A 115343-nucleotide genomic window follows, 5' to 3' on the forward strand; every position below is an offset into this window, starting at 1 on the left:
AAGAGGTAGGTCGATGGATTACCAGGTGGAATTTCCTGTGCTATCCTGTAACAGGATCTGTGGGGACGCAAGACAGAGAGCACAAGCCGGGAATAGAAAAGACCGGTGCAAGCGAGGTAGGAGTACATCAGGCAAATCCGGTGTGCAATCCGAAGACGTGATGCGGATCGAAAAGAAGTAGAGAAGTGTGTGAGCTGGCTGCCAAGAAAAGCCGCTATTGTTTACAGGATACCCGTACCGTAAACCGACACAGGTGGATGAGGAGAGAATCCTAAGGCCGACGGGAGAAGCATTGTTAAGGAACTCGGCAAAATGACTCCGTAACTTCGGGAGAAGGAGTGCCATGCGAATGGCCGCAGAGAATTGGCCCAAGCAACTGTTTAGCAAAAACACAGGTCTATGCGAAACCGAAAGGTGAGGTATATGGGCTGACGCCTGCCCGGTGCTGGAAGGTTAAGGGGAGAGGTTAGCGCAAGCGAAGCTTTGAACTTAAGCCCCAGTAAACGGCGGCCGTAACTATAACGGTCCTAAGGTAGCGAAATTCCTTGTCGGGTAAGTTCCGACCCGCACGAAAGGCGTAATGATTTGGGCACTGTCTCAACAATGCACCCGGTGAAATTGAAATACCAGTGAAGATGCTGGTTACCTGCGCCAGGACGGAAAGACCCCATGGAGCTTTACTCTAGCTTGATACTGGGATTCGATATTGCATGTACAGGATAGGTGGGAGACTAGGAAGTGGTGACGCCAGTTGCCATGGAGTCAATGTTGGGATACCACCCTTGCAGTATTGGGTTTCTAACCAGCAGCCGTGATCCGGCTGGGGGACAATGTCAGGTGGGGAGTTTGACTGGGGCGGTCGCCTCCGAAAGGGTATCGGAGGCGCTCAAAGGTTCCCTCAGAATGGTTGGAAACCATTCGAAGAGTGCAAAGGCAGAAGGGAGCTTGACTGCGACACCGACGGGTGGAGCAGGTACGAAAGTAGGACTTAGTGATCCGGTGGTATAAAGTGGGATTGCCATCGCTCAACGGATAAAAGCTACCCTGGGGATAACAGGCTTATCACTCCCAAGAGTTCACATCGACGGAGTGGTTTGGCACCTCGATGTCGGCTCATCGCATCCTGGGGCTGTAGTCGGTCCCAAGGGTTGGGCTGTTCGCCCATTAAAGCGGTACGCGAGCTGGGTTCAGAACGTCGTGAGACAGTTCGGTCCCTATCCGGCGTGGGCGTAGGATATTTGAGAGGAGCTGCCCTTAGTACGAGAGGACCGGGGTGGACTGGCCGCTGGTGTATCTGTTGTATTACCAAGTGCATAGCAGAGTAGCCAAGCCGGGAAGGGATAAACGCTGAAGGCATCTAAGCGTGAAGCCCCCCTCAAGATGAGATATCCCATAACGTCAAGTTAGTAAGACCCCTTGAAGACGACGAGGTAGATAGGGCAGAGGTGGAAGTGTGGTAACACATGGAGCTGACTGTTACTAATAGGTCGAGGGCATAACCAAAGCGGAGATAGGCAATGGATGAAAAAAGATTCTTTGTATGTAGTTTTCAGGGTATAACCTGAATTAAAAAGTGGCCCAGTGGCTCAGTTGGTTAGAGCGCCGCCCTGTCACGGCGGAGGTCGAGAGTTCGAGTCTCTTCTGGGTCGTTATGTGGGGTCTTAGCTCAGCTGGGAGAGCATCTGCCTTACAAGCAGAGGGTCATAGGTTCGAGCCCTATAGGTCCCACTTTAAAAAAATAAGGATGGATTCCCGAGTGGCCAAAGGGGACAGACTGTAAATCTGCTGCAAATTGCTTCGGTGGTTCGAATCCACCTCCATCCATTTAATTATACTTCTGAATATACATTATAAAAGAAGTAAACACGCCGATGTGGCTCAATTGGCAGAGCAGCTGATTTGTAATCAGCAGGTTATCGGTTCGAGTCCGATCATCGGCTTGATCTCAATAGAGATAATTAATTTCATATCGCGGGATGGAGCAGTCTGGAAGCTCGTCGGGCTCATAACCCGAAGGTCGCAGGTTCAAATCCTGCTCCCGCAATTTACACAAGTATATTGTGTATAAGCCCAGATAGCTCAGTTGGTAGAGCAGAGGACTGAAAATCCTCGTGTCGCTGGTTCGATTCCGGCTCTGGGCATTTTCCTTGTAATTAAAAGGAATATAATTGAATAAGGGCGTGTAGCTCAGTTGGTAGAGCACTTGACTTTTAATCAAGTTGTCCGGGGTTCGAATCCCCGCACGCTCACTGTGAATGATAGCGGGAATACTATGATTGAATAGTGTTCCCGTTATTTGTATTGGCGGCATGTTACCGTTTGGCGATATAGAATCATTTTAGTAGACATAAACTTTTTTAGTGTCTACTGTTTTTACTTGCAAAAAATGGTCAGAAAATTATATAATATGGATATTGGTACTGGATATGAGCTCATATGGATGAATCATCATATGGATATGGTGCAAAACACAGTCGTTTGCCCTTCGGAAGAGGAATAAACAGAGTATATAAAAATATATTATGTGTAAGAAGGATGAAATGATGTTATGAAAGTTATTATTGCAGATTACGATGAAGAAGCTATCCGTCTTTTTGAAGAACAATGCAAACAATTTTCATATGTAGAGCTGAGCGGGAAGTTTAATGATTCTGCGGAAACGCTTAAATATGTTTCCAGACATAGAGTGGAAGCGGCTTTTATAAATATCGAATTAAATGGTATGGACGGACTTCAGCTCGGAGAAAAGTTACGGGAATTAAATCCTAAAATAGTTCTTGTATTTTTTATAGAACATACAGAATATATATTGGAGGCACTTCGGATAAAAGCGGATGGTTATATGATCAGGCCGTATACTATGGAAGATTTAACATGGACTATGGGAAATGCAAAACTTCTCAGTCGGCGACAGAAGAAGCCGGCATATATTAGGACATTTGGCCGATTCGACTTATTTATTAATGGAGAACTTGTGATATTTTCCAATAAAAAGGCAAAAGAACTGCTTGCGTTATGTGTGGACAATAAAGGCGGAGTTGTGACAATGGAAGAAGCCGTTGACAAACTCTGGGAGAATCGTTTGTACGATGAAAAGGTAAAAAATCTGTATCGCAGGGCGGTTATGGATTTGAATAAGATATTCAGTACATATGGGATTAAAGATGTATTTGTTAAGAAACGGGCTGCCTGTTGGATTAATTATGCCAATGTGGACTGTGATTATTATATGTGGATAGAAGAAAATATATTATCCGGTACAGGGAAAAGTGTTAGAAGCGGCATTGATACCCGGGGGGGGGTATATGACGGAGTATTCATGGGCTGAAGAAACAAATGCCCGAATCAACAGGTATAAATTCAGGGAAGATAACTAAAAACAGAGAAAAAGTAAAACCGATTTATTGTAGAAATTATTAAAATTTCGACAATAGATCGGTTTTTCACATATAGTGGATTATTAATGCGGAAAATGTGAAAAAGTAAAAATATAATAGCTTGAAAAAGGAGAAAATGGCAAGTTATTCACACTTTGTTAACGTATGATTTTATATGCTGTTGAAAAGATGGAGCTATTTTGCATTATTTAGAAAAAATATGTAAGGGGAGTGATGAATTTAGTGAAATGATGTCAAATACTCCATTGATTTTATATAGATTGATGCAGGGTTAATAGGAATATAAATAATTCTGTAAATAAGCAAGAAAGGAAAGATAGTGACTATGAGGAAAAAGAAAAATAGTAAACTGCGTTCAGCGCTGGCGATTTTTCTTGCCGGGGCTATGGTGCTCGGAATGATACCCGGTGGTATGGGACAAGTCTATGCCTCAGATTCGACTCCGACTCCGGCGGTAGCGTTTGATGAAACCTCTGTGTCAGATCCGTCTACTGTGGATACTTGGAATCAGGTTGTAAAAGATTCGACAGAAAACATCGGACGTATCTGGACAGATAAAACAGTACTCACAGAGGATATTCAGCTTGAGGGCGGAAGCAGACCAAGTGTCAAAAAAGGCGATTCTGATTTCTTAGTTGGATTATCGGCATTGTCATCTACATCGAATACAGTAAAGACGGTTAGCAGACCGTTGGATATCGTACTGGTAGTAGACACGTCAGGTTCTATGGAAAATTCACCGCATATGGGAACTAGGCCTGAGAGTGAGCGATATCGATATGAAGAGATATATGCAGGAAATCTTAGTGAAACAGAAGATCAAGAATATTACACAAAGGATGGAGGCAAAATTACTTCTGAAGGTCAAAAAATTCTGTTTTGGTGGGAATTTACGCACTGGGAATTAAATGGACAAACGGTCGAGCCGAAGATATCCGCAGAAGATTCCAATCCAAATCACATCCAATTTTACGAGAGAAGAGATTTGGGAACAAATATTACGAAGCTGCAAGCTCTGCAAAATGCAGTAAATAACTTTGTGGAACAAACAGCTAAAATGAATGATTCCATTGATGATATAAAATTACAGCATCGAGTTTCCCTTGTAAAATTTGCAAGTGATGAAAGTGACAACATTGGAAATGATTTTATAAATAACAATTATAATCGTTCACAAATTGTAACGGAATTAAAGTCTTACACAACGAAAAATATTTCGGACTTGACCTCAACAGTGAATAGTCTGATTGCAGCAGGAGCAACTCGCGCAGATTTTGGATTGAATCAGGCGCAGAGAGCATTTCAGCTTGGAGGAACCAGAGAAGGGGCGCAGAAAGTTGTCGTTTTCTTCACAGATGGTCAGCCGACGTCGAATAGTGACTGGAGTAACAGTGTTGCAGCTGCCGCCATTACGAACGCAAAAGAGTTGAAGGATGCGAATGCTTTGATCTACAGTATCGGCGTGTTCCGGGATGCGAATCCGAACGATACAAATACAAGCGCTGGTAACTTTAACGGATATATGCATGCGGTTTCTAGCAACTATCCGGATGCGACTGCTACAAGCAGTACACGACCTAATCGCTATTCTTGTACATTAGGAAAACGCACAGATAATTCTGATTATTATAAAGCGGCAACGGATGCAGATGAATTGAATAATATATTTAATGAGATTTCATCGGATTTGGAAACAGGATTTGGTTTTCCGACACAGACAGAAGGGTATGATCCGGGTAAGGTAGGATATATTACATTTACCGATCAGCTCGGCGAATATATGCAGGTGGATGAATTTAAGAGTTTGGTCTTTGCAGATCAGATATTCGATCCGGTAGGAGAACCGGTTACTGAAAACGGTGTTACTACATATAAATATGAAGGAAGTGCAACAGGAGATACAGAACTTTATCCGAACGGTAATGTAAAAGATATTATCGTTCAGGTGAAGAAAGGGGCAGACCTGAAAACCGGTGATACAGTTACAGTACAGATTCCGGCAGGTTTGATCCCGCTTCGTCACTTTACGTTAGATACAGACAGTGACGGAAATAAAACGATGGATATACAGGAGGCATATCCGCTCCGTATCTTCTATGGTGTCAGCATCAAGCCGGAGGTCCGGGAAAGAATTGCCGACGGACTAAACCCGAATGATGCAGATGACGAGGCGCTTCAGCAATATCTGAACGCTCATAATGAGAATGGAGTTCCGTATTTCTATTCAAACTATTATAACGGACAATACATAGATCCGAATGGAAAGACATTGGGCAATACGACTGCTTCTTTCCAACCGGCAAAGAAAAATACATTTTATTATTTTACAGAAGATACTCCGATTTATACAGATAAAGATTGTACAATGGCAGTAAAGAACGAGCCGAGTGCGGATCAGACGTATTATTATAAGAGACCGTATGTGCAGTTAAACGGAGGTCAGGTTGAAGAAATCGACGGCAAGGTAGCCTTTACGGGATCAAACTTCCAGCAGGCAAGTGCGAACTTCGGTATAAATGACAAGGGAGAATACTTTATCAAGTCCGGTTCTGCACGATTGACAAGAATCGATGCGTTGATAGATGATAAAACAGAGAACATAACAAATACGGCGGATGTAGTGATCGATCCGATTTGGGATAATATCAATAATCCCGATTACTTAAATGTTTATCTGGGAAATAACGGAAGGCTTGCGCTTGAGCTTCCGGGCGCTCTTGCAATCAGCAAAGATGCCCGCGTGGCAGCGAATAAAAATCTGAATGCGGATGAAATATTAAAAGATAAAAAGTTCACATTTGAGATCAGTATTCCGTCTATGAAGGGAAAAACAGTCAAAGCGGAAGTACGAAATGCGCAAAATGAAATTCAGGGAAAAGCATTTGAACTGGAATTTGATAAGACCGGAGCTGCCAAGTATCAGATTAAAGATGACGAAACGCTGTATATTCATGGATTGGATAAAGATGCGCAATATACCGTAACCGAAAAAGAACTGCCGAAAGGATTTGAACTGACGGCAGTTGATAAAAAGGCGGACGCAAAAGAGGCGGCTGGAACGATCGTTTCAGGAAAATCTGTAAAACATGTGTTTGAAAATACATATGACGTAGATGAAATCACGCTTGCCGAAACTGATTTCGCAAGTTATGAGAAACAGTTTGACCGGTGGGATATTGCAGATAAGTTCCGAATCGAATTGATTCCGACAACAGAAGGAGCTCCGCTTCCGAATGGAGCTGCTGATGGTAAAAAAGGCGTTGAGGTAACAGAAAAAAATTCATCAGGAAACTTCGGAGAGATCACATTTTCTCATCCCGGAGTATATGAATATGAAATTCAGGAGAAACAGCCGGCAAGTGCAATACCGGGAGTTATATATTCTCTGGCATCCTATACATATCGGGTAACGGTGACCGATAATGGAGACGGAACATTATCCGCTGTGGCAGAAATGGAAAAAACGGCTAATGACGACGGGGCGTCAGTAGGAAATACGCCGATTCCGGTTGAGAATAAAACAGCGGTATTTGTAAATGATTTCCATGCAGATTCCGCAACGACATCTATACTTGCAAAAAAAGTGTATGCAGATGAAAGCGGAGCGAATCCGTTGAAAAACGGAATGTTTGAATTTAAACTCAAAGCGACCGGAGACAACGCAGAGCAGGCGCCAATGCCGACCGGAGAGAAGGATGAAAATGGTTATATCCATGTAGTCAACGTCGGAACAGGAATTACATTCGGTAACATGGTGTTTACAGAGGAGAATGTCAGTGATACACCGTGGACGTATGAAATTGCAGAAGTGATTCCGGAAACTGCGGTTAATAATGGAGACGGAACTTATACTTTAAACGGTATAACTTATAAGGCACAAACATATTCCGTATCTATTATGGCAAAGGCACAAGGTTCAGGCGAGGATGCGTATATTGTCATAGAAAAGACATACAGCAAAGCAGAAGGAGCAGTTGCTGAAGATCAGGTTGTATTCAACAACAGTTATGAACCGAAGCCTATAGTACTTCCGGGTGAGGGAGAATCAGCGGTACAGGGAAGAAAAACTTTAGTCGGACGCGATTCTCTTGTGGATGAAGAGTTCTCCTTTACATTGAGTGCTGCAAATACCGCAGCAAGAACCGGTCTTAAAGAAAATTTCATTATCTTCAATGGAGATACGGCTCAGGATACGATGCAAAAAACGGTGAACGGACTGACGAATAATCAGGCTGCAACATTTGATTTTGACAGTATCGAGTTCAAACGTCCGGGAACATATGTATTTAGTGTAGTAGAAAATGCCCCGGAAAACGGAAACGGAATGGTATATGACCGACATACAGCAAGAGTACGGGTTATTGTGACAGATGAGAACGGAGAATTAAAGGCAGAAACAGCTTACTATAACGGTGAAGGCGTAGATACTGATGCGGCTGCATTTGTCAATCTGTATACAGCGTCTGCAACTTACGGAACAGGCGCGGAACTGATTGTAGAAAAGACGTTATCCGGCCGTGCTCTGAAAGCGGGCGAATTTACATTTAAAATCGAGGCGGCAGACAGTGATACTGTAAATGCTGAGACAGCGGATGCTAAATTGTCAGATTCTGACAGAGAATTTACAAACACATCAGGAGCGGCAGACGGTGTTGCATCTCGGATCTTTGACAAATTGTCAGGGGTGACCTTTACACAGGATGATGCAGGAAAGACGTTCAGCTACGTTCTTTCAGAGGCAGCAGGAAATTTACCGGGAGTTACATACTCAAAGGACACATATCGCTTTGATATTACGGTAGTAGATAACGGCGACGGAACGATGCATACAGAAACGAAAGTTACAATGCAGGGAGATGGTGTGACAGCAGAAGCTCATCATGATAGTTCAGACGGAAGAGATACGATAGTAGCAGGTTTTACGAACGGATATCATGCAGACAGCGTGGAAGTAGACTTCACAGAAGCGGCAGCATTGTTCCACAAACGACTGGTTGGACGCGACTGGAAAGAAGATGATTCGTTTACATTCAATCTTACGGCAGAAGATGGAACTCCAATGCCGAAAGATACGGAAGGCAATGATGTAACAAGCGTTACTGTATCACAGAAAGGCGGAACGGAAGATGGTACGGATGTACCGTTTGGATTCGGAAAGGTCACATATGATACAGTCGGAAAGTATTCCTACACTGTTACAGAAGAGAATGCAGGACAAACCATTAACGGAGTGACTTATAGTAAGAATGAGGCAAAAATAATAGTTGATGTTTCTGATCCGGGAAATGGGCAGTTGACCGCAAATATACAGTCCTATAGTACGATATTTATTAATGAATACGGCGCTTCTCTGAACCTCGGAGCGGCAGGCGGACTTGCAATTACAAAAACAGTGACAGGTCATGCATTAGCGAAAGAGCAGTTTGAATTTAAGGTAAAAGCGGTTAAGACAGACACTGCTACAGCAGATGAAGCGGCAGAACTCTTTGGATTTAAAGAGGGAGAGACAGAGGTTACATTTAAGAACAACGAAGCGGCGGCAGATGGACAAACTGTAACCATGTTAAAAACAGATACGAACTTTACGTTGAAGAATCTGGGTAAAGTATACAAATATGAAGTATCGGAAATGAATGATAAGAAACCGGGATATACATACGATGATACTGTTTATACAGTAGAATTATGGGTAACAGATGATGGAGACGGAACATTAACGCTTCATACAAAGGTGACAGATGAAAAAGGCAGTGTCATAAGCGAAGAGACAAGCAATGAAACAGATCAAAAGCAGACTGTTCTCGCATTCAACAACAGCTATGCCGGAAGCGGTGTTCTTGACGGATCAGCAAATCTTGCAGGAACAAAGAAGATGGATGGTCCATGGGAAGCAACCGACAAAGATTTATCTGGCTTCCGGTTCACTATCACGGGCGGTGACGAAGCAACGAATGCGGCAATTACAGCAGGCACAGTTGTATTACCGCAGAGTGTAACGGCAACTTCTGATGCAGACGGCAACTTCAACTTTGGAGATATTACCTTTAATGAGAAGGGAACTTACAAATTCACAGTCAGTGAAGTTGTACCGGCAGAGGGAGACAAGATTCCGGGAGTTGCCTATAATGCAGAGACGGTTACGATTATCGTTAATGTTACGGATAATGATGACGGAACATTAACAGCGGCGCTGGCAGAAGGATCACAGGAATTAATATTTACGAATACTTATGCAACAACGCAGGATGCAACATTTACGCCATCCGTAGTGAAGGAGGTAAAGGGGCTTAATGCGAAAGAGATCTTTACATTCAAGCTGAGCGCAGCCGATGAAGCAACGAAGGCGGCGATTGACAGTGGAACACTGACCGGAATTGGAACGACGGCAGATCTATACAGCTCAGAGAAAACGACAACTAAACTGATTCCAAAGGATGGAACAGAGCAAGTAGACTTTAATGCGCTGACATTTAAGAAAGCCGGAACTTATAAGTTTACCGTTCAAGAGACCAATGCAAATGCACCGACAGGATGGACGTATGATTCTCATACATATGAGATTATTATTAAAGTAACAGACCAGGATTCTGTATTGAAGGCAACACAAGAGATCAATGCTGACGGGGTGACCAATTCACAAATCTTCATCAATAAATTTGAAGCATCGACAACTTACGGTGATGAAGGCGGACTGAATGTTACAAAGACATTGAATGGACGTACACTTGCAGCAGATATGTTTGATTTCACAATTACCAGTGAAGCAACTGACAGTGTAACTGCAGAAGAAGCAGAAGCAAAACTTGCAGAGGCTGATAAGAGCTTTAAGAATACTGCACCAGGCAAAGACGATGTCGCGGTGATGAGTAAGCTTAGTGACGTGAAGTTTGATGAAACAGACATTGGTAAGACATATCAATACTCCGTTCGCGAGGCAGCAGGCACCGATACAAAGTATACGTATGATCAAGTATCAGCGACCGTTGCAATTACGGTACAGGAGAAAGACGGAGAACTGTATACGGTAACAACCGTAACCAAGGGAGACGATAGTAAGGAATATAGTTCGGCAGAAAGTAAAGCTACAGCAGTAGCGCCGTTCGTAAACAGCTATACACCGGATATCGTAACCATTGAGCCGGGAGCATTTGCCGGAAAGGTAACGAAAGTTCTGAAAGGAAACCGTGACACAGGTTTAGCGGCAGGTGAATTCAATTTCCAAATGAAGATTACACCGGCAGATGATACAAGCAGCATGGACAATGTTGTACTTCCGGAGGGAGCAGTTGGAGATACAATCACATCGGCAAACGCGGCAGACGGTTCTGTAAGCTTCGGAAATATTCAGTTCAAAGCGGCAGGAAACTATCATGTAGAGATTACGGAAGTAGTTCCGGAATATGCTGATCCGAATATGACGTATGACAAGCATACCTTTAGCTATGACATTGCAGTGACTTATAATGCGGCGGAGGGAACGTTGTCAGCGAAAGTCGCGGATGGAAGTCAAGCAGGAAGCGCGACATTTACTAATATTTACGAGGCGGAAGACGCGAAGGATGTTATTAACACAGAAGAGCCGTCCACGTCCGTAAATGGCAAGATTGTCGGTGTCGGCGATCAGTTGACTTATACTATCGACTGGGTAAATAATGCAGTAGATGAAACAGGCGCTCCTGCGAAAGCGGAGGTGAAGATCACAGATATTGTACCGAAAGGTACGGAATATGTAAGCGCAGATACGAATGGAGTTTATGAAGAGACTTCAAAGACAATCACCTGGACGCTTGGCGAGCAGGAAGCAGGAGCTTTCGGAACGGTAAGTTTTGTAGTAAAAGTGCTTGACAGCGCAGGCGGAACAGCGGTAGAAAATACGGCAGAGATTACCATTGGAGACAACGATCCAAATCAGACCAATACAGTTACCACGAACGTTCCGGGCAAAGATTCTGTAGTAGAAGGCGACGGAGAATTACAGGTCGGCAAGGTTTTGACCTATACCATTTCCTATAAGAACCCGGAAATTGAAGCGGCGACAGTTATCATTACAGACAGCATTCCGGAAGGTCTTGATTATGTAGACGACAGCGCGGGCGAATATGCATCGTATAACGCAGAGACACGTATGCTGACATGGAAGATTGCAGATGTTCAGCCAGGAGCAGACGGAACGGTTACATTTGATGCTAGAGTAAATGAAAGCGCCGAGACAGTAGTTGAGAACAAAGCGACGATCCAGATCGGCGAAAATGGACCTGAATATGAGACGGATACCGATCGGAAAGAGATTTCGAAAGATGGAAATCTTTCCATCAGTAAAACCATCGTACTGACAGAAGGTCAGGGCACAGGGATCGACAAAGAGAAAGAGTTTACATTTATAGTAGCGCTTAAGGATGCCAAAGGTACGGCATTGACGAAAGAATATGCTTACGCCGTAACAGGCGAAAGCGGAGAGGAAATCAAGAAAGGTAATGCTGCAGACGGTACCGAGATTTCCTTCCAGCATGGACAGAAGGCAGTGATTACCGGACTTCCGGCTGGCGCGCAGTATACGGTAACTGAAAAAGAAGTTGACGGATACACCACAACTGTAAACGGAAACGCCGGCAATGCGGCAAGCGGTACGATTACTTCAAATACAACTGCAGAAGCAAACTTTACGAATACGTACAGCGTGGCAGGAAGTCTTAGCGGAAGCGAAGCGCTTAAAGTGACGAAGGAACTGACAGGAAGAAAATGGCTTGATACAGATACGTTTAGCTATACGTTGACGGCAGCGGATGAAGCGACAGTGGAAGCCATTGAGAATGGATTTATCACGCTTCCGGAAAATGCAGGCGGACTTGAGATTACAAAAGCATCTGCAGGACATCAGGCGGCATTTGGAGATATCCAATTTACGATCGCCGGAACGTTCAAGTTCAATGTTACGGAGCAGCCAAGCGGTATCGCCGGTATTACGGACGATCAGGAAGCGGAAAGAACTGTGGTTGTGAAAGTGACAGACAAGAAAAACGGAACGCTCGAAGCAGCCGTTGTCGAAGGCGAGAGTGAGAATCTGACCTTTATCAATACATATGGCGCAGGCACAGGAGACGAGGATATCGCGGCGAAGATCGAGGCGTCGAAGAAACTGACCGGACGTGATATGAAGGCGAATGAGTTCCGATTTGAAATTGTGACAAGAGCGGCAGAAAATCCGGAAGGATTCAAGGAAACTTTCGCAGCGGCAGGAACGAATACAGAAGCTGCGGAAGGAGCGGAAGGAGCAGTAAAATTTGCAGGAAATGACGGCGCTCTGACGTATACGACGGAGTCGCTTGATCAGGCAGTAAAAGACGGATATGCCGTAAAATCTGAAAATGATGACGGTTCGGATGTATGGACGGTCAGCTATACCGCAAGAGAGATAACAGACAAACTTCCGGGCGGAGTAACCGCAGTAGAAGGAAAGACGTCTTTCGACTTTACGGTCGTAGTGACAGATCGTACAGATGGAACATTAACTGCACAAGTACAGCTTCCGGAAGGCGGTATTGTATTTGAAAATGCTTATACTGCCGAAGACACAGAGGTCAATACAGATCCTGCGGACGCAAAATCATACTTTAATAAAGTGCTGACAGGGCGCGGTTGGTTAGGAACAGACGAGTTTACATTTACCATTACGCCGCAGGATGGCGCGCCGGCGGCGGAAGACGCGGCGGCAGACGGTACGAAAACAGTAACAGTAACGTCTGACAGTGCAAAAGCAGGAGAAGCTGTTCTGTTTGGTTTCGGAAAGATCCGGTTTACAGATGAGGATATGAACGGAGCTGCCGCAGGACAGGATGGAACAAGGACGAAAGAATTCCGTTACACAGTGAAAGAAAATCCGCTTCCGGATGGAAAGATGACGGGAGTGACGATCGACGGACATGAGGCGACATTGAAGATCACAGTATCGGATAACCTGGAAGGTAAATTGGAAGTAACAAACATCGCCTCCGAAAACGGAACATTTACAAATGAGTACAAATCCCAGCTTGATTATGCGGCGGCAGGAGGACTGCAGATCACGAAGGCGCTGAACGGAAGAGATATGGAAAAAGATCAGTTCACCTTTACAGTGACGCCGAAAGCGACGGAAGGAAGCACGACTGCGGAAGAAGCGGCGGAAAAATTCGGACTTGCGAATGCGGCAAATACATATAAGAATGAAGCCGCAGAAGCAGGCGCAGTGACGACGATCAACGTACTCGACGGAAAGAACGTTACATTTACGCAGGCAGACGCAGGCAAGACGTTTACCTATGAAGCGGCGGAGACGGCGGGAACAAATACAGCTTATACGTATGATACAGATGTAAGAACCGTAACAGTCAAAGTAAAAGATAATAACAATTCGACGCTGACGGTAACGACACGGGTTACGAAAGTAAAAGACGGTCAGGAAGTGATCGTGGACGAGCAGGAAGTAACAACAGGAGAAGTCGGTCAGAAAAAAGCGACTATATCGTTTGTAAATACATACAACGACGAACCGGTCGAGCTTGGCGGAGAAGGAAGCGTGAAGATCAACGCGACAAAGACGCTGGCAAACAGACCGCTGACAGACGGAGAATTTACGTTTAGAATATTTGATAAAAAAGGAAATCCGGTTGTCGGCAAAGACGCCGAGGCGACAGGTACGAACGCGGCGGACGGAAGCATTACGTTTGCTCCGGTAAGCTACGATACAGACAGACTAATGGCAGATGTGAAAGCAGGAATCGCATTCGTAGACAAAAAGTCTCAGGCTCCGGCATATGTCTACACATATGACTATACGGTGACGGAAGACAACCCGTCCGGCGGAGTGACAGGTATTGCGACGACATTTGCGATCCAGGTGATCGTTACAGACCGCGGCGACGGAACGCTGGCGATCGAAGTGAAATATCCTGACGGAAAAGATTCGCTTCCGTTTGAGAATGTATACGGCAAGTCTGCAAATGCAGAGATCGCGCTGAACGGAAAGAAAGTATATGAGAAAGAATCCGTCAACGCGCCGGATATAGCAGGAAAGTATACATTTACGATCACAGGAACAGATGAACTTGGAAATCCTGCGCCGATGCCTGTAAAAGACGGCAAAGTCGTGACAGAGACGACGAACGATGCGGCAGGAAATATCGATTTCGGAAAACTTGTCTATACGATGGAAAATGTATTTGGTTCAGCGGAAAGTCAGGATGAGCAGACAAATGCAAATCAGGATGTGGAAGCAGGAGAAGACCCGGCGGATACAAATCAGAATGCGGAAGCAGGACAAGACCCGGCGGCAGCCGATACAGCGGAAGATAAGACGGCGGCAGAAGATGCGGCAGACGCGGCAGAAAACGCGGCGTCAGAAGAAACGGCGGGAGACGGAACAGAAGGAACGAAAGCGCCGGAAACAGATGAAACAGACATTGAAGCAAACGGCGGATCGAACGCCGGATCAAGCGGAGAAGATCAGGACAAAGAAGCGGCAGGAGCGGCTTCGGCGGACGGCGGAAACGTCGTTGATCAAGCCGGAACAATGAACGCGCAAGAAGCAGGTCAGGCGAACAGATTCAGCGAGCCTCGGACAAAAGTTTATACTTATAGAGTGACAGAGTCCGGCAGCATGGCGGGCGTGACGAACGATTTGGCGGCTGCGGAAGGAAAGACGTTTACAGTAACCGTGACAGACAACGGCGACGGAACGATCAGCGCCGTTTCCTCATGGCAGAATGATTTCGCATTTGAGTTTACAAACACATACCGTGTAAATCCGACAGATTACAGTGTGAATGAACATATCAGCATCAAAAAAGAGCTGACTGGACGTGATCTGCACGAGGGAGAATTTACATTTGAACTCATCGATGAGTCCGGAAATGTTGTGGCTTCGGCAGTGAATGAGGCGGACGGAACGGTTCGTTTCGGAGCTCTGCATTACACAGAAGCAGGCACATACAATTATGTGATCCGCGAGGTGGAAGGTACAGCCGGAGGCGTACAATACGATTCGGCAGAGCATACGGTGACTGTCATTGTGACAGATAACGGCGACGGTACATTGAGCGCGAAAGCAGAGACGAAGAGCGGAGAAGATATGAACGGCATCGTATTCCGAAATATCTACGAAGCTCGTCCGGCGTCGGTAACGCTCGGAGCTTCCAAGACTTATAAGGGAGCGGAGCTGAAAGACAAACAGTTTACGTTCGTGCTCAAAGACAAGGATGGAAACGTTGTGTTTGAAGCGAAGAACGGCGCAGACGGACAGGTTATGTTTGAGACGCTGATCTATGACCGGGCGGGCGTATATGAATACACAATTTCTGAGAAAAATGATGGGCAGAAAAATGTAACATACGACGAAACCGTATACAATGTAACGATTACGGTTACAGACAACGGAAAAGGCAATTTGATCGCAGAGGCGGTATACGGAGACGGCAGGACGCCGCAATTCGTTAATACATATGTGAAACCCCAAAATCCGGTGAAACCGGAACAGCCGACCCCGACTGTAAAACCACAGAATCCGGGAGCGGTGCAGACCGGAGATCATAATTCGTTTGCGGGAACGCTGGGAATGGCGGCGCTTGCTTTAGCGGTGGCAGCAGGTGTTATGATCAGAAGAAAGAAAAAATCATAAAATAACGTGATTTTGGAAATGAGAGCAGCGGCAGAGGATGCCGCTGCTTTTTTGTATATAGCCATAGTCAATCATAAAGCTCTGTGTTAGAATAAAGCAGTGATATGACGATGTAAAGAAACAAGAGAAAAGAACCGATGTACAGAGGACAGGGTGACCGGAGGGATATGATGGAGCATTTATATAGAAAATTAAAGGAATATGCGAACACGGGTTATTATCCGTTTCATATGCCGGGGCATAAAAGGAATACTGCGCTGATTGGATCAGAACTTCCATATGAACTGGATATCACAGAAATCGACGGATTTGACGATCTTCATCATTCGGAGGGGATACTGAAGGAACTGCAGGAGTATGCGGCGTGCGTATATCATGCGGAGGAAACGCATTACCTTGTGAACGGGAGCACAGTCGGGCTGCTGAGTGCGGTTATGGGAAGCACAAACTCGGGAGATTGTATTTTAATGGCAAGAAACTGTCATAAATCGGTCTATAACGCAGTCTTTATGAACCAACTTCATCCGATTTATATTTATCCTGAAAACGGAGCAATAAATCCCGGTGAAGTTAAGCGGATTCTTGAGGAAAATCCGAATGTGAAGATTGTTGTCATTACATCTCCGACGTATGAAGGCGTTGTTTCGGATGTTGAGCGGATTGCCGGAATTGTTCATGAAAAGGGCATTCCATTGATCATGGATGAGGCGCATGGGGCACATTTCGGGTTCCATCCGTATTTTCCAAAGAACAGTAATACTTTAGGGGCAGATATCGTTATTCATAGTCTGCACAAGACGCTTCCGTCGTTGACTCAGACTGCGCTGCTTCATATGAATGGAGAGCTGGCTAACAGAACGGATATCAGAGAGTACGTCCATATGCTTCAATCGAGCAGTCCGTCATATATACTTATGGCAGGAATAGACGAGTGTGTTCGTTTCGTGGGAGAGAGAAGCTCAGATGTTTTTGACAATTATGTGAAGCGTCTGGAATCTGTAAGAAAGAGAATAAGCAGGCTTTCTGTGTTGAAACTGATTGAGACGGAGAAGTATGACAGGTCGAAGATAGTAACTGCGGTTGGGAATCATGGCGATGAAGACATAAATAGGTTTACAGGAAAACAATTATATGACGTTTTGAAAGATAAATATTTACTACAACCGGAGATGGCATCAGGCTCATACGTTGTTTTGATGACTTCGCCGGCAGATACAGACGAAGGGATGGAGCGCCTTGTGTCTGCATTGGAAGAAATTGACGGCGAACTTGCAAAAAGAGATAAGTATGAAAGAAATAATTCTCTGGCGCGATATATAGTGCAGGATTCAGATACATATCAATATATATTGAAGGACAAGAAAGAACGGGATCATCAGAAGAATATATATATCTATAGTCCGAGCGAGACGAAACGACAGCGTTTAAAAAAGGGATGCGAATCTGTTGAATGGAAAATGTGCGGCGGAAAGGTCGCGGCAGAATATGCCTATATTTATCCACCGGGGATCCCGCTGATCGTTCCGGGAGAACGGATCTCAGAGAAAATAGCGGAAGAGATGTCCGAGTATGAAAAAATGGGATTTCGGATTGAGGGAACAAAGGTGAAAGGAAAGATTGAGGTATTGATAAATGGGTAAAATTTATTGTGTGATGGGAAAGAGTTCTTCGGGAAAGGATACTGTTTATAAAAAGTTAAAAGAGCAATATAAAGAGTTTCGTTTGATTGTTCCCTATACGACCCGTCCGATCAGAGAAGGCGAAAAAGACGGCGTCGAATATTATTTTGTGGATCCGGAACAGTTTCGTGCGATGAAGGAGGACGGGAAGGTGATAGAGTCCCGGTCTTATAACACAAAGTGCGGAATATGGACTTATTTTACTGCGGATGACGGGCAGATCGATCTAAGCGCCGCAGATTATCTTTTGATCGGAACGCTCGTGTCATATCAGGCTTTGCGGGAATATTTCGGAGAGGAGGCGATCGTGCCGGTTTATCTCGAAGTGGAAGACGGACTGCGGCTTGCCCGCGCGCTTGAGCGGGAACGCAGACAGGAGAAGCCGAAATATGCGGAGATGTGCCGCCGTTTTCTTGCGGACGAGGAGGACTTTTCGGAAGAAAATCTTATCAAAAGCGGGATTACAGAGCGGTTTGGCAATGAAGATTTCACAGAGTGTCTGAATAAAATACAAAGATATATTGAAGAAATAAGATAGATTTTATCAGTTTTTATGAGATTTCACTCTTTTGTAATACCTTTTAATTTAAAATTGTAGTACAATAGGAGTATGTCTTGAAAGGGAAACGTCTTCTGAGAGGCATTTTGGAAAATTAATTTTAAGAGTGCAGGTGATATGGATGAGTGGTTTTAAAGACGTAGTAGGACATAAGAATATTATTAAGTACATTCAGAACGCAGTGACTGCGGACGCAGTTTCTCATGCGTATATTTTGAATGGCGAGAGAGGTTCAGGGAAGAAGCTGCTTGCGAATTTGTTTGCCATGAGCCTGCAATGTGAAAACCGGGATGAAGACGGCGACGCCTGTGGAAAATGCCGTTCGTGCAGGCAGGCGGCAGGCGGAAATCAGCCGGATATTATCCGGATCATGCATGAGAAACCGAATACGATCGGAGTAGGAGATATCCGTACGCAGGTGAATGACGATATTATGATCCGGCCGTACAGCAGCAAATATAAAATCTATATTATAGCAGATGCGGATATGATGAGCGTGGAGGCGCAGAACGCGCTTTTGAAAACAATCGAAGAACCGCCGGAGTATGCCGTTATCATGCTTCTGACGGAGAATGCGGAGACACTTCTTCCGACGATCCGTTCAAGATGTGTTATGATGAAGCTTCGCAATATTAAAGATCAGCTCGTGAAAAAATATCTCATGGAGCAGTTGGAAGTGCCGGATTATAAAGCAGATGTCTGCGTTGCTTTTGCTCAGGGAAATATGGGGAAGGCGATCATGTTGGCAAACTCCGAATATTTCAATGAGATTAAAGAGGAAGTTGTACATTTGCTGAGAAATATCGACGAGATGACAGTTCCGGATCTGATGGAAGCGGTAAAACGCTGCATGATATATAAGATGGAGATCAGCGATTATCTTGATATGATCGCGATATGGTACAGAGATGTGTTGATCTATAAAGCAACAAGAAGTGTGGATCGGGTCGTGTTTTCCGATCAGATGAAATATATTCGGGAGCGGGCGAAGAAGAGCTCATACGAGGGGATTGAAAATATTCTCGATTCTCTTGAAAAGGCAAAGGCAAGAATGAAAGCGAATGTAAATTTTGAGCTGACGATGGAACTGCTCCTGCTGACGATAAAGGAGAATTGACAAAATGGTAAAAGTAATCGGAGTCAGATTTCGTACTGCCGGGAAAATTTATTTTTTTTCTCCCGGACAGTTTGATATTAAGCAAGGCGACAATGTGATCGTGGAAACTGCCCGCGGCGTAGAGTTCGGGCGAGTTGTAAGCGGAGTAAAAGAAGTTGCCGAAGAAGATGTGATCCAGCCGTTGAAATCAGTGATCAGGATTGCGACTGAGCAGGATCAGAAAGTTGTAAATAAAAACAAACAGAAAGAAAAAGAGGCGTTTAAGATCTGCCTTGAAAAAATCCGTAAGCATGGACTGGAAATGAAATTAATCGACGTTGAGTACACTTTTGATGGGAATAAGATATTATTTTATTTCACAGCAGACGGAAGAATTGATTTTAGAGAGCTTGTAAAAGATCTTGCCGCAGTATTTCGCACAAGGATCGAACTTCGTCAGATCGGAGTGCGTGACGAGACGAAGATCCGCGGGGGGATCGGTATCTGCGGGCGGCCGCTTTGCTGCAGCACATATTTGACTGAATTTTCCGCTGTGTCGATTAAGATGGCGAAAGAACAGAATCTGTCTCTGAATCCGACGAAGATATCAGGTGTGTGCGGAAGGCTTATGTGTTGTCTGACGAATGAAGAAGAGACGTATGAGATGCTTAACAGCCAGCTTCCGTCAGTCGGGGATGCGGTTACGACAAAAGACGGACTTACAGGAGTTGTCCATTCATTGAGCGTTCTGCGCAGATTGGTAAAAGTAATCGTAAATTTGGAAAACGATGAGAAAGAGATCAGAGAATATATGGCGGATGAGCTGAAATTTAAACCGAGACGAAAGAAACAGAAAGTTACAAAAGAAGAGATGAAGCAGCTTGCGGAACTTGAAAAGGAGTAGGTAGCGGCATATGAGCGGACAAAAGAAGGGGAAAGAAGCGGTTCTTTTTCCGGGCGAGCGACTGGATGATCTGCAGCTTAACGGTCTTGAATTGATTCAGGATCCGAAGAAATTCTGTTTTGGCGTAGATGCTGTTTTTCTTTCGGATTTTGTGAAAATAAAGGCGGGGGAGCGGGCTCTTGATCTGGGAACAGGGAACGGGATTATACCGATACTGTTGTCTGAAAAGACGCAGGGACGTCATTTTACAGGTCTGGAGATTCAGCCGGAGATGGCAGAGATGGCTCGAAGAAGTGTAGACTATAACGGTTTAGAAGATAAAGTGGATATTGTGACAGGCGACATCAAAGAGGCGGCGGAAATATTTAAGCCGGCCTTTTTTGATGTGATCACGACAAATCCGCCGTACATGATCGCAGATCACGGACTTCGCAATCCGGCGGACGCCAAGGCGATCGCACGGCATGAGGTGCTTTGTTCACTTGATGATATTTTGCGGGAGAGTATGCGCCTTTTGCAGGATAAGGGAAGATTTTATATGATACACCGTCCATTCAGGCTGACGGAGATTATGATTAAAATGAATTATTATAAAATTGAGCCGAAACGGATTCAGTTTATTTATCCGTATCTTGATAAAGAGCCGACGATGGTAATGATAGAAGGCGTACGCGGGGCAAAGCCGCGTATCACGGTAGAACCGCCGCTTGTGATTTATAAATAAAAAGAAATGAAAAGGTAAAATAAATAAGAATTAAAAAGATATAAAAAAGAAATGAAAAAACAAATAAAGAAATAAAAAAATAGACAACAAGAAAAGAAAACAGAAAACAAAAAGAGACGAAGAGAAAAACAGGAGGGAAAGATGGCAGGAACTCTCTATTTGTGTGCGACGCCCATCGGGAATTTAGAAGATATTACATTTCGAGTTCTTCGAGTGCTTCGGGAGGCAGATCTTATCGCGGCGGAAGACACACGTAACAGCATTAGGCTTTTGAATTATTTTGAGATTGAAACGCCGATGACGAGCTACCATGAATACAATAAATTTGATAAAGGAAGAGTGCTTATAGAGAAGCTTTTGGAAGGAAAAGATATTGCGCTTATTACAGACGCGGGAACGCCCGGGATCTCCGATCCGGGAGAAGAGCTTGTACGTATGTGTTATGAAGAAGGGATTACGGTTACTGCTGTTCCCGGAGCTTCGGCGTGTGTGTCTGCACTTACGATCTCGGGACTTCCGACAAGAAGATTTGCGTTTGAAGCTTTTCTGCCATCAGATAAAAAAGAGCGGGAAGCTGTCTTAAGTTGTCTGGAAAAGGAACAGAGGACAATCGTTTTGTATGAAGCTCCGCACCGTCTTATCAAAACATTGAAGATGCTGGGAGAGCGGCTCGGCGACAGGCGGGTAAGCGTATGCCGGGAACTGACAAAACGGCATGAAACTGTGTATAGATCGACTCTTTTGGAAGCGGTTTCTTATTATGAAGAAAATCTTCCGAAAGGGGAGTGCGTTCTTGTAATTGAAGGATTGAGCCGTGAAGAGATCGAGCAGGAAGAGCAAAAGAAGTGGAGTAATCTGTCGATCGAAGAACATATGGAGTATTATCTGTCGCAGGGAATCGATAAAAAAGAAGCGATGAAGAAAACCGCAAAAGATCGAGGAGTGCAGAAAAGAGAAATTTATAACTATCTTGAAAAACTAAAAAGTGGTGAAGGAAACTAAAAAATAACCGATACCGGAGGTTATCCGATATCGGTTATTTTGCCGTCTTTCATAAATACGATCTTTTTGCCTAATGTGCGGGCTTCCAAAGGATCGTTTGTTACATATAAGACGGTAATTTTAAGTTCTTCGTTAATTTCGAGAATATCACAAAGCATCTCTTTTCTTCGTTCAGGATCTTGACGCGCAAAATCTTCGTCTACGAGGAGGACTTTCGGCTGGCAGACAATCGCGCGTCCGAGAGCGACTTTTTGCTTGTCTCTTTCAGAAAGCGCCTTGATCTTCTGCCCCAGAACTCCTGAAATCCCGAGAAGTTTGGCGGCATCGTTTACACGGCTGTCGATAATGTTGCGGGGAAAATCCCTCAGACGCAGACCGAGCGCCATGTTGTCGTAGGCGTTAAAATGCTTGTAAAGCGTATAATTTTGGAACGCCATCGCAAGCCGTCTGTCACGCGGCAAAATATCGTTTAATAATTCATCACTGAGATAAATCTTACCGGAAGTGATATCCTCTAATCCGCCGATCATGCGGAGGATCGTAGATTTTCCGCATCCGCTGGGACCGTGAAGAGTAATGAATTCGCCGTTGTCAACACGAAGACTGACATCATTGACGGAGACGAAACCGTTTGAGTAAATTTTCGATAAGTGTTCTAATGTCACACTTGCCATAAAAACACCTCCATGATCACATTATAGTAATATATTAGCATAAAGCGCCTCGGTCTACAATCCTAAACAAAAACCGATGTTCAAATACCGAACCGACGTTCAAGTCTTAAGCCGAGCCATACTCAAATCTTAAATCGGACCGACGTTCAAGTCTTAAACCGAACCATATTCAAAGCCTTAAATAAAACCGGCACTTAGATGCTGCTCAGGTTATGCGAGGAGGACGCTTGCGGCAAGTCCCGCGAATGTAGCGATAAGCGCACCGGCGAGCGTGTAGCGGGATTTTTTGATTCCGGCAGTCATAAAGTAAACACTCATCGTATAGAAGATTGTCTCTGTACAAGACAGCGAGATCGATGCGATCATACCAAGACGGGAGTCTGTGCCGAATTGTTTGAAAATATCGAGGAGGAGTCCTGTCGCTGCAGACGAAGAGAACATTTTTACGATAGTAAGCGGAACGAGTTCGCCGGGAAAACCGATCCTTCCGGTAAAGTTTTCAAGCAGACCGGAAATGAAATCAAGGAACCCGGAAGCGCGGAGTATTCCGACGGCCGCCATAAGTCCGATAAGCGTCGGCATGATCCGAACGACTGTAAAAAAACCGCTTTTTGCTCCTTTGATAAATGTTTCGTAAACATTGACCTTTGCGGACAGACCGTAAACGATGATGCTTAGTATAAGGAACGGAACAATATAGTTTGAAATATAGACGAGAAGCTGCATAATAAACCTTCCTTTACAGAATGTACGGATTATTTGATTATATGTACGGCAGGAAGATCCATTCCTAAAATAAGAAAAAGCAATGTATATTAAGGCCGGATATAACATAGGATGCAGTAAAAGAAGATTCGGGGGTTATTATGCCGATATGGAAATGTAACGGCAAAGAGAAAGTAAATAATAATCAAAAGAAACGAATATATTTCATAATTTTGAATCTTTTGCTCGTTATAATACTTGTATTTTCTGTGGCGTCAGTGGGCGGATGCTCAATGGAGAGTAAGCAGGGAGCAAAAGGTGCGAAAAGCGCAGGAAAAAGGCAAAGTGAAGATGCAAGATTTGAAGAATACACGGCGGAACTATTCTGCAAAGAAGTGTCGGCAAATACAGTGAGTCTGCATTATACGCTTAAAGCGCCGGAAAAATATGGGATTGAAGCAACTGACGCTACATTCGGTCAGTTTGAAAGAGAGCCGGAAGCAGTCAAGGCGGCGGCGGAAAATATGCGTCAGGCTCTTCTTGGATTCAACTATGATGATCTTAACGTACAAAATAAGATTACATATGACATTTTAAATTATCGGTTAAAGCTGATGAAAAAGAGCGCGGATTATACAATGTATGAAGAACCGCTCGGGCTTGTAAGCGGAGTGCAGACACAGCTTCCGGTAGTTTTATCAGAATATCGTTTTTATGATAAGGAAGATGTGGAAGTATATCTGGCGCTTGTAAGACAGACGGAAGAATATTTTGAAGAGATCATGATATTTGAAAAGAAAAAGGCAGAGATGGGTTTGTTCATGCCGGATCAGGCGGTGGAAACAGTGATCGGGCAGTGCCGCGCCTTTTTGGAAATGGGGAACGGAAATTACTTGTATTCGACGTTTGCAGATCGAGTGATGGAATTAAATACATTGACAGAGAAAGAAAAAAGTGACTATATACAGGAAAATGCACTTGCAATATCCGATTATGTGTTTCCTGCGTATGAGCGTATGACGGAGGAACTGGAACAGCTCAAAGGATCGGGTAAAAATGAAAAAGGTCTTGTATATTTTCCGAAGGGGAAGGAATATTACGAACTTCTTGCCCGGCAGTCAACCGGTTCAAGACGTTCGGTAGAGGAACTAAAAGATTTGACACGCAGACAGATAAACGAAGATCTTACGGCGATGGAGCAAGTGCTCGGTCTGACAACAAAGGAAGCTAAGGAAGCTGCGGCGGTGATCACAGATAAAAAGGCAGAGCAGATATTGGAACAGTTAAAAGAAGGATCGAAAACTGCGTTTCCGGAACCGCCTCAGACAAAGCTGGAAGTAAAGTATGTTCCGGAGGCAATGGAGGAACATCTAAGTCCTGCGTTTTACATGATACCCGCGATCGATAATTCACAGCAAAACGTGATCTATATTAACAGGGCGCGCATGGGAAACGATATGACGCTTTTTACGACACTTGCTCATGAAGGATATCCGGGACATCTTTATCAGACGATTTATTATGAAAGTACGCATCCTGATCCAATCAGAAGTCTTCTTGATTTCGGCGGATATGTGGAAGGATGGGCGACTTATGCGGAAATGGGCAGTTATTATCTGATGGGGCTTTCCAAAGAGCAGGCGACCCTTTTACAGAAAAACGCCTCTATCATACTGGCGCTTTATGCCCTTGCGGATATCGGAATCCATTATGACGGGTGGAGCGTCGAAGATACGGAAGCATTTTTTAAAAACTACGGGATTACAGATAAAGATGCAGTCGGCGAAATCTATAAGCTGATCCTCGGTTCGCCTGCCAACTATCTGAAATACTATATCGGGTATGTAGAATTCCTTGAATTAAAGAAAATGTGGGTTGACGAGAAAGGAAAAGATTTCTTACAAAAGGAATTTCATTCGGCTGTGCTGAAAATCGGACCTGCGCCGTTTGAAATAGTTGAAGATTATATGTGGAAAATGTAAGAATCAATTCCCTTTCAGTAATCTGTCGATCAGCCTGGAAGCATCGCTTCGTGAAAGCGTTTCCGGATTATAAGAGAGCGCTTCTGCATTGCAAGAGAACGCTTCTGTATTATGAGAAAACGTTTTTTTATTTTTTGTCAGACGTTCAAGAAGAGCAAGCTGTTTTGGTGTGGCAGGCTGAGGCTTCCTGATCTTATATGTAAGCTGCGACGGTTTGAACGTCTTTGGATTGTCAGGTTCAAAATAATGGGAGAGCGTCTGATATAATTTGGCAGTTGCAAGCGCGTCAAAATAAGCGCGGTGGGCTGCCTTATTTTCTATTTTATAATGTTCGCATAAAGCGCTAAGGCTTTTGGATTCTAGTTCGGGATGCACTTTTTTGGCGATTTTTAAAGTATCGATCCCCATTTTTTCAAACGGAAGTCCTTCACGGGCAGCCGTACACTTTGTAAAACTGTAATCAAAGATGATGTTGTGACCTATGAGAATATCTTCTTCGCAAAAATCAATAAAGTCTGTGATAACAGAACGGGCGGGACGAGCAGATGCGACCATATCGTTTGATATACCGGTTAGGCCTGTGATGGCGGGCGAAATGAGTTCCTGCGGTTTGATAAATTCCATAAAGCGTTCGCTGACTTTTCCGTCTCTGACTTTTAAAGCGCCTATTTCTATAATTTCATTGTTCATCGGATCTAACCCTGTTGTTTCAAGATCGAAGGCGATATAAGATTTTAACATTATAGTTCGTACTCCTTTTCGGGTGTATGTAAGCAGTTTCAGATACAGATCATTATACAGGAAAAAATGGAGAAAATCCAGAAAAAGGGGCAGGGAGTACATGACGCATGTTCGACCATGTACTCCCTGAATAATCAAGAGGGAAAATCTTGAAGGTTTACATTCATTTATTTTAAAACTTAAAGTTTATCGCCTCGTTTTACATATCCCGGTTTTTCAGGAGCGGCGATGATACGTTTTCCGCGGATGAGACGCGCATGTTTATCTACGACGAGATTTTCCGCATGAACGCCTTTTCCGATAACAACATCGGCAGATATGATACAATTCTTTACAATAGCGCCGGATTTGATAACACATCCTCTTCCGATGATGGAATTTTCAACTGTTCCTTCGATCAGGCATCCATTGGAAACAACAGAAGAAGTCACCTTGCTTCCTTCAAAATACTGAGTCGGACAGGAATCGTTCGTGTGCGTGTAGATCGGCCAGTCTTTGTCGAAAAGACTTCCGGCATTATTCAGGTCTACAAGAGACATATTTGCCTGATAATATGCGTTAAAATCATTAATGATCGCAAAGAACCCACGGTGGGATACCGCACGAATATCAAGATTTTCGGATTCTTCATCAAGAATGTCGGCAAACGTGTACATAGATGATCTTTTGCTTGCTTTGCGAACAAGTTCGATGAAGAGATCTTTTTTCATAACATATGTATCCATGGAAATGTTGCGGTTTTTCGCATTTCCGTGATTCGGTTCGATTGCAAGAACTCCTTTTTGTTTGTTGATATTCAAAGCGTTACAGTTCAAAAAAGCGTCTTTGGCGTTATCGACCGAGTGATACATCATAGAGATGTCCGCGCCGGATTCGATATGAGCGTCGAGAAATTCGCTGTAATCAGCTTTGTAAACCATATAACTCGGAGCTATGACAACGTATTCATGAGGCATCTCCTCGAGGCACTCTATGTTTTCCATATAAGCGGTAATGTCGGTACTGTAAATGTCGCCGATCTGACCGTGTTCTGTATACATGATATTCAGACTGCCGCGTTTTGAGTTGATGTTGTAATGGCGGCCTGTTCCGAGGTGCTCTGTAAGGGAGCGAGGTTTTCTTCTGATAAATACTTCGATATTGTCAATTCCGCTGTTGCTCATATTAGAAATCGGAAAATCAATGATGCGGTAACGTCCGAGGAAAGAGAAAGCGCCGACAGGACGAAAATCCTGAAGACCGTCTACTTTAATATGATTTCCGGCAAAATTTATAATTCCAAAAGCTCTGTTCATATTATTCATCCCCCTTTACACGTTTTGCCACAAGTTCGATATTCTTGCTGTCAGCGCTTCCGACAACGGCGTTTTTACCGATCTTGACACCGTCTGCAACGAGCGTGCGTGTAACGACAGCTCCTTCGGCAACTTCTGCCCCCGGCATAAGAACACTGTCTATAACCTGTGCTCCTTCGGCAACTTTTGCTCCTGTAAACAGGACAGAATTTTTAACTTTACCGTTGACAACGCAGCCTTGTGTGATAAAAGCGCGGTCAACAACAGCGTCGGCGCCGATATACTGCGGAAGAGCCGTTACGTCCTCTGTGTAAATCTTCCATGCCGGATCGTTCAGGTCAAGTGCATTGTTTTTGTCAAGAAGATCCATGTTTGCTTCCCAGAGGGAGTCGATCGTTCCGACGTCTTTCCAGTATCCCTTATATTTGTAAGCGCAGAGCTTCTTCTCGTCATTGAGAAGCGCCGGGATAATGTCTTTTCCGAAATCGTGGCTGGAATCCGCGTTCTTCATATCGGCAAGAAGCGTTTTGCGAAGCAGTTTCCAGTTGAAGATATAGATACCCATGGAAGCAAGATTGCTCTTCGGGTGTTCCGGCTTCTCTTCAAATTCTACGATGCGTCCTGTTTCATCGGTGTTCATGATACCGAATCGGCTCGCTTCTTTCATCGGAACTTCAATGACTGCGATTGTCGCGTCGGCTTTACTCTCTTTGTGGAATGCGAGCATCCTTGCATAGTTCATTTTGTAAATATGGTCGCCGGAGAGAATAAGAAGATATTCCGGAGAATACGTGTCGATAAAGTCTATGTTTTGTGAAATCGCATCGGCAGTTCCACGGTAAACATCAAGATTGGCATCTGATTTTTCACGGGGCGGGAGTACATAGACGCCGCTGTCTTTCGCGTCCAATCCCCAACGTCTTCCGGCAGCTACATAGCTGTTGAGAAGAATGGATTCGTACTGAGTCAATACGCCTACAACGTCGATTCCGCTGTTGGCACAGTTGCTGAGTGGAAAATCAATAATCCGATATTTTCCGCCGTATGAAACAGCCGGTTTGGCGACTTTCTGGGTCAGGTCATGAAGACGGGAACCGCGTCCACCGGCCAAGATCATGGCTAACATATTATTTTGTTTCATGCTTGAGTCCTCCCTTATAATTTACTCCCCTTTATTATACAATTCTATTCGTGAAAATGCCATACTTTATTGTGCGAAATAGTAAAAAATTCGTCAAAATAGTATAAATTATAAAATAATACAGAAAATTGAAAAATAATACAGAAAAAAGGATTGACATTAAAAATTTTGCTACATATACTATATTGTTAGCACCCGAACTATTATAATTTTGTGCATAATACAGAGGTCAAACGACTTCGTAAAAAAGGAAAAGTCAATACGAAAAATGCGGATACGGAAATCAGAAAGAGAAGAGGATGGATTATGGAAGAGCGGTGTGACGTAGGAAAGATCATCAATCGGATCTCGCATCAACTGAAGCGGAGAATGAATTGTCATGAGGAAGAGGATTCTTTGACAAATATGCAAAGGCATGTACTTCATTACATATTGCTTCAGTCAATGAGCAGGGATATTTACCAGAAGGATGTTGAGGCGGAATTTCAGATCCGGAGATCCACAGCGACGGGAATCTTACAGCTTTTAGAAAAAAACGGATTTATTTTGCGGAAAGCAGAAGACCGGGATGCGCGGCTGAAAAAGATCGTGCCGACAGAGAAAGCGGAAAAAGTCAGAGAACATGTATTGATGAACATTGATCGTACGGAAAAAATCATCCGTCAGGGGATACCTGATGAAAAAATGGCGGTTTGTATAGAAACGCTGGAACTGATTTCCGCCAATTTGTTTGAAGATGAAAAATGCTGTACCGAAAAACAAAAGACGGCGGCAGCCGGCGCAGTGTGATCAAAGCCGATCAAAGGAAACTGTGCCGGGAGGGAAACAGTTCGGGGGAAAGAAAGCAGCATGTAAACAAAAATCAATAGTAGAGAGAGGAGCTAATAGAAAAGATGGATAAAAAATTACTGCGCTCAGTGCGCGAGTATAAGAAACAATCGTTTCTGACACCTGTTCTTGTAGCCGCGGAAGTGTTTGTGGAAGTTCTCATTCCGATTTTGATGGCGAAGATTATTGATGTGGGGATCATGAACGGAGATATGGCATATATCATAAAGCTGGGCGCTTTGCTCGTACTGCTTGCGGTCGTGGCGCTTTTTTTCGGAGCGAAGGCAGGTCAGCTTGCGGCGGTAGCGTCTTCGGGATATGCTAAAAATTTAAGACATGATATTTTTTATAAAATACAAGATTTTTCATTCGGTAATATCGATCATTTTTCAACGCCGGGTCTTGTGACAAGACTGACGACCGACATTACGAATGTACAGATGGCGTATATGTTTACGATCCGTCTGCTCGCAAGAGCGCCGATCATGATCGTGATGTCCCTGATCATGACGGTGACGATCAGTCCTGCGATCGCATTTATGATGTTGATCACGATTCCGGTTTTGGGAGGACTTTTGATCTTTATCGCAAAGAAAGCGCACCCGCATTTTATCAAGGTGTTTGACGAATATGACGAATTGAATAATGTCGTTCAGGAAAACGTCAACGCAGCCCGCGTCGTGAAAGCGTACGTTCGGGAAGACCATGAAGTTGAAAAATTCGGAAAGATCTCGGGTATTGTATTCCGGCTTTTTACAAAAGCAGAGAAAATCGTTGCCTGGAACTCTCCGACGATGCAGTTTACTATGTATATAGTCGTTCTTGCAATGGTGCTGATCGGCGGCGAAAGTATCATAAGCGGAGATATGCTTACAGGAGAGCTGACAAGTGTGATCGTCTATGCACTTCAGATACTGACGTCTCTTATGATGGTGTCGTTTGTATTCGTTATGATCATGATCGCGGAAGCGTCTACGGAACGTATCAACGAAGTTTTGGATGAAGTACCGGAAATGGAAGACAAAGCGGATGCAGTTACGGAAGTTACAAACGGAGATATCGAATTTGAACATGTGAACTTCAGTTATGCGGGAGAGGGAGGCAATCTTTCGTTGAAAGATGTAAACCTTCATATAAAGAGCGGTCAGATCGTCGGAATCATCGGCGGTACGGGAAGCGCTAAGTCAACGCTCGTGCAGTTGATCCCGAGACTGTATGATGTGACGTCGGGAACAGTGAAAGTCGGCGGAACAGACGTGCGGGATTATAATTTGAAAGCTTTGCGGGATCAGGTGTCTGTCGTTCTTCAGAAAAATGTACTTTTTACAGGAAGTATCTATGAGAACATCCGTTGGGGTGATGAAACTGCAAGTGATGCGGAAGTAGAACGCGTATGTAAGCTGGCGCAGGCGGACGGATTTATCAGAGAGTTTCCGAATCAATATGAGACGATGATCGTAGAAGGCGGAAATAATGTGTCAGGCGGTCAGAAGCAGAGACTTTGTATTGCAAGGGCGCTTTTGAAAAAGCCGAAGATCCTTATTCTGGACGACTCGACAAGCGCGGTAGATACGAAAACAGACGCGCTGATTCGTCAGGCTTTCAGAGAAGAGATTCCGGATACGACACGGATCATCATTGCGCAGAGAGTTTCTTCGGTAGAGGATGCGGATGTTATTATCGTAATGGACAAAGGAGAGATCAGCGGAATCGGAACATCGGAGGAATTGCTGAAAACGAATGCGATTTACAGGGAAGTATATGAATCACAGATGAAAGGAGGAAAGGACAGTGAGTAAAGAAAAGAAACCGACAAAACCGTCGTTGAATAAAAATACATTAAAAACAGCAAAACGTCTACTCGGATATGTGACGAAAACATATAAAGTACAGTTTATTATCGTACTGATCTGTATTCTTGTCAGTTCGATTGCGACGATCTCGGTCTCATTGTCGCTGAAGTTTCTGCTGGATGATTATATTATCCCGCTGATCGGGCAAAAAAGTCCGGATTACACAGAACTGTATCAGGCGCTTGGTATATTGGCATGTATTTTCTTGAGCGGCGTAATTGCCTCCTTCATTTACACGAGACTTATGGTCGTGATCGGGCAGGGCGTGCTGAAACGTGTCCGCGACGAGATGTTTGAACATATGCAGAAACTGCCGATCCGTTATTTTGACCGGAATACAAACGGTTCGATCATGAGCCTTTATACAAACGATACGGATACGCTTCGTCAGATGATCAATCAGTCGATCCCGCAGGTGCTTATGTCGGCTCTTACGATCGTAGTCACATTTATTGCGATGCTTGTTTTAAGTCCGATCCTGACAGTTCTCGCCGTTGTGATGATCAGGGTGATGACGGCTGTTGCGAGAATGGTCGGAGGAAACAGCGGAAAATACTTTGTACGGCAGCAGCTTGATCTGGCAAGTATCACGGGATTTGTGGAAGAGCGTATGACGGGACAGCGGGTCGTGAAAGTATTTAACCATGAACGGATTTCGGAAGAAGAATTCGATCAGCTGAATGAAAGTCTGTTCGTCAGTTCATCAAAGGCACATACGTTTGCAAGTATCATGGGTCCGGTTATCGGAAATATGGGAAACTTACAGTTCGTTTTGACTGCTGTACTGGGCGGCGCGCTTTCGGTACTCGGCATCGGAAACATTACGCTTGGCGTGATGGCGTCTTATCTTCAGTTTACGAAGAGCTTTACTCAGCCGTTTATGCAGATTGCCCAGCAGTTTAACTCAATCATCATGGCTCTTGCAGGTGCGGAACGTATTTTTAATATGATGGATGAAGAGCCGGAAGTAGACGAAGGATATGTTACTCTTGTAAACGCAAAGAAGGATGCACAGGGAAATCTTACGGAGTGTAAAGAAAGAACAGGCTTGTGGGCATGGAAACATCCGCATCAGGCAGACGGCACAGTGACATATACGGAGCTGAAAGGCGACGTGAGATTTTATGATATGACGTTCGGATATACGGAAGACCACATGGTGCTTCATGATCTGACTCTGTACGCGAAGCCGGGACAAAAACTTGCTTTTGTCGGTTCGACGGGAGCGGGAAAGACAACGATCACAAACCTGATCAATCGTTTCTATGATGTTCAGGACGGAAAGATCCGTTATGATGATATTAATATAAACAAGATTAAAAAGGCTGATCTGCGAAGATCGCTTGGTATCGTTCTTCAAGATACACATTTGTTTACAGGAACGATTATGGAAAACATTCGTTACGGGAAACTGGATGCGACAGATGAGGAAGTTTATAAGGCAGCAGAGCTGGCTCATGCAGACGGATTCATCAGAATGCTTCCGAAAGGTTATGAGACGCGCTTGAGCGGAGACGGAGAAGAACTGTCTCAAGGACAGCGTCAGCTTCTTGCGATCGCAAGAGCTGCCATTGCCGATCCGCCGGTACTGATCCTGGATGAAGCGACATCGTCTATTGACACAAGAACAGAAAGTATCGTTCAAAAAGGTATGGATAACCTTATGAAAGGGCGTACAGTATTTGTAATCGCCCACAGACTTTCGACGATCCGAAACAGCGATGCGATCATGGTGCTGGAACACGGACGTATTATCGAACGTGGAACACATGATGAGTTGCTGTCACAGAAAGGAACGTATTATCAGCTTTATACAGGAAACTTAGAGCTGTCGTAGAAAAGGAGGGGTTAAAACCCCCCTTTCTTTTTTATAATATAGATCGGTCGTTTCTTGCTTTCCATATAATCTTTCGACATATATTGTCCGAGCAGTGACAGGAAGATCATCTGTATGCCGTTCAACGCGAGGATCAGGCAGACAAGCAGAAGGATCCAGTTTGCTTTATGTCCGGTGAAAACGGAAACAAGTCCTGTGACAACGGCGGCGATCAGGAGAAACATGCCGATGAAGCCGGGCAGGGAAGCGGGGGCGGAAGAAAATGATAACATTCCGTCCATTGCATAGCGGAACAGCGAGCGGAAATTCCATTTTGTTTTTCCTGCGGCGCGCTCAGTGTTGTGAAACGGAATCCATTTTGTATCAAATCCAACGAAAGAGAAGATCCCTTTCATATAGCGGTTGTATTCTTTGAGTTCCAAAATAGAGTCCGTCATAGCTCTGTTCATCATTCGGAAATCACCTTTTCCGTCTCCCATATCGAGATGACATGCGTTCCCGATCAAGTGATAGAAAGAGCGGGATAAGAACGTGCGGATCGGATTTTCTCCGGTTCGGTCCTCTCTAAGTCCTGCACAGCAGTCGTATCCTTCGTATTTGACAGCGTGATACATGTTTTTAAGCAGAGCGGGCGGATGCTGCAGATCGGCGTCCATAAATACACAGTAGTCTCCCGATGCATTTTGAAGTCCGGCGTACATGGCGGCTTCTTTTCCGAAGTTTCTGGAAAATGTAAGAAAACGGACACGCTCGTCTTTCTCTGTAAAATGCTGAAGGATCTCTGCCGTTCGGTCAGAACTTCCGTCATCTATAAAAAGAAATTCGCAGACAGCGCCTTCGATCGAGGATGCGGCGTCTGAAACCGCGCTGTAAAAAGCGGGGAGAACGCTCTCCTCATTAAAACACGGAACGATAATGCTGATCACATCGTCAGCAGGATTATTTTTGATTGTCATATGGCAGCAGCTCCTTTCTGATCATATTTTGATCCTGCCCATGAGCGGCAGTTTTGAAAACGCGGTATTTGCAGAGCGCATAGTTTCCGATCACGGTTACGACGCTTACGATTAATTTTGAGCCGATCAAAGAAAGTGATAATTGATCGACGGCAAGCCAAAGCAGAACATTTTCGACGAGCAGTGTGATAAATCGTAGAGCAGCAAAGGAGAAAAACTCTTCGGGAATCCGTCTGTTTGACCGAAAGACCCATTTTCTGTTCAGAACATAGGCGGCGATAACCGCGCCTGTCCATGCGATACTGTTAGATGCAATATACGGAACGTGAAAAAATAGAAAAAGTCCGTATAACATGTAATTAACTCCGGTTGTGATTCCTCCGGTAATGATGTAAGTGAGCAGTTCTTTGCTTAAGTAAATTCGTTTCAAAGTCAGTTCCCTCTTTCTTATAATGATTATAGTGAATTTCTTACAGCGCGTTTTTATGGTGAGCCGTTGTAATATTTTGTGTTTTTCTTGAAGTAAAGACTCCAAATGTAAAAATCAGGTAACTTAAATAGCACAACAGAGATATCAGGCTGATGATACAGCCGATTTGTTTTCCGGGAGGAGAAAATCGAAATTCGATCTTATGAGTCCCCTTTTCGATATGTGCTCCTGCAAAAGCTTTATTTACGCGGATAATATCTGTGCGTCTGCCGTCGATGTAAAGCTCAAGTCCGTTTTGCCGCGGAATCGCAGACGCGAGAACCCCGTTGCTTTCTGCATGGATGCTTCCGGAAAAAACAGTCGTGCCTGAAAGGAAGGCGCTGCGTTCGGTTCTGCTGTCACAGACCGCTTTTGTAATTGTGTTCTCGTCGTCGAAAATATGTTTATTACATAAATGCCACTGTACGTTGCTGACAGTGAAATGACCCTTTGGAAAAGTAACCTTTAGTTTTGTCATACCCGAGTCACTGTCCGCTGAAAACTGATAGTGAAACGTATTGTTTCCGTTTGGGTAAGGCGCAAATAGTCCCGAAAGCTTATTGCGTATGTTGTTAATGTCGATGACAACAGGATCGATCGTTTTATTATCCACCTGGAAAGAAAGCAACAAAATGTTGCCAAAGCCTGTATTTTCAACATAAAATGTCAACGATTGTTGACATTTTGAGATTATGTCATACTTATCGGCAGTCTTTTTGATAGTCAAACTATCGGGAAGTTTGCCGTCTGCCGACAGTTTCGGGGCAAAAGGAGTGATAAACTTTCCGGGGAGGTAAACGTCGCTGTCCGTATCAGTGGAAGTGTTTTCTATTATGGTTTTGCGGGAAATCGCTTCCAACTGTTCGATTTGATTGAAACGGTCAAACTCTTTTTCAGAGATTGTATCCGATGTAAAATAAACATTCGGAAGCACGTTTTTATTCTCTGCGACCACCGTGTCTTTTGCCGAAGAATACAGAGGCGTATACCCGGCGGGAATATGATCTTTTTCTGTCTCGATATACCGAACGCCAAGAAGATGAAGCATGAACGGATTATCGGAAGTAAGCAGCGCGATCCGGTTATTGATTCGGATCGGTGTATTCAGCACGTCATAATACAAGTCGGAGTAAGCGCTGTTTGTCACAGAAGAATACATAGAACTTCTTGTTATTTTCGCTTCTGGGGCGCGGTTTCCGTTTGCAAGCGGTTCGGTCAGGCTGTCAAAATGATAGAGCGGATCCATCGGAATTTCCGCAAGTTTTGTGTAAGTTTCTTTTGCCGAAACATCTGCTTTCTTTACCCAGTTTTCCTTTCTGGCAGTTGTAATATACATACCGACCGGGGCGATCAGTATGAGCAGATAGACGAGTAATTCTACCCGGGCAAAAATGCGGGGATTTTTAAACATTTGCAAAATAAGGTTTTGTTTCCGTCTTTGTATCAGGCAAAATAAAAACAGAATACCAAGTTCGATCAAAATCCACGGAAACTGAACTTGACTGAACCAGAGCAGACCAAGCGGAAGCATTACGGCAAACGGATAGAGCGGATACGATGAAACGCGGTCTGTTTCGGTGTGCGCTGATTTTAAGTAACGTACGCAGTGCAGGATGAACAGCGGCAGAAACGGAATAAGTATCTTCGGTCTGGCGTAGAGCGTTCCGTTTAAAATGTAAGAAAAGATACCGAACAATCCGAAAGATAAAAATAAAACGCTGTCAGGAAAGAATTCTTTTTTGGCAGGATTTTTTTTATTTAATCCGGCAAGTATCGTGTAAAAGCAGATCAATGTAAGCCCCAGTCCGTATTCGTTAAACAAGATGCCGTTCATAGAGATATTCGGTCCGAAAAGCTCTAATATTTTCAAAAGAGAAAATCCGCCGCCGCTTCGTCTGTGCTCCATCAGTACAAGTCCTGTCGGCAGAAGGAGCGCCGCCGCCATGCATACGGAAAGAACGGCGGAAGGGATATATTTTTTGAAAAACGAATCTTTCCAAAATGTCTCTTTTTCCGTTCTCAGCCAGTACCAGCCGATCGCGGCAAATGCGGCGATCGCAAAATAGAAGCTGTGCAGGCAGATCAGAAGCATACAAAGAGGGAGAAAGCGAAACTTACGTTTCTTCACGCACAAAAAAGCAAGGATCAAAAACGGCAGATAATTGACAAACATGATCTGACGATGCATATGGAAAAGACATCCCGCAGTCAAAAATAAAACGCTTCCGATGAAGGAAAAGAACGGGGAAATATCCTCGCTTTGCAGCCACATATAACATAAAAGAACGGAAGCGAGATAAAGTGCAAGCATATAGCCGATCAGGATGTAAACCATCGGAACTTGCGGAAACAGACATCCGATCAAAATATCAGGTCTTAAAAATCCATAATAAGAAAACTGATATCCGCTGCTTCCGCTTCCGAGATCGATCCAGTCGGGAAGAAGCGTGTGCTGTTCCACGCAGGCGTCACGGATCGTTTCCGCAAGAGCGGCATGTTGGGAGAGCCAGTCCGTATTCGATCCGTAGACGGCGTCGGCAGGCAGAATTGTCGTTGTCAATATAATAAAAAGCAGAATAAGCGCTGCCGGATAAATGAGTTTCTTCATATATAATGCAACTCCTTTAAGTGTTATTTACAGGATTCCCTTTATTTCCTGACATAAACAGGATATTATAGTCGTCTTAATAAATTGCGGAAAATAAAAAGAAGAATTCTTAAGAAAAACCGATAAAATCTTAAAAAAACATTGATTAAATTGACACAAATTAAGTAAATATCACGAAAAGGATATTGGATGTACCGAAATGACAGGGAATATGTTATCATAAAATAGATGCAGACTGTGAAAAACATAACAATTTCACGGGGAAAGGAGAGAATATTATGAAAAAGAAATTTTTCAGTGCAGCGCTCGCAGCAGCTATGGTTGTGACGAGCGTCTTCTCCACAACATCAGTTGCCGGAGCGGCAGAAAATGAAACTGCAGTTCCGTATGGTAAAGTAACCGTTGAGCAGAAAGATAATACTGTTACAATCGGAAACGATGCCATCAAAAGAACATTTTCAACAGCGGACAAAAAATTGTTCACGACTGAAATTGTGAACAAAAGAACTGGTGGAGAAGGAACAACCTTCACTCCGCAAGAAGGAAGTGAAGAATTCGTTGTTAAGACAACGAAAGAGCAAAAAGGATCGATTACCTTAGAGGCAATCAACCGTGACGGCTGGACAGCAACGGCAGACAGCTACCAGAATGCGAGCGGAGACTCAGATGGACCGGCATCTAACTTGTTAGATGGAAGAACAGAGAGTATCTGGCATTCAAATTATGGGGGGACTGGACAAGGTGATCAGGACTATCCGCATAATGTAGTAATCACATTCGGAAAAGATGTGACATTCCAGTCTTTCTCTTATACACCGAGAAAAGAAGGAGAAAACACAAACGGAAATATTAAGGGGTACAAGCTGTACGCATCAACAGCAGAAAACAAACTTGATTATGAATCCGAAGATTGGGGAGAGCCGATCGCAGAAGGCGAATTTGAATATAATGGTACGAACCCGATCTATGTAAACTTGAAAGAAGCATGTACTGCGAAACAGATTAAGTTCGTAGCAACATCTTCAAACAATGGGGAAAGATTTGCCGGCGGAGCAGAATTTAATCTCCACGCAGATAAAGCTCCGGTAGATACGGATGACCGTGCATTTGAGACAAGCGATTTAGAGCTGAAAGACGGCAATGAGGCAGTCAAAGTCGAAGATACAACGGCAACGATCAACGGTAAAGAGAAAACAGGTAAGAAAGTAACATTTTCTTTCAAACCGTACACTCACAAAAACGTAGAGTATTCAATCGACGAAGTAATCGTAATGTACGAAGGCGATCACTTCATGCGTAAATTCCTTGAGATCGACGTGCCGGATGACAAGATGGCAGATGCTGAGATCGACTATATCGACCTTGAGTCTCTGAAAGTGGCAGAGTCCGATGCACAGTGGACAATTCCGAGAGGTCAAGGCGGCGTTGTTCAGATGGAAGAGTTCAAAGCGAACCTCGGACAGCCGATCTACATTCAGGGAATGTTCTTCGGATGTGAGTTCCCGGCAGCGGATACAGAGATCGTAAACGGAACAGGATTTATGCGTTATTACAGTGGTAAGACGTTCAGCAGACTGAAAGAAGATAATCAGTTGACAACAGACGATAAGTATGTGACATGGCAGACAGTTGCAGGTGCGGCAAGAAGTACAGAGCAGGAAGTTATTCAGGCAGACTTCTTCGAGTACATCAAGTCAATCGCAACTCCGTCAGAGTTCCGTACACAGTACAATTCATGGTTCGACAACATGATGAAGATCAGTGATGAAAATATTTTGGCTTCGTTCATTGAAATTGATCGTGAGTTGAATAAAGCAGAAGTTCGTCCGTTGGATTCTTACGTTGTAGATGATGGATGGAATGCGTATAATGATGGTTCGATAGGAGCAGGGTCACACGCACAATCGGGAGCAATAGAGAATACCGAAGGTTTCTGGACATTTAATGAGAAATTCCCGGAGGGATTGACACCGTCCAGCGAACTTGTTAAGAAGTTCGGAAGTAACTTTGGAGTATGGGTTGGACCGAGAGGCGGATATAACTTCTACACTACATTAGCAAATATTATTGAGAGGGCACAAAAAGGAAGTAAAGCAGGACATTCTATCGACGTTGCAGACCGTGTATATGTAGAGAATTTTAAAAAGATGGCGATTAAATGGCAGCAAGATTGGGATGTCAACTACTGGAAATGGGATGGATTTGCAGATACTGCTCAGTATAATCATTTCAACAATTTAGGCGGAGCAGACGGCGTTCCGGTATACAGTGAGTCTAATCACCATATGACAGGCGGTTATCACCAGATGTATCATGTGACTGATCTGTGGGAAGCATGGATCGATCTGATGGAAGCGGTTCGTCAGAGTGAAAAAGAGGACGGAATTAATAAACTCTGGATCTCTCTTACATGTTATGTAAACCCGAGTCCGTGGTATTTACAGTGGGCGAACTCTGTATGGATTCAGTGCGTACATGATCAGAAGGATGCATCTTTCGGAACAACAAAGATGAATAAGCAGATTACATATCGTGACGCTTGTTACTATGACTTCCTGAAGAATCATCAGTTCCAGTTCCCGCTTCAGAATCTGTACAACCATGATCCGATTTACGGAAAAGAAGGAACAGGAATGACAGTTAATACTGCTACAGATGAAGATTTCCAGAACTATCTGTACATGTTGTCTACTCGTGGAACGGCATTTTGGGAGTTGTACTACTCTGACAGTATTATGACAGATGGAAAATACGAGATCACAGGAGAATTCCTTGAGTGGGCAGAAGAAAACTATCATATGCTCAAAAATTCCAAGATGATCGGAGGGAAACCGGATATTACAAAACTGAGTAACGGAGATCTGTCAGACCAAACGCAGGCAGAAGCATACGGATTCTCATGTTTCGACGGAACGGACGGAATTATTTCACTCCGTAACCCATCTGCAAATGCAGATAAGACAATCAAGTTCACATTCGACCGTACAATGGGCGTTGCAGAAGGTGCAGGCACATTAAACTACTACTTAGAGCACAGCTATCTTCTTTCCGATAAGTCTGCTCAGACAGGTACATTAAAGTATGGTCAAGAATACACAGTGAACTTGAAACCGAACGAAGTGCGTATCTTACGTGTTTCAGCAGAAAAAGACACAACAGCGCCGAAGATCGACAGAATCATGACAGACGGTGCGAAAGAACTTACAGTAAAATTCGATGAGAAAGTATCAGGAAACCTCTTTAAAGTAGAAAACGCAAAAGTTTCTTCTATTAAGAAGAGCGCAGACGATACAACATATCATATCGTATTAGCAGAAGCTCCGGCAAACGAAGCTACAGTAAAAGTAATTCCGCAGGATATTAAAGACATGTCGGGCAACAAAGCTACTGAAGCTGCATCTGTTGTATATCACAAAGACAGTGTGATCGTTGAAAAAGAAGCGATTGCAGAAGCAGGAGAAATTGCAGCAGCGGACAGATCACTGAATTCCAATAATGGATTCACAGTATATGCGGCTGTAAACACAACGGCAACAGATAAGTCACTCGTAAGCCAGAATGGTCAGTACGAACTGAAAGTAACAGCAGAAGGAAAAGCATCCTTCACACTGAATGGTGCGACAGCAGTTTCCGGCAAGTCAATCAATGACGGAGCAGAGCATAAAGTAGTAGGTGTGAAAGAAAACAACGGTATGCTGAAACTTTATGTAGACGGAACACTGGAAGGATCTGCTTATAATGAAAAGAACAGATTTCATGAAGTTAAGAAAGCTGCGATCACAGCAGGTGAAGGTGTGACAGCGGCGGCAGTATATGATATCGCATACGGTTATAATGAAGTGGCTAATCTCGGAGAGCAGGAAGGACTTCCGAAACTTAAACTTACAAATGATATGATCACAGTTTCTGAGACGAGCGAAGGAAGTAAAGATAAAGTCTTAGATGGAGATAACACGACATACTGGACAAGTCAGAAAGTGGAAGAAGGTACTGTAAGCAGCGATAATGCATGGCTGCAAGTTGACTTGGGTGCGACGTATAAATTGGATCAGGTTGACTACACACCGCGTTATTATAATGATGCAAAGAACTACTGGCATTGTACAGGTAATATTAAGAATCTGATTGTAGAAATTAGAAAAGACGGAGAGGATACATGGACTTCGGTAACAGGAGAAAACGGGCTTGATCTTTCGGACAAGATTGTGAATAAGAATGATCAGACACTTTTCCCGGCAGAAGTTACATTTGAGGCACAGGAAGCTAGATATGTACGTATCAGTGGAACGTCTTCTTATCACTGGCAAGCAACTGATGAAAATAAGTATATTACAGTCGGTGATCTTGCGATCTATGGAGAGAAAGTAGAAGCAAAGAACATTGCAAAGGATGCAAATGTAACGGCAAAATGGACGGCAGATGACACAGATGCAGCAAAAGGCGGCGACAGACCGATGTCTATGGCTGTTGACGGAAACAAAACTGATTTTGGTTCAAACTATGCCGAGTTCGGTGCGGACAATAGACGTGAATCATCTTATATGCAGGTTGATTTAGGCGCTGTATGTGATGTGAACTCTCTGTCACTGTATCGTTACTGGGGCGATGGTAGAACATATGGCGATACAGTAGTAGCTGTAGCAGAAAAAGAAACAGACTTTGCAGAAGGAAAAGCTACAATCGTCTATAATGCGGATGATCAGAATGTTCATAAACTGTATACACAAGCACCGGAAAAATTCGATGAAGACTATGCAGAAACTGCACAGGGTAAATCATGGACGCTTCCGGAAGGAACGAAAGCACAGTTTGTTCGCGTTTACATGTACGGAAGAGCAAACAATGACACAACAACAAACCACGTTGTAGAGCTTGAAGTATACGGAACAAAACCGGAAGAAGGCGAGACACCGGGCGTAGACATTACAGCCTTGATCGAAAGATTGAGCGTATTGTCAGCGGTAGATACGTCTAACGCAACAACAGATAGCGCAGCAGCGTTTAATGCTCTTCTTAAAGAAGGATATGATCTTGTGGCGACAGGAGCACAGACACAGGAAGAAGTAGCTGCTATGATTAAGAAACTGGAAGGCGCAGAAGCTAAACTTGTAGATGCATCCGCTCTGAAGAAAGCAATCGCAGACGCAGAGAAGAAAGTTGAAACAAGTACAGTAACAAGTGCAGAGCCGGTAAAAGCTAAAATTGCAGAAGCAAAACAGCTTCTTGTAAACGGTACAAAAGATGCGATCGACGCAATGGTTGCAGAATTAACTGAAGCTGTGAAAGGACTTGTTGCTCGCGGAGATGTAACAGATCTGAAAGCTTTGATCGATCAGTACGCAAAAGAGAATTTGAAAGCAGAGGATCATACAACATCTACATGGAGCGCTTATGAGACTGCTCTGAATGCGGCAAACGCAATCGTAACAGATAACAGCAACAGCGATCAGGCGGCGGTAGATGCAGCGAAGAAAGTGTTAGAAGATGCACATGCAGCATTGGCAAAACGCGGAAACACAGATGCATTGAAAGCTCTTATTGAAGAGTACAAAGAACTGAAAGAAGCGGATTACACACATGAGACATGGGTGAAATACGAAGAAGCTCTTGAAGCTGCAAATGGAATCGTGGCAGACAACAGCAATAAGACACAGGCAGAAGTAGATGCGGCGAAAGACGCATTGAAAGCGGCAAAAGAAGCTCTCGTAAAAGCTCCGGTAGATCCGCAGCTTGATAAGAGCAAACTGCAGGCAGCAGTAGATGCGGCAAAAGCAAAAGACGAAAACGCATATACAACAGCTTCTTACAATGCAATGGAAAAAGTTCTTGCAGAAGCAGAAGAACTTCTGACAAACGGTAAGGATCAGGCGGCAATCGATGCGAAAGCAAAAGATTTGAATGATGCGGTTGCTGCGCTTGTAGAACGTGGAAACACAGATGCGTTGAAAGCTTTGATCGCAGAATATAAAGCAGAAGGTCTGAAAGAGGCAGACTACACAACAGATTCCTGGAAAGCGTACACAGATGCGTTGACAGCGGCAGAAAAAGTTGTGAAAGACAACAGCAATCTTGATCAGGCAGCGGTAGACGCAGCGAAGAAAGCGTTAGAAGATGCTCATACAGCATTAGTAAAAGTAGAGCAGATCAATAAAGAGGCGTTAAAAGCAGCAATCGATGCAGCGAAAGCGGCTGATGCGAACTTGTACACAACAGATTCTTACAAAGCAATGAAAACAGTTCTTTCAGATGCAGAAAAGGTACTGAAAGACAGCAAAGATCAGACGGAGATCGATGCAGCAGCAAAAGCGTTGAACGATGCGGTTACAGCGCTTGTACAGCGTGGAAACACAGATGCATTGAAAGCTTTGATCGAAGAGTATAAAGATCTGAAAGAGGCAGACTATACAGCAGATTCTTGGAAAGAATATGCAGATGCGCTGAAAGCGGCAAAAGCAATCGTGGAAGACAACAGCAACAGTGATCAGGCAGCGGTAGACGCAGCGCTTAATGCGTTAAGAGACGCTCGCGTAGCATTGAAGCTTTCCGGAAAACCGTCTGTTGATAAGAGCGAGCTTCAGGCAGCTTACGACAAGTACAAAGATAAGAAGAACGACGGTTACACAGCAGAGAGCTGGGCGAAGTTTGAAAACGCTCTGAAATCTGCTAAGGCAATCTTGGATAACGAGGCTGCAACAGCAGATCAGGTAAAAGCTGCTTTGGCACAGTTGAATTCAGCGGCAGAAGGTTTGACGAAGACACAGACTCCGCCGAAGAATGATCCGCAGACTCCGTCAACTCCGTCACAGGGCGGAAGCGTACAGACAGGAGATACGGCACATGTAGCTCTGTGGCTTGTACTTGCGGGAATGTCGGTAATTGCTTATGTAGCGGTTAGAAGAAAAAGAGCATAGTGAAAACTTGTCTTTTGATTAAGGCAGTAAACATTTAAGCTTTTATGGAATAGGGCGTTCGGTAACGGACGCCTTATTCTTTTTTGCAGAGACAGCAACATTGTCAGAAAATTCATACAATATAAAAGTAAAATGTAATTATTTAAAGTTTTTTATAAAAATGTATTGACAAAATAAAACTCAGGTGATATTATAAAGACATCCAAAAGAGATACAACAAAATAAAAACAAAAGCATCTCAAAAGGATATTTAACTAAGAAGGCATCGTATCAGTTGCCCGATTAGATTAAAAATAAACGGATAGCAGGAGGGAAAGACCAATGGACAGCGTGATTTCAGTGAATCATCAATATGTTAGTGGTACGGCAAGTGTAAGTTCCTGTGGAGAAGAGACCTTTGCTCAAGGATAGATGATCCGGAATAAAAATAACGAAAGAATTGATCGGAGAGTTGGAAGTCCGGATAGAGATCAGAAAGATTTAACATTTGCAGACATATTGAATATAGATACCACATATAGCAGAATTTCAAAAGATGTGTAAAGAAACATTGAGTAGATTATCATTCGTGCATATCGGGTTTAATATGTGTGGTGGTACCGGAAACAAGGAACGTAAGTGATATGTGATAAGGATACTGTTATGAACTCGAATTTGTTAATTGAAGGAGGGAAGATTTAATAAGCAGGTCTTAATAAATCGACCGCAGATCAAATAACAATGGCAGAGGTCTTACAGGAACAGAATCTAATATTTGCCTCCGATTTAAAAATAAAGAGAATATGAAAAAATTAAATAGATTATAAAAATGCATCTTCAATGTTAATTGAGGGTGCATTTTTTTGACATTGCGAAATGCATATGATAAAATATTGAAAGATATAGTATGTAAAGAAACATAGAAGGAAAGACACTGCCCTGTACAAAACTATTTTTTAATGAGGTGAATGCGGTGGATAAATACGAATATAAATCAAAGACTGAACGGATGCTCGAACTTATGGAGAGCGGCGCGTACAGCAGAGCGGCGGCGATCGCAGATGAAATTGACTGGAGGCGCGTGCGCAATGCAGTGATGTTGTCAAACGTCAGTGAAATTTATGAAAAAACCGGAGAATATCAGAAGGGATATGACATTTTGACGCTTGCATATCAGCGGGCGGAAGGAAGCCGTAAGATTATCAGCCGTCTGTGCGGATTGGCTCTTAAGACGGGAAATGTCGATGAGGCGATCGATTTTTACGATGAGTTTATGCAGATCGCGCCGAAAGACCCGAATCAGTACATTTTAAGATATAAGATTCTCCGCGCGCAGAGGGCGCCGATCGAGCAGCAGATCGAAGCTCTTGAAGAATATAAGAAATCCGAATATATTGAAGAGTGGGCATATGAACTGGCGAAGCTGTATCAGGAAGCCGGTATGACATCAGAATGTCTGGAAGAGTGTGACGATTTGATTCTTTGGTTCAGCGAGGGGCAGTATGTCTATAAGGCGATGGAACTGAAGATGCAGTACAAACCACTGACTCCTTCCCAGCAGGAAAAGTACGATAAGCGTTATGCAAGGACGTCCGAGGAGACAGAGGAGATTCCTGATATTTTTTCTTATGCAGAGGCAGATGAATCCGAGCAGGAGGAAGAAGAAAACGGTTTGCCGGGAGCTGAACTTATGGCTGCCGACTCCGAAGTTGCCGATGCTGATTTCGCTGCCGAACAGCAGGTGAACGCACGAGTTCCGAAGGGAATGGAGGAACTTGTTCCGGACATGATGCCGGAAACGATCTCAGAAGGAGTAAGAGAGATCACTTTGCCGAACGACCCGGTGGAAGTAGATACGGAAGCGTGGGAAGCCGACGAGATCAAGGCGTTAGAAGCGGATTCACCGGCGGAGGATGCAGAGGATCATGTTGAACAGGACGAGCAGGTGCCGATAGATGCGGAAGATGCCGGGCAGACAGAAGACGCATATCTGCCGACGGATGTTTCCGAAGCAGAAGGAGTCGATGAGCCGGAGGAGCGCGTACCGGAAGGAATAAAAGGACCGGATGTGCTGGAGACAACCGCAGAGCCGGAAGAAGAAAGGCAGCCTGCTAAAAAGAAACTGGGAGATACGATGCCGTTAGACGTTGCATTGAGAAAACTTCTTCATCCGGAGTTGGAAGAATTGACGGCAGATGATTTCCAAGACGAGACAGCTCCGATGGATTTTAATTTTGAAGATGAAGAAGAGTCGGAATCTGATTTGACGGAAACGGGAGCGATGGACTTTGACTTTGAAGATGAAGAAGAGCCGGAGTTTGATTTAACGGAAACGGGAGCGATGGATTTCGACTTTGAGAATGAAGAAGAGCCGGAGTTTGACTTGACGGAAACGGGAGCGATGGACTTTGACTTTGAAGATGAAGGAGAGCCGGAGTTTGACTTGACGGAAACGGGAGCGATGGACTTTGATTTTGAAGACGAAGAAGAGTCGGAGTTCGATTTGACGGAAACAGGAGCGATGGATTTTGACTTTGAGGATGAAGAGGAGTCGGAATTCGGCAAAGAAAAGGATATGGGAAATACATCCCAGATCAAATTCCGTCCGGTAAGAAAAGATGAGATCGAGGATGAAGAAGATCTTGCGGATCTGGAGCAGGCGATCGGAGAGATTGAGTCGGTTGCAGATATAGACATGGTAAGTCGTTTGAAAGAGGAAAAACGCCGCGCCGCATTACAGGCAGAAGAAGAGGAGAAAGCGGAAGAAGCCGCAAGAGCAGAAAAGGCGGCACAAGCAGAAGAAGCCGCAAGAGCGGAAGAGGCGGCACAAGCAGAAGAAGCCGCACAAGCGGAGGAGGCAGCGCAAGCGGAAGCGGCCGCTGAAATAAAAGAGGACGATCAGATTACAGGTCAGATCAGTTTGGAAGATATCCTTTCGGGATTTGAAGAAAATGCAGGAGAGGATGAGCCGGTTGAAGAGGGGACGGATGCAGAAGGAGCATCCGAATCGGAACAAGAAGAAGTTATAGATTCAGCAGGGGATACAGCAAAAGGGGATACTATGGAGACGAATAAGAAAACAACACCGATTTTACCGCCGGATATTCAACGTATGATTGATGAAATTGAGGGAATTATCCCGCCGGAAGAAGAAAAGAAAGAACCTACAGGAGTATATCTTAAGAGAAAAGAAGAACCAAGCGAAAACATGGGTCAGGTTGCGGAGGATCTTAGAATCGACGATGATTTTGATGATGACTTTGACGAAGATTTCGACGAGGAGTTCGAGGAAGATTTGGATGACGATTACTTTGAAGAAGACTACTATGAGGAAGCAGACGAAGTGATCGAAGAGCCGGAAGAAGATTACTATGAAGAATCAGAGGAAGTGATCGAAGAACCGGAGGAAGATTACTACGAAGAAGCAGACGAAGTGATCGAAGAGCCGGAAGAAGATTACTATGAAGAATCAGAAGAAGTGATCGAAGAACCGGAGGAAGATTACTATGAAGAATCAGAGGAAGTGATCGAAGAACCGGAAGAAGATTACTATGAAGAGTCAGAAGAAGTGATCGAAGAGCCGGAAGAAGATTACTATGAAGAGTCAGAAGAAGTGATTGAAGAACCGGAAGAAGATTACTACGAAGAAGCGGATGAAGTGATCGAAGAGGCGGAAGGAAACGCAGATGACGAGTATTTCTTCGGGGAAGATGACGCGGAAGAGATTCAGGACATTGAGGATGAGTTCACAGTAAATCCTGATTATTCGGGAGAGGATGACGACAGAGAGATTCCTGATGATGACGAGCCGATCGACATTATGTCGGCGACGACACCGCTTAGCCGTAAAGAGACTGCGAAGCTGATTGCGACAGGTAAGACTGCGCCGCTTCCGCTCGATGAGATCTCGGATGCATTGTCAATGGATACCGGTTTTGTCGTACATGGAAGATATGACCTTGAGATGCAAAGCGGTATCGGAACGAGAGCCGGACTTACAGAGGAACAGAAGAAACTGTTTTCTTACTTTGTTCCGGTGCGCGGAATGAGCGAACAGCTTGTCGATGTGCTTGAGCAGGATAAGAACTGTACGAACAGAAAAGGGACTTCGAGAACGGGCAACTTGCTTATCATTGGAAATAAAGGCAACGGAAAAACGGTTCTTGCCGTTGACGTCGTGAAAGCGATCCAGAAGCAAAGAGACATCCGTCAGGGCAAGGTCGCGATCGTGACAGGAGATTCTCTGAATAAGAAGAAGATCAGCGATATTGTCGAAAAACTTTACGGCGGCGCTCTGATCATTGAGAAAGCGTCCAAAATGAATGAAAAGACAGTTGCGCGTCTTAATAAAGCGATGGAGCAGGATACAGGCGAGATGCTGATCGTCTTGGAAGAGCAGAGAAAGCCGCTTGACAGACTGTTGTCATCGAACAGAGAATTCAGGAAAAAATTCACATCAAGACTGGAAGTGCCGATTTTCATCAACGATGAGCTTGTTACGTTCGGTCAGACGTATGCGAAAGAAAACGGATATCACATTGACGAGATGGGAATTCTTGCGCTGTATAGTAAAATTGATTCTCTGCAGAGGGAAGATCATTTTGTGACGGTTGCGGAAGTGAAAGAAGTTATGGATGACGCGATCCGTCATTCTCAGAAGGCGTCCGCGAAGAAATTGATGCGGAAAGTTTTTGGAAGAAATACAGACGAGTCAGACCGTATTATTCTTTCTGAAAAAGATTTTAATATATAAAGAAGCACGATAATAGACTATAATTTAAAATGTGTGCATAAATAGACAAAATACAAGAGAAACGGGCGGGAAAGAGCTGTCTGTTTCTCTTTATTTTTTGGACGGAATCAAGTATAATGAAACTATCACGGAAGCGGGCAGAAACGCTTCGATATTTTATTATGAGGAAACGGCGAGGTGGGCTTTTATGGCAAGGAGAAAAGGTGCGGGCAGAAACGCGGCAAAAAGTGCAGGCAAAGGCATCGTGAATCATGCAGCCGGCGGTATGGCGGGCAGTGCGGTGAAAAAGGCGTCAGGCGGCGCAAGCCGGAACAGGGCGAACAGTCCGGCGAAAAACACTGCGGCGGATGCGGCAAGTATGAAAGCGAATGAACATGCCTATGAGATAGGAGAATTGGATCATTACCTGTTTGGTCAGGGAAACCATTACGAGATCTATAAAAAATTAGGCGCACATAAAGTAGTGAACGACAAAACGGAGGGCGTTTATTTCGCGGTATGGGCGCCGAATGCGAAGAATGTGTCTGTAGTCGGGGAATTTAATGACTGGAATTTGGAAAGAGACAGAATGGAGCGTCAGGAGCCTCTAGGTATTTATGTGAAGTTTGTACCGGAAGCGAAAGAAGGACAGCTTTATAAGTTCTGTATTGAGACGCAGAAAGGCGAGCTTCTTTATAAGGCGGATCCGTTTGCAAATTATGCGGAGCTTCGTCCGGGAACGGCGTCTCGTATTACGGATCTTTCCCGTATAAGATGGACGGATGACGCATGGATGAAAGCGCGGAAGACATGGAATCATAAGAAGAATCCGATGTCGATCTATGAAGTTCATATGGGTTCGTGGATGCGTCACCCGGGAAGGGAAGATGAAGGATTCTACACATACAGAGAGTTCGCCAAGGCGATCGTAAAATATGTAAAAGAGATGGGATACACTCATGTAGAACTGATGGGCATTGCAGAGCATCCGTTTGACGGTTCGTGGGGATATCAGGTTACGGGATATTATGCGCCGACTTCAAGATACGGAAGTCCTGAAGATTTTGCATATCTGGTTGACCTTCTGCATAAAAACAATATAGGAGTGATTCTTGACTGGGTTCCGGCGCATTTTCCGAAAGATGCTCACGGGCTTGCTGATTTTGACGGAACTCCGACATTCGAGTATGCAGATCCCAGACTCGGAGAACATCCGGATTGGGGAACGAAAGTATTTGATTACGGAAAAGCGGAAGTGCGCAACTTCCTGATTGCAAACGCATTATTCTGGATCGAACATTTCCATGTGGACGGGCTCCGTGTGGATGCTGTTGCGTCGATGCTCTATCTTGATTACGGAAAACAGGACGGACAGTGGGTCGCGAACAAATACGGAGGCAACGAGAATCTTGAGGCGATCGATTTCTTTAAACATTTGAATTCGGTTGTTCTGGGACGGAACAAAGGCGCTGTGATGATCGCGGAAGAATCGACGGCATGGCCGAAGGTGACAGGATCGCCCGAAGACGACGGCCTTGGTTTCAGCCTGAAATGGAATATGGGATGGATGCACGATTTTACGGAGTACATGAAACTTGATCCGTATTTCCGTAAAAATGCACATCATATGATGACGTTTGCGATGCAGTATGCATACAGTGAAAATTATATTCTTGTGTTGTCGCATGACGAAGTTGTTCATCTGAAGTGTTCGATGATCAATAAAATGCCGGGACTTGGGTTCGATAAATTTGCCAACCTAAAAGCAGGCTATGCGTTTATGATGGGCCATCCGGGAAAGAAACTTCTGTTCATGGGTCAGGAATTTGCACAGCTTAGAGAATGGAGCGAAAAGAGAGAGATCGATTGGTTCCTGCTCGCCGAACCTGAGCACAGAGATATTCAGAACTGGTATCGGGATCTGCTTCATTTGTATAAAAACAATAAAGCTCTTTATGAAATGGACAATGATCCGGCGGGATTTGAGTGGATCAATGCGGATGATATTTTCAGAAGTATTTACAGCTTTGTAAGACATTCCAAGAATAAAGAAAAGAATTTGCTTTTCGTCTGCAACTTTACTCCTGTGGAAAGAGAAGATTACAGAGTCGGCGTTCCGACGAGGAAAACGCTGAAGCTTGTTTTGAACAGTGATGAGGAAAAGTACGGAGGAAAAGGGGAAAAACGTCCGCTTACTTACAAACCGGTGAAAAAGGAATGCGACGGTCAGGCGTATTCGATCGCATACCCGCTTCCGGCCTATGGTGTGGCAGTGTTTGAGTATTAAGATGTCAGGCAGCTTCTGACTTGAAACCGGAACCCCATTGGATTTAACCGGTGGGCGGTTCACTATTATATAAAAGGTAAAAAATGCAGAGCAAACTGCCGCAAAGTAGATGGGGGATTTTTTGAAATAGCCTGTCTGTTTTGCGGCGGTTTTGTTTTTACCGGCAAAGTGAGGAGGAACAGCAGATGAAAAATTATTCGGAAGATCCGAACAGACAGTATCATATACAAACTGCAAAAGGGGAAATCGGGAAGTACGTCATTATGCCCGGAGATCCGAAAAGATGTGTGAAGATCGCGCAATATTTAGATAACCCGGTGTTGATTGCAGATAACAGAGAGTATGTGACATATACAGGAACGCTCGATCAAGTGAAGGTAAGCGTTACATCTACGGGAATAGGAGGACCGTCGGCAGCTATTGCAATGGAAGAACTTTGTAGGTGCGGTGCGGATACGTTTATCAGGATCGGAACTTGCGGCGGAATGCAGACAGATGTGAAAAGCGGAGATATCGTTGTGTCAACAGGGGCAATCAGGATGGAAGGAACGAGCAGGGAGTATGCGCCGATCGAATTTCCGGCAGTGCCCGATCTGACAGTGACGAATGCGCTTGTGAAAGCTGTTAAATCAAAAGGATATCCGTTCCATACGGGAGTTGTACAGTGCAAAGATTCGTTTTACGGTCAGCATGAACCGGAGAGAAAGCCGGTAGGCTACGATCTGCTTCATAAGTGGGAGGCGTGGAAACAACTCGGCTGTCTTGCCTCGGAAATGGAATCGGCGGCTCTGTTTGTTGTGGCGAGCAGCCTTGGGGTGCGGGTCGGCTCGTGTTTTCTTGTGATCGCGAATCAGGAACGTGAGAAAGCAGGACTTGAGAACCCGGTAGTGCACGATACGGACATGGCGATCCGGGTGGCAGTGGACGCGATCCGCAGATTGATTTCCGAAGAACGGAAAAAAGAGTAGAATGCATATAAAGAAAATGACAACGAGAAGAAAAGAGCGGGAGAAAAGAAAAACGGAAAAATGAATGGGGGAGATAAGCGGGAAAAATAAATGAAAGAAAATAAACGCGAGAAAAGAAATGAGGGGAAAAAGCGGGAAAAATAAGTGAAAGAAAATAAATGCGGAAAATAAAGAGAGGAAATAAACGGTCAAATGAAGGATATGAATGAAAAAGAAATTTTACGGCATGTGGATCACACATTGCTGTCGCAGGAAGCTGTGTGGGATGAGATTCGTCAGGTATGTGATGATGCGGTGAAATATGATACGGCGTCAGTCTGTATTCCTCCAAGTTATGTGAAGCAAGCGGCGGAATATGTAGGCGGAAGAGTTCCGATTTGTACTGTGATCGGTTTTCCGAACGGTTACGAGACGACTGCCGTAAAGGAATTTGAGACAAAAGATGCGATCGCAAACGGAGCGGATGAGATCGATATGGTTATCAATATCGGATGGCTGAAAGACAGAAAATACGATCAGATCGAAGAAGAAATCCGCATTCTGAAAAATGCGTGCGGCAGTAAAGTTCTTAAAGTGATCATAGAAACATGTCTTTTGACAGATGAAGAAAAAGTGAAAATGTGTGAGATCGTCACTCGTTCGGGAGCGGATTATATTAAAACGTCCACAGGTTTTTCAAAAGCAGGCGCGACTTTTGACGATATCAGCCTGTTTGCGGATCATGTCGGCGGTAACGTGAAGATGAAAGCGGCGGGCGGCATTTCCTCGATGGAAGACGCGGAAAAGTTTCTGGAGCTTGGGGCAGACAGACTCGGAACGAGCCGCATTGTAAAAATCGTGAAAACGGAAGAAGAAAACCCGGCGGAAGGAACTTGTGAAATGGAATTATCGCAGGGAATGATCGCAAAGTTAATTGAGACAGCGACTGCACAACTGGCGTATTCATACAGTCCCTACTCGGGATTTAAAGTAGGCGCAGCTCTTTTGGCTGAAAGCGGCAGGATCTATACCGGATGCAATATAGAAAATTCTGCATTTTCACCGACAAATTGTGCGGAGAGAACTGCGTTTTTTAAGGCGGTGAGCGAAGGAGAAAGGAAGTTTCGCGCAATTTGCATCATCGGTGGAAAAGATATTTCAGAAACAGTATGTACGCCTCCTTGCGGAGTGTGCCGTCAGGTTATGGCAGAATTTTGCGATCCGAAGAAGTTCAAGGTGATATTGGCATCAGGCAGGGAAAAGTATAGAATCCTTCGGTTGGAAGAACTTTTGCCGTTTGGGTTTGGGTCGGAGTATCTGTAGGAACGATTGACAAGAAAAAGAAAACATGACATAATAAATTAACCAAAAGGTTAATGTGAGGGTGATGTATTGAGTGGAAATAACATATGCGAATGGAAAAGTTGAAAAATACTTTAAAGATTATAAAAAGATGCAAAAGAAACTGCCTTTTGAGTGGGTGAAAACAATAAAAAAGCATATGGACAGACTAAAAGCGGCGGAATGTTTTGGAGATTTTTTGAAATTGAGATTAGGAAAGCCTGAACAGTTAGAAGGATGCGAAAGTATTCGATATTCGTTGCATGTAGCGGCAAATGTAAGATTGATTATCGAGCCGAATGCCGAACAGGATACGGTTATGATTTGTACGGAAATAGAAGTGGAAGGAGTGAGTGATTATCATGGCAGCAAAGAAAATTGGTATATCCCGTGATTTAATAATTCACCCGGGAGAAACGATTGCAGACGTCTTGGAAGAACGTGGAATCACACAGAGTGAACTGGCGTCGAGTGCAGGCGTTTCTCCGGCTTACGTAAGCAATGTTATTGCCGGAAAGAAAGGGATATCTGCAAACTTTGCCAGAGGATTAGAGTATGCAATCGGAGTACCAAAGTCTTTTTGGCTGAATCTTCAGGCGAACTATGAGGCGGAACTTTTGGAAGCAAATGAATTACAGACGATTACGGAAGAAGAGCGTATCGTGAGGGAAGACTTAAAAGAAATTGTGAAATACTTTAGAGAAAGAGGCATGATGCCTAGTCGTGAAAATAAAGATGATTCGATACTTTCTCTTCGTAAAATTCTGCAGATTAGTAATTTGGTAAATTTAAATGAAATAATTCCCGGGGGAGCATTTCGGATGTCCGGAAACTTATCGGTAAATAGAAATGTGTTGGGGGCATGGATTCGTTTGTGTCAAATTTTGGAGAATAATCAAAATGTTTCAACAAAGTTTGAAGTAGAGCATATAAACGAATTGATAGGTAAAATAAAAAATGTTATGTGTCAGAAGAATGTGGATTTTCAAAATCATTTGAAAACTGTATTGGGAGAATATGGCATAGATTTTTCTGTTGTGAAAAATTTTAGAGGAGCGCCTGTGCAAGGGTATATTTTTCGGCGGAGCGATGGGGTGTATCAAATGGTTTTGACGATAAGGGGAGCGTTTGCGGATATTTTTTGGTTTTCTTTATTTCATGAACTGGGACATATTGTAAATGGAGATATAGGTAAAAGTATTAAATTTATAGATGACGGGAGTGATGTGGATAAGGAGACGGCAGCAGATCTTTTTGCGAGAGATAGACTTTTGTCACCGGAGAGTTATGCAAGTTTTATCCAAAAAGGAGACTTTACATTTGAAGCAATCTGTAGTTATGCACGGACTCAGAATGTGATGCCTTACATTGTTATCGGAAGACTTCAAAAGGAGAAATATCTGGATTATCATCAGTATAGTAATTACAAATTGCGGTATAAATGGGGAGACTGTTCATAAGAATAAAGTGGATACAGTATTGATTTATTGGGAATAAGGGCAAGATATAAGAGTGTTGTACAGGGAGATGGGATAATGGAAATGTATAAAAGAATATTTGTAATCGTTCTTGATTCTCTCGGGATCGGGGCGATGCCGGATGCGGCTCGGTTCGCAGATGAAGGCGCGGATACGTTCGGACATATTTTGGAGAAAACAAAAACTTTGAATATTCCGAATCTTCGCAGGCTTGGGTTTCTGAACTTAAAGTGCGGCGGAGATATGAAAGGCGTCGAGTCTCCCGAGGGGCGCTTCATGCGGATGCGGGAAGCGAGCAACGGAAAAGATACGATGACCGGACACTGGGAGATGATGGGGATTAAAACGGAAAAGCCGTTTCGGACTTTTACGGAACATGGATTTCCGGCAGAATTGATCAAGGAGCTGGAGAAACAGTGTGGGAAAAAGGTGATCGGAAATAAAAGCGCGAGCGGTACTGAGATTATAGAAGAGCTGGGCGAGGAAGAGATTCGTACAGGATCTATGATCGTGTATACGTCGGCGGATTCGGTTATGCAGATCTGCGGAAATGAAGAGACTTTCGATCTGGAAGAACTGTATCGGTGCTGTGAGACTGCAAGGCGGATCACGATGAAAGATGAATGGCGCGTAGGAAGGGTGATCGCAAGACCGTATATCGGAATGAAAAAAGGTGAGTTTAAAAGGACGAGCAATCGGAGAGACTACGCGTTGAAGCCGCCGGCGCCCACTGTTTTAAATGCTCTGAAAGATGCGGGGAATGATGTGATCGGCGTGGGAAAGATTCATGACATTTTCTGCGGGGAAGGGATTACGAAAACATATCATTCGGAAAGTTCCGTTCATGGGATGGAACAGACGATCGATGTGTGCAAAGAGGAATTTACGGGACTGTGTTTTGTAAACCTTGTTGATTTTGACGCATTATGGGGGCATCGGAGAAATGTAGAAGGGTATGGCAAAGAGATCGAAAAGTTTGATGAGAAACTCGGCGTTTTGCTGGAATGTCTTTCGCAGGATGATCTATTGATCCTGACCGCAGATCACGGGAATGATCCGACATACAAGGGAACGGATCATACGAGAGAGTATGTTCCTTTCCTTGCATACAGCAAAAGAATGCAGGCGGGAGGTCCGCTTCCGGAAGCAGAGACGTTTGCGGTGATAGGGGCGACTGTAGCAGAGAACTTCGGAGTAGATATGCCGAAAGGAACGATAGGATATTCTGTTTTAAGCAGGCTGCAGCAGTAGTAAACCGTGAAAATGTAAAAAAATCAAAGCGGAAGTAGGATGAAAAACTGTAAAAATGTAAAAAACCGGACAGTTAAAGCTGTGAAAACTTATAGAAATATGAAAAGTTAAAAAGCCGGAAGTCGGAAAAAATGTAAAAAATGAAAAGCCGATGAGAATACAGGATAAAAATATAGGAAAATATAGAGAGAAAAGTGAAAATTAAGGATTGTCGGAAAACTTAATTTATTGTATAATATTCGATTGAGAAAATGAAATGAGAACATGGGACAATACAGGAGGAAGAAAGATGGCAAAAAGAAATGATATCCACAAGGTACTTATCATCGGCTCCGGCCCGATCATTATCGGACAGGCTTGTGAATTCGATTATTCCGGAACACAGGCTTGTAAAGCATTGAGAAATTTAGGATACGAGATTGTATTGGTGAATTCAAACCCGGCGACAATCATGACGGATCCGGAGATTGCTGACGTTACTTATATTGAACCTTTGAATGTTGACAGAATAGAACAAATCATAAAAAAAGAAAGACCTGATGCATTACTGCCGAATCTCGGTGGACAGTCCGGTCTTAATTTATGCTCAGAACTGGCGCAGGCGGGCGTTTTGGAGAAATATAACGTAGAAGTTATCGGCGTACAGGTCGATGCGATCGAGCGAGGAGAAGACAGAATCGAATTTAAGCACACGATGGATCAGCTCGGTATAGAGATGGCTCGAAGCGAGGTTGCATATTCTGTAGACGAGGCTCTTGCGATTGCGGAGAAGCTTGGATATCCGGTAGTTCTTCGTCCTGCTTATACGATGGGCGGCGCAGGCGGCGGTCTTGTATATAATGTAGATGAATTGAAAACAGTATGCGCCAGAGGTCTTCAGGCAAGTCTTGTAGGTCAGGTTCTTGTAGAAGAATCTATCTTGGGATGGGAAGAGCTGGAACTTGAAGTTGTCCGCGACGCAGAGGGCAATATGATCACTGTATGCTTTATCGAAAATATCGATCCGCTCGGCGTTCATACAGGAGATTCTTTCTGCTCCGCTCCGATGCTTACGATCTCAGAAGAAGTTCAGCAGCGTCTGCAGGAAAAATCTCATAAAGTAGTAGATTCTGTTAAGGTGATCGGCGGCTGTAACGTACAGTGGGCGCATGATCCGAAGACAGACAGAGATATCATTATCGAGATCAACCCGAGAACGTCTCGTTCTTCGGCGCTTGCATCGAAAGCGACAGGATTCCCGATCGCGCTTGTATCCGCAATGCTTGCGACAGGCATGACGCTGAAAGATATTCCGTGCGGAAAGTACGGTACATTGGATAAATACGTTCCTGACGGAGATTATGTTGTGATCAAGTTCGCGCGCTGGGCATTTGAGAAATTCAAAGGTGTGGAAGACAAGCTTGGAACACAGATGCGTGCGGTAGGCGAAGTAATGAGCATCGGTAAGAACTTCAAAGAAGCGTTCCAGAAAGCGATTCGTTCTTTGGAGACAGGAAGATACGGACTCGGTCATGCGAAAGATTTTGACGGAAAAACAAAAGAAGAGCTTCTCAAGAGTTTGCGGTATGCGACAAGCGAGCGTTACTTTGTTATCTACGAAGCGCTGAGAAAAGGAGCTTCTGTAGAAGAGATCCATGAACTGACAAAAGTAAAACACTATTTCCTTGAGCAGATGAAAGAGCTGGTGGAAGAGGAAGAGGCTCTGCTTGCGTTTAAGGGAGGTTTGCCGGAAGACAATGCTCTTATCGCGGCGAAAAAAGACGGATTCTCTGATAAATATTTAAGCCAGATTCTTGAAGTGGATGAGGATGAGATCCGCAATAAGAGAATCAGCCTCGGCGTTGAGGAAACGTGGGAAGGCGTTCATGTAAGCGGAACGCAGGACAGAGCATATTACTATTCGACATATAACGGAACGGACAAAAACCCGATCAGTGAAGAGAAACCGAAGATCATGATCTTAGGCGGGGGACCGAACCGTATCGGACAGGGAATCGAGTTTGACTATTGCTGTGTACATGCGTCTCTTGCTTTGAAAAAGCTTGGTTTCGAGACGATCATTGTCAACTGTAACCCTGAAACGGTATCTACAGACTATGACACATCTGATAAACTGTATTTTGAGCCGCTTACACTGGAAGACGTACTGAGCATTTATAAGAAGGAAAAACCGGTCGGAGTGATCGCGCAGTTCGGAGGACAGACTCCGCTGAACCTTGCGGCAGATCTGGAAAGAAACGGCGTGAAGATCTTAGGTACGGCTCCGTCTGTTATCGATCTGGCGGAAGACCGCGATCTGTTCCGTGAAATGATGGATAAGCTTGAGATTCCGATGCCTGAGTCGGGAATGGCTGTTACGGTGGACGATGCTCTTGAAATTGCCGAGAAGATCGGTTATCCGGTTATGGTGCGTCCGTCTTATGTACTTGGCGGCCGTGGCATGGAAGTTGTATATGATGCGGAAAGCATGGTAGGATATATGAAAGCAGCAGTCGGTGTGACACCTGACCGTCCGATTTTGATCGACCGTTTCCTCGGACATGCAACAGAATGTGAAGCAGACGCGATCAGCGACGGCACACATGCGTTTGTTCCGGCGGTTATGGAACATATCGAGCTTGCGGGAGTACATTCCGGAGATTCGGCATGTATTATTCCTTCTAAAAATATTTCGGAAGAAAATGTAAAGACGATCAAAGAATATACGAGAAAAATCGCAGAAGAGATGCATGTGAAAGGTCTTATGAACATGCAGTATGCGATCGAAAACGGAAAAGTGTACGTATTGGAGGCGAACCCTCGTGCGTCAAGAACAGTGCCGCTTGTATCGAAAGTATGTAATATCCGCATGGTTCCGCTTGCCATCGACATTGTGACAAGTGAACTGACAGGAAGACCTTCACCGGTTCCGGCGTTAAAAGAGCAGAACATTCCGTACTACGGAGTAAAAGAAGCGGTATTCCCGTTCAATATGTTCCCGGAAGTAGACCCGCTGCTCGGACCGGAGATGAGATCGACCGGAGAAGTGCTCGGATTGTCCAAATCTTTCGGCGAAGCATTTTATAAGGCTCAGGAAGCAACACAGACAAAGCTTCCGCTTGAAGGTACGGTGCTGATCTCTGTAAGCAATCGTGATAAGCCGGAAGTTGTGGAAGTTGCGGCTGATTTTGCAAAAGCGGGATTCAAGATCATTGCGTCAGACCATACTTGCAGCCTGCTTAAAGAGAACGGAATCGAAGCAGAGAAGATCAATAAGCTTCAGGAAGGCCGTCCGAATATGCTTGATGTGATCACGAACGGAAAAGTTGACATGATCGTGAATACACCGTCAGGAAAAGAAAGTAAGAATGACGACAGCTATTTGAGAAAAGCTGCGATCAAAAAGAAAGTTCCGTATATGACGACAATGGCTGCTGCGAAAGCTGCCGCAAACGGAATTCTTGCAGTGAAGAAACATGGAAGCAAAGAAGTGAAATCACTTCAGGAAATTCACGGAGAAATTACGGACAAAGAATAGTATGATTCATTAATATAAGACAGGTTTTATGAAGATGCCGGCCGCATTTGCGGTTAGGCATCTTTTGTATAAAATGAAAGATATTTTCCTTTGGCAAATCAATCAGATGGTGTATATGTGAAAAAAATCAATAAAAATAAAGCTAAAATAGCCATATTATACAAAAAGCATAGATAAAAAGAAAAAAATACAAAAGAAGTGATAAAAAGTGTAAATATTATTGGGGGGGGGGTAATGCTATCATTTATAAGATGATGCGAGTAATGTGGTGAGCACATTCGTACATTACATTTTAAAAAGAAGGAGAGAAGTTTATGAAAAAGAGAATGTTCCATAAGGGAATGGCTGCGGTTCTCGCGGTATCGCTGACAACCGGCGGGGCTCTTCCGTTTATGGCTCAGACGGTTCATGCAGAAGACACTGCGGCAGAGCAGGGGCAGACGCCTGAGAAAAAGAGCGGTACTGTAACTCTTGAGAAGAAGAACGATGGTACGTATGTCTTCGGAAACGAATATCTGAAAAGAACGTTCAGTTTGAGCGCAGACAAAGTATTGTCAACAAAAGAGATTACAAACTATCGTACCGGAACTCCGACTGTGTTCACACCGCAGGCGGGCAGTGAAGAGTTTATAATCAACACGCTTGACAATAATTCCGAAGGGGAAGACAGCGGATTCGTAGCGCCTAAGAAAAAGTTGGAGACGACAGGTTGGAAGGCAACGGCGGACAGCGTTGCAGAGAATGAAGCGCCGAATGGCGGAGCAGACAAGATGTTCGACGGTGATAATAATACATATTATCATTCTAAATATGGGGATGGCGTGGATGCAGCGGTGAAAGAGTATCCGCATAATATTTATGTCGATTTTGGTTCGCAGAAGTCGTTCCAGTCTCTTCGCTATCAGCAGAGAGTGGATCAAAATGGAACTCCCACAGTGAGCGGGCATGTGAAAGGTTATAAGATTTATACCGGGGATAGCATCGATGCTCTGAAAACAACAGACGGTGCAAAACTGGTTGGTCAAGGTTCTTTTGAAAATAAAAAAGAAACATATGTGAACTTGGACGAAAAAGTGACAGCGCAGTATGTTCGTATTGAGTTTGTTGATTGTTATGAACCGTCAGCTGCAAATGTAAGCAAAGACGTAGCCTGCTGTTCGGAATTTGACTTTTTTGAAGATACAGCGACGTTCCCTGTAGTGGATAACGCGACACAGCTTAAGACGAGCGAAATGAAAGTGCAGGGCGAACCTCAACTGACAGAAAAGGACGGAGTGAAAACGCTGACGTTTACGTTTGAGCCGAAGAGAGTAAGAGGTGTAGATTACACGATCAAAGAAGTGATCACGATGAAAGACGGAGATTCTTTCATGAGAAAACACCTCGATATTTCTGTTGGGGAAGGGCAGGCAGAAAAAGCGAAGATCGATTATATCGATCTGGAAAATATGAACATCGCACAGACTGATCTGAAACAGAATGAATACTGGACGATCAGTGACACTATGGCGGACAATCCTGACATGGGCGGAATGAAAGGCGATTATCTGGAGCTTGGACAGCCGTACTATGTAGGTGCGATGTACTGGGGATGTGAGTTCCCGGAGACAGAGAACAAAATTAAAGGTTCTAATTCCTTTATCCGTTACTACTATGGAAAATCATTGAAATCCGATGATAAGTTTGAGTATAACGAAGGAAACGAAAACGGAAAGATGACGACGTGGGACGCTGTCGTAGGAGCTGCCCGAAGCAGAGATTACAGCGTGACACAGAGCGATTTCTATGAATATATCGAGACGATCGCAATAGATACGGAGTTCCGTCAGCAGTACAACTCATGGTACGACAACATGAAGGAGATCACGGACGAGATTATTCAGAAGAGTTTCTTCGAGATTGAGAAAGGATTCACACAGTACGGGATAGCTCCTCTTGATTCTTATGTTGTAGACGATGGATGGACGAATTACAGCTCCTTCTGGGATTTTAATAATAAGTTTCCGAATGAGCTTTACAACTCCAGTCTGCAGGTGAATCAGCTTGCGTCCAACTTCGGACTGTGGCTTGGACCAAGAGGCGGATATGGAACAGAAAGAACGATTGCGAATTGGATTGCAAGTAATGGTTTGGGTTCTGTAAATAATCAATCGGGTGGAGATATTAATATTTCTGATGCGAGATATCTGACGAAATTGAATAAAGATGTTTTCTGCGAGTATCAGGATAAGTTTGATATCAACTACTGGAAACTGGATGGAATGCTCTTAAATCCATCGACAGAGCAGTCCGAATATTATGTGACAGGTAATCCGCTTTATACGATTTCAGAGACATACGAGAGATGGACGGATATTTTTGAAGATATGCGTGACAACAGAGCGGGAAAAGACCTTTGGCTTAATATGACTTCTTACACAAACCCGAGTCCGTGGCACGTTCAGTGGGTGAACAGCGTATGGATGCAGAATACGGGAGATACAGGTTATACGGATAGCTTTAATGCAACGGATGAAGAAGCGATGCTTACATACCGTGACAACGCTTATTATAACTTCTTAAATGAAAGAGAGTGGCAGCTTCCGAACAAATATTTTTATAACCATGACCCGGTTTACGGATTGACTGCAAACGATGCTTATCATAGACCGGATATCAAATATACAGATGATGAGATGAGAAATCACCTGTATATGCTCGGAACGAGAGGAACGGCATTCTGGGAGTATTATTATAGTTACTCCATGTTTGATGACAATAAATGGCAGATCAACGCGGAAGCGGCAAAATGGATCGAAGACAATTTCGACATTCTTCAGAAATCACAGATGTTCGGCGGAAAACCGAATGACGGAAATGTTTACGGATATTCCTGCTGGAACGGAAAAGAGGGAATTCTCTCGATCAGAAATCCGAAGAATGAAGCACAAAGTTATAAAGTAACTTATGACAGACTGATCGGCGTCGGAGAAGATCTCGGAACTGTTTACGGAAAGGTTGTCGTAGGAGATCAGAGACACCAGACAGATGAACCGCTTACATATGGCAAGGAAGTGACATACACGCTTAATCCGAAGGAAGTTTTGATCCTGCAGTTTGGTGAGAAAGATGAAACTCCTGCGAAAATCCTTTCTGTAGAAGGAAACGGAAAAGAAGCAGAAGTTGAATTTGACGAGACGATCCGTACGCCGGAAGCGGGAATGTTTAAGGTAGACGGATACGAAGTGACAAAGGCAGAATTGAAAGCCGACAGACGTACAGTGAAACTGACTTTGGATAAGGAACTGAAAGATGCCCGGACAGTGAGCGTAAGTGTAGACGGCGTGAAAGATACTGTCGGAAATACTTCAAAAGTAAGCGCGCAGAATGATGCGTTTAAAGACGGCATCATAACAGGAGTGATCAGCGATGATCTGAAAGACGGAGCTGTATCGACAAAAGCGAAATACTCTGTCGACGGACACGGCGGATTTACTGTAACAGGTAAGATCAAGACAGATTCAAAAGACGTGGTACTTGCAGAGCAGAAAGGCGCTTATAAAGTCGGCATTGACGGCGAAGGATATCTGACGTTTGAGTTTAACAATATGAAGATCACATCGAAATATGATCAGAAGACGGTTGATAAAGCAAACGACAGCTACACAAGCGAGACGAAAGGAATTGCGGCTGACGGTAAAGAGCATCAATTCTCTGCTGTAAAAGAAATTAACGGAATGATCAAACTTTACCTTGACGGAAAAGTGGTTGCTTCAACATACAGCGAAGATAAAGCAAATCCGGAGATCGCAAAAGGCGAAACGATATTTGCGCAGGGTCTGACAAAAGACGAAGTTTCTTATATTACAGTTCTCGACAGATCGCTTGCATATGATGAAGTGAAAGATCTGATCGATACAGAAGATAATGTTGTTCTTGCAAAGAACAATCCGAAAGTAAAAGTTACCGCTTATGATGCAACTGCTAATACGGCAGTGGCAGAGAAACCGGACAGACCGTTTAATATGGTAAACGACGGCGTGAAGAGTACGGCGAATTATCTGGAGCTGACAGATACGAGCGACAGCCAGAACCATTCCCGTTACGTGCAGTTCGATCTCGGAGACGAGTATGATCTGACGAAGATCCATATGACAAGATACTGGGATGGCTCAAGAAAATACGGACCGACAGTGATCCAGTTAAGTACAGACGAGAACTTTGCGGCAGACAAAACGACAACGGTATATAACTCCGATAAAGACAATGTACATAAACAGGGCGCGGGCAAAGATGAGTTTTATGTCGAGACGGCAGCAGGAAAAGAGATGTGGAACGCAGAAAACAGTGAACCTGTAACAGCTCGCTACATCCGTGTCTATGTAAACGGAAGAGAAAATAATCAGGGTACGTCTGATCATATCGTCGAGTTCGAGGCTTACGGTGCGAAAGACGGCGGAGCGATCATCCGTCCGGACAGACCGGAAGAGCCGGAGAAACCGGTACTTACAGGCGTGACAGCGTCAGTTGAAAAGGCAGAACTGAAAGTCGGCGAGACAACAAAGGCAACAGCAACGATTATGCCGGAAGGTGCAGAAGGCGTAGAGCTTGCATGGACGTCTTCCGATGATAAGATTGCAACAGTAGATAAGGACGGAAACGTTAAGGCGGTTGCAGAAGGAACGGCAACGCTGACTGTAACGGCGACACAGGGAAGCGGAGACGGCGCGGTAACAAAAACAGCTACTGTGGATGTAACGGTAATAAAAGACGGCGGAACAGATCCGGAACCGGAGAAACCGGTACTTACAGGCGTGAAAGCGTCAGTTGAAAAGGCAGAACTGAAAGTCGGCGAGACAACAAAGGCAACAGCAACGATCATGCCGGAAGGTGCAGAAGGCGTAGAGCTTGCATGGACTTCTTCCGATGACAAGATTGCGACAGTAGATAAGGACGGAAACGTTAAGGCGGTTGCAGAAGGAAAAGCAACGCTGACTGTGACAGCGACACAGGGAAGCGGAGACAGCGCGGTAACAAAAACAGCTACTGTGGATGTAACGGTAATAAAAGACGGCGGAACAGATCCGGAACCGGAGAAACCGGTGGTACTTACAGGCGTGAAAGCGTCAGTTAAGAAAGCAGATCTGAAAGTCGGCGAGACAACAAAGGCAACAGCGAAGATCACACCGGAAAAGGCAGAAAATGTAACATTTGCATGGGCTTCTTCCGATAAAAAAGTTGCAACGGTAGATGCTGACGGCAATGTAAAGGCAGTCGGTAAAGGAACAGCGAAGCTGACAGTGACAGCGACACAGGGAAGCGGAGCGGACGCAGTGAAAGTAACTGACACTGTGAAAGTAACGGTTACAAAAGACGGCGGTCAGACACCGCAGGAGGATGGAAAGACACCTCCGAAGACAGGAGACGAAACAGCGCCGTTCTTCCCGTTTGTACTTGCACTTGCGGCAGGCGCAGTGGTCATGATCACGAGAAAAAAGAACGGATAAACAAAGATACGCAGAAAAGATCAAAATAAAAAATTGATACTTAAAAAGGATTGCCGTGTGAGCGGCGATCCTTTTCTGCATTATCGGATATTCCGGTTTCTGATCGCGCAGAACCTTCAGGGAGGACGTCTGCGCCGCAGCAGGCAAGTTTACAGCTTTACGGCGTGTGGAAAGGAAACGTATATAAAAATGTTAGAATGGAAAAAACGGTTCGCTTTGTGATAAAATGATAGAAGAAAACAACTTCGGATCATTGAAATGGGAAAACGCAGAAGGAATATAATGAAAAGTATTATGAGGAAATGCTGTCGGTCGTTCGGGAATACAAGGATTACAGCGTGCTTGGGCATATGGATCTGATCGCCCGTTATGATGAAAAGGGCGTCTATCCGTTTGAAAAGATCAAACCGATCGTCGAAGAGATTTTGCAAGTTGTCATAGCGGATGGGAAAGGTCTGGAAGTGAATACATCGTCATATCGGTACGGCCTTTCTGACACGACGCCTTCTGCGGAAATTTTAAAACGGTACAGAGAGCTTGGCGGAAAGATCGTCACAATAGGGAGCGACAGTCATAAACCGGAACACTTGGGCGCTTATATAGAAGAAACGAAGGAAATGCTGAGAAAAGCAGGTTATACGCAGTTTTGTACTTATGAAAGAATGTCTCCGGTTTTTCATGATCTATAACAACGTTTTTGCTATATAAACTGCAAAGAAAGCGGAGAGAAAAGAGATAATTGTGCAGTATAAACAAAATAAAGAAAATAGAATAAACATATTGCACAAAAGAAGTCCGGGCAATAGGCGAAAACTATCATAAATTACAAATCGGTTGCTAAAAAGTGCAAATAACTGAAATGTAAAGTGCGATATCATAAGAAAATAGGAATAGTGGGCAACTATAGTAACTAGAAAAAGAGGGAAATGTATGAGAAAGAGAATGAAAACAGTAAGAGGCTTGTGGGCAGGTCTGCTTGCGGCGGCAGTTGTACTTACATCGGCTGCACCGTCGGCGTTGACCGTACAGGCAGAGGAAGCTGACGCAGTGCAGACTGCAGAAGTTTCAGGGGTGGAATATCAGATCTACCCGACTCCCCATGAGATGACTTATCAGGATGGGGGATTCGACATCGGAGAAGTGAATATTGTTTACGAAAACGGTGTTGATGATGTGACAAAGAATCGAATGACAGAAGTTCTTTCGATCAAAGGCAAGAGTGAGAGCGCTGCTGTTACCAATGCAAAAGTTGACGGCAAGACGAATATCCTTGCAGGTATCTACGGCTCCGATGGATATGTAGATAAATATGTGAAGGAGCATTACACAGTAGATAAATCTTTGTTTGACCATCACGGTTCCTATTTCCTCGCATCTAATAAGGGTGAGATCGTAATCCTCGGATTAGATACAGATGCGGTATTTTACGGCATCACATCTTTGAAGCATATCTTCAATCAGATGGACGGAACTACGATCCGCAACTTTGAGATGAGAGATTATGCAGATGTAAATATCCGTGGATTTATCGAAGGATATTACGGACTTCCGTGGTCGAATGAGGACAGAATGTCTCTTATGAGATTCGGCGGAGATTATAAGATGACGTCTTATATCTTTGCTCCGAAAGACGATGAGTATCACAAAGGAAAATGGCGTGATTTATATCCGGAAGAAGAACTGGCAAAGATCAAGGAAATGGTAAAAGTCGGAAACGATTCTAAGTGCCGTTTCGTTTGGACAGCCCACCCGTTTATGGGAGGATTTAATCAGGCGCAGGCAGATCAGGAGATTCAGGCGCTTCTGCGCAAATTTGATCAGTTGTACGATGCAGGCGTGCGTCAGTTCGGAGTACTCGGCGACGACGTCGGAAGCCTTCCGAGAACGATCGTGATCAACATGATGACAAAAGTATCCGAGTGGGCAAAAAAGAAAGGCGATGTATATGACACAGTATTCTGTCCGGCAGGATATAACCATTCATGGCAGTCAGGCGGTACAGGCGGCAATTATGCAGAGCTGAACGAGTATGACAAAGGATTCCCGGAAGATATCAAGATCTTCTGGACAGGAGAAGCAGTATGTAAACCGATCGAGCAGGTAACGCTTGATCACTTCAGAACTCATAGAACGACAGACGGTCAGAAACGTCGTGCCCCGCTATTCTGGCTCAACTGGCCTGTAAACGACATTAATCACGGACGTCTTATGATGGGTAAAGGTGTGCAGCTTAAAACAGATGTAAATCCGGAAGATCTTGCGGGAGCGGTGACAAACCCGATGCAGGAATCAGAAGTATCGAAACCGGCGATCTTCGCAGTTGCGGATTATAGCTGGAATATCGCAGGATTTAATATGGATAAGAGCTGGGCGGATTCATTTGCGTATATTGATGAAAATGCATCTGAAGAGCTTCATACACTTGCGAAACATATGTCTAACCCGGAACCGAACGGACATGGACTTGTATTGCCGGAGTCAGAAGAAATTCAGGGTCTGATCAATACTTATAAAACACAGCTTGCAGCAGGAAACGTAGAAGAAGCAACAACAACGCAGCTTGTGGCAGAGATGACAACAATCATTGAAGCTTGCGACGGTTTCCATGCAAAGAGCAAAAACGAGGCAATGAAAGCGGAAATCCTTCCGTTTACAAACTCTTTGAAAGATCTCTGTACGGCAATCCGTTCTTTTGCACAGGCACAGGATGCAATGCAGAAAAATGATATGCAGAGCGCGTTTGATCTGTATATGGCAGGTTCGGGAAGTTATGCGACATCCCAGACATATACAAAAGAGATGTACAATGCGTCTCCGGCAGTTGTAACTCCGGGATCGACCCATTTGATCCCTCTGGCAAAAACATTGGAAGCGGCATTGTCAGATCCGATGAACGATTATGTGGCAGGCGATGTTGAAAGACCGTTGAAAATTACGGCAGAGGCAAGCTTTCAGACATGGCAGAGCGGAAAACCGGCAGATATTATTGACGGCAACAGCGGTACGTATGCATGGTACAACGGAGCAGAAGGTGTCGGACAGTATTATCAGGTGAACTTCAGCAAACCGACGACTATTTACGGCGTACATATCGAAAACGGCGCAGGAAAAGAGAAACCGGACGATACATTCGGATACGCAAAACTGAAATATCAGGCAGAAGGTTCTGATGAGTGGAAAGAATTAGAAAACGGAAAAGAATACGGACCATATGCTGCGAAAGTTGATGTGGCAGGACTTGAAATCGAGAACGTTACGGCAGTTCGTTATGAGTGCTCGAGAGTGGGAGGATCTGGTAAATGGCCTTCTATGCGTGAGTTCAAAGTAGACTTGCAGCCGGGAGCGGCAGATACGTTTACAAAAGAAGTGATCCGTACAACAGAAGGTTGGACTGTTTACAATAATGGAAACGAAAATAATGCAATCGACGGTGATGAAGGCACAAGCGTACATTACAATGTAAGACAGGGAGATCCTACAAACGGTGACTCTATGATCGCAGGTGATTATTTCGGAGTGAAGCTGTCCGAGAAGATCACACTTGGAAAGATCAAGATTGTCCAGGGTAATAATGATACACATGCAGATTATATGCAGAACTGTGATCTGGAGTGGTCGGTTGACGGTCAGAAATGGACAAAGATTGCAACATTTGAAAACAAACGCACGATAGAGATCGATGTATCTGACAAAGATATTCAGGCACAGTATGTTCGTATCAAGAATAATGCGACACAGAAAAACTGGTTTGCGATCAGAGAATTTGACGTTGACTCTAAAGTATGGTTTAACTCGAAAGTTTACACAAACGTAGACGCTTACAAAGAATACAGAGCAAATTTGTTGGATGAAAGCGCTGAAATCGAAGCTAAGAATGATATTACTTTAAAGAAAGATCAGTATATCGGCTTAAAATTAGACCGCATTCATGAGATTAAAGATATTCAGAAGAATCTTGAAAATGCAGACAAGCTTACCCTTGAAACATCTCTCAATGCATATGAGTGGACAACATATGATGCAAAGAAACCGGGAGATGCAAGATATATCAGACTGATCAACAAGACGAATGATGATGTGAAATTCAATTTGAAACAATTCGTTGTAAATACGGTAGAGTTCAAAGAAAAATCACTGCATTCAAAAAGCGGAAATTATACGATCACAGATCCTGAGAAAGCGTTCGACGGAAACAGAGCAACAGAGGCTGTTTATCAGACATCACAGAACGAAGGCGTTTGGTTCGTATACGATCTCGGACAGACAATCCACTTCGATAAGTTCAAAGCTGTCTGCGAGGATAGCGAGCATGACTATATCAGACATGGTAAATTCTCTGTATCTACAGACGGAGAGACATGGGAAGAAATCATGACTCTCGGTTCACAGGATGGACCAAATAACGGAGAAGCGAATGATACTGACGAGATCGGCGCTGTACTTCCGAATCATGAAACTTCTTATAATACAAAAGAAGCAACAAATATTAACAAAGATGCACGTTACCTGAAATTCGAGGTAACAAGAACAAAAGTCGGTTCTGACAAGTGGGTTCGCTTCAGCGAGCTTGAGATCAATGACGGAGCGTATGTTCCGAGCGAAAACGATCCGACATATGAAAGCTCATGTCTCGATACACAAAACGGAAAATTCTCTTATATGTCAGATATGAATCTTGCGACATCATTTGTTCCGGCAGAAAAGAGCGGAAACCTTGTTTATCATGTATCAGAGAAGAATGACCGCAATAAGATTAAGATTGTCCAGAGAGCAGATTCGATTTCAAATGCAACTGTAAGTGTGAGAACATTAGCAGAAGCAGATACATGGAAACCTGTCGGAACACTGGGCAAGACAGTGAATGAGTTTGTTCTTCCGAATGAGACAGTGCTTCTTGATGTGAAAATTGAGTGGTCAGATGCTAAGGTCGGCATTATAGAGATGTTCCTTTCAAAAACAGATGCTCCGACACCGGAAGTAAAAGAATGGACAGTGACACTTGACGGAAAAGAAGTAAAAGTAAAAGACGGAGAGAAACTGACGAAACCGGCAGATCCGACAAAAGAGGGATACAAATTCCTCGGATGGTTTGTAGGAGATAAAGAGTTTAACTTCGATACACCAATCACAGAAGAACTGAACGGTATTAAGATCGAAGCTCGTTTTGAGAAGATCGACACACCGACACCGGAAGAGAAATTTTGGACAGTGACACTTGACGGAAACGAAGTGAAAGTAAAAGACGGAGAAAAACTGACGAAACCGGCAGATCCGACAAAAGAAGGATATAAATTCCTCGGATGGTTTGTAGGAGATAAGGAGTTTAACTTCGATACACCGATCACAGAAGAACTGAACGGTATTAAGATCGAAGCTCGTTTTGAGAAGATCGACACACCGACACCGGGTGAAAAAGAATGGACAGTGACACTTAACGGAAAAGAAGTCAGAGTAAAAGACGGAGAAAAACTGACAAAACCGGCAGACCCGACAAAAGAGGGATACAAATTCCTCGGATGGTTTGTGGGAGATAAGAAGTTTAACTTCGACACACCAATCACAAAAGAACTGAACGGTATTAAGATTGAGGCTCGTTTTGAGAAAATAAAAGATGAGCCACAGCAGCCGAACAAAGGCGGAGCAGTTCAGACAGGTGATACAACAAACATAGCGCTGTGGATTGCATGTCTTGGTATAGCAGGCGCTGCAGTTGCTGTAACTCTTAGATCACGCAGAAAACGTTCTTAATGAAACGGTTGTTTTGATTGACGAACGGTGATCAGTTATAAAAAGTAAAATACAGATTTTTCTGCCGGCAGGATTTATCCTGCCGGCAGTTTTGCAGTGTGGATTAAAGATAAAACAATAGAATATGGAACGTAAGAAATGTTTTCAAAAAAGCTATAAAAAATGAGCTTTAAAAAATCGTAAAAAACTGTAAAAAATTTTAGTAAAAAAATTGACAGAATAAGAAAAAAAGACTTGCAATTATAAAAGTTATATGATAATATTAAAAACGGTTCTGCTACAGAACTAGAAAACAATGGCCCCGTGGTCAAGCGGTTAAGACATCGCCCTTTCACGGCGGTAACACGGGTTCGATTCCCGTCGGGGTCATTTATCGTTCGGACAACAGAAGTATTGTTGCGAAAAGAATGATAAAACTATGCATATTATTTTACTATGTGTAGTATATATATATATATATGAATAAGGCGCAGTAGCCAAGTGGTAAGGCGTGGGTCTGCAACACCCTGATTCACCGGTTCAAATCCGGTCTGCGCCTCTTGAGAGATCCCGAAAGACTAATGTTTTTCGGGATTCTTTTTTGCAAAAGGCGAGCGGCACAACTGTCTTGTCATTTGTAAACTCAAGTGTTATAATGAGCATCACGACAGAAACAAAGGCGTATGGATTTCATGCGGGAAAGGGTATACGAATGACGATTAGAGAAGAGATCGAACAGTTGAAGAAGGAAAAAAACGCGGTCATACTGGCGCATTATTATGTAAGACCGGAAGTTCAGGAAATTGCAGATTATATCGGCGATTCTTTTTACCTGAGCAAGGTGGCAGTAGAGTTGGAGGAGCAGACGATTGTGTTCTGCGGCGTTTCGTTTATGGGCGAAAGTGCGAAAGTGCTGAATCCTCAGAAGACGGTTCTTATGCCGGATGCAAAAGCGGACTGTGCGATGGCGCATATGGCAGATGAGGAGACGATCCGTGCGATGCGGAAGAAGTATGATGATCTTGCGGTTGTCTGCTATATTAATTCAACGGCAGAACTGAAAAGATTATCGGATGTATGCGTAACTTCGGCAAATGCGGTTCGGATTGTAAAGGCACTTCCTAACAAAAACATTTTCTTTATTCCGGATAGAAATCTGGCGCATTTTGTGGCGGAGCAGACGCCGGAGAAGAATTTTGTATACAACGAAGGATATTGTCCGATTCACGAGACGGTAAAAATAGAGGAATTAAAGCAGGCGAAAGCGGAGCATCCGGAAGCGGAAGTGCTGACGCATCCTGAATGTCCGAAGTCGCTTCTTGATCTTTCGGATTATATCGGAAGCACGTCCGGCATTATTGATCGTGTGGGAAAGAGCGACGCTGAGGAATTTATCATCTGCACGGAAAACGGTGTGAGATATGAGCTTGAAAAAAGATATCCGAATAAAAAGTTCTATTTTACAAAAACAGAACCGGTCTGTGAAGATATGAAAATGATCACTCTGGAAAAGATCGCTCATGTTTTGAGAACAGGTGAAAATGAAGTTCAGATGGACGAAGCTCTTCGTGCCGAATCAAAGAAACCGTTGGAAAAGATGCTTGATCTGGCAAAATAACAGGTGAAAATGAAAGATATAATTAAGGAATAGTAAGGTAAGATTAGGGGCGCTAAGGGAAGTGGATATGGAAAAAATAAAAGAAAAACAAGATCAGGTCGATGTGGTCATTGTCGGAACAGGAGTCGCAGGATTATTTGCGGCATTGAATCTGCCGCGTGATTTTAAAATTATGATGATTACCAAAGCGGATCTGGAGAGCAGCGATTCATTTTTGGCACAGGGCGGAATCTGCGTTTTGCGCGATGAAAGTGATTATGACAGTTATTTTGAAGATACGATGCGTGCGGGGCATTATGAGAACCGAAAAGAATCGGTCGATATTATGATCCGCAGTTCGCAGGAGATCATCAGGGAACTGATCGGGTACGGCGTTGAATTTGAACGCAGGACAGAGCATAGTGATGATGTCATCGGTGACAGTGATATTTCTCGTACATATGAGTATACAAGAGAAGGGGCGCATTCAAGTCCGAGGATTTTATTTCATGAGGATATTACAGGAAAAGAAATTACGGGAAAACTTTTGGCGCGGGTGAAAGAGCTTGACAATGTAGAGATTTTTGAATATACGACAATGACGGATATTATAGAGGAAGGCGGAGTATGCAGAGGCGTTGTCATGCAGGAACAAGACGGAACGAGCCGGGCAGTTCGCTCAGCGTATACGATCGTTGCAAGCGGCGGAATCGGAGGATTGTACCGTCATTCCACAAATTTTCCGCATTTGACGGGAGATGCTCTTGAAATTGCGAAAAAACACGGAATCAGACTGGAACATACCGATTATGTTCAGATTCATCCGACAACGCTTTATTCTAAGAAGCCGGGGCGGAGATTTCTGATTTCGGAATCAGTGCGGGGAGAAGGAGCTGTTCTGCTTGATAAAGAGGGAAATCGTTTTGTAAATGAATTGCTTCCGCGGGATGTCGTTACAAAAGCGATTCGCGAACAGATGGAAAAAGACGGAACAGATCATGTGTGGCTGTCTATGGAGAATATAGGAACAGAGTCGATATTGAGTCATTTTCCGAATATATACAGACGTTGTAAAGAAGAAGGGTACGATGTGACGAAAGAGCCGATTCCGGTTGTTCCGGCTCAGCATTATTTTATGGGAGGCATCTGGGTGGACAGCGATAGTCAGACTTCTATGGAACGGTTATTTGCGGCAGGAGAGACGAGCTGCAACGGAGTTCACGGAGCAAATCGTCTGGCAAGCAATTCTTTGCTGGAAAGCCTTGTGTTCGCAAAAAGGGCGGCGCAGAAGATCGGAAGAGAAAAAACGGATACCGCCGCAAAGCAGGCGGGAGAGAACGAAAAAAGGAGTGGAAACGTGAATAAAATTACAATGAAATTACAGGCCGATCATTTGATCATGGAGGCATTAAAAGAAGATATTTCAAGTGAAGATGTCAGTACAAACGCAGTGATGAAAGAAGCCGTTCCGGGAGAGGTTGACCTGATCTGCAAAGAGGACGGGATTATTGCTGGACTGGACGTATTTTCAAGGGTGTTTGAACTTTTAGATGAAAATACGAAAACAGAGCTTTACTGTAAGGACGGAGATGAGGTAAAATCAGGACAGCTTATGGGAAAGGTGAAGGGCGATATCAGAGTGCTTCTTTCCGGCGAGCGTGTGGCTCTTAATTATCTGCAAAGAATGAGCGGGATCGCAACATATACACATTCTGTGGCAAAACTTCTGGAAGGTACGAAAACGAAACTTTTAGATACGAGGAAAACGACGCCGAATATGCGTGTTTTTGAGAAGTATGCAGTTACGACAGGCGGCGGATATAATCACAGATATAATCTGTCGGACGGAGTTTTGCTGAAGGATAATCACATCGGAGCGGCAGGAGGAGTTGCACAGGCTGTAAAAATGGCGAAGGAATATGCGCCGTTTGTCCGCAAGATTGAGATTGAAGTGGAAACTCTCGACATGGTAAAAGAGGCTGTAGAGGCAGGCGCAGATATTATCATGCTTGATAATATGACGACAGAAGAAATGCAGGAAGCAATCAGAATCATTGACGGAAGAGCTGAAACGGAATGTTCGGGAAATGTAACGAAAGAGAATATTGCACGTCTGACAGGTCTTGGCGTTGATTATATTTCAAGCGGAGCTTTAACACATTCTTCTCCGATACTTGACATTTCGATGAAAAACCTGCATCCTGTTAAGGAGGATGTCAGATGACAGGCTCTGACAGAAGAAAACAGATTGTAGATCAGATCAGAAACAGCACGACGCCTGTTGCGGGGAAAGTTTTGGCGGCGGCATATGACGTAAGCCGTCAGGTGATCGTGCAGGACATAGCGCTTATACGGGCAGCCGGATATGATATCATCTCTACGAACAGGGGATATATTATCAATGAGCCGGCAGCAGTAAGCCGTGTGTTCAAAGTGAAGCATACAGATGCGCAGGTTGAAGAAGAGCTGACAGAGATCATCGATCTGGGCGGGATCGTGCGCAATGTGATGGTCAACCACAGAGTTTACGGGCATATGGAAGCTGAGATCAACATTACATCCCGCAGAAAAGTGACGGAATTTATGGATGATATTCAGAACGGAAAGTCGAGTCCGCTGAAAAATATTACTTCGGATTATCATTACCATAAAGTAGAAGCTGACAGTGAAGAGACATTGGATCTGATTGAGGATATGTTGAGAAATAAGGGATTTCTTGTGGAGGATCGCGGTTAGATCATTGAAAGCGAATACGGGCAGAGGTTGGAAGATGAAAGAAATTTTTGAGTTGCTGAAACAAGTTTTAAACAGAGAATTTATCCGTGCGGTGCTCAGCAATCCGAGGACGAAGGACGGCGTCGTGAAAGCGAAAGTCCGTCCTCTTGAGAAAAACGGCGATTTCATGTTTCAGGTAGAAAAGTTTACGAAGACGCAGGCGTTTCATGAAAACATAAACTGCAAAGATGCAGCGGAAATACTGGCAGGTCATATGGAAAATTTCCGGCAGATGCAGATCGAGACTGTTCAGGCGGAATATACGGTTCTTGTGAGCAAGAAAGGAAAAATTTCGATCAAGCGGAAAAACCGAAAAAGCGCGGCGCCTCCGGCAGAGCTTTCACATGACAGGAAGAAACGCTATATATTAGAAGAAGGAACTTTTGTTCCGTTTTTAAATGATCTCGGAGTTATGACAGAAGAAGGGAAGATCGTTCGGACGAAAACGGATAAGTTTCGTCAGATCAACCGTTTTCTTGAATTTATAGAAGATATCCTTCCACAGCTTGACAAAGGACGTGAATTGACAATTCTCGATTTCGGCTGTGGAAAATCATACCTTACGTTTGCGATGTATTATTATTTGAAAGAACTGAAAGGGTTTGACATTCATGTGATCGGACTCGATCTGAAGGAAGATGTGATTCGCCGGTGTAGCGGACTTGCAAAAAAATATGGGTATGAGAAACTGCATTTTCTCGTAGGAGATATTGCGGATTATGAAGGAGTGAACGAGGTGGATGTCGTCGTGACGCTTCATGCATGTGATACGGCGACAGATTATGCGCTTGCAAAAGCGATCGGTTGGAATGCCAAAGTTATATTATCGGTTCCGTGCTGTCAGCACGAAGTGAACGGACAATTCGCGAAAGCGGATAAGACGCAGTGTTATGACGGATGTCTGGATCCGATCATGGATTACGGACTTTTGAGGGAGAGGTTTGCGGCGCTTGTGACGGACGGATTGAGAGCAAAATATTTAGAAGCTGCGGGATATGATACGCAGGTACTTGAGTTTATCGATATGGAGCACACTCCGAAAAATATTTTGCTTCGGGCGGTCAGAGCGGATGAGAAAAGAGTTACGAAAAAAAGCGCGGGAACAGCGATTGAAAAATGTGAACGTTTTTTGCAGATAGAGCCGACGTTGGGGAGATTGTTGGCAGATAAAGGGGAGAATTACAAAGAATGAAGAAAAAAATAATGAAAGCAGGTATTTTGATCGTTGTTTTTTGTGCCGCGGTCATTATTTCAAGCCTTGTGATCAACAAAGATGTGTCGGATGAGGCCGCCGACATGGGGGCTGCATCTCTGCCTGAGATTTCTTTTTATGTCGGAGAAACAGAAGTGAATCCGCTTTTTGGTTATGTAAACAAGATGGAGATACCTGCTGTACGTGATACGATCACTCCGCTTAAAAGCGACGGTTCATTGACTGTAAAAGTAGAAAAATACGGAAATAAGATCGATAAACTTAAATATGAGGTATATTCGCTTGACGGAACGAAGAAACATGCAGAAGGCAAAGCGGATATAGTGAAAGAAACTTCGCAGGCAGAACTGGACTTGAAAGGGATCTTGTCATCGGAAGAGCCGGAGGCAGTTTTGAAAGTGACGCTTGATACGCCGCTGTCTCAAAACGGAAAGACGGCGGGATATTATACCCGCATTGTACGACCGAAAGAAGTCACGACTGATCAGTGCCTTGCATTTGCAAAAGATTTTCATACAAAAGCGTTGAATAAAGAAGCGACAGAGGAACTTACGGCATATTTAGAGCCGGATGAAAAGAGCGATAATACGACATATCAAACGGTAAATATTCATTCAGATATTACGCATATACAATGGGGAGATATGAAGCCCTCCGTGATCGGAGATGTGGAGTGGGATATAAAAGAAAGTAATACGGTATATACTTCTATACTCGCAAAATATAAAGTTTCCTGTACGGACGAAGAGGGAGCGGAAAGCATCTATAACGTGAAAGAGTTTTTCCGGGTGAGATTTCTCGTAGATACGATCTATTTGCTCGACTATAACCGGAATATGGAACAAGTATTTGACGGAAGAGAAAGTGATTTTGATGAAAACGGAATCATACTTGGCATTATTCCGAAGGATATTTCCTATGAGATCAATAAAGACCAGACTTCCGCCGCGTTTGTGCAGGCCGGTGAATTATGGCTGTATGAGTCGAAAAAAGGAAATCTGACAAAAGTATTTTCCATGCCAGATCAGGAAGGCAGAGATACGCGGGGAGAGAATGATCAGCATGCGGTGCGTGTGATCGGCATTGATAATAAAAATAATATTACGTTTGCCGTTTACGGGTATATGGCGCGCGGCAGCCACGAAGGCGAGGTCGGCGTCGGCATTTATTATTATGATGCGGCTGAAAATAAGATTGAGGAAAAGGCATTTATTACAAGTACGAAATCGTTTGCCATCGCAGAAGATGAGCTTGGTAAGATGGTATATTATAATCAGAGTACTTCCCTTTTGCACGTTCTTGCAGACGGAACTTTATATCGGATCGATCTGAAGAAAGATGAGAAGAAAGTGCTTGCGGAGAATCTTACTGACGAACGGTATGCCGTTTCAGATGACGGTCATCTTATGGTGTATCAGACCGGAGGGAAAACAGATAAGTCCGCGACGCTTCATATAATGAACTTAAAGAGCGGAGAGGATTATACGATCAAAGCGGAAGATGGGGAAAACCTGCGCCCTCTTGGGTTTATCAACGGAGATTTTATATATGGAAAGGTAAATCCTGCCGATACAGGGATCACGGTATCAGGCGAAGAGATCACACCGATGTACGAAGTGCAGATCAGAAACTCTAAGAATAAAGAAGCTGCGCAGTATAATTTCACAGAACAAAGTATTTATACGACGGATGTGCTCATCGACGGGAATCTGCTGACTTTTAACCGCGTTATAAAAGACGGAGAAACATATAATTCCACAAAGCAGGAATATGTTACGAACAATGAGGAACGTAAAGAGTCGAAGATTGTTTTTGAAACATATGTATCGGAAAACACAGGAAAACAGATGCGTTTTACATTTGCGGACGGAGTGAAAAAGAAACAAAAACAGAATGAAAAACCGATATATCAGCCGGGCAAAAAAACGCTGACGATTGAGCTGAAAGGGAAAGAGAAAGAAGAAAAATATTATGTTTACGGCATGGGAGAACTGGCGGCTGTCTATAACAAAGCAGGGTATGCGGTTCAAAAGGCAGAGCAGGTTTCGGGAGTTGTAATTTCTTCCGAGCAAAAATATGTATGGGAGAAAGGAAACCGGGATCTTGTTTATTCAACAGAAGCAGGTAAGTTTCAATGTGAAGAAGGAGAAAGTTCTCTTGATGCGTGTGAGCGTTATATGGAACAGTATCATGCACAGCGGCTTGATCTGACAGGCTGTTCTCTCGATCAGATGTTATATGTGATCAATCGCGGGTGTCCGATGATCGCGATATTGGAATCGGCACATGCGGTGCTTTTGACAGGATATACGATGACGGATATCACATATGTAGATCCGAGTACAGGAGAATCATATACAGTCGGCATGAGCGAAATGGAAAATATGACAGAAGCAGGCGGAAACACATTTATCGGATACATCAGATGATAAAAGGAGAACTTTCCTCAGGAAGTTGATTGGCGCGGCACATACCGGAAAGGTAAATATAAGTGATAAAAAATATCCGTGGGATGCGAAAAACGTATCTCACGGATATTTTTTGTATCGTATGTTAGCAGCGCTTCAGATGTTTGGCCGCAATAAGCGCGGAGTGCGTTTTGCGAATGAGTTTTGCGAATGACGCAAGCTGAACTGCCGCATGCTTTAGAATATTTTATGATATGGAAGGTTTAAATAAAACCCTTTATATTTATTCAGTGCTGTGTACAGTATCATTCCGAGAACTCCGCAGGAGATCACTTCCCCCAGACCTACTGTCAGCATCATAAACGGGATCGGAAGAGGAACTGCATAACCGTATTTTAAAATAAACGGAACGATGAGCGCGTTTGCGATGATCGGAGGAACCGGCGCTAAATATTTGCTTTTATTGCGAAGCTGCCATGTAAATAAAGCTCCGATCAATGTGGCGATGCTTCCGAAAATAATATCCGGCAAGATTGCTCCGCCTAATATGTTGCTGATAAGACATCCTAAAAATACTCCGGGAATTCCCGCAGGTGTGATTGCGGGCAGAATTGTCAGCGCTTCCGAAAAGCGGATCTGCACTTCTCCGAATGCAAAAGATGCGCCGAGCATAGTCAGTACGACGTAGATTGCGGCGATCATCGCCGCCTGTGCCATGAAAAGCACTTTGCTTTGTTGAGTTGTTTTCATTTTTCAATTCTCCTTTAGTTTTGTTTTACGTGTGGAAGGTCACGAACACACGATTCATTTTCCGCGAAACAATGAGCCATGTGGAGGTGCTTGCACATCCATTTGGCGAATGTCGCGAGAGTCAAATACCGCAGGTATTTGGCTTACGCCGGAAATCGGCGAAACCCTTGTAAGACCTTATTTTTCGGGTTTTTGTAACGTGGGTTAGTATAGCACGGAGAGCGTTGGAATTCAAGCCGTCCCCAGCATTCTGTTAGTTAATTTTCCAATCATCAGCATCTAATGTAAAAGAGGTATCAAAAGTGCATACCATTGGTAGAATTAATAAAAGCATATATAGTTGTATAACCGAAGATATCGTAACGGATGAAGTTATTATTACAGATAATCAGCTTCAGCATATTTTGGATAGACACCCAGAAGTATATAAAGAAGTTACAGATTATTTGAATGATATCATATCTGCCCCGGATTTTATTATTAAAGATAACAATACAATACATTGTTGGCAACAAATTGTACCGCCCCCAAAAAAACTTAGACCTAAAAGGACGTTATTATGAAGTCCTTGCCCATCAACTTTCCGAGGCGAATCTTTTCGTTAGTGCCATCAATCCTAAACTTTGGAATGTTCATTCTGGCATTGCTGACATTCGTATTTACGTTTATCAGATAGAGCTTTAAGGCATAGAAAACCACCCTCTAAACTTTGACCGGTTTCAGGGTGGTGATTCTATTACAATCTTGTCGAGGTCACCCCCCCCCTTGTGGGCGGTTGTTCCTTTTATGTCTTTAATATAGTATATCCATCAGAGCGATACAAGGGCTATTCAGATTTTACTATAGAAAGTCGGTACGTTTTGTGGTGATCTTCAGAAGGGAGATTCTTAAAGACCTCTTCGTCTATAATCAGATTTGTCCAATCATTCGTCAATATTTCCCCATCAAATAGAGTTACTCTTATGAAATCTGGTAATTTATAAATATCGTCAGTAGTATACTGTCGTTTTGGAGTGGGAATAGTAACACATCCTTTCATGGTGATAGTGTTGCCGGATCATTCTTTAGGAATCGGTCGTGCAAAGTTATTGAAATGTAAAAAAAGAAATGATACGCTGTGTACATTGAAGGTATTTATATGATGACAAACAAGTGCGGGGAAACATTTTTATAATGTTTTCTGTCTGAGTAAAGTGAAAGGAATGGATGGATTTATGGAAATTGTGGCGGCGATTGATTCGTTTAAAGGGAGTATGACTTCGGTACAGGCGGGAAAAGCCGCCGCAAAGGGAATTCATAAAGTTGATCCTGAAGCAAAAGTGCATGTCAGACCGCTGGCAGACGGAGGCGAGGGGACAGTGGAAGCGTTGGTGTCCGGTATGAACGGAACGATACGGAAAGTTTCTGTAACCGGACCGATCGGAAAAACGGTTGTGTGCGAGTATGGTGTGATCGAGAATACAGGTGGAAAAACAGAAGAGAAAACAGCGGTCATTGAGATTGCGAAAGCGGCAGGGCTGACTCTTCTTTCAGAGGAAGAACGAAATCCGTTGTATACGACAACTTACGGTGTGGGAGAAGTGATAAAAGACGCTGTGCGAAACGGATGCAGGAAATTTATTGTCGGGATCGGAGGAAGCGCGACAAACGACGGGGGAGCAGGAATGCTTCAGGCTTTGGGTTTTGGCCTGCTGAAGGAAAACGGGGAACAGATTCCGATTGGGGCAAGGGGTCTGGAAGAACTGGCGGAGATTACAGATGATAACGTGATCCCTGAACTTGCGGAATGTAAATTCAAGATTGCCTGTGACGTAACGAACGTATTGTGCGGAGAGACAGGAGCAAGCGCTGTGTACGGTCCGCAGAAAGGCGCGGATGAAGAGATGACCGAAAGGTTAGATCGTCTTCTCTTTTCTTATGCGTCTTTGGTGAAGAAAAAGATTCCGAAAGCAGATTCTATGTATCCGGGTACGGGGGCGGCAGGCGGTTTGGGATTTGCATTTCTTACATTTATGGATGCACAGTTGGAATCCGGTATCCAGATTGTAATAAAAGAAACAGGCTTGGAGCAGGAAATTGCAAAGGCTGATCTTGTGATTACCGGGGAAGGGCGTATGGACGGACAGACCGCTATGGGAAAAGCGCCGATCGGGATTGCAAAGATTGCGAAGAAATATGGAAAACCGGTCATTGCATTTGCCGGGGCTGCTGCGCGTGACGCCGGAGCATGCAATGAGCAGGGGATCGATGCATTCTTTCCGATATTAAGAGAGGCGGTTTCTCTTGAAGCGGCAATGAAGCGGGAAAATGCGGAGGCAAATATGGAAGCGGCAGTTGAGCAGGCATACCGTTTGTGGAGATTATGACCGGCTGTGCATAAAAGAAAATTTCGTAAAATGCTCGGGTCTTTTGCGGTGTTTGTGATATAGCAGCCTGTCAGGAGGGCAGATTTACAAAAATAGAAAAATTATGTTAAAATGATAAAAATAAAGGGACAGGGACAATGTTTTATGTAGTTTGAAAACTGTCAAATCTAAATATGTGGAGAAAAAGTATGAAGTGGATGATCGCGTCAGATATACATGGTTCGGCTGTGTATTGTGGACAGATGCTTGAGGCGTATCGAAGAGAAAAAGCGGACAGACTCCTTCTTTTAGGAGATCTTTTATATCATGGGCCCCGCAATGATCTGCCGAAAGGCTACGCCCCGAAAGAAGTGATACGGATGTTGAATGAAGTCAAGGAGGAACTGCTCTGTGTGAGGGGAAACTGTGAAGCCGATGTAGACCAGATGGTTTTAGAGTTTCCGGTCATGGCAGATTATTGTGTACTGCAGCTTGAGGATACAGGCGTGGTTTTTGCATCCCACGGACATGTGCACAATCCTCAGTGTATGCCTCCGCTGAAGAACGGAGACATTTTGCTGAACGGGCATACGCATGTGCCTGCCTGTGAGAAAATAGCGGATGAGAACGGAAATGAGTATATGTATCTGAACCCGGGATCGGTTTCGATTCCGAAAGAAGGTTCTTCCCACAGCTATATGGTTTATGAAAAGGGAACATTTACGTGGAAAAATATGAGTGGGGAGGTATACAGAGAATGGAAGAAAGATTCGCGCTTTTAATTGATGCGGATAATGTGTCCGCAAAATATATTAAACCGATCTTAGATGAACTGTCGAAATATGGAAATGTAACATATAAAAGGATCTACGGAGACTGGACCCGTCCGAACAGCGCGGGGTGGAAGGAAGAACTTTTGCAGAACTCTATCACTCCGATCCAGCAGTTTAGTTATACTTACGGAAAAAATGCAACTGACTCGGCAATGATCATTGACGCTATGGATATGCTGTATGCGAGCGAACTCGAGGGGTTCTGTCTTGTTTCAAGCGACAGCGATTTTACAAGGCTTGCAAGCAGGCTGCGGGAGAGCGGGAAGCGTGTGATCGGAATGGGAGAGGCGAAAACGCCCCTGCCGTTTCGTAAGGCATGCGAGATCTTTACGGAACTGGAACTTCTTTTGGAAGATAATATGATGGGCGTTTCCGAGAGGGAGGAAAAAACCGTTTTCCATACTGTAAGTGGAAAAGAATCGAAAAAAATGATTTCGGCTACGAAAGAACAAGTGGAAGAAGCGGTCGTTAAGATTATTACGGAGAATAAAAACAATGACAGAGAGACGGGACTTGGCGAAGTCGGGAGCAGGCTTGTCAAGCTATATCCTGATTTTGATGTCCGCCGCTATGGTTATAGTCTTTTGTCCAAATTTTTGGAAACGCTTCCTCGTTTAATGCTCATTCAGGAGGGAACAAAAGTATCTGTAGCGCTCAATGAAGATAAGAGCAGAAAAGAAATGGTAGAAGAATATATTTTGTATCAGATCGAAGCAAGCGGGGAATCAGGAATCCCATTGAGCGCTTTGGGCAATCGGATCAGACTGAAATTCGCGGATTTTAAAGTGAGAGATTATGGTTATTCACAATTTAAGCAATACATTCAAAGCTTTCCGGAAGTGGAACTTCAAGGAGAAGGAGAAAGGACGAAAGCGGTGTATGCGCCGGTCTTGTAACATGACAGGCTTTCGTTTATAATAGCCGTGTAACAAAAGAGTTGATAAAAGCCGATATGCCCCTGCAATATGGGCGGCGTAAAGTTGGGAGTGGAAACAGATGATAAAAGTAAAAGAATACAGAGGTCATATAAGAAACTGGGAAGAACTTTGCGAAAGACTGGATATTCCTCTTGATCTGACAAGGGAAGAGCGTGAGGAACAGATCCTTGTGAAGGCATATGAAACATGGGGAAATGAGATGGCAGATCACATGCACGGGATGTTTGCCTTTGCCCTGTGGGATGAAGCGGAAGAGAAACTGTTTTGCTTAAGAGATCAGTTTGGAACAAAACCGTTTTATTATTACGAAACGGCGGACGGAAAACTGCTTTACGGAACAACGATCCGAAAGATTATGGAACAGCCGGGATTTGTAAAAGAATTAAACGAAGAGATGCTTCAGCTTTATTTAAGCCTTACTTATGTGGCGGGCGAAAATACATTTTTCCGCGGTCTGAAAAAGCTGCTTCCGGGCCGGTATCTTGTATGGCAGAACGGAAAGCTTACGATAGAGCGTTATTGGATGCCTCAGTTTCATCCGGACAATAGCCGTACACTGGAGCAGTGGGCAGATGAGATCCATACGACGATAGGCGAGATCATGCCGGAAGTAAAAACAAAAGAAGAGTATGCGGAGTCATTTTTATCAGGCGGCGTCGATTCGTCTTACGTTTTGGCAATGTCGGATGTAGAGACGACAGATTCGTGCGGATATGACGAGGAACGCTTTGACGAATCGGGTCTGGCGAAACAGACGGCTGATATTTTGGGAAGAAAAAATCTTCGATGCCGGATCACTCCGGAGGAATATTTCGCTGTTGTCCCGTATGTGATGTACAATATGGAACAGCCGCTTGGAGACGCGTCGGCGATCGCGTTTGCCATTGCGTGCAGAGAAACCGCAAAGCATACGAAAATCTGTTATTCAGGTGAAGGCGCAGATGAATTTTTCGGCGGATATAATATGTATCGCAACGCAGAAAGATACGGGGAGAATTTAAAGACATTTTATGTCGGAAATACAAATATCATGAAAGAGGATGAGAAGAAGCGGATTTTGAAAAAATACGATCCGGACGTACTTCCGATCGAACTTGCGCGGGGGATTTACGAGGAAACGGAAGGTCTTGATCCTCTGACTAAAATGTCTGATGTAGATATTCAGATCTGGCTTGAAGGCGATATTTATCTCAATGTAGATAAGATGAGTCTGGCAGCGGGACTTGAGATAAGAATGCCGCTGACGGACAGAAGAATTTTTGACATTGCATCAAGAATGCCGTCGGAGTACAAGGTAAATGAAGAACAGAATAAAGTCGCTCTTCGTACAGCGGCTGCAAAAGTGCTTCCGGAAGAAATTGCATTTCGCAAGAAACTCGGATTTATTGTGCCGATTCGTATCTGGATGGCGGATGATCGGTATAATGCGGACGTGAGAAGACTTTTTGCGAGCGATATCGCGGAAAAATTCTTTCATGTTGAAGAGATACGGGCTATTTTTGACGAGTATGTAGGAGGCAATTCGGATAACTGGAGAAAAGTGTGGACAATCTATACTTTCCTCGTATGGTATGAAGAGTATTTTGTGAAAAGATAATGGGGAGAAAGAAAAGAGTTTTATTTTAAGTATAAATATTTGCGCGCGATAATGATGCGTGTATGATGATGTGAATTTAATAAGGGGATGCGTATATATGACGACAAAGAAAAGCGTCAAGAAAATGTATTGCAGAATGTTTCAATCAGTTATGAAAGCCGGAATTTCCACTATCCCGTGGCGGACGCCGAAATTGATGAAGGGAGCGGGAGCGGTCCGCCACCTTCCTGCGGCGATCAAACGGAGAGGGTTAAAAAAGGCGCTTATCGTTACAGGTCCTACTCTGATCGGGCGAGGGCTTCTTGACGGAGTGCTTGAAGAGATGGAAGAACAGGGACTTTTGTATGTCATCTACAATAAGGTAGAACAAAATCCTACCGATGAAAATGTGGAAGATGCGGTGAAAGTGTTTCTGGAAAATGGGTGTGACTGTATGCTTGCGCTGGGCGGAGGAGCGCCTCTTGACTGTGCGAAAGCGGTTGGAGCGCGTATCGCAAGACCGAACAGACAGATAAGGCAGCTGCAGGGGTTGTTTCGGGTTGTCAAGCAGATTCCGATGTTGTTTGCGGTTCCTACAACGGCAGGATCCGGCTCGGAAACGACGATATCGGCAGTTATCACGGATACAGCGACGCACCATAAGGCGGCGATCAATGATCTGCGGCTTATGCCAAAGTATGCGGTGCTCGATCCCGAACTGACGCTGGGACTGCCGCCGGACGTTACCGCTATGACGGGGATGGATGCTTTGTGTCATGCGGTGGAAGCGTATACAAATGATAAATATAACAGTGATACAGAGCGGGAATTGTGCAGGAAAGCTGTCAGACTGATCTATGAAAATCTGCTGAAAGTATATGAAAACGGAAGCGATATCGAGGCGAGACAGAAGATGCAGCAGGCGGCGTTTTATGCAGGACGGGCATTTACAAGAGGAGGAGTCGGATATGTTCATGCGATCGGCCATGCGGTCGGCGGATTGTATGGAACGCCTCATGGACTGGCAATGGCGATTTTTCTTCCTTATGTGATGCGGGCATATGGAGACGCGGCATGTAAGAAACTGGCGGAATTAAGTGATGTGTGCAGACTTACGACACCGCAGGAGTCTGACAGTGTGAAGGCGGATGCGTTTATCGGATGGATCGAAGAACTGAAAGTGAAGATGCAGATTCCGCAATATCCGGAGATGATCCGAAAAACGGATGTGAAGCAGATCGCAAAATGGGCGGAAAAAGAGGCAAATCCGCTTTATCCGACGCCGGAAGTGTGGAACAGACGGGAGTTTGAAAGATTTCTCTTAAACGTGTGTGTACAAGGCTCAAGCGAGAAAGACCGGCAGTGTTGTCAGGATAAATAAGAGAGAAAGGATTCTGAAAAGATGATAATCGATACACATGCTCATTATGATGATGAGCAGTTTGATGAGGACCGGGAGGAAATCCTGGGGAAGATGCAGGATGCGGGAATCGGCATGATAATGGATGCAGGTTCTACAATCCTGTCATGGGATAAGATCGTAAAACTGACAGAAGAGTATCCGTTTGTGTACGGGGCGATCGGCGTTCATCCCGACGAAGTCGGAAATCTTGATGAAACTCAGTTTGCAAGGATGGAACGTCTTCTTGATAAAGAAAAGATCAAGGCGGTCGGAGAAATCGGTCTGGATTATTATTGGGATAAGGAAAATCATGATCTTCAAAAAGAATGGTTTATCAGACAGCTCGATCTTGCGCGAAAAAAGAGAAACCGGTCATTATCCACAGCAGGGAGGCTGCCGCAGATACGATGGAGATTATGAAAGAATATGCGTCGGGACTGCGCGGCGTGATACACTGTTATTCATACTCGGCGGAGATGGCAAAAGAGTATGTGAAAATGGGGTATTATATCGGAATTGGCGGAGTGGTAACTTTTAAGAATGCAAAGAAACTAAAACAGGTCGTTCAGGAGATTCCTTTGGAGTCGATCGTACTGGAAACGGACTGTCCGTACCTTGCGCCTGTTCCATATAGAGGAAAGCGAAACAGTTCGCTTTACCTTCCGTATGTGGCGGAAGAGATCGCGGCACTAAAAGGCGCAGCAGCAGAAGACGTCGTGTTACAGACGGAGGAAAACGCACGGAAGTTATACGGACTTTAGAGAAAAACGGATTTTAGAGAAAAAGAAAAGGTGCGGGGGAAAGCCAAAGAATGATAAGCCGCACGGAACTTCTGAAAAAACAGATTTGGGAAGGAAACGTATGAAAGAACCAACGCTTGGCAATCCGCAGAATACGATTGCGGTGCTTCAAAAATATAATTTTATTTTTCAAAAGAAATTCGGACAGAATTTTTTGATCGATACACATGTTTTAGATAAGATCATCCGTGCGGCGGAGATCGGGAAAGACGATCTCGTACTTGAGATCGGTCCGGGAATAGGAACGATGACCCAGTATTTGTCATGTGCGGCAGGAAAAGTAATCGCAGTAGAGATCGACAGAGCTTTGATCCCGATTTTGGAAGATACGCTTGACGGCTATGACAATGTGCGTGTGATCAACGAAGACGTGCTCAAAGTTGATATCAGAAAGTTGGTAGAAGAAGAGAATGAGGGCAGACCGATCAAAGTTGTTGCAAATCTGCCTTATTATATTACTACGCCGATCATTATGGGGTTGTTTGAAAATCATGTTCCGATAAAAAGTATTACGGTCATGGTACAGAAAGAAGTGGCGGATCGGATGCAGGTCGGGCCGGGAACAAAAGACTACGGCGCATTGTCTCTTGCGGTGCAGTATTATGCCAAACCGTATATTGTGGCAAATGTTCCGCCCAACTGTTTTATGCCCAGACCGAAAGTAGGGTCGGCGGTGATACGTTTAGAAAGGCACGAACATCCGCCTGTCGAAGTGCGGGATGAAAAGCTGATGTTTCGGGTAATCCGCGCATCTTTTAATCAGCGGAGAAAAACATTGGCGAACGGCTTGAAAAACTCCCCTGAGATTGATTTTTCAAAAGAGGAGATTGAAGGGGCGATAGAAAAACTTGGAAAAGGGGCGAGCGTGAGAGGCGAAGCTTTGACACTTGCGGAGTTTGCACAGCTTGCGAATTATTTTTGTGATCTGAGAGAAAAATGATTACGTGCTGAATAAAACAGTTCAGCTTGCGCCATTCGGAAAACCGCACTGCGTGCTTATCGTGGCTGCCGCCACAGTTTTCCTCATAACCGGGCGCTCATCTCATCCAGATGCCCGCTCATAAAAACATGCAAGCATGTTTTATACTTCGCGGACATCTGGATGGCTTAAAAAAACAGTTCAGCTTGCGCCATTCGGAAAACCGCACTGCGTGCTTATCGTGGCTGCCGCCACAGTTTTCCTCATAACCGGGCGCTCACCTCATCCAGATGCCCGCTCATAAAAACATGCAAGCATGTTTTATGCTTCGCGGACATCTGGATGGCTGAACTGTCTATTCATAAATATTTAATAGACAGTTTATTGTATAATTTCTTTATTTTTAGTATAATAAACAAATATACCAAAATAAAAAGGAGGAAGTTGTATGGCAAAAAATATAGACAGCATATTTTTTGATATTACTCCGAAGATTGAAGAACTTGCTCTTAAGTGCGAGCAGAATAATGCGATCGAGAAGGAATTATACACGAAGTATGAAGTGAAAAGAGGTCTCCGCGACCTGAATGGAAAGGGCGTGCTTGCCGGACTTACGAACATTTCCGATGTGTGCGCATCAAAAATCGTAGACGGAAAGTCTGTACCGTGTGAGGGGAATCTGTATTACAGAGGTTATAATATCAAAGATCTTGTCAGAGGATTCCTCGAGGCGGATCACCCGGGATTTGAGGAGACGGCGTACTTGCTTCTGTTCGGCGAACTTCCGAATAAAGCACAGTTGGAAGAGTTTCAGAATATGATCGCAGAGCGCCGTATGCTTCCTCCGAACTTCGTGCGTGACGTCATCATGAAAGCGCCGAGCCGCGATATGATGAACAGCATTACGAGAAGTATCCTGCAGCTTTATTCTTATGACGAGAAAGCGGATGATACGAGTATTCCGAACGTTCTCCGTCAGTGTCTGAACCTCATCAGTCAGTTTCCGATGCTGATGGTATACGGATATCATGCGTATAATTACCGCAGAGGAGAGGATCTCTATATCTATGCGCCGAAAGCGGAACTGTCCACAGCGGAAAATATTTTGATGATGCTCCGCGAGGATCGTAAATATACAAAACTTGAGGCAGAGATCCTGGATATGGCTCTTGTGCTTCACATGGATCACGGCGGCGGAAACAACTCGACTTTTACGACTCACGTTGTCACGTCATCGGGAACGGATACATATTCTACGATCGCGGCTGCGATGGCATCTTTGAAAGGACCGAAGCACGGCGGCGCGAACATCAAAGTGACTCAGATGTTCGAGGATATGAAGTCTGTTTTGACAGACTGGGAAGACGAAGATCAGATCCGGGCATATCTGGAGGCGCTTCTTGATAAAAAAGCGTTCGACAGGAAAGGATTGATCTACGGTATGGGACATGCCGTTTATTCGATCTCCGATCCGCGAGCGGATATATTCAAAGGGTTTGTGAAAAAGCTTGCGAAGGAAAAAGGCCATGAGGCAGAATACGGTCTTTATGAAAAAGTAGAGCACCTTGCGCCTGAGATCATCGGAGAAAAGAGAAAGATGTATAAGGGCGTTAATGCAAACGTCGATTTTTACAGCGGACTTGTCTACAGTATGCTCGATCTTCCGCCGGCATTGTACACACCGATTTTTGCGGCGGCGCGTATTGTAGGATGGAGCGCGCACAGGTTGGAAGAGCTTAAAAATGTGGATAAGATCATACGTCCTGCGTATAAGCCGCTCGCACCATACCGCGATTATATAAAATTAGATGACAGGTAAGGAAGCATCAGTGACATGAGAGACGAGTTTTATTTCCCATCAAAAGACGGTAATACAGAGATTCATACGATAGAATGGAAACCGGAGGGCGAGGTAAAAGCGGTATTGCAGATCTGCCACGGAATGGTGGAGTATATCAAGCGATATGATGAATTTGCCGAATTTTTATGCGGCAAGGGTTTCTATGTCGTAGGGAATGATCACCTTGGACACGGGAAGTCGGTACAGGCGAAATCAGAATATGGTTTTTTCAGTGAAAAATACGGAAATGCATGCGTTATAGGCGATATTCATACACTTCGGCAGAGGACGATGAAGAAATATCCGAACGTTCCGTATTTTATGCTCGGACACAGTATGGGGTCTTCGCTTTTGCGTCAGTATATTCAGATGTACGGCAAGGGATTGAGCGGGGCGATCATTATGGGCGCGGTTGCCGATCATAAAAAGGCGACGCTTGTGTTCGGGAAGCGCTTATGCAGGCTGATGGCGGCTGTGCGCGGCTGGCATTACAGAAGTCATTTTGTGGATCATTTAGTTGTGGGAAATTTTAATCGAAAATTCAAACCGGCGAGGACAAGAGCCGACTGGGTCACAAGTGACAGAGAACATTTGGACGCTTATGTATCCGACCCGCTCTGCTCATTTGTTTTCACGGTAAATGCATATTACAGCATGTTTTCGGGAATGATCAGCATGCAGAGAAAAGAGGGCGTCTATATGATTCCGAAGAATCTGCCGATTTTGTTTGCGGCAGGTTCGGAAGATCCGGTGGGAAACTTCGGAAAAGGCGTTCGTAAAATATATGAAAAATACAGGGCGGCAGGGATAAGAGACGTATCTTTGCAGCTCTATACCGGCGACCGTCACGAGATTTTAAACGAATCAGACCGGGAACAGGTATATGACGATTTATTTGAGTGGCTTGCAGGACATATGGAAAATAAAGTGTTATAATAGAATTGTTATTGCCGCGAAAGCGTCGGTGAAATTTGATTGAAGGAGTTATCTGATATGGAATTGACAACGATTCGGGAATTATTTAAAGACAGAGAATCATATCTTGGCAAAAAAGTAACGATAGGAGGCTGGGTTCGTAGTCTCAGAGATTCAAAGACATTTGGTTTCATTGTAGTAAATGACGGTTCTTATTTTGAGCCGCTTCAGATTGTATATCATGATGAGATGGAGAACTTTGCGGAAGTTTCTAAACTGAACGTCGGAGCTGCGATTATTGTGAAAGGAACGCTTGTCGCTACTCCGCAGGCAAAACAGCCGTTTGAGATTCAGGCGGATGAAGTGCAGATCGAGGGAGCGTCGGCTTCGGATTATCCGCTGCAGAAGAAACGTCATACGTTTGAGTATTTGAGAACGATTTCTCATCTGCGTCCGAGAACGAATACATTTCAGGCTGTATTCCGTGTGCGTTCTCTGGCAGCGTATGCGATTCATAAGTTCTTTCAGGAGAGAGGGTTTGTGTATGTACATACGCCGCTGATCACAGGAAGCGACTGTGAAGGCGCGGGCGAGATGTTTCGTGTTACGACTCTTGATATGGATCAGATCCCGAAGAATGAGGATGGTACAGTAGATTATACAAAAGATTTCTTCGGAAAAGAGACGAGCCTTACGGTAAGCGGTCAGTTGAACGGAGAGACATATGCGCAGGCGTTTAGAAGTATTTATACATTCGGCCCGACATTCCGCGCGGAGAATTCAAACACAACCCGTCATGCGGCAGAGTTTTGGATGATCGAACCGGAGATTGCGTTTGCAGATCTTGAAGACGACATGGATCTGGCAGAGTCTATGCTGAAATATGTCATCAATTATGTTCTTGAAAACGCGCCGGAAGAGATGAATTTCTTTAATTCTTTCGTTGATAAAGGACTTCTGGAGAGACTGAATAATGTTGCGAATTCTGATTTCGCCCGTGTTACTTACACAGAGGCGATCGAGATACTGGAGAAGAACAACGATAAGTTTGAGTATAAGGTTTCCTGGGGATGTGATCTTCAGACAGAGCATGAACGTTATTTGACAGAGCAGGTGTATAAGCGTCCTGTATTTGTTACAGATTACCCGAAAGAAATCAAAGCGTTTTACATGAAACAAAATGATGACGGCAAGACGGTTGCGGCAGTTGATTGTCTTGTTCCGGGTATCGGGGAAATCATCGGAGGAAGTCAGAGAGAAGACGACTATGAGAAACTCCTGGCCCGCATGAACGAACTTGGTCTTGATGAAAAAGATTATGGCTTTTATCTTGATCTTAGAAAATACGGTTCTACGCGTCATGCAGGTTTCGGATTAGGATTTGAAAGATGCGTGATGTATTTGACGGGAATGTCGAATATCCGTGATGTGATTCCGTTCCCGAGAACAGTAAATAACTGTGAACTGTAATTGCGTTTTGCGGTGTAAGACGTAAAAAAATACATCGAAATAAATATAGAATAAAATTATAAAGTATATCATGAGGGCGCGACAGTTGTGTGGCGTCCTTTTATTGCAATAGCGGCGAGCGAAAGTCCGGGCCTGCCCGGGTTCGTGGCAGCCGGCAGAAAACAGCATTGTTGAAAGGGGAGCGGGCGTGAAATTTATTCATATAGCAGACGTACATCTCGGAGCGCAGCCGGAGGCGGCTGTATATAGTCAAAGCAGAGGAAGAGAATTGTGGGAGTCATTTGAGAAAATACTTGGGGTATGTGAAGATGAGAGAACCGACCTTCTTCTTATTGCCGGAGATCTTTTCCACAGGCAGCCTCTTGTAAGAGAGCTAAAAGAGGTCAATTATCTTTTTTCAGAACTGACAGCTACTAAAGTTGTGCTCATAGCGGGCAATCATGATCATCTGCAGAAGGATTCTAATTATCGTTCATTTGAGTGGAATGATAATGTATATCCTTTGTTCGGGAAGAAATTGGAATATGTCGATTTTCCGGAATTGGAAACAGCGGTGTATGGACTCAGTTACTATGAACGGGAAATTTGTCAGCCGCTTTATGACGATGTGGCTGCAGCAGGCATTGAAAAGAATGAAATTCTGTTGGCTCACGGAGGTGATGACAGGCATATTCCGTTTGATAAAAAGAAGCTGAGTCGTTCCGGATTTTCATATATCGCCCTGGGACATATTCATAAACCGCAGGCTTTGCAAAAAGATAAGATGATTTATGCGGGAGCGCTTGAACCGATCGACCAAAACGACGTCGGGCAGCATGGATATGTAAAAGGGGAGCTCAAAGACGGAAAAGCGGCGATTCAGTGGATACCGTTTGCGGGGAGAGAGTATATCCACAGTTCTGTCGAAGTAGAAAGAAGCGATACGGAAGGAAGTATAAGAAAAAGGGTAAAGCAACTTATAAATGAGTATGGAAATGAAAATATTTACAAAATTACTCTTGCGGGAAAAAGAGATCCCGATATTGCCTTTGAAGTGAATCATTTGGCGGAGGAAGGATGCGTGTTGGAGATTTTGGACGAGACAATTCCGGCATATGATTTTGAAAAGCTTTATGCAGAGAACAAGGAGACTCTTCTTGGCAGATATATCGAGAAATTTGCAGGTTGTGAAGAGGGAAGTGTTGAGTATTGTGCGCTTTGTGAAGGCGTGGAAGCGCTTTTGACGGGAAACAGGGGATAGAGAAAATGGTAATCAGAGAACTTTATGTTAAAAATTTCGGAAAATTGTCGGAGAAACATTTTTATTTTAGGGATGGAGTACAGGTCATCAGCGGAGAAAATGAGTTTGGAAAGACGACGCTTCATGCGTTTGTGAAAGCGATGCTGTTTGGTTTGGAGCGGGGAAGAGGAAGAGCGGCGGCGAAAGATGATTTTACAAAGTATGAGCCGCGCAGCGGCGGCAGGTATGCCGGTGTCATGCGGTTTGACTGCGGAGGGAGACATTTTCGTCTTGAACGTACATTCGGAACAGGGGTTAAAAATTCTAAGTCGGCGGCTCTGATCTGTGAGGATGACGGAGAAGAATTGTCGGTGGAGCATGGGGATTTGGAAATGCTTCTGGGCGGATTGACTGCGGAGTTGTTTGACAGTACGGTTTCGGTCGGACAGTTGAAAAGCAGACCGGGGGAGGCTTTGTCCGATGCGCTGGAAAATTATGCGGCGAATTATTATGAGACGGGGGGAACAGAACTTGATCTAAGCGGCGCAGTGCAGATATTGAGAGAAAAAAGAAAAAAGACAGATCGGTTCATCCGGGAAGAAGCGGATAAAGAAGAACGGAAAATACAGAAAATGCTTCAGGAATGCGAGTATTTGGAGCAGGATATGGATGAGATCCAAAGAGAGTATGAAGAGAGAAAACAAGAATGGGAGCTGCTTGAGAAAACGATAAAAAATCAGGAAAAAGAAAAAGAGTCTGATTTTAATAAGAGATCTGATGAAGGGACGAAGGAGAGCAGAAGTAAATATTTTATTGCGGCAGGGCTTGGAGGTCTTTTTACCGGCGCGGCAGGACTTTTATGGAGCAGATTTATGGCGGAACAGTCGGCAGTGCCTTCCGCACCGTTTGCATGGATCGGCGTTTTTGCTTTTGTGATCGGCGTGTGCGCTCTTGCGGCAGGAGGTTATGAAGCGGGAAAAAAATCAGGAAAGCGAAAAAAAGAGGACGCCCGTGATGTGCCTTATAATAATTCCGATAAAGACGACGAGAGAAAGAAGAAACAAAAACAGCAGCTGGAGTGGCAGATGGAGCATCTGCGTTTGGAATGGAAGGAAAAAGAGCTGCGTTGTCAAAATGTGCGGGAGCAATGTGGAGATGTGAAAGAAAGCGACGCCGGAAAAAGGCTGAGAGAGCAAAGAGAGGCGCTTGTAATGGCAGAAGAGATTCTTGTGCGGACTGCAAAGGAAACGTCTGATGTGATTTCGCATAAGATAAACGCCCGGGCTTCAGAAATTTTTTCGGAAATCACAGACGGAAAATATCGAAGTGTAAATATACAAAAAGGCGCGGGAATTTCGGCATGGAACGGTATGGATCGCATATCTGTGGACCGGTTGAGCGAAGGAACGTTGGAACAGATTTATTTTTCAATAAGAATGGCAGCGTCGGAAATGCTTTTGGAAGAACCGATGCCGGTTATTTTAGATGATGCGTTTGCGTTTTATGACGATAAAAGGCTTGAATCTGTCATAAAATGGTTGAGCCGGCAGAAAAAGCAGGTTATAATATTAAGTTGTCACAGCAGGGAAGCCAAATTGCTGGAACATTTAGTCTAAATGATAACTAGATCAGATGATCATAAATGAGTGTAAAGAGATAAAAAGGTTATTTCAGAGGTGGAATTTTCATGAAGATAGCATTACCGCGAAAAGTGATGATGATTATAAAAAATTTGCAGCTTCACGGCTATGAAGCGTATGCTGTGGGAGGCTGCGTGCGCGATTCGATCCTTGCGCGCAGACCGAAGGACTGGGATATTACAACTTCCGCGCGCCCGGAGGAAGTGAAGAAGCTTTTCAGGCGGACAGTGGATACGGGGATTGAACATGGAACGGTTACCGTGCTGCTTGGAAGAGACGGTTATGAAGTTACGACATACAGAATAGACGGGGCGTATGAAGACAGCCGCCATCCGAAAGAGGTTTTGTTTACAAACCGATTAGAGGAAGATCTGCGCCGCAGAGATTTTACGATCAATGCAATGGCATATAATGATGAAGTGCGCCTTGTAGATGTGTTCGGAGGAATGCAGGATTTAAACCATCATTTGATCCGGTGTGTGGGAGATCCGAGAGAACGTTTTTCAGAAGATGCTCTTCGCATTTTGCGGGCGGTGCGTTTTTCCGCTCAGCTTAATTTCCCGATAGAAGAGGAAACGGCTGAGGCGGTCAGGGAACTTGCCCCTACACTGGAAAATATCAGTGCAGAGCGCATTCAGGCAGAGCTTGTAAAGCTTCTTGTGTCGGCTCATCCGGAACGGATACAAGATGCGTATGAACTTGGGATCACGAGGATCATTCTGCCGGAGTGGGATGCTATGGCGGGAGTGGAGCAGAATACTCCCCATCATAAATATGATGTGGCACAGCACACGCTCCATGCATTAAAGTATGTAAAGCGTGATAAGATACTGCGTCTTACGATGCTGTTTCATGATATGGGAAAACCGGCGAGAAAAACAACGGATGAAAACGGAAGAGATCATTTTAAAGGACATGCGCTGGTGAGCGAAGCGATCGCCAGGGACGTGATGCAGCGTTTAAAATTTGATAATGACACGATCAAAAAAGTGACGCGTCTCGTATGTTTTCATGATTACCGCACAGAGGCGACGCCGGCAAACGTGCGCCGAGCAATGAATCGGATCGGCGTTGATCTGTTTCCGTATTATCTGGCAGTGCGCATGGCAGATGCGAAAGCGCAAAGTTCTTACAGAAGGCGGGAAAAGATTGAGAATATAGTGGCGATGAGAAAGTTCTATCAGGAAGCGATCATAAAGGATGAATGCGTTACTCTCAGGCAGCTCGCTGTAAGCGGACGGGATCTGATGAATCTTGGCATGAGACCCGGCGTAGAGATAGGAAGGATGTTAAGCGAGCTTTTGGAGTATGTGATAGATAATCCGGAAAAAAATGATAAGAAAATATTATGCAACTATGTAAAGAAAAAAATATCTCAAAGGAATAAAACTGTCTAATCGGAAAAAGAAAAGGAAGGTTATAATTGCCCTCTGCCGTTCATACATTAGAGAGAGCTATAATGTAGAAAACAGGGGGCAGTTATGAGAGAAGAATATGAACTGGAAGTTTTGGAAAAGTATGATATAGAAGTGAAAAGCACCCGGCGGATAAGGGGTGCGTTTTTTTGTATAGGCAGCGAGCTAAAGTCCGGGCGTGTCGGAGACTTTGGCGACTGCTTGCAATCCCGTAGTGTTCCTTTTGGCGCGGCGGGCGATTACGATACGAAAGAAAGGCCGATGCTGCTCAAAGAGACAAAACTGTCAGAGCGGCGCGCCCTTTTTTTATATGACGCTCTAAGTGAAATAGAAAGATGTGGAAATGTAAAAGTTGACACACCTGTCTTTACGAAAGAAGGCGAACTTCGAGCCGCTTCCCGGGAAGGAGCTTTTTATATGCTGAAAAAATGGTATCAGGGAAGAGAGTGCGACGTTCGTCAGGAACAGGACGTTGTACGGGCGGCGGCAAAACTTGCCGTTTTGCATAAAGATATGGAAAAACTGGCTGTAAAAATCCGGCCCGGAGCGGATGCACAGGGAAAAAATCCGGTGGAAGAGGTGCGAAGATATAACAGGGAATTAAAAAAGATCCGTTCATTTATTCGTTCCAGACCTGTTAAAAATGATTTTGAAATTTTGTTTTTGGAAAATTTTGAAAAAATGTACCGTACGGCGGACGATATTCTCGCCAGGATGGAAACTTCCGGCTGCAGAAAGCTTTTTGAAGAGAGCGTATCAAAAGGGAGCGTCGTACACGGAGATTATAATTATCATAATCTGATCATGCTCAGAGACGATATTGCCGTAACTGATTTTGAACATATGCATACGGATATACAGATAAAAGATTTCTGTTATTTTTTAAGAAAAGCAATGGAAAAAAATCAATGGAAACAAAAAACAGGACAAAAAATATTGGAAGCATATGAAGAAGTACGTCCTTTGTCGGAAAGGGAGAAAGAGTTTGCGGCGCTGAGTCTTGCATATCCCGGAAAGTTTAAAAAGATCGCGGGCAGCTATTACCGGTCGAATAAGGCGCACCTCTCGGAAAAGAATGTAGAAAAGCTACAGATATGCATCCGTCAGACAGAAGAGAAATATGAGTTCCTTAGTCGGATATTTCCTTTGAATTTATAAATAATTGTTGTATAATAAAACATATCGGGCATATAGGGGCGGATATAAAATTTATATTAGTTTAGGAGGTAGAAATATGGACTACAAGGCGAGGTATGAAGAATGGATTTCTAATTCATACTTTGATGAAGATACGAGAGCGGAGCTTGAAAGTATCAAAGAGGATGAAAATGAAATAAAGGAACGATTTTACATGGATCTGGAGTTCGGTACTGCAGGACTGAGAGGCATCATCGGCGCGGGAACAAACCGTATGAATATTTATACAGTACGCAAAGCTACACAGGGACTGGCAAACTATATCATGAAAAACGACGGTCAGGGAAAAGGCGTTGCGATTGCGTATGATTCCCGTCATATGTCCACGGAATTTGCCAAAGAGGCTGCATGTTGTCTGGCTGCAAACGGGATCAAAGCATATATATTTGAATCGCTGCGCCCGACGCCGGAGTTATCTTATGCGGTGAGAAAACTCGGATGTATCGCAGGCATCAATATTACGGCAAGCCATAATCCGCCGGAGTATAACGGCTATAAAGTATACTGGGAAGACGGCGCGCAGATCACGCCTCCGCACGATAAAGGAATTATGGACGAAGTGAAGGCTGTGGAAGATTACACAACAATGAAGACGATGACGGAAGAGGATGCGAAAGCGGCCGGACTTTACGAAGTGATCGGCGCGGAAGTTGACGATGCTTATATTGCGGAACTGAAAAAGCAGGTGCTTCATAAAGATGCGATCGAAGCAGCGGGCAAAGATCTTAAGATCGTGTATACGCCGCTTCACGGAACGGGAAACATTCCGGCTCGCCGTATTTTGAAAGAGCTTGGTTTTGAGAACGTATATGTCGTAAAAGAACAGGAACTGCCGGACGGAGACTTCCCGACAGTTTCCTATCCGAACCCGGAAGCCGAAGAGGCGTTTGAACTCGGATTAAAACTGGCGAAAGAGATCGATGCGGATATCGTTCTTGCGACAGATCCGGATGCGGACAGGCTCGGCGTGCGTGTGAAAGATAAAGACGGAGTATATCATGATCTGACCGGAAATATGTCGGGATGCCTTCTTGCGGATTACGAGATCGGACAGAGAAAAGAATTAAAAGGTCTGCCTGAAGACGGATATCTTATCAAGACGATCGTGACTTCCAATATGGCGGATGCGATCGCAGAGCATTATAATGTCGGATTGATCGAGTGTCTGACAGGATTTAAGTATATCGGACAGCAGATTCTCGGATTCGAGACAAAAGGAAAAGGAGAGTATCTGTTTGGATTTGAGGAAAGTTACGGATGTCTGATCGGAACACATGCAAGAGATAAAGATGCGATCGTCGCTACGATGGCTCTGTGTGAAGCTGCCGCATATTACCGCACAAAAGGGATGACGTTGTGGGATGCGATGATCGAGATGTATGAGCGTTACGGATATTACAAAGACGACATCCAGTCTATCACAATGAAAGGAATCGAAGGACTCGAGAAGATTCGTCAGATCCTTGCCACATTAAGAAGCGAGCCTCCGAAAGAAATCGCAGGATATAAAGTACTTAAAGTGAGAGATTATCAGGCGGATACGATTCGGGATATGGAGACCGGAGAAGTTACGGCTACAGGACTTCCGAATTCAAATGTACTTTACTATGAGCTGCCTGACGGAGCGTGGGTATGCGTAAGACCTTCGGGAACAGAGCCAAAAGTGAAATTCTACTACGGCGTGAAAGGTACTTCTCTGACAGATGCGGATGTAAAATCCGACGAAATGGGAAAAGCCATAATGGAAATGGTGAAAAATCTTGACAAAGCTGTGTAAACCCGATATAACAATATTTAAAGGTGGAAATCCGTGTGCGTTCGGAATCTTCCCCTTTAAAATGAATAACATGTATTGTGGTACAATTAAGAGGAGGATTTACCTATGAACAAGACAGAATTGATTACAGCAATCGCAGAGAGCGCTGACATTTCAAAAAAAGATTCTGAAAAAGCGCTGAAAGCTTTTGTTGATGTTGTTACCGAAGAACTTAAAAAAGGCGAGAAGGTTCAGCTTGTAGGCTTTGGTACATTTGAAGTGAGTGAAAGAGCTGCAAGAGAGGGAAGAAACCCGCAGACAGGAAAGACAATGAAGATCGAGGCTTGCAAAGCTCCGAAATTTAAAGCAGGAAAAGCTCTTAAAGACGCTATCAATTAATCAATTCGTTTGAACGGGCAGATAAAAAGGCACTTACGGGTATCATCGTAAGTGCCTTGTTGCTTCTGTTTTTACTGAAAACAGAGGCGGGTCCGGACATTATTGAAGGAGAGAAAAATGCGGCTTGATAAATTTTTAAAAGTATCCCGCCTTATTAAGAGGCGGACTGTAGCAAATGAAGCATGTGATGCAGGGCGCGTTTCCGTCAACGGAAAACCGGCAAAAGCATCTGTGCAGGTAAAACCGGGCGATGTGATCGAGATCTATTTCGGAACAAGAGAAGTGAAAGCGGAAGTGCTGAAGCTGGAAGATACGACGAAGAAGGAAAAAGCAGAGGAATTGTTCCGGTATTTGTAGAGAAAGAGAAAAGAAAAGCATAAATGAAAACAACCTCTCATATATATAACCATGCTGTAAAAAGTTCGGAGGCGGGAGGGAGTTTTCATGGAAGAACAGCGTATTGCGAAGGCGCATAAATTAGTTGTAAATAACAGAAAGACGAGTACGGTGACAGGGGTGCTTGACGTACTGTCTTTTGATCTAAACGAGATACTTCTTGAAACAGAGCAGGGGATGCTCATGGTGAAAGGCACGGATCTTCATGTCAACAGACTGACCGTGGAAAAAGGCGAGGTAGATCTGTCGGGCAATATTGACAGTATTGCTTATTCAAGCGTAACGCCGCAGGCGAAACAGGGGGACAGCTTTCTGACGAAGCTGTTTAAGTAGGATATGATACCCGGGATCGGAGCAGAAGCCGGAATCTTTCTGTATGCGGCGCTGGCGGGAGTCGAAGCGGCGGCAGCTTATCATGTACTTGTTTGTTTTCGGAAGCTTGTTCCTCACAGCGGCTGGGCGGTCAGTCTGGAGGATTTTATTTACTGGCTTGCTGCGAGCATCTATATTTTTCGGAAAATGTATGACACAACATACGGGAGCATCCGCTGGTTTTTTGTGTTTGGGATGCTGTGCGGAGCGGCGGCAGGGCATGCGGGGATCAGAAAGATTGTGAAACTATGTGCCGAAAGATGCGGAAAAAAGGAAAAAACGGAAAAATCGTGCAGAAAAGCAAGGAAAGAAAATAGAAAATAAGTCTTGAAATGAGTCAGAAAAGAAGATACAATATTACTTAACACTGGGGAGTGTAAAGAAAGATGAACAGGGTGAGATAAATGAACGGCAAGAAGAAAAGAACGGCGGACAGAAGGAATGCCGGACGCAGAAGATCGGCACATCTGCACAGTTATAAGAAAAGCGTTTTGATGATTTGTACGGTTCTTGTGTTTTTATCAGGCGTACTTGCGGTGGGCGCGGTAAAGCTTTATGCAAAGAACAACGCGTATAAGGCTCAGGAAGAGGAACTGGCGGCGCAGATCAAAGAGGAAGAGAAGCGCTCGGAAGAAGTGAAAGAATACGAAAAGTATGTTCAGACAGACGAGTATATAAAAGAGACGGCAGAAGATAAATTAGGACTTGTGAATCCGAATGAGATTATTTTTAAACCGTCGAATAAAAATAAATAAGACGAAAAACAAACAGAGCAAAAAAGCCAGACAGGCATGTACGAAAGATAACTCCGGGGAAGATTTCCCGGAGTTTTTTTATTGACGGCGGCGAGTTGAAGTCCGGGTCTGTTCAAGACATTGACGGCTGTCTGTAATTCCGGAATATGACTCTTGGCATTTTCGGTGATGCCGCTTAAGAAAATACCGTGTTACATTAAGACGGGAAAGTCAGATTGTAAGAAAGGGGATATACAATGAAAGAAGGACAGGCTTTGCAGGGAAGTCCTTATGTAGAACAGATTGAAAAATATGCAAGTTCGCTCAAACAGCTTTCCCATACATTTTTAGAGTTAGAGGCACACAAAGAAGAGTTTTCGGGAGCCGATATTGACGGGATGTTTGACCGGGTGAAAGAAAGGGTCTGCAAAAAATGTGAAAAGAACGCGTGGTGCTGGGGAGAGAACTTTGTTCATACGTACCAGATGGGATATGACGTGCTCTCGGCGGTCGATCATTATGGAAATGAATTAAACGTAGAGACAAAGAGAAAACTGATGCAAAGATGCGAGAAAGCTCCGAGATTTTTGCGGGAGATGCTGGAAGGTTTCAGGGATGCGAGACAAACGATCATATGGACAAACCGTCTGGCGCGAAGCAGGGAAGGGTGTGCGTTTCAGATGGATCTTTTTGCCGATATTATGAAACAGACAGTGCGGGAATTGGAAAAAAGTATTTTTACGGATGAGCGCATGGAAAAGAGGATAGCAGGGGCGCTTAGAAAATGTGGAATGCGAGTTTTGTATACATATTTGTTCTTAAATGGCGAAGGAAAGTTTGAAGTACATGTGACAGTACGAAGTACAGGCAAAGAGAAAGGGACGGCAAAAGAAGTCGTTCAGGCCGTATCAGAAGCAGCGGGAAGACGTTTTGTCCTTGCACATGGAAGTCCGCAGGTAGTCGGATTCCGTTATATGACGATCGTATGCAGAGAGGGACCGTCGTACTATACGCTGTCAGGTACTGCCAAGATCGGGAAAGGATGTGCGAAAATATCGGGAGATAATTTTACACTCATGGAACTGCCGGGAGGAAAGAAGGCGGCGGCTCTTTCTGACGGGATGGGCGCAGGTGAGACGGCATGTAAGGAGAGCACGCTTGTGATCGAGCTTTTGGAAGAATTGCTTGCCGCGGGATTCCCGGAAAAAGCCGCCGTTCAGATGATCAATACAACGCTGGCGACAGGGCGGGAGGAGATTCATTATTCGACTGTGGATCTCAGTGTGTTTGATCTGTATTCGGGAGAATGCGAGATCGTAAAAGCAGGAGCTTCCTCGACATTTATTAAGAAAAAAGACTGTGTGGAGCATCTAAGTTCTACGAGTCTGCCGATCGGGGTTGTCCATCATATAGAGATTGATTCTGTCAGGAGAAAACTTGAGGACGGAGACTTTGTGATCATGGTTACGGACGGGATTCTTGACGCCCTTCCGGTAGGAGAGCAGGATATATTGCTTGAAACGATCATTCAGGGAAGCGCTATAGTCAATCCGAAAGAAATGGCGCATCATATCCTGGAACAGGTCCTGGCGTGGACAGGCAGAGAGCCTGCCGATGATATGACGGTGATCGTTGTGGGAATGTGGGAAATATGTGACAGGAATACTTTACAGGCGCGGATGGATTCGGTATAGTATGCGTATAGTGAAAAGCTGTGTATTGCGCGGCGCTTCATACATAAAAACACGGATTTGGTATAGTATACTTATGATGGAAAAAGCAGGAAGAGAAACAGAAAAATTAATAGAGGAATTGATCGTACAATTTCATATGATCGAACATGGAGATGTTGTGATAGCAGGCGTATCGGGCGGAGCGGATTCGGTATGCCTGCTTTTGACGCTCTGCAGTTTGCGGGAAAAGTTCGGTTTCGAGGTAAAAGTGTGCCATGTGAACCACTGCCTGCGCGGAGCGGCTGCGGATGCGGACGAGGAGTATGTAAAGAAGCTTTGCGGCGAACTTGGAGTGGAGTGTCGTGTTTTCCGAAAAGAAGTGGAATTAATCGCTGAAAAACGGAAACAATCTTGTGAGGAAGCGGGAAGGGAAGTACGAAGAGAAGCATTTGAACAAATGTGTGCCGAAAACGGAGGAACGAAGATCGCAACCGCGCATCACAGAGACGATCAGGCGGAGACGGTTCTGCTTAATATAGCAAGAGGAACAGGAATACGCGGCCTTTGCGGGATCGTGCCTGTCAGGGACAACCGGATCAGACCGCTTCTTTCACTTACAAGAGACAGAATCGAGTCTTATCTGCGGGAGAGAGGAATCGTCTGGCGCGTCGACGCAACGAATGAGGAGGACGATTATACACGCAACCGGATCCGGCATAAAGTGCTGCCGGTATTGGAAAACGAAGTAAACGATCAGACGGTGAAACATCTGGAATCGTTATCCCGTCAGGCGGAAGAAATATGTGAATATCTCGATTACAGCGTGCGGCAGTTGTGGAAAACCTGCGTCAGCGTGAGAAAAAAGGACCAAGAACAGAAGGAATCGCCGATAGAACTTGTCATAGAAAAAGAGAGCTTTTTTCAAAGTTTTCCGGCAGTGAGAAAACTGCTTCTGCAAAAATGTATCGGTAAAGTGCGCGGAGGACAGAAAGATCTGACGTCTGCCCACCTTCAGTCGGTTTCGGAATTGTTTGACCGGCAGGTGGGAAAACAGATCGATCTGCCGGGAGGCGTTGCGGCGAAGAGGACATATGACGGGATAGAGATCATAAGGCAAACACAAAGCAGGGCGGAAACGGGAAAAGCGGCGCCGGAGTCAGACGCCGCCGGAAAGTTGGAACTGCGTTTTGTGGAAAACGGAGACATTTTGCAGGCAGAAGAAATCCCGCAAAAAAGTTACACGAAATGGATTGATTATGATATAATTAAATGCGGTCTTTGCGTACGGACAAGGCAGAGCGGCGATTATCTCGTGATCGATGATCAGGGGAGACGTCAGAAACTGAAAGCATGGTTTATCAACGAGAAGATCCCGAAGGAAGAAAGAGACAGGATGCTTCTTGTCGCAGACGGAAGCCATATTGTGTGGATACCGGGATACAGGATGAGCAGAGCGTACAAAGTGACAGAAAAGACAAAAAATATTGTTGAGATAAAGATTACGGAGGAAGAAAAAGATGGCAGAAACGATCAGAGAGATGATTTCGGAAGAGAAAGTTGACGAGAGGATCAGGGAACTCGGAAGACAGATCAGTGAAGATTACGCAGGAAAACAAATTCATTTGATCTGTGTGTTAAAGGGCGGCGTATTTTTTATGTGTGAGCTGGCTAAGCGGATTACCGTGCCGGTTTCTATGGATTTTATGTGTGTCGGAAGTTACGGAGACGGAACGGCTTCGAGCGGAGTTGTTCGTATAGCGAAAGATCTGGATGAGTCGATCGAGAATAAAGAAGTGCTTATTGTGGAAGATATCATTGATTCCGGGAATACACTGTATTACCTGATCGATGTGCTGAAAAAGAGAAATCCGGCAAGTATGCGCCTGTGTACGCTTTTGGATAAGCCGGACCGCAGAGTGAAAGATGTAAAGGTTGATTACTGCGGATTTGAGATCCCGGATGAATTTGTTGTGGGATATGGGCTTGATTACGCCCAAAAATATAGAAACCTTCCGTATATCGGCGTAGTGGAAGGCGTGGAATAATCAGGAGGATCAGTTTTGGATAATAACAGAAATTACAGAAGTGTGAATGGATTTACGATCATTATATTTATGGTGATCGTTTTTGGCGCGCTCTGGATGGCAAACCGGATGCAGATGCATCGACAGGAGATGACATACACAGAGTTTGTTAAGCAGGTTGAGGCAGAAAATGTAACAGAAGTATATATCGATCAGAATAAGGCAGTTCCGACAGGTACGGTAGTGTTTGCTCTGAAAGATACAGATGAGAACCGTTCGGTCAATGTGTCGAATGTGGAAAAAGTAGAGAAACTGCTTGATAAAAACGAAGTTTTATATCAGGTATCCGCAATTCCGGAAACGTCGATGCTTTCTTCCGTTCTTCTTCCGACCGTGATCACGCTTGGCGGGATCATGCTGCTTTTCTTTCTTATGAACCGTCAGGGAAACGGGGCGAATGCAAAAGCGATGAACTTCGGAAAAAACCGCGCCCGCATGACAAATCATGACGAGATAAAGGTGACGTTTGCAAATGTAGCGGGACTACAGGAAGAGAAAGAAGAACTTGCGGAGATCGTCGATTTTTTGAAAGCGCCGAAAAAATATGTGCAGGTAGGCGCTCGTATTCCGAAAGGCGTTTTGTTGGAAGGACCTCCGGGAACAGGAAAAACACTTCTTGCAAAAGCTGTTGCAGGAGAGGCGGGAGTGCCGTTTTTCAGTATTTCGGGTTCGGATTTTGTGGAAATGTTCGTAGGTGTCGGCGCATCTCGCGTGCGTGACCTTTTTCAGGATGCGAAGAAAAATGCTCCGTGTATTATTTTTATTGATGAGATCGACGCTGTGGCAAGACGAAGAGGCAGCGGACTTGGCGGCGGTCATGATGAAAGAGAGCAGACGTTGAATCAGCTTCTCGTTGAGATGGACGGATTCGGCGTCAACGAGGGAATTATCGTGATGGCTGCGACGAACAGAAAAGATATCCTTGACCCGGCAATATTAAGACCAGGACGTTTCGACAGAAACGTACTTGTAGGCCGGCCGGATGTCGGCGGCAGAGAGGAGATCCTGAAAGTTCATGCGAAAAACAAACCGTTGGCGGAAGATGTGGATCTGAAACAGATCGCTCAGACGACGGCAGGATTTACAGGGGCGGATCTTGAAAACCTGCTGAATGAAGCTGCGATCATAGCTGCAAAGGATAACAGAATGTTTATCCAACAGAAAGATATCCGTCATGCGTTTGTAAAAGTAGGCATCGGAGCGGAGAAAAAGAGCCGCATCGTATCTGAAAAAGAGAGAAAGATTACGGCTTACCACGAGGCGGGACATGCGATTTTGTTCCACGTTCTTCCGGATGTAGGACCTGTATACAGTGTGTCTATCATTCCGACCGGCGGGGCAGGGGGATATACGATGCCTCTTCCGGAGAAAGACGAAATGTTTAATACAAAAGGGCAGATGCTTCAGGAAATTACGGTTTCCTTAGGCGGTCGTGTAGCTGAAGAAGAAATATTTGACGATATTACGACAGGCGCTTCGCAGGATATCAAACAGGCGACTGCGATCGCAAAATCAATGATTACAAAGTTCGGTATGTCCGAACGCCTCGGATTGATCAACTACGACAATGACAGTGACGAAGTGTTTATCGGACGCGACTTCGGGCATACGTCAAGAGGATACGGAGAAAAGATCGCGGGAACGATCGACGAGGAAGTAAAACGTATTATTGACGAATGCTATGCCAAAGCCCGTTCTATTCTTGAAGAATACCATGATGTTCTTGAGGCGTGCGCAAAACTTCTGCTTGAAAAAGAGAAGATCACACGAAGCGAGTTTGAGGCATTGTTTGAGGACGGAGTGTCGGAGGAGGGGTAATATATGAACAGAGAGGCACTATTCTGTGACGGTACGCAGGATTATGTCATCCCTGCAGAACCGAAGGAAAACGAAAAGATCAAGATTCGGTTTCGCACGGCTCACAACGATGTGGAAGAAGTCCATATTTTGACCGGCAATTCGTCGTATCCGATGTGGAAGATTGTTTCGGAAGGCGAATTCGATTTCTATGAGATAGAATGGCAGCTAAGTGATGTTCCGTTCAGTTATCTGTTTGAAGTAAAAAGCGGAGATCAGATATGTTATTTCAGCAGGTGCGGCGTTTCCGATCAGAGAGAAGATTTTTATGCGTTTATGATCGTTCCGGGATTTTCTACTCCCGAGTGGGCAAAAGGCGCGGTTATGTATCAGATTTTTGTGGATCGGTTTTGTAACGGCGATCCGACAAATGACGTGGAGGACGGGGAATATATTTATATCGGCGCTCCGAGCGTAAAGATCAAAGACTGGAGTAAAGTTCCGGCGGCGATGGATATCCGTAATTTTTACGGAGGAGATCTTCAGGGCGTCATGGATAAACTGGATTATCTTCAGGATCTCGGCGTTGAGGTTGTATATTTTAATCCTCTTTTCGTTTCTCCGTCAAATCATAAATATGACATTCAGGATTATGATTATATCGATCCACATTATGGAAAGATCGTCTCGGACGGCGGAGAGACGCTTCCTAAAGGAGCGAAAGATAATACAGGCGCTACAAAATATCAGAAGCGAACAGGCGATATCCGCAATCTTGAAGCGAGCAACGAGCTGTTTGCAAGGCTTGTGGAGGAGATGCACAAAAGAGGGATGCGTGTGATTCTCGACGGCGTATTTAATCATTGCGGATCGTTTAACAAATGGATTGACAGGGAGCGGATCTATGAACAGCAGCCGGAATATCCAAAAGGGGCATATGTGAGCGGGGAAAGTCCGTACCGGAAGTTTTTCCGTTTTCATGATGAAAGAAAAGAGGCGTGGCCTTACAATAAAAGTTATGACGGATGGTGGGGACATGATACGCTGCCGAAACTTTCTTATGAGGATTCCCCGGAACTTGAGCAATATATTATGGATATAGGAAAGAAATGGGTTTCGCCTCCGTATAATGCGGATGGATGGAGACTTGACGTTGCGGCGGATTTAGGGTGCAGCAACGAATATAACCATATGTTTTGGAAGCGTTTTCGCAAAGAAGTAAAAGAGGCAAATCCCGAAGCTTTGATCCTGGCAGAGCATTACGGCGATCCGGGAGAATGGCTGCAGGGGGACGAATGGGACAGCGTTATGAATTATGACGCGTTTATGGAACCTTTGACGTGGTTTTTGACCGGAATGGAAAAACACAGTGACGAGCGAAGAACAGACCTGTGGGGAAATGCAGACAACTTCATAGGCGGAATGCGCCATTTTATGGCAAGTATGCTCACTCCTTCTTTGCAGGTCGCGATGAATGAGCTGTCCAATCACGATCACTCCCGTTTCCTGACAAGGACGAATCACATCGTAGGACGCGCCGAACATGTCGGTGCGAAAGCTGCGGAAGAAGGCGTTAACTATGCCGTTATGCGTGAAGCGGTTACGGTTCAGATGACATGGGTCGGAGCGCCGACCGTTTATTACGGAGACGAGGCGGGAGTATGCGGATTTACAGATCCGGACAACAGGCGCACATATCCGTGGGGCAGGGAGAATAAAGAACTGCTCGCGTTTCATAAAGAGATGATCCGAATCCATAAACAGGAAAAACCGCTTAGGAAAGGGTCGATCAAGCTGCTCTATGCGGAAAGAAACGTACTTGCATACGCAAGATTTCAGGAAGATGAGCAGATCATTGTTATCTTAAACAACAGTAAAGATTTAAAAGAGCTGACAGTTCCGGTCTGGTTTGCGGGAGTTCCGAAGCAAGGCAGGATGGAAAGGCTTATGTATACATATGAGGAAGGATATACGACAGAGTATGACGAGTTCATTGTAGAAAACGGAGAGATCGTCATCAATATGGGGCGTCATTCCGCAATCGTAATGAAACCTATTTCGGAGGGAGAGAAAACATGGCAGGGAAAGTAGCGGTTCTAAATGATCTGGCAGGCTTCGGAAGATGTTCGCTGACAGCCGCAATCTCGGTATTGTCGGCGATGGGGGTGCAGCCGTGTCCTCTTCCGACAGCCGTTTTGAGTGCACAGACAGGGTTTGAAAGTTATTTTTTTCAGGATCTTACAGAGCAGATGGGGATGATTACCGAAGAATGGAAGAAATCAGGCGCGCAGTTTGACGGGATCGTTACAGGGTTTATGTCAGACCACAGACAGATCGGGGAAGTGAATCACTTTCTCGATCTGTTTCACAAAGAAGGCACATTTCTTCTTGTAGACCCGGTGCTCGGAGATAACGGAAAACGATTTTCTGTTTTTGACGGGTTATTTCAGAAAGAGATGAAACAGCTTGTTAAAAGAGCGGATATCGTGACGCCGAATGTGACGGAACTTTGTCTTTTGACGGATTATGATTATGATAAGATTCAAAATATTTCGGAAACGGGAGACAGAGAAGCTCTTTTTTCGGAAGTGTCGAAAGCGGCAGGCAGACTTTTGGACAGTGGCGTATCGGAAGTGATCGTGACAGGGGTGTTATTTGAGGAGCAGGACGCTGCGAAAGAGTGTACAGTCGGAAAAGAGACCGGAACAGGCGGCAGGAAGGTCGCAAATCTTACGGTGACGCGTGAGAAAACAACGGCAGGGATCTCTTCTTTTATCGGGGCAAGTTACTCGGGAACAGGAGATCTGTTCGCTTCCGTAATTGCAGGCGGAAAGGCTCGCGGAGACCGTACAGAAGATTCGGTCAGACTGGCGGGAGAGATGATCGAGAAGGCTGTTAGGGAGTCGGCAGCGCTTGGAATTTCGGGGAAAGAAGGAGCAGAATACGAAAAATATCTTTGGATGCTGTGCAAAAAGACGAAAGAAAGCGGCGAAAAAAAGGGAAAATAAAGAGCGGATGTGGAAAAATATAGAAAAATATCACAAAAATGAGGAAAACTTAAATAGATCAGGCGGCAGGGTTGTAATTCCTATATGCGAGTGATAGAATACGGATATATTCGTACAAGGTTGGGGAACTTGTACAGATAAGTATAATACTAATAAGTACGAGGGTGTATAATGGGGAGAAAAAACAGAATATTTAAGGGGAATCTGAAAGCATCGCAAATCTTGGCGGTGCTTATGTTGATCGTTATGATCATCCGGCCGATTATGGAAGTCTCGGCAAAACCAGGTGAAATTACAACAGAAAACCCTTCCGCAGAGGTGGGGAAGGAAGGAGAAAGTCTGTCCGACGGAATAGATGGGAGCGCCCTATATCCGTTAGAAGAGAATGGGCAAAACGGGCAGACGTCTGAAAACGATGCTGTACGGCAAAACGGGCAGACGTCTGATGAGACAGACGCGAAGAACAGTCCGAATGCATCGGATAGAACGGTTTCTGAAGGATCATCGGAAGAAGAGAACATGACATCTGCGCAGCAGGAAAGCTTGTGCAATGATGAATATTGTTCTCACATCTATTATGATCTGGATGGGAGGCAACATGCGCTCTGCGCTCTCGGGGAGCGGATGACAGAGACGGATGTTTACAGAACAGCGGAAGACAGCGCGGTATATGAAGCAATGTATTTTGCAAGTATCCCGAACTTGTATGAGGCAAGTGCGTTCGGCGGAGCGACAACGTTTGAGAAACTGCATGTAAATACAGTCTACGCATTGTTTTATAAAGAAGATCCGATTGAACCGGGGAATGCGGGGAAAAAGGAAATACCGAAGACATATCGAATGATCAGCGTCGACGAAGCGGGACTGTTCGGAACGGTAATACCGGAAGGCTGTTCTTATGTTGCGTTTGAGATGGAAGTAACGAATAAAAACGGAGAAGCGAGAGAAATAGACTCTCAGATCGTATACAATCTGCGTCAGGCCGCAAATCCGAACGACCCTTATCATGAGATAAAAAAAGAGCCGGTAATAGACGCCGCCGGAGAGGTAAAGCAAAGAGGATCGGGATCTTTTGTATTTACGCAAAAGACAAGAGACTGCTTTTACTGGGACATGTCCTATCACACGTCCTACTGGGGAGGTCATCCGTCATCAAGTAATAACATCTTGGATGAACTGGCGATCTATGTTGATAATGACAAAGACGGAAATTATGATACGAAAACAGATAAAGTGTGGGATGAGTTATGGGTATCTTACGCAGATAAAAACGGAAAGATCGTATCAAAGAAAGTTACAAGAGAGACCCGCTATGAATTATGTACTTATTATGCGTTTGGAAAAGGATCAGGTCTGACAGAACTGTCGCTTCTGGCAATTTCAAACGGAGAGCTTAATGAAAAAGGCGGTTTTAAACATCCTTCCGATAATAAAGAAGACGATAAAGTATATTATCAGTTATATAATATTGCATCAGGCGATAACTTTTTCATTCTGAGGAACTTGGATGACAGTCATCGTATTTGGAGAAGTTATGAAACAGACGGCGATCGGTATGTCGCGTTTAAAGATCAGATGTACGGAACGTCGGGAGCGCTCGTTGCAAGTGGTGTAGAAGGCGGGAAAACAGAAGCGGCGGATACGGTGGAATATCGTCTTTGCGAAAACCCGGAAGACGGGCAGGCAGTGGAAACCGAATGGAAAAAGATGGATCAGGCGCTGCCGGAATCTTCGGGAACGGGTCAGGCAAGCGAAGATATGGAAAATGAAGTTTTTTATAAAACATTTTTTACACATGAAAAACTGTCGGATAAAGAAAAGTATATTCAATTTCGTATATGTGAAAACAGAGCAGACGGCAAAGTTGTAAAATATAAGACGGATATAACTGAGATTGACGATACTTATGCTTTTCCATGCTTTTTCGCAGACGTACTTCAGAAGAAAAGTTTAAGTTATACGAGTGAGCAGTCGAAAATCAACGGAACATGGAGTTCGATCTTTAAGGCGAGCGATCACGGAGATGAGGGAAAGAACATTCCGATAGCGAAAAACAAGTCGTATGATCCAAAATACTATTACGCAAATACGACGTTTTATGATTATTATTCGGATTATGAACTTCAAGGAAAAAGATTGAGCGAAGTAAACGGATCGCCGTACGAATATGAAACGAGTTTCGGAATATTGAACGACGGCATCTCCAAGTATTTCCAAGGGAAAAATGAAAAAGCGGCGGCGTGGTATTATGGAAAATATATCAGGCATCCGGCTGTAACAGACGGGGATAATCCGCTAAATAATTCTTCTCCGGGCAATATGTCGGGAAATCAGATCGGACCGAATGACTGGCATTCGGGAAATACGTTAAAGTATGCTTACGGGCATGTCGATAAACAACTGGAAGATGGAAAAATCTCAACTGCAGGTGTGAAACTTCCGCAGTTTGACGAGAGTTTTCTTCGCGGAAACAATGCGTTTCACTCGGCGCTGGGATACGTGTATAATAACGTTTCATTTCCGTTTTTCCTTGCAGATGACGGCTATTGGGAGTACAGTAGTTTGAAGTCCGATCATGTGCTGCGGTTAAAAGAAGATCCCGATAAAGGCTATTATTTAGACGTAGGAGAAAAGGAAGACGCGCTGAAAACAGGTGACAGAGATGTCGCAATGGGAAAAGATCAATTCGGATTTTTCCCGTTTAATGACAAAAACGACGCAACGAAAGAAAACTCGTTTTACCGGTTGGATAGGATGAAAACGAATTTCTGCTTCGGTATGAAGATGGAACTGGAATTTAAGCTGACGGAAGACGGAAAAGTGCGTATGCCGGGAGAAAAGGCAGGAGAATATATTGAGAAGCCGATTGAATTTGAGTTTTCGGGAGACGATGATTTCTTATTGTATATCGACGGAAAACTTGTACTTGATATGGCAGGGAAACATAATCCTCTGGAAGGTCATATTAACTTTGAGACCGGAGCGGTAGATGTGTACGGATTAAATAAAGACGGTGCAACAGAGGACGGATATCCGATCAATAAAAATCAGCATCATGCACAGGCGAATATTTATGAAAAAAATGATGCGAACGGTCCGTGTTTAGATATGGAAGAACTTTCGCAAGGCATACATAAGATCACGATTTTTTATGCGGAGCGCGGAGCGGGTGTTTCCAACTTAAAGATCCGTTTTAATTTCCCGAAAACGAATCAGCTTGATCTGACGAATCAGGTAAGCACTGCTTCGGCAAATCAGAACGTATTCGGAAAAGCATTAGGATATATCGGAAGTTTTACTTATAAAATATTGAATCAGGCGACAAGCGGAAGGCAGATTCCCGTGGAAGATTCGGTAGGTTATCTCCGTAACGAAGGCGCTGTTAAGTTTAACGATTTTAAAAACAGCGGAACATACAGAGGGTCTAAGACCGGAGAAAGTGAGCTCAAAGAAGCAGATCCGGACGCAGAGACAGACGGCCCGATTATCGGTGAGCGCAGCGATGTGATAAAGCTTGTGAATAAAGACAGCGGCAAAAATCTCGATCAGTATCAGATGTCGGAAGAAATTGCTTCGGGAAAATACTGGACAACGATCGACTGTGCGGAGAACGGAGGCAGTGTGGATCTGTCAAAAGCGGCATATCTTCAAATGTCAGTTTATAATAACTCGGATGCTTCCAGCGCTACCGGGTGGTCGTTAAAAGCGAGACTGACAGACCGGCACGGAAATGTGATCACCAGACCTGCCAGTCAGATGACGTATTATGGATACAGTAATTCGATGCCGAAAGGCCAGTGGTCGATCGTTCGTCTGAATCTGGCAGACTGGAATTCGGGAATATCGGATTTTGATATGAAAAATGTCGCCAAAGTGCAGTTCGCCTTTGCGCGTGACAGAGGAAGTCTGTATATGGCGGATATGGATTTTAAAGGAAAGATCATTCCGAACCAATCGACCGGATTTTATGCAAGCGACGATCAGATTTCAGATTATGAATCGCTGGGAACAAAAGAGCGGCCTCTTAGCTATAATGAGGCGGTCTTAAATCCGGTAAGCGGAGCGTTCTTCCGGTTGAATCCGATACAGGAAACAGATGTTGTGAACAACGGAAATGACCTCATGGTCAGATCGAGAGGACTGTTGGAGCTTACAGATGGAAACAAAGCGTCTTTTGTCGATAAATTCCGTGAGGGAAGTTATTTGCAGATCACACAAGACGATCCGCTGAGAAACAAAGTATTTCGGACTTCGTGGTCGATTTTGGAAAATGCGGTATATGACGGTGCGTCGGGAATGTATACGGAAGGTTATATTGCGGATAACATTCTTGCGCTGCATCCGACGGCAAGAACGGTGGAAAATGATCCGGAGATTTTGAATAATACAGTGACGGATGTAAGAACATATACGGCGTCAGACGACAGAAATGTAAAGAGCGCGGACGGAAAAGGGTATCACTATCCGAGTTCAAACAGAGAAGGACATGTATCGGAAAAGAACGAGACTTTTGTTTTCAGAAGCTATCTCGATCCTGACAACCTTCAGAAAAACGGGATCCATCTGACTGTGGCGTATAAAAACGATCTGATCAGCGGAGGACTGATCATTACAAAAACCGTCGATCAGATCGATCCGAAAAAAGATCATACATATAAATTTCATGTTCATTATACTGACGTAGCCGGAATGAGCCTTGAAGGAAATCTCGGATCGGGAAGCATGTCGGAAAGCGGAAGCAGTATTGTTCAGGAAATCGACGTAACTGTTCCGGCGGGAAAACAGACTGCAAGCGTAGCAGTGTACGGTATTCCGAAAGAGACTGTATATACGATCCACGAGGAAAATGAGATACCGCAAAATATCGAGATCGGCGGGAATTATACTTATCCTCAAAACGTGGCAAAAAATTTCGTGCAGACAGATCCTGACAGAGGCGGTGTACGCACAGGTGATGAGTATGACCACAAGGTGAAGGTGGGAACAAAGAAATATAATGTGAACGGAACGGAAGTCGAATATAAAACGGCGGAAGGTACAATGAAAGAAAGCGTACAGGAAGTTACGTTTGCGAATAAACAAGTGCCTGCTCACGGAGAAATTAAGATTACGAAAA

At 44.3% G+C, this 115343-nt stretch carries 67 protein-coding genes, 9 tRNA genes, 1 rRNA gene and 3 pseudogenes (2 of these 80 running past the window's edge); 71 read left to right on the forward strand and 9 right to left on the reverse strand.

Annotation, left to right across the window (positions count from 1 at the left end):
• The 16 genes from RUMTOR_RS13225 to rsmI all read left to right on the forward strand — a co-directional run.
• Positions 1-1503 (forward strand): 23S ribosomal RNA (locus RUMTOR_RS13225); it begins 719 nt to the left of the window's first position.
• Positions 1504-1575: 72 nt separating this feature from the next.
• A tRNA-Asp gene (locus tag RUMTOR_RS04675) sits at positions 1576-1649 on the forward strand.
• Between the two features lie 6 nt (positions 1650-1655).
• Positions 1656-1728: transfer RNA gene (locus tag RUMTOR_RS04680), tRNA-Val, on the forward strand.
• Between the two features lie 14 nt (positions 1729-1742).
• Positions 1743-1824: transfer RNA gene (locus RUMTOR_RS04685), tRNA-Tyr, on the forward strand.
• A 43-nt stretch (positions 1825-1867) separates the two neighbouring features.
• Positions 1868-1940 (forward strand) — tRNA-Thr (locus RUMTOR_RS04690).
• A 30-nt stretch (positions 1941-1970) separates the two neighbouring features.
• Positions 1971-2044 (forward strand) — tRNA-Met (locus RUMTOR_RS04695).
• A 24-nt stretch (positions 2045-2068) separates the two neighbouring features.
• A tRNA-Phe gene (locus tag RUMTOR_RS04700) sits at positions 2069-2141 on the forward strand.
• 35 nt (positions 2142-2176) lie between these two features.
• Positions 2177-2249: transfer RNA gene (locus RUMTOR_RS04705), tRNA-Lys, on the forward strand.
• Between the two features lie 299 nt (positions 2250-2548).
• Complete coding sequence (locus RUMTOR_RS04710) at positions 2549-3328, forward strand: response regulator (RefSeq protein WP_004845978.1); 780 nt, start codon at positions 2549-2551, stop codon at positions 3326-3328.
• Positions 3329-3723: 395 nt separating this feature from the next.
• Entirely contained in the window at positions 3724-16047 is a 12324-nt protein-coding gene (locus RUMTOR_RS04715) for a Spy0128 family protein (protein WP_044997989.1), read from the forward strand.
• A gap of 170 nt (positions 16048-16217) precedes the next feature.
• Positions 16218-17687: an aminotransferase class I/II-fold pyridoxal phosphate-dependent enzyme gene (locus tag RUMTOR_RS04720; RefSeq protein ID WP_044997994.1), complete on the forward strand. Its 1470-nt coding sequence runs from the start codon at positions 16218-16220 to the stop codon at positions 17685-17687.
• Positions 17680-18264: a guanylate kinase gene (locus tag RUMTOR_RS04725; protein ID WP_004845982.1), complete on the forward strand. Its 585-nt coding sequence runs from the start codon at positions 17680-17682 to the stop codon at positions 18262-18264. The genes RUMTOR_RS04720 and RUMTOR_RS04725 overlap by 8 nt, the downstream gene beginning before the upstream one ends.
• Before the next feature lie 142 nt (positions 18265-18406).
• Positions 18407-19402, forward strand: a complete 996-nt coding sequence (holB, locus tag RUMTOR_RS04730; protein ID WP_004845983.1) for a DNA polymerase III subunit delta' — start codon at positions 18407-18409, stop codon at positions 19400-19402.
• A 4-nt stretch (positions 19403-19406) separates the two neighbouring features.
• Positions 19407-20285, forward strand: coding sequence for a PSP1 domain-containing protein (locus RUMTOR_RS04735; protein WP_004845984.1), 879 nt, complete (start codon positions 19407-19409; stop codon positions 20283-20285).
• A gap of 10 nt (positions 20286-20295) precedes the next feature.
• A complete protein-coding gene (locus RUMTOR_RS04740) occupies positions 20296-21009 on the forward strand; it encodes a tRNA1(Val) (adenine(37)-N6)-methyltransferase (RefSeq protein ID WP_004845985.1) in 714 nt (237 codons plus the stop codon).
• A 141-nt stretch (positions 21010-21150) separates the two neighbouring features.
• Entirely contained in the window at positions 21151-22011 is an 861-nt protein-coding gene (gene rsmI, locus RUMTOR_RS04745) for a 16S rRNA (cytidine(1402)-2'-O)-methyltransferase (RefSeq protein WP_004845986.1), read from the forward strand.
• A 20-nt stretch (positions 22012-22031) separates the two neighbouring features.
• Here rsmI and RUMTOR_RS04750 read toward each other — a convergent pair whose 3' ends face one another.
• Both RUMTOR_RS04750 and RUMTOR_RS04755 read right to left on the reverse strand, forming a co-directional pair.
• On the reverse strand, positions 22032-22685 hold the full coding sequence (locus RUMTOR_RS04750; RefSeq protein WP_004845987.1) for an ABC transporter ATP-binding protein: 654 nt from the start codon (positions 22683-22685) through the stop codon (positions 22032-22034).
• Positions 22686-22895: 210 nt separating this feature from the next.
• Entirely contained in the window at positions 22896-23411 is a 516-nt protein-coding gene (locus RUMTOR_RS04755; RefSeq protein ID WP_004845988.1) for a spore maturation protein, read from the reverse strand.
• Positions 23412-23551: 140 nt separating this feature from the next.
• On the opposite strand from RUMTOR_RS04755, the gene RUMTOR_RS04760 reads away from it, so the two are divergent.
• Entirely contained in the window at positions 23552-25372 is a 1821-nt protein-coding gene (locus RUMTOR_RS04760) for a DUF885 domain-containing protein (RefSeq protein ID WP_004845989.1), read from the forward strand.
• A 3-nt stretch (positions 25373-25375) separates the two neighbouring features.
• Here the strand turns inward: RUMTOR_RS04760 and RUMTOR_RS04765 are convergent, their stop codons facing one another.
• From RUMTOR_RS04765 to RUMTOR_RS04775, 3 genes are all read right to left on the reverse strand, one after another.
• Positions 25376-26113, reverse strand: coding sequence for a 3'-5' exonuclease (locus tag RUMTOR_RS04765; protein WP_009242537.1), 738 nt, complete (start codon positions 26111-26113; stop codon positions 25376-25378).
• Between the two features lie 179 nt (positions 26114-26292).
• A complete protein-coding gene (glgD, locus tag RUMTOR_RS04770; protein WP_009242536.1) occupies positions 26293-27408 on the reverse strand; it encodes a glucose-1-phosphate adenylyltransferase subunit GlgD in 1116 nt (371 codons plus the stop codon).
• A gap of 1 nt (position 27409) precedes the next feature.
• A complete protein-coding gene (locus RUMTOR_RS04775; RefSeq protein WP_004845992.1) occupies positions 27410-28549 on the reverse strand; it encodes a glucose-1-phosphate adenylyltransferase in 1140 nt (379 codons plus the stop codon).
• A 306-nt stretch (positions 28550-28855) separates the two neighbouring features.
• On the opposite strand from RUMTOR_RS04775, the gene RUMTOR_RS04780 reads away from it, so the two are divergent.
• The 3 genes from RUMTOR_RS04780 (at position 28856) to RUMTOR_RS04790 (ending at position 33067) form a co-directional block, all read left to right on the forward strand.
• A complete protein-coding gene (locus RUMTOR_RS04780; RefSeq protein ID WP_004845993.1) occupies positions 28856-29338 on the forward strand; it encodes a MarR family winged helix-turn-helix transcriptional regulator in 483 nt (160 codons plus the stop codon).
• Between the two features lie 104 nt (positions 29339-29442).
• Positions 29443-31176, forward strand: a complete 1734-nt coding sequence (locus tag RUMTOR_RS04785; RefSeq protein WP_004845994.1) for an ABC transporter ATP-binding protein — start codon at positions 29443-29445, stop codon at positions 31174-31176.
• A complete protein-coding gene (locus RUMTOR_RS04790; protein WP_009242532.1) occupies positions 31169-33067 on the forward strand; it encodes an ABC transporter ATP-binding protein in 1899 nt (632 codons plus the stop codon). The genes RUMTOR_RS04785 and RUMTOR_RS04790 overlap by 8 nt, the downstream gene beginning before the upstream one ends.
• 11 nt (positions 33068-33078) lie before the next feature.
• Here the strand turns inward: RUMTOR_RS04790 and RUMTOR_RS04795 are convergent, their stop codons facing one another.
• The 3 genes from RUMTOR_RS04795 to RUMTOR_RS04805 are packed head-to-tail and all read right to left on the reverse strand — an operon-like array spanning position 33079 to position 37100.
• Positions 33079-34023 carry a glycosyltransferase family 2 protein gene (locus RUMTOR_RS04795; RefSeq protein ID WP_004845996.1) on the reverse strand — a complete coding sequence of 315 codons (945 nt, stop codon included), beginning with the start codon at positions 34021-34023 and terminating at the stop codon, positions 33079-33081.
• Positions 34007-34453: a GtrA family protein gene (locus RUMTOR_RS04800; protein WP_009242531.1), complete on the reverse strand. Its 447-nt coding sequence runs from the start codon at positions 34451-34453 to the stop codon at positions 34007-34009. The genes RUMTOR_RS04795 and RUMTOR_RS04800 overlap by 17 nt, the downstream gene beginning before the upstream one ends.
• Before the next feature lie 40 nt (positions 34454-34493).
• The gene (locus RUMTOR_RS04805; protein ID WP_004845998.1) at positions 34494-37100 is read right to left on the reverse strand and encodes a YfhO family protein; all 2607 of its coding nucleotides are present in this window, start codon (positions 37098-37100) and stop codon (positions 34494-34496) included.
• A gap of 278 nt (positions 37101-37378) precedes the next feature.
• Between RUMTOR_RS04805 and RUMTOR_RS04810 the strand changes: the two genes are divergently transcribed.
• From RUMTOR_RS04810 to RUMTOR_RS13000, 23 genes and pseudogenes are all read left to right on the forward strand, one after another.
• Positions 37379-44011 (forward strand): discoidin domain-containing protein, encoded by a 6633-nt coding sequence (locus tag RUMTOR_RS04810; protein WP_004845999.1) that lies wholly within the window; start codon positions 37379-37381, stop codon positions 44009-44011.
• Positions 44012-44963: 952 nt separating this feature from the next.
• A complete protein-coding gene (locus tag RUMTOR_RS04815) occupies positions 44964-48743 on the forward strand; it encodes a hypothetical protein (RefSeq protein ID WP_009320683.1) in 3780 nt (1259 codons plus the stop codon).
• A gap of 187 nt (positions 48744-48930) precedes the next feature.
• A complete protein-coding gene (gene glgB, locus RUMTOR_RS04820; RefSeq protein ID WP_004846002.1) occupies positions 48931-51009 on the forward strand; it encodes a 1,4-alpha-glucan branching protein GlgB in 2079 nt (692 codons plus the stop codon).
• Positions 51010-51194: 185 nt separating this feature from the next.
• Positions 51195-51977: a uridine phosphorylase gene (gene udp, locus RUMTOR_RS04825; RefSeq protein WP_004846003.1), complete on the forward strand. Its 783-nt coding sequence runs from the start codon at positions 51195-51197 to the stop codon at positions 51975-51977.
• A 201-nt stretch (positions 51978-52178) separates the two neighbouring features.
• Positions 52179-52829: pseudogene (gene deoC / locus RUMTOR_RS13880) on the forward strand (deoxyribose-phosphate aldolase); the annotation flags it as partial.
• Positions 52830-52874: 45 nt separating this feature from the next.
• Positions 52875-53279 carry a cytidine deaminase gene (cdd, locus tag RUMTOR_RS13885; RefSeq protein WP_227071237.1) on the forward strand — a complete coding sequence of 135 codons (405 nt, stop codon included), beginning with the start codon at positions 52875-52877 and terminating at the stop codon, positions 53277-53279.
• 73 nt (positions 53280-53352) lie between these two features.
• Positions 53353-53691 carry a hypothetical protein gene (locus RUMTOR_RS04835; RefSeq protein WP_009242520.1) on the forward strand — a complete coding sequence of 113 codons (339 nt, stop codon included), beginning with the start codon at positions 53353-53355 and terminating at the stop codon, positions 53689-53691.
• Positions 53660-54757 (forward strand): HigA family addiction module antitoxin, encoded by a 1098-nt coding sequence (locus RUMTOR_RS04840; protein WP_004846006.1) that lies wholly within the window; start codon positions 53660-53662, stop codon positions 54755-54757. The genes RUMTOR_RS04835 and RUMTOR_RS04840 overlap by 32 nt, the downstream gene beginning before the upstream one ends.
• A gap of 75 nt (positions 54758-54832) precedes the next feature.
• On the forward strand, positions 54833-56026 hold the full coding sequence (locus tag RUMTOR_RS04845; protein WP_004846007.1) for a phosphopentomutase: 1194 nt from the start codon (positions 54833-54835) through the stop codon (positions 56024-56026).
• Between the two features lie 289 nt (positions 56027-56315).
• Positions 56316-59543 (forward strand): carbamoyl-phosphate synthase large subunit, encoded by a 3228-nt coding sequence (gene carB / locus RUMTOR_RS04850; RefSeq protein ID WP_009320682.1) that lies wholly within the window; start codon positions 56316-56318, stop codon positions 59541-59543.
• 314 nt (positions 59544-59857) lie between these two features.
• Positions 59858-65029, forward strand: coding sequence for an Ig-like domain-containing protein (locus RUMTOR_RS04855; protein ID WP_004846010.1), 5172 nt, complete (start codon positions 59858-59860; stop codon positions 65027-65029).
• Between the two features lie 33 nt (positions 65030-65062).
• Entirely contained in the window at positions 65063-65251 is a 189-nt protein-coding gene (locus RUMTOR_RS12995; RefSeq protein ID WP_162776428.1) for a hypothetical protein, read from the forward strand.
• Between the two features lie 80 nt (positions 65252-65331).
• Positions 65332-65718, forward strand: a complete 387-nt coding sequence (locus RUMTOR_RS04860) for a PHP domain-containing protein (protein WP_022003076.1) — start codon at positions 65332-65334, stop codon at positions 65716-65718.
• 241 nt (positions 65719-65959) lie between these two features.
• Complete coding sequence (locus RUMTOR_RS04865) at positions 65960-70777, forward strand: beta-N-acetylglucosaminidase domain-containing protein (protein ID WP_004846012.1); 4818 nt, start codon at positions 65960-65962, stop codon at positions 70775-70777.
• Positions 70778-71074: 297 nt separating this feature from the next.
• Positions 71075-71146: transfer RNA gene (locus RUMTOR_RS04870), tRNA-Glu, on the forward strand.
• A 97-nt stretch (positions 71147-71243) separates the two neighbouring features.
• Positions 71244-71315, forward strand: a tRNA-Cys gene (locus tag RUMTOR_RS04875).
• Positions 71316-71468: 153 nt separating this feature from the next.
• On the forward strand, positions 71469-72374 hold the full coding sequence (nadA, locus tag RUMTOR_RS04880) for a quinolinate synthase NadA (RefSeq protein ID WP_044929665.1): 906 nt from the start codon (positions 71469-71471) through the stop codon (positions 72372-72374).
• A gap of 67 nt (positions 72375-72441) precedes the next feature.
• Positions 72442-73692 (forward strand): annotated as a pseudogene (locus RUMTOR_RS13980) (L-aspartate oxidase); the annotation flags it as partial.
• Between the two features lie 18 nt (positions 73693-73710).
• Positions 73711-74577: a carboxylating nicotinate-nucleotide diphosphorylase gene (gene nadC / locus RUMTOR_RS13985; RefSeq protein WP_022003078.1), complete on the forward strand. Its 867-nt coding sequence runs from the start codon at positions 73711-73713 to the stop codon at positions 74575-74577.
• Positions 74574-75089: a transcription repressor NadR gene (locus tag RUMTOR_RS04890; protein ID WP_004846016.1), complete on the forward strand. Its 516-nt coding sequence runs from the start codon at positions 74574-74576 to the stop codon at positions 75087-75089. Before nadC ends, RUMTOR_RS04890 begins: the two co-directional genes overlap by 4 nt.
• A gap of 34 nt (positions 75090-75123) precedes the next feature.
• Positions 75124-76320: a class I SAM-dependent methyltransferase gene (locus tag RUMTOR_RS04895; protein WP_004846017.1), complete on the forward strand. Its 1197-nt coding sequence runs from the start codon at positions 75124-75126 to the stop codon at positions 76318-76320.
• Positions 76317-78770 (forward strand): cysteine peptidase family C39 domain-containing protein, encoded by a 2454-nt coding sequence (locus tag RUMTOR_RS04900; protein ID WP_004846018.1) that lies wholly within the window; start codon positions 76317-76319, stop codon positions 78768-78770. The genes RUMTOR_RS04895 and RUMTOR_RS04900 overlap by 4 nt, the downstream gene beginning before the upstream one ends.
• Positions 78771-78795: 25 nt before the next feature.
• Positions 78796-78963, forward strand: a complete 168-nt coding sequence (locus tag RUMTOR_RS13000; protein WP_155236655.1) for a hypothetical protein — start codon at positions 78796-78798, stop codon at positions 78961-78963.
• A 23-nt stretch (positions 78964-78986) separates the two neighbouring features.
• Here RUMTOR_RS13000 and RUMTOR_RS04905 read toward each other — a convergent pair whose 3' ends face one another.
• Complete coding sequence (locus RUMTOR_RS04905; protein WP_004846021.1) at positions 78987-79499, reverse strand: QueT transporter family protein; 513 nt, start codon at positions 79497-79499, stop codon at positions 78987-78989.
• A gap of 302 nt (positions 79500-79801) precedes the next feature.
• Between RUMTOR_RS04905 and RUMTOR_RS04910 the strand changes: the two genes are divergently transcribed.
• The 28 genes and pseudogenes from RUMTOR_RS04910 to RUMTOR_RS05050 form a co-directional block, all read left to right on the forward strand.
• Positions 79802-80062 (forward strand): PBECR2 nuclease fold domain-containing protein, encoded by a 261-nt coding sequence (locus RUMTOR_RS04910; RefSeq protein ID WP_009242511.1) that lies wholly within the window; start codon positions 79802-79804, stop codon positions 80060-80062.
• Between the two features lie 651 nt (positions 80063-80713).
• The gene (locus RUMTOR_RS04920; RefSeq protein ID WP_009242510.1) at positions 80714-81865 is read left to right on the forward strand and encodes a glycerate kinase family protein; all 1152 of its coding nucleotides are present in this window, start codon (positions 80714-80716) and stop codon (positions 81863-81865) included.
• Positions 81866-82053: 188 nt separating this feature from the next.
• A complete protein-coding gene (gene yfcE, locus RUMTOR_RS04925; RefSeq protein ID WP_009242509.1) occupies positions 82054-82626 on the forward strand; it encodes a phosphodiesterase in 573 nt (190 codons plus the stop codon).
• The gene (locus RUMTOR_RS04930) at positions 82602-83573 is read left to right on the forward strand and encodes an NYN domain-containing protein (RefSeq protein WP_004846028.1); all 972 of its coding nucleotides are present in this window, start codon (positions 82602-82604) and stop codon (positions 83571-83573) included. Before yfcE ends, RUMTOR_RS04930 begins: the two co-directional genes overlap by 25 nt.
• 100 nt (positions 83574-83673) lie before the next feature.
• On the forward strand, positions 83674-85212 hold the full coding sequence (gene asnB, locus RUMTOR_RS04935) for an asparagine synthase (glutamine-hydrolyzing) (protein WP_004846029.1): 1539 nt from the start codon (positions 83674-83676) through the stop codon (positions 85210-85212).
• Positions 85213-85309: 97 nt separating this feature from the next.
• Positions 85310-86572 carry an iron-containing alcohol dehydrogenase gene (locus tag RUMTOR_RS04940; RefSeq protein ID WP_004846030.1) on the forward strand — a complete coding sequence of 421 codons (1263 nt, stop codon included), beginning with the start codon at positions 85310-85312 and terminating at the stop codon, positions 86570-86572.
• A 21-nt stretch (positions 86573-86593) separates the two neighbouring features.
• Positions 86594-87354, forward strand: a pseudogene (locus tag RUMTOR_RS04945) (TatD family hydrolase).
• 100 nt (positions 87355-87454) lie between these two features.
• Entirely contained in the window at positions 87455-88333 is an 879-nt protein-coding gene (gene rsmA / locus RUMTOR_RS04950) for a 16S rRNA (adenine(1518)-N(6)/adenine(1519)-N(6))-dimethyltransferase RsmA (protein ID WP_004846033.1), read from the forward strand.
• Positions 88334-88760: 427 nt separating this feature from the next.
• The gene (locus RUMTOR_RS04955; RefSeq protein WP_004846034.1) at positions 88761-90131 is read left to right on the forward strand and encodes a citrate/2-methylcitrate synthase; all 1371 of its coding nucleotides are present in this window, start codon (positions 88761-88763) and stop codon (positions 90129-90131) included.
• Between the two features lie 15 nt (positions 90132-90146).
• Positions 90147-91088, forward strand: a complete 942-nt coding sequence (locus tag RUMTOR_RS04960; protein WP_004846035.1) for an alpha/beta fold hydrolase — start codon at positions 90147-90149, stop codon at positions 91086-91088.
• Positions 91089-91145: 57 nt separating this feature from the next.
• Positions 91146-92537 carry an asparagine--tRNA ligase gene (asnS, locus tag RUMTOR_RS04965; RefSeq protein WP_004846036.1) on the forward strand — a complete coding sequence of 464 codons (1392 nt, stop codon included), beginning with the start codon at positions 91146-91148 and terminating at the stop codon, positions 92535-92537.
• A 187-nt stretch (positions 92538-92724) separates the two neighbouring features.
• Positions 92725-93777 (forward strand): metallophosphoesterase family protein, encoded by a 1053-nt coding sequence (locus RUMTOR_RS04970; protein WP_022003085.1) that lies wholly within the window; start codon positions 92725-92727, stop codon positions 93775-93777.
• A 5-nt stretch (positions 93778-93782) separates the two neighbouring features.
• Positions 93783-95372, forward strand: a complete 1590-nt coding sequence (locus RUMTOR_RS04975) for an ATP-binding protein (protein WP_004846038.1) — start codon at positions 93783-93785, stop codon at positions 95370-95372.
• Between the two features lie 71 nt (positions 95373-95443).
• Positions 95444-96793 (forward strand): CCA tRNA nucleotidyltransferase, encoded by a 1350-nt coding sequence (locus tag RUMTOR_RS04980; RefSeq protein WP_004846041.1) that lies wholly within the window; start codon positions 95444-95446, stop codon positions 96791-96793.
• Positions 96794-96877: 84 nt separating this feature from the next.
• On the forward strand, positions 96878-97969 hold the full coding sequence (locus tag RUMTOR_RS04985; RefSeq protein WP_004846042.1) for a CotS family spore coat protein: 1092 nt from the start codon (positions 96878-96880) through the stop codon (positions 97967-97969).
• A 76-nt stretch (positions 97970-98045) separates the two neighbouring features.
• The gene (locus RUMTOR_RS04990; RefSeq protein ID WP_004846043.1) at positions 98046-99785 is read left to right on the forward strand and encodes a phospho-sugar mutase; all 1740 of its coding nucleotides are present in this window, start codon (positions 98046-98048) and stop codon (positions 99783-99785) included.
• Positions 99786-99890: 105 nt separating this feature from the next.
• Positions 99891-100163 carry an HU family DNA-binding protein gene (locus RUMTOR_RS04995; RefSeq protein ID WP_004846044.1) on the forward strand — a complete coding sequence of 91 codons (273 nt, stop codon included), beginning with the start codon at positions 99891-99893 and terminating at the stop codon, positions 100161-100163.
• A 117-nt stretch (positions 100164-100280) separates the two neighbouring features.
• Entirely contained in the window at positions 100281-100520 is a 240-nt protein-coding gene (locus tag RUMTOR_RS05000; RefSeq protein WP_004846045.1) for an RNA-binding S4 domain-containing protein, read from the forward strand.
• An 87-nt stretch (positions 100521-100607) separates the two neighbouring features.
• Positions 100608-100892 carry a sporulation protein YabP gene (gene yabP, locus RUMTOR_RS05005; protein WP_004846047.1) on the forward strand — a complete coding sequence of 95 codons (285 nt, stop codon included), beginning with the start codon at positions 100608-100610 and terminating at the stop codon, positions 100890-100892.
• Positions 100893-100895: 3 nt separating this feature from the next.
• Entirely contained in the window at positions 100896-101255 is a 360-nt protein-coding gene (gene yabQ, locus RUMTOR_RS05010) for a spore cortex biosynthesis protein YabQ (protein WP_004846048.1), read from the forward strand.
• A gap of 80 nt (positions 101256-101335) precedes the next feature.
• The gene (locus RUMTOR_RS05015) at positions 101336-101686 is read left to right on the forward strand and encodes an FtsB family cell division protein (protein ID WP_004846049.1); all 351 of its coding nucleotides are present in this window, start codon (positions 101336-101338) and stop codon (positions 101684-101686) included.
• A 236-nt stretch (positions 101687-101922) separates the two neighbouring features.
• Positions 101923-103359, forward strand: a complete 1437-nt coding sequence (locus RUMTOR_RS05020) for a SpoIIE family protein phosphatase (RefSeq protein WP_004846050.1) — start codon at positions 101923-101925, stop codon at positions 103357-103359.
• 73 nt (positions 103360-103432) lie between these two features.
• Positions 103433-104899, forward strand: coding sequence for a tRNA lysidine(34) synthetase TilS (gene tilS, locus RUMTOR_RS05025; RefSeq protein WP_004846051.1), 1467 nt, complete (start codon positions 103433-103435; stop codon positions 104897-104899).
• Positions 104856-105383, forward strand: a complete 528-nt coding sequence (gene hpt / locus RUMTOR_RS05030; RefSeq protein ID WP_009320674.1) for a hypoxanthine phosphoribosyltransferase — start codon at positions 104856-104858, stop codon at positions 105381-105383. Before tilS ends, hpt begins: the two co-directional genes overlap by 44 nt.
• Before the next feature lie 15 nt (positions 105384-105398).
• On the forward strand, positions 105399-107240 hold the full coding sequence (gene ftsH, locus RUMTOR_RS05035) for an ATP-dependent zinc metalloprotease FtsH (RefSeq protein WP_022003086.1): 1842 nt from the start codon (positions 105399-105401) through the stop codon (positions 107238-107240).
• A gap of 3 nt (positions 107241-107243) precedes the next feature.
• Positions 107244-109310, forward strand: coding sequence for a glycoside hydrolase family 13 protein (locus tag RUMTOR_RS05040; protein WP_004846054.1), 2067 nt, complete (start codon positions 107244-107246; stop codon positions 109308-109310).
• On the forward strand, positions 109295-110227 hold the full coding sequence (locus RUMTOR_RS05045; RefSeq protein ID WP_004846055.1) for a pyridoxamine kinase: 933 nt from the start codon (positions 109295-109297) through the stop codon (positions 110225-110227). Before RUMTOR_RS05040 ends, RUMTOR_RS05045 begins: the two co-directional genes overlap by 16 nt.
• A 171-nt stretch (positions 110228-110398) precedes the next feature.
• Positions 110399-115343: the 5' portion of a SpaA isopeptide-forming pilin-related protein gene (locus tag RUMTOR_RS05050; protein WP_004846056.1), read on the forward strand. The gene runs 1577 nt beyond the window's last position; only the first 4945 of its 6522 coding nucleotides appear in the window; its start codon is at positions 110399-110401; its stop codon lies off the right edge, out of view.

It is taken from the genome of [Ruminococcus] torques ATCC 27756 (assembly GCF_000153925.1).
Lineage (GTDB): Bacteria > Bacillota > Clostridia > Lachnospirales > Lachnospiraceae > Mediterraneibacter > Mediterraneibacter torques.

What these genes read in the sequence shown, in the direction of transcription:
- RUMTOR_RS04785 (WP_004845994.1), top strand. Translation starts at nt 29,443, where the DNA reads ATGGATAAAAAATTACTGCGCTCAGTGCGCGAGTATAAGAAACAATCG.
- RUMTOR_RS04810 (WP_004845999.1), top strand. Translation starts at nt 37,379, where the DNA reads ATGAAAAAGAAATTTTTCAGTGCAGCGCTCGCAGCAGCTATGGTTGTG.
- rsmI (WP_004845986.1), top strand. Translation starts at nt 21,151, where the DNA reads ATGGCAGGAACTCTCTATTTGTGTGCGACGCCCATCGGGAATTTAGAA.
- RUMTOR_RS04725 (WP_004845982.1), top strand. Translation starts at nt 17,680, where the DNA reads ATGGGTAAAATTTATTGTGTGATGGGAAAGAGTTCTTCGGGAAAGGAT.
- RUMTOR_RS04840 (WP_004846006.1), top strand. Translation starts at nt 53,660, where the DNA reads ATGGCAGCAAAGAAAATTGGTATATCCCGTGATTTAATAATTCACCCG.
- yabP (WP_004846047.1), top strand. Translation starts at nt 100,608, where the DNA reads ATGGAAGAACAGCGTATTGCGAAGGCGCATAAATTAGTTGTAAATAAC.
- glgB (WP_004846002.1), top strand. Translation starts at nt 48,931, where the DNA reads ATGGCAAGGAGAAAAGGTGCGGGCAGAAACGCGGCAAAAAGTGCAGGC.
- yabQ (WP_004846048.1), top strand. Translation starts at nt 100,896, where the DNA reads ATGATACCCGGGATCGGAGCAGAAGCCGGAATCTTTCTGTATGCGGCG.
- RUMTOR_RS04990 (WP_004846043.1), top strand. Translation starts at nt 98,046, where the DNA reads ATGGACTACAAGGCGAGGTATGAAGAATGGATTTCTAATTCATACTTT.
- RUMTOR_RS04930 (WP_004846028.1), top strand. Translation starts at nt 82,602, where the DNA reads ATGGAAGAAAGATTCGCGCTTTTAATTGATGCGGATAATGTGTCCGCA.
- RUMTOR_RS05040 (WP_004846054.1), top strand. Translation starts at nt 107,244, where the DNA reads ATGAACAGAGAGGCACTATTCTGTGACGGTACGCAGGATTATGTCATC.
- RUMTOR_RS04920 (WP_009242510.1), top strand. Translation starts at nt 80,714, where the DNA reads ATGGAAATTGTGGCGGCGATTGATTCGTTTAAAGGGAGTATGACTTCG.
- RUMTOR_RS04760 (WP_004845989.1), top strand. Translation starts at nt 23,552, where the DNA reads ATGCCGATATGGAAATGTAACGGCAAAGAGAAAGTAAATAATAATCAA.
- RUMTOR_RS04895 (WP_004846017.1), top strand. Translation starts at nt 75,124, where the DNA reads ATGAAAGAAATTTTTGAGTTGCTGAAACAAGTTTTAAACAGAGAATTT.
- RUMTOR_RS05000 (WP_004846045.1), top strand. Translation starts at nt 100,281, where the DNA reads ATGCGGCTTGATAAATTTTTAAAAGTATCCCGCCTTATTAAGAGGCGG.
- RUMTOR_RS05020 (WP_004846050.1), top strand. Translation starts at nt 101,923, where the DNA reads ATGAAAGAAGGACAGGCTTTGCAGGGAAGTCCTTATGTAGAACAGATT.
- RUMTOR_RS04860 (WP_022003076.1), top strand. Translation starts at nt 65,332, where the DNA reads ATGCTGTCGGTCGTTCGGGAATACAAGGATTACAGCGTGCTTGGGCAT.
- RUMTOR_RS05015 (WP_004846049.1), top strand. Translation starts at nt 101,336, where the DNA reads ATGAACGGCAAGAAGAAAAGAACGGCGGACAGAAGGAATGCCGGACGC.
- RUMTOR_RS04960 (WP_004846035.1), top strand. Translation starts at nt 90,147, where the DNA reads ATGAGAGACGAGTTTTATTTCCCATCAAAAGACGGTAATACAGAGATT.
- RUMTOR_RS04805 (WP_004845998.1), bottom strand. Translation starts at nt 37,100, where the DNA reads ATGAAGAAACTCATTTATCCGGCAGCGCTTATTCTGCTTTTTATTATA.
- RUMTOR_RS04900 (WP_004846018.1), top strand. Translation starts at nt 76,317, where the DNA reads ATGAAGAAAAAAATAATGAAAGCAGGTATTTTGATCGTTGTTTTTTGT.
- RUMTOR_RS04750 (WP_004845987.1), bottom strand. Translation starts at nt 22,685, where the DNA reads ATGGCAAGTGTGACATTAGAACACTTATCGAAAATTTACTCAAACGGT.
- rsmA (WP_004846033.1), top strand. Translation starts at nt 87,455, where the DNA reads ATGAAAGAACCAACGCTTGGCAATCCGCAGAATACGATTGCGGTGCTT.
- holB (WP_004845983.1), top strand. Translation starts at nt 18,407, where the DNA reads ATGAGTGGTTTTAAAGACGTAGTAGGACATAAGAATATTATTAAGTAC.
- asnB (WP_004846029.1), top strand. Translation starts at nt 83,674, where the DNA reads ATGATAAAAGTAAAAGAATACAGAGGTCATATAAGAAACTGGGAAGAA.
- glgD (WP_009242536.1), bottom strand. Translation starts at nt 27,408, where the DNA reads ATGAACAGAGCTTTTGGAATTATAAATTTTGCCGGAAATCATATTAAA.
- cdd (WP_227071237.1), top strand. Translation starts at nt 52,875, where the DNA reads ATGATCGCAAAGTTAATTGAGACAGCGACTGCACAACTGGCGTATTCA.
- RUMTOR_RS04765 (WP_009242537.1), bottom strand. Translation starts at nt 26,113, where the DNA reads ATGTTAAAATCTTATATCGCCTTCGATCTTGAAACAACAGGGTTAGAT.
- asnS (WP_004846036.1), top strand. Translation starts at nt 91,146, where the DNA reads ATGGAATTGACAACGATTCGGGAATTATTTAAAGACAGAGAATCATAT.
- RUMTOR_RS04710 (WP_004845978.1), top strand. Translation starts at nt 2,549, where the DNA reads ATGAAAGTTATTATTGCAGATTACGATGAAGAAGCTATCCGTCTTTTT.
- tilS (WP_004846051.1), top strand. Translation starts at nt 103,433, where the DNA reads ATGATGGAAAAAGCAGGAAGAGAAACAGAAAAATTAATAGAGGAATTG.
- yfcE (WP_009242509.1), top strand. Translation starts at nt 82,054, where the DNA reads ATGAAGTGGATGATCGCGTCAGATATACATGGTTCGGCTGTGTATTGT.
- RUMTOR_RS04905 (WP_004846021.1), bottom strand. Translation starts at nt 79,499, where the DNA reads ATGAAAACAACTCAACAAAGCAAAGTGCTTTTCATGGCACAGGCGGCG.
- RUMTOR_RS04740 (WP_004845985.1), top strand. Translation starts at nt 20,296, where the DNA reads ATGAGCGGACAAAAGAAGGGGAAAGAAGCGGTTCTTTTTCCGGGCGAG.
- RUMTOR_RS04780 (WP_004845993.1), top strand. Translation starts at nt 28,856, where the DNA reads ATGGAAGAGCGGTGTGACGTAGGAAAGATCATCAATCGGATCTCGCAT.
- udp (WP_004846003.1), top strand. Translation starts at nt 51,195, where the DNA reads ATGAAAAATTATTCGGAAGATCCGAACAGACAGTATCATATACAAACT.
- nadA (WP_044929665.1), top strand. Translation starts at nt 71,469, where the DNA reads ATGACGATTAGAGAAGAGATCGAACAGTTGAAGAAGGAAAAAAACGCG.
- RUMTOR_RS04735 (WP_004845984.1), top strand. Translation starts at nt 19,407, where the DNA reads ATGGTAAAAGTAATCGGAGTCAGATTTCGTACTGCCGGGAAAATTTAT.
- RUMTOR_RS04845 (WP_004846007.1), top strand. Translation starts at nt 54,833, where the DNA reads ATGGAAATGTATAAAAGAATATTTGTAATCGTTCTTGATTCTCTCGGG.
- RUMTOR_RS04955 (WP_004846034.1), top strand. Translation starts at nt 88,761, where the DNA reads ATGGCAAAAAATATAGACAGCATATTTTTTGATATTACTCCGAAGATT.
- RUMTOR_RS04720 (WP_044997994.1), top strand. Translation starts at nt 16,218, where the DNA reads ATGGAGCATTTATATAGAAAATTAAAGGAATATGCGAACACGGGTTAT.
- RUMTOR_RS04890 (WP_004846016.1), top strand. Translation starts at nt 74,574, where the DNA reads ATGACAGGCTCTGACAGAAGAAAACAGATTGTAGATCAGATCAGAAAC.
- RUMTOR_RS04940 (WP_004846030.1), top strand. Translation starts at nt 85,310, where the DNA reads ATGACGACAAAGAAAAGCGTCAAGAAAATGTATTGCAGAATGTTTCAA.
- RUMTOR_RS05045 (WP_004846055.1), top strand. Translation starts at nt 109,295, where the DNA reads ATGGCAGGGAAAGTAGCGGTTCTAAATGATCTGGCAGGCTTCGGAAGA.
- RUMTOR_RS04775 (WP_004845992.1), bottom strand. Translation starts at nt 28,549, where the DNA reads ATGAAACAAAATAATATGTTAGCCATGATCTTGGCCGGTGGACGCGGT.
- RUMTOR_RS04980 (WP_004846041.1), top strand. Translation starts at nt 95,444, where the DNA reads ATGAAGATAGCATTACCGCGAAAAGTGATGATGATTATAAAAAATTTG.
- RUMTOR_RS04795 (WP_004845996.1), bottom strand. Translation starts at nt 34,023, where the DNA reads ATGACAATCAAAAATAATCCTGCTGACGATGTGATCAGCATTATCGTT.
- hpt (WP_009320674.1), top strand. Translation starts at nt 104,856, where the DNA reads ATGGCAGAAACGATCAGAGAGATGATTTCGGAAGAGAAAGTTGACGAG.
- RUMTOR_RS04865 (WP_004846012.1), top strand. Translation starts at nt 65,960, where the DNA reads ATGAGAAAGAGAATGAAAACAGTAAGAGGCTTGTGGGCAGGTCTGCTT.
- carB (WP_009320682.1), top strand. Translation starts at nt 56,316, where the DNA reads ATGGCAAAAAGAAATGATATCCACAAGGTACTTATCATCGGCTCCGGC.
- RUMTOR_RS04995 (WP_004846044.1), top strand. Translation starts at nt 99,891, where the DNA reads ATGAACAAGACAGAATTGATTACAGCAATCGCAGAGAGCGCTGACATT.
- RUMTOR_RS04985 (WP_004846042.1), top strand. Translation starts at nt 96,878, where the DNA reads ATGAGAGAAGAATATGAACTGGAAGTTTTGGAAAAGTATGATATAGAA.
- RUMTOR_RS04715 (WP_044997989.1), top strand. Translation starts at nt 3,724, where the DNA reads ATGAGGAAAAAGAAAAATAGTAAACTGCGTTCAGCGCTGGCGATTTTT.
- RUMTOR_RS04975 (WP_004846038.1), top strand. Translation starts at nt 93,783, where the DNA reads ATGGTAATCAGAGAACTTTATGTTAAAAATTTCGGAAAATTGTCGGAG.
- RUMTOR_RS04855 (WP_004846010.1), top strand. Translation starts at nt 59,858, where the DNA reads ATGAAAAAGAGAATGTTCCATAAGGGAATGGCTGCGGTTCTCGCGGTA.
- RUMTOR_RS04755 (WP_004845988.1), bottom strand. Translation starts at nt 23,411, where the DNA reads ATGCAGCTTCTCGTCTATATTTCAAACTATATTGTTCCGTTCCTTATA.